At 69.5% G+C, this 113498-nt stretch carries 96 protein-coding genes (2 of these 96 cut by a window edge); 43 read left to right on the top strand and 53 right to left on the bottom strand.

The window, feature by feature from the left end; all coding sequences use genetic code 11:
• The 13 genes from ACKI2N_RS20140 to ACKI2N_RS20080 all read right to left on the bottom strand — a co-directional run.
• Nucleotides 1-149, bottom strand: the 5' portion of a protein-coding gene (locus ACKI2N_RS20140) for an alpha/beta fold hydrolase (protein WP_420997523.1). The gene continues 1675 nt to the left of window position 1, outside the view; 149 of the gene's 1824 nt are visible here — the first part of the coding sequence; it begins with the start codon at nt 147-149; its stop codon lies beyond the left edge, outside the window.
• A gap of 239 nt (nt 150-388) precedes the next feature.
• Nucleotides 389-2764, bottom strand: coding sequence for a polysaccharide biosynthesis tyrosine autokinase (locus tag ACKI2N_RS20135; RefSeq protein ID WP_420997542.1), 2376 nt, complete (start codon nt 2762-2764; stop codon nt 389-391).
• Between the two features lie 95 nt (nt 2765-2859).
• On the bottom strand, nt 2860-3582 hold the full coding sequence (locus tag ACKI2N_RS20130) for a Crp/Fnr family transcriptional regulator (RefSeq protein ID WP_420997524.1): 723 nt from the start codon (nt 3580-3582) through the stop codon (nt 2860-2862).
• A gap of 247 nt (nt 3583-3829) precedes the next feature.
• Nucleotides 3830-6424, bottom strand: a complete 2595-nt coding sequence (locus ACKI2N_RS20125; RefSeq protein ID WP_420997525.1) for a glycosyl hydrolase 2 galactose-binding domain-containing protein — start codon at nt 6422-6424, stop codon at nt 3830-3832.
• Nucleotides 6425-6438: 14 nt separating this feature from the next.
• A complete protein-coding gene (locus tag ACKI2N_RS20120) occupies nt 6439-7431 on the bottom strand; it encodes a DUF1839 family protein (protein ID WP_420997526.1) in 993 nt (330 codons plus the stop codon).
• Nucleotides 7431-8432, bottom strand: a complete 1002-nt coding sequence (locus tag ACKI2N_RS20115; RefSeq protein WP_420997527.1) for an amino acid--[acyl-carrier-protein] ligase — start codon at nt 8430-8432, stop codon at nt 7431-7433. Before ACKI2N_RS20115 ends, ACKI2N_RS20120 begins: the two co-directional genes overlap by 1 nt.
• Nucleotides 8433-8442: 10 nt before the next feature.
• Nucleotides 8443-9642, bottom strand: a complete 1200-nt coding sequence (locus ACKI2N_RS20110) for an acyl-CoA dehydrogenase family protein (RefSeq protein ID WP_420997528.1) — start codon at nt 9640-9642, stop codon at nt 8443-8445.
• Nucleotides 9639-9890 (bottom strand): acyl carrier protein, encoded by a 252-nt coding sequence (locus ACKI2N_RS20105; protein ID WP_420997529.1) that lies wholly within the window; start codon nt 9888-9890, stop codon nt 9639-9641. Before ACKI2N_RS20105 ends, ACKI2N_RS20110 begins: the two co-directional genes overlap by 4 nt.
• A 126-nt stretch (nt 9891-10016) precedes the next feature.
• Nucleotides 10017-11420 (bottom strand): undecaprenyl-phosphate glucose phosphotransferase, encoded by a 1404-nt coding sequence (locus tag ACKI2N_RS20100; protein ID WP_420997530.1) that lies wholly within the window; start codon nt 11418-11420, stop codon nt 10017-10019.
• A 115-nt stretch (nt 11421-11535) separates the two neighbouring features.
• Nucleotides 11536-12204: a phosphatase PAP2 family protein gene (locus ACKI2N_RS20095; protein WP_420997531.1), complete on the bottom strand. Its 669-nt coding sequence runs from the start codon at nt 12202-12204 to the stop codon at nt 11536-11538.
• A gap of 700 nt (nt 12205-12904) precedes the next feature.
• Nucleotides 12905-13192 carry a hypothetical protein gene (locus ACKI2N_RS20090; RefSeq protein ID WP_420997532.1) on the bottom strand — a complete coding sequence of 96 codons (288 nt, stop codon included), beginning with the start codon at nt 13190-13192 and terminating at the stop codon, nt 12905-12907.
• A 99-nt stretch (nt 13193-13291) separates the two neighbouring features.
• The gene (locus ACKI2N_RS20085) at nt 13292-13741 is read right to left on the bottom strand and encodes a DNA-binding response regulator (RefSeq protein ID WP_420997533.1); all 450 of its coding nucleotides are present in this window, start codon (nt 13739-13741) and stop codon (nt 13292-13294) included.
• A gap of 201 nt (nt 13742-13942) precedes the next feature.
• Nucleotides 13943-14797: a response regulator transcription factor gene (locus ACKI2N_RS20080; protein WP_420997534.1), complete on the bottom strand. Its 855-nt coding sequence runs from the start codon at nt 14795-14797 to the stop codon at nt 13943-13945.
• Between the two features lie 510 nt (nt 14798-15307).
• Between ACKI2N_RS20080 and ACKI2N_RS20075 the strand changes: the two genes are divergently transcribed.
• Complete coding sequence (locus tag ACKI2N_RS20075) at nt 15308-16939, top strand: phage integrase family protein (RefSeq protein WP_420997535.1); 1632 nt, start codon at nt 15308-15310, stop codon at nt 16937-16939.
• A 57-nt stretch (nt 16940-16996) separates the two neighbouring features.
• Here the strand turns inward: ACKI2N_RS20075 and ACKI2N_RS20070 are convergent, their stop codons facing one another.
• Together ACKI2N_RS20070 and ACKI2N_RS20065 are read right to left on the bottom strand one after the other, a co-directional pair.
• Complete coding sequence (locus tag ACKI2N_RS20070) at nt 16997-18010, bottom strand: ParB/RepB/Spo0J family partition protein (RefSeq protein ID WP_420997536.1); 1014 nt, start codon at nt 18008-18010, stop codon at nt 16997-16999.
• Nucleotides 18011-18012: 2 nt separating this feature from the next.
• Entirely contained in the window at nt 18013-18672 is a 660-nt protein-coding gene (locus ACKI2N_RS20065) for a ParA family protein (RefSeq protein WP_020204770.1), read from the bottom strand.
• 369 nt (nt 18673-19041) lie between these two features.
• Between ACKI2N_RS20065 and ACKI2N_RS20060 the strand changes: the two genes are divergently transcribed.
• Nucleotides 19042-19245: a cold-shock protein gene (locus tag ACKI2N_RS20060; protein WP_006159056.1), complete on the top strand. Its 204-nt coding sequence runs from the start codon at nt 19042-19044 to the stop codon at nt 19243-19245.
• A gap of 248 nt (nt 19246-19493) precedes the next feature.
• On the opposite strand, the gene ACKI2N_RS20055 is transcribed toward ACKI2N_RS20060, so the two are convergent.
• Nucleotides 19494-20537 (bottom strand): replication protein RepA, encoded by a 1044-nt coding sequence (locus tag ACKI2N_RS20055; RefSeq protein ID WP_420997543.1) that lies wholly within the window; start codon nt 20535-20537, stop codon nt 19494-19496.
• A 1839-nt stretch (nt 20538-22376) separates the two neighbouring features.
• Nucleotides 22377-22580 carry a cold-shock protein gene (locus ACKI2N_RS20050; RefSeq protein ID WP_017228340.1) on the bottom strand — a complete coding sequence of 68 codons (204 nt, stop codon included), beginning with the start codon at nt 22578-22580 and terminating at the stop codon, nt 22377-22379.
• Between the two features lie 393 nt (nt 22581-22973).
• Here ACKI2N_RS20050 and ACKI2N_RS20045 point away from each other — a divergent pair, with 393 nt between their 5' ends.
• The 3 genes from ACKI2N_RS20045 (at nt 22974) to ACKI2N_RS20035 (ending at nt 26900) form a co-directional block, all read left to right on the top strand.
• Complete coding sequence (locus ACKI2N_RS20045) at nt 22974-24323, top strand: NCS2 family permease (RefSeq protein ID WP_420997537.1); 1350 nt, start codon at nt 22974-22976, stop codon at nt 24321-24323.
• A gap of 640 nt (nt 24324-24963) precedes the next feature.
• Nucleotides 24964-25404, top strand: a complete 441-nt coding sequence (locus tag ACKI2N_RS20040) for a hypothetical protein (protein WP_420997538.1) — start codon at nt 24964-24966, stop codon at nt 25402-25404.
• 125 nt (nt 25405-25529) lie between these two features.
• Nucleotides 25530-26900: a sigma 54-interacting transcriptional regulator gene (locus ACKI2N_RS20035; protein ID WP_420997539.1), complete on the top strand. Its 1371-nt coding sequence runs from the start codon at nt 25530-25532 to the stop codon at nt 26898-26900.
• A 76-nt stretch (nt 26901-26976) separates the two neighbouring features.
• On the opposite strand, the gene ACKI2N_RS20030 is transcribed toward ACKI2N_RS20035, so the two are convergent.
• The 8 genes from ACKI2N_RS20030 to ACKI2N_RS19995 all read right to left on the bottom strand — a co-directional run bounded on the left by ACKI2N_RS20030 (nt 26977) and on the right by ACKI2N_RS19995 (nt 33966).
• Nucleotides 26977-28290: an IS4 family transposase gene (locus ACKI2N_RS20030; protein WP_426989789.1), complete on the bottom strand. Its 1314-nt coding sequence runs from the start codon at nt 28288-28290 to the stop codon at nt 26977-26979.
• A 106-nt stretch (nt 28291-28396) separates the two neighbouring features.
• Complete coding sequence (locus tag ACKI2N_RS20025; protein WP_420998210.1) at nt 28397-29743, bottom strand: transporter; 1347 nt, start codon at nt 29741-29743, stop codon at nt 28397-28399.
• A gap of 58 nt (nt 29744-29801) precedes the next feature.
• Nucleotides 29802-30584: a hypothetical protein gene (locus ACKI2N_RS20020; protein WP_420998209.1), complete on the bottom strand. Its 783-nt coding sequence runs from the start codon at nt 30582-30584 to the stop codon at nt 29802-29804.
• A 1-nt stretch (nt 30585) separates the two neighbouring features.
• Nucleotides 30586-31278 (bottom strand): C39 family peptidase, encoded by a 693-nt coding sequence (locus ACKI2N_RS20015; RefSeq protein ID WP_420998208.1) that lies wholly within the window; start codon nt 31276-31278, stop codon nt 30586-30588.
• A gap of 96 nt (nt 31279-31374) precedes the next feature.
• A complete protein-coding gene (locus ACKI2N_RS20010; RefSeq protein ID WP_420998207.1) occupies nt 31375-32190 on the bottom strand; it encodes a hypothetical protein in 816 nt (271 codons plus the stop codon).
• A gap of 18 nt (nt 32191-32208) precedes the next feature.
• Nucleotides 32209-32802, bottom strand: a complete 594-nt coding sequence (locus ACKI2N_RS20005; protein WP_420998206.1) for a hypothetical protein — start codon at nt 32800-32802, stop codon at nt 32209-32211.
• The gene (locus ACKI2N_RS20000) at nt 32799-33347 is read right to left on the bottom strand and encodes a hypothetical protein (protein ID WP_420998205.1); all 549 of its coding nucleotides are present in this window, start codon (nt 33345-33347) and stop codon (nt 32799-32801) included. Before ACKI2N_RS20000 ends, ACKI2N_RS20005 begins: the two co-directional genes overlap by 4 nt.
• A 469-nt stretch (nt 33348-33816) precedes the next feature.
• Nucleotides 33817-33966 carry a hypothetical protein gene (locus ACKI2N_RS19995; protein WP_420998204.1) on the bottom strand — a complete coding sequence of 50 codons (150 nt, stop codon included), beginning with the start codon at nt 33964-33966 and terminating at the stop codon, nt 33817-33819.
• Nucleotides 33967-34161: 195 nt separating this feature from the next.
• Between ACKI2N_RS19995 and ACKI2N_RS19990 the strand changes: the two genes are divergently transcribed.
• From ACKI2N_RS19990 to ACKI2N_RS19975, 4 genes are all read left to right on the top strand, one after another.
• A complete protein-coding gene (locus ACKI2N_RS19990) occupies nt 34162-34326 on the top strand; it encodes a DUF1328 domain-containing protein (protein ID WP_420998203.1) in 165 nt (54 codons plus the stop codon).
• 154 nt (nt 34327-34480) lie between these two features.
• Nucleotides 34481-35356, top strand: a complete 876-nt coding sequence (locus tag ACKI2N_RS19985) for a YihY/virulence factor BrkB family protein (RefSeq protein WP_420998212.1) — start codon at nt 34481-34483, stop codon at nt 35354-35356.
• Between the two features lie 134 nt (nt 35357-35490).
• Complete coding sequence (locus ACKI2N_RS19980) at nt 35491-37065, top strand: peptide chain release factor 3 (RefSeq protein WP_420998202.1); 1575 nt, start codon at nt 35491-35493, stop codon at nt 37063-37065.
• Between the two features lie 371 nt (nt 37066-37436).
• The gene (locus tag ACKI2N_RS19975; protein ID WP_420998201.1) at nt 37437-38690 is read left to right on the top strand and encodes an MFS transporter; all 1254 of its coding nucleotides are present in this window, start codon (nt 37437-37439) and stop codon (nt 38688-38690) included.
• Nucleotides 38691-38994: 304 nt separating this feature from the next.
• Here ACKI2N_RS19975 and ACKI2N_RS19970 read toward each other — a convergent pair whose 3' ends face one another.
• Complete coding sequence (locus tag ACKI2N_RS19970) at nt 38995-39180, bottom strand: hypothetical protein (protein ID WP_420998200.1); 186 nt, start codon at nt 39178-39180, stop codon at nt 38995-38997.
• Here ACKI2N_RS19970 and ACKI2N_RS19965 point away from each other — a divergent pair.
• Nucleotides 39179-40069: a mechanosensitive ion channel family protein gene (locus ACKI2N_RS19965; RefSeq protein WP_420998199.1), complete on the top strand. Its 891-nt coding sequence runs from the start codon at nt 39179-39181 to the stop codon at nt 40067-40069. The genes ACKI2N_RS19970 and ACKI2N_RS19965 overlap by 2 nt on opposite strands.
• Before the next feature lie 208 nt (nt 40070-40277).
• Nucleotides 40278-41294 carry a porin gene (locus ACKI2N_RS19960; RefSeq protein WP_420998198.1) on the top strand — a complete coding sequence of 339 codons (1017 nt, stop codon included), beginning with the start codon at nt 40278-40280 and terminating at the stop codon, nt 41292-41294.
• A gap of 10 nt (nt 41295-41304) precedes the next feature.
• On the opposite strand, the gene edd is transcribed toward ACKI2N_RS19960, so the two are convergent.
• The gene (edd, locus tag ACKI2N_RS19955) at nt 41305-43131 is read right to left on the bottom strand and encodes a phosphogluconate dehydratase (RefSeq protein ID WP_420998197.1); all 1827 of its coding nucleotides are present in this window, start codon (nt 43129-43131) and stop codon (nt 41305-41307) included.
• A 639-nt stretch (nt 43132-43770) separates the two neighbouring features.
• Here edd and fusA point away from each other — a divergent pair.
• Nucleotides 43771-45807, top strand: coding sequence for an elongation factor G (gene fusA / locus ACKI2N_RS19950; RefSeq protein WP_420998196.1), 2037 nt, complete (start codon nt 43771-43773; stop codon nt 45805-45807).
• 159 nt (nt 45808-45966) lie between these two features.
• Here the strand turns inward: fusA and ACKI2N_RS19945 are convergent, their stop codons facing one another.
• The 3 genes from ACKI2N_RS19945 to ACKI2N_RS19935 all read right to left on the bottom strand — a co-directional run bounded on the left by ACKI2N_RS19945 (nt 45967) and on the right by ACKI2N_RS19935 (nt 47983).
• Complete coding sequence (locus ACKI2N_RS19945; protein WP_420998195.1) at nt 45967-46719, bottom strand: glutathione S-transferase N-terminal domain-containing protein; 753 nt, start codon at nt 46717-46719, stop codon at nt 45967-45969.
• Nucleotides 46720-46833: 114 nt separating this feature from the next.
• Nucleotides 46834-47103, bottom strand: coding sequence for a type II toxin-antitoxin system HicA family toxin (locus ACKI2N_RS19940; protein WP_420998194.1), 270 nt, complete (start codon nt 47101-47103; stop codon nt 46834-46836).
• 67 nt (nt 47104-47170) lie between these two features.
• Nucleotides 47171-47983 carry a helix-turn-helix domain-containing protein gene (locus ACKI2N_RS19935; protein WP_420998193.1) on the bottom strand — a complete coding sequence of 271 codons (813 nt, stop codon included), beginning with the start codon at nt 47981-47983 and terminating at the stop codon, nt 47171-47173.
• 168 nt (nt 47984-48151) lie between these two features.
• On the opposite strand from ACKI2N_RS19935, the gene ACKI2N_RS19930 reads away from it, so the two are divergent.
• Entirely contained in the window at nt 48152-48406 is a 255-nt protein-coding gene (locus ACKI2N_RS19930) for a hypothetical protein (RefSeq protein WP_420998192.1), read from the top strand.
• Between the two features lie 30 nt (nt 48407-48436).
• On the opposite strand, the gene ACKI2N_RS19925 is transcribed toward ACKI2N_RS19930, so the two are convergent.
• Both ACKI2N_RS19925 and ACKI2N_RS19920 read right to left on the bottom strand, forming a co-directional pair.
• Nucleotides 48437-49984 carry a class I adenylate-forming enzyme family protein gene (locus ACKI2N_RS19925; RefSeq protein ID WP_420998191.1) on the bottom strand — a complete coding sequence of 516 codons (1548 nt, stop codon included), beginning with the start codon at nt 49982-49984 and terminating at the stop codon, nt 48437-48439.
• 85 nt (nt 49985-50069) lie between these two features.
• Complete coding sequence (locus ACKI2N_RS19920; RefSeq protein WP_420998189.1) at nt 50070-50861, bottom strand: crotonase/enoyl-CoA hydratase family protein; 792 nt, start codon at nt 50859-50861, stop codon at nt 50070-50072.
• Nucleotides 50862-51033: 172 nt separating this feature from the next.
• Between ACKI2N_RS19920 and ACKI2N_RS19915 the strand changes: the two genes are divergently transcribed.
• The 6 genes from ACKI2N_RS19915 to ACKI2N_RS19890 all read left to right on the top strand — a co-directional run bounded on the left by ACKI2N_RS19915 (nt 51034) and on the right by ACKI2N_RS19890 (nt 57238).
• On the top strand, nt 51034-51831 hold the full coding sequence (locus ACKI2N_RS19915; RefSeq protein WP_420998188.1) for a PaaX family transcriptional regulator: 798 nt from the start codon (nt 51034-51036) through the stop codon (nt 51829-51831).
• Nucleotides 51832-51982: 151 nt separating this feature from the next.
• Nucleotides 51983-53431, top strand: a complete 1449-nt coding sequence (gene zwf, locus ACKI2N_RS19910; protein WP_420998211.1) for a glucose-6-phosphate dehydrogenase — start codon at nt 51983-51985, stop codon at nt 53429-53431.
• Between the two features lie 65 nt (nt 53432-53496).
• The gene (pgl, locus tag ACKI2N_RS19905; protein WP_420998187.1) at nt 53497-54177 is read left to right on the top strand and encodes a 6-phosphogluconolactonase; all 681 of its coding nucleotides are present in this window, start codon (nt 53497-53499) and stop codon (nt 54175-54177) included.
• A gap of 4 nt (nt 54178-54181) precedes the next feature.
• Nucleotides 54182-55186, top strand: a complete 1005-nt coding sequence (gene glk, locus ACKI2N_RS19900) for a glucokinase (protein ID WP_420998186.1) — start codon at nt 54182-54184, stop codon at nt 55184-55186.
• Between the two features lie 13 nt (nt 55187-55199).
• Nucleotides 55200-55907 (top strand): response regulator transcription factor, encoded by a 708-nt coding sequence (locus ACKI2N_RS19895; RefSeq protein ID WP_420998185.1) that lies wholly within the window; start codon nt 55200-55202, stop codon nt 55905-55907.
• Nucleotides 55907-57238, top strand: a complete 1332-nt coding sequence (locus ACKI2N_RS19890; protein WP_420998184.1) for an ATP-binding protein — start codon at nt 55907-55909, stop codon at nt 57236-57238. The genes ACKI2N_RS19895 and ACKI2N_RS19890 overlap by 1 nt, the downstream gene beginning before the upstream one ends.
• 26 nt (nt 57239-57264) lie before the next feature.
• Here ACKI2N_RS19890 and ACKI2N_RS19885 read toward each other — a convergent pair whose 3' ends face one another.
• Together ACKI2N_RS19885 and ACKI2N_RS19880 are read right to left on the bottom strand one after the other, a co-directional pair.
• Nucleotides 57265-58200 (bottom strand): 2-hydroxyacid dehydrogenase, encoded by a 936-nt coding sequence (locus ACKI2N_RS19885; RefSeq protein ID WP_420998183.1) that lies wholly within the window; start codon nt 58198-58200, stop codon nt 57265-57267.
• Between the two features lie 127 nt (nt 58201-58327).
• A complete protein-coding gene (locus ACKI2N_RS19880; RefSeq protein ID WP_420998182.1) occupies nt 58328-58492 on the bottom strand; it encodes a hypothetical protein in 165 nt (54 codons plus the stop codon).
• On the opposite strand from ACKI2N_RS19880, the gene ACKI2N_RS19875 reads away from it, so the two are divergent.
• The 4 genes from ACKI2N_RS19875 (at nt 58491) to ACKI2N_RS19860 (ending at nt 62488) form a co-directional block, all read left to right on the top strand.
• Nucleotides 58491-59204 carry an SDR family oxidoreductase gene (locus ACKI2N_RS19875; protein WP_420998181.1) on the top strand — a complete coding sequence of 238 codons (714 nt, stop codon included), beginning with the start codon at nt 58491-58493 and terminating at the stop codon, nt 59202-59204. The genes ACKI2N_RS19880 and ACKI2N_RS19875 overlap by 2 nt on opposite strands.
• 335 nt (nt 59205-59539) lie before the next feature.
• Nucleotides 59540-59827 carry a hypothetical protein gene (locus ACKI2N_RS19870; protein WP_420998180.1) on the top strand — a complete coding sequence of 96 codons (288 nt, stop codon included), beginning with the start codon at nt 59540-59542 and terminating at the stop codon, nt 59825-59827.
• 275 nt (nt 59828-60102) lie between these two features.
• Nucleotides 60103-61176, top strand: coding sequence for a 4-hydroxyphenylpyruvate dioxygenase (gene hppD / locus ACKI2N_RS19865; protein WP_420998179.1), 1074 nt, complete (start codon nt 60103-60105; stop codon nt 61174-61176).
• Between the two features lie 106 nt (nt 61177-61282).
• The gene (locus tag ACKI2N_RS19860) at nt 61283-62488 is read left to right on the top strand and encodes an amino acid aminotransferase (protein WP_420998178.1); all 1206 of its coding nucleotides are present in this window, start codon (nt 61283-61285) and stop codon (nt 62486-62488) included.
• Between the two features lie 13 nt (nt 62489-62501).
• On the opposite strand, the gene ACKI2N_RS19855 is transcribed toward ACKI2N_RS19860, so the two are convergent.
• Nucleotides 62502-63140: an NADPH-dependent F420 reductase gene (locus tag ACKI2N_RS19855; RefSeq protein ID WP_420998177.1), complete on the bottom strand. Its 639-nt coding sequence runs from the start codon at nt 63138-63140 to the stop codon at nt 62502-62504.
• Between the two features lie 47 nt (nt 63141-63187).
• Nucleotides 63188-64021, bottom strand: a complete 834-nt coding sequence (locus ACKI2N_RS19850; protein ID WP_420998176.1) for an inositol monophosphatase family protein — start codon at nt 64019-64021, stop codon at nt 63188-63190.
• A 90-nt stretch (nt 64022-64111) separates the two neighbouring features.
• Between ACKI2N_RS19850 and ACKI2N_RS19845 the strand changes: the two genes are divergently transcribed.
• Nucleotides 64112-65074 carry a LysR family transcriptional regulator gene (locus ACKI2N_RS19845; RefSeq protein WP_420998175.1) on the top strand — a complete coding sequence of 321 codons (963 nt, stop codon included), beginning with the start codon at nt 64112-64114 and terminating at the stop codon, nt 65072-65074.
• Nucleotides 65075-65401: 327 nt separating this feature from the next.
• On the opposite strand, the gene ACKI2N_RS19840 is transcribed toward ACKI2N_RS19845, so the two are convergent.
• Nucleotides 65402-66895 carry a diguanylate cyclase gene (locus ACKI2N_RS19840; RefSeq protein WP_426990921.1) on the bottom strand — a complete coding sequence of 498 codons (1494 nt, stop codon included), beginning with the start codon at nt 66893-66895 and terminating at the stop codon, nt 65402-65404.
• A 489-nt stretch (nt 66896-67384) separates the two neighbouring features.
• On the opposite strand from ACKI2N_RS19840, the gene ACKI2N_RS19835 reads away from it, so the two are divergent.
• Nucleotides 67385-69670, top strand: a complete 2286-nt coding sequence (locus ACKI2N_RS19835; RefSeq protein ID WP_420998173.1) for a putative bifunctional diguanylate cyclase/phosphodiesterase — start codon at nt 67385-67387, stop codon at nt 69668-69670.
• Between the two features lie 185 nt (nt 69671-69855).
• Complete coding sequence (locus tag ACKI2N_RS19830) at nt 69856-71016, top strand: NAD-dependent formate dehydrogenase (protein ID WP_420998172.1); 1161 nt, start codon at nt 69856-69858, stop codon at nt 71014-71016.
• 26 nt (nt 71017-71042) lie between these two features.
• Here the strand turns inward: ACKI2N_RS19830 and ACKI2N_RS19825 are convergent, their stop codons facing one another.
• On the bottom strand, nt 71043-72446 hold the full coding sequence (locus ACKI2N_RS19825; protein ID WP_420998171.1) for a class II fumarate hydratase: 1404 nt from the start codon (nt 72444-72446) through the stop codon (nt 71043-71045).
• 398 nt (nt 72447-72844) lie between these two features.
• Here ACKI2N_RS19825 and bcsD point away from each other — a divergent pair, with 398 nt between their 5' ends.
• From bcsD to ACKI2N_RS19785, 8 genes are all read left to right on the top strand, one after another.
• Nucleotides 72845-73300: a cellulose biosynthesis protein BcsD gene (gene bcsD, locus ACKI2N_RS19820; protein ID WP_420998170.1), complete on the top strand. Its 456-nt coding sequence runs from the start codon at nt 72845-72847 to the stop codon at nt 73298-73300.
• Nucleotides 73301-73361: 61 nt separating this feature from the next.
• Nucleotides 73362-73952: a cellulose biosynthesis protein BcsP gene (gene bcsP / locus ACKI2N_RS19815; protein ID WP_420998169.1), complete on the top strand. Its 591-nt coding sequence runs from the start codon at nt 73362-73364 to the stop codon at nt 73950-73952.
• Entirely contained in the window at nt 73949-74722 is a 774-nt protein-coding gene (bcsQ, locus tag ACKI2N_RS19810; RefSeq protein ID WP_420998168.1) for a cellulose biosynthesis protein BcsQ, read from the top strand. Before bcsP ends, bcsQ begins: the two co-directional genes overlap by 4 nt.
• Nucleotides 74719-76956: a UDP-forming cellulose synthase catalytic subunit gene (gene bcsA / locus ACKI2N_RS19805; protein WP_420998167.1), complete on the top strand. Its 2238-nt coding sequence runs from the start codon at nt 74719-74721 to the stop codon at nt 76954-76956. The genes bcsQ and bcsA overlap by 4 nt, the downstream gene beginning before the upstream one ends.
• Before the next feature lie 60 nt (nt 76957-77016).
• Complete coding sequence (gene bcsB / locus ACKI2N_RS19800) at nt 77017-79335, top strand: cellulose biosynthesis cyclic di-GMP-binding regulatory protein BcsB (protein ID WP_420998166.1); 2319 nt, start codon at nt 77017-77019, stop codon at nt 79333-79335.
• Entirely contained in the window at nt 79332-80591 is a 1260-nt protein-coding gene (bcsZ, locus tag ACKI2N_RS19795; RefSeq protein ID WP_420998164.1) for a cellulose synthase complex periplasmic endoglucanase BcsZ, read from the top strand. The genes bcsB and bcsZ overlap by 4 nt, the downstream gene beginning before the upstream one ends.
• The gene (locus tag ACKI2N_RS19790; protein ID WP_420998163.1) at nt 80564-84946 is read left to right on the top strand and encodes a cellulose synthase subunit BcsC-related outer membrane protein; all 4383 of its coding nucleotides are present in this window, start codon (nt 80564-80566) and stop codon (nt 84944-84946) included. Before bcsZ ends, ACKI2N_RS19790 begins: the two co-directional genes overlap by 28 nt.
• A gap of 75 nt (nt 84947-85021) precedes the next feature.
• Complete coding sequence (locus ACKI2N_RS19785) at nt 85022-85351, top strand: hypothetical protein (protein ID WP_420998162.1); 330 nt, start codon at nt 85022-85024, stop codon at nt 85349-85351.
• Between the two features lie 49 nt (nt 85352-85400).
• Here the strand turns inward: ACKI2N_RS19785 and ACKI2N_RS19780 are convergent, their stop codons facing one another.
• The 4 genes from ACKI2N_RS19780 to ACKI2N_RS19765 form a co-directional block, all read right to left on the bottom strand.
• Entirely contained in the window at nt 85401-85751 is a 351-nt protein-coding gene (locus tag ACKI2N_RS19780; RefSeq protein ID WP_420998161.1) for a hypothetical protein, read from the bottom strand.
• Nucleotides 85752-85763: 12 nt separating this feature from the next.
• Nucleotides 85764-86774 carry a Bug family tripartite tricarboxylate transporter substrate binding protein gene (locus ACKI2N_RS19775; protein ID WP_420998160.1) on the bottom strand — a complete coding sequence of 337 codons (1011 nt, stop codon included), beginning with the start codon at nt 86772-86774 and terminating at the stop codon, nt 85764-85766.
• 106 nt (nt 86775-86880) lie between these two features.
• Complete coding sequence (locus ACKI2N_RS19770; protein WP_420998159.1) at nt 86881-88026, bottom strand: acyl-CoA dehydrogenase family protein; 1146 nt, start codon at nt 88024-88026, stop codon at nt 86881-86883.
• Nucleotides 88016-89749 carry an FAD-binding protein gene (locus ACKI2N_RS19765; RefSeq protein ID WP_426990920.1) on the bottom strand — a complete coding sequence of 578 codons (1734 nt, stop codon included), beginning with the start codon at nt 89747-89749 and terminating at the stop codon, nt 88016-88018. The genes ACKI2N_RS19770 and ACKI2N_RS19765 overlap by 11 nt, the downstream gene beginning before the upstream one ends.
• Nucleotides 89750-89866: 117 nt before the next feature.
• On the opposite strand from ACKI2N_RS19765, the gene gcvA reads away from it, so the two are divergent.
• Nucleotides 89867-90772 (top strand): transcriptional regulator GcvA, encoded by a 906-nt coding sequence (gcvA, locus tag ACKI2N_RS19760; RefSeq protein ID WP_420995814.1) that lies wholly within the window; start codon nt 89867-89869, stop codon nt 90770-90772.
• Here the strand turns inward: gcvA and ACKI2N_RS19755 are convergent.
• Both ACKI2N_RS19755 and ACKI2N_RS19750 read right to left on the bottom strand, forming a co-directional pair.
• Nucleotides 90765-92039 carry a CaiB/BaiF CoA transferase family protein gene (locus ACKI2N_RS19755; RefSeq protein ID WP_420995812.1) on the bottom strand — a complete coding sequence of 425 codons (1275 nt, stop codon included), beginning with the start codon at nt 92037-92039 and terminating at the stop codon, nt 90765-90767. The genes gcvA and ACKI2N_RS19755 overlap by 8 nt on opposite strands.
• 102 nt (nt 92040-92141) lie before the next feature.
• Nucleotides 92142-94130 (bottom strand): diguanylate cyclase domain-containing protein, encoded by a 1989-nt coding sequence (locus tag ACKI2N_RS19750; RefSeq protein WP_420995810.1) that lies wholly within the window; start codon nt 94128-94130, stop codon nt 92142-92144.
• Between the two features lie 290 nt (nt 94131-94420).
• Here ACKI2N_RS19750 and ACKI2N_RS19745 point away from each other — a divergent pair, with 290 nt between their 5' ends.
• The 4 genes from ACKI2N_RS19745 (at nt 94421) to ACKI2N_RS19730 (ending at nt 101677) form a co-directional block, all read left to right on the top strand.
• Nucleotides 94421-97615, top strand: coding sequence for a bifunctional diguanylate cyclase/phosphodiesterase (locus tag ACKI2N_RS19745; RefSeq protein ID WP_420995808.1), 3195 nt, complete (start codon nt 94421-94423; stop codon nt 97613-97615).
• Nucleotides 97616-97751: 136 nt separating this feature from the next.
• Nucleotides 97752-98852 (top strand): putative 2-aminoethylphosphonate ABC transporter ATP-binding protein, encoded by a 1101-nt coding sequence (locus ACKI2N_RS19740; RefSeq protein ID WP_420995806.1) that lies wholly within the window; start codon nt 97752-97754, stop codon nt 98850-98852.
• Nucleotides 98849-100579, top strand: a complete 1731-nt coding sequence (locus ACKI2N_RS19735; protein ID WP_420995805.1) for a putative 2-aminoethylphosphonate ABC transporter permease subunit — start codon at nt 98849-98851, stop codon at nt 100577-100579. Before ACKI2N_RS19740 ends, ACKI2N_RS19735 begins: the two co-directional genes overlap by 4 nt.
• 78 nt (nt 100580-100657) lie before the next feature.
• The gene (locus tag ACKI2N_RS19730) at nt 100658-101677 is read left to right on the top strand and encodes a putative 2-aminoethylphosphonate ABC transporter substrate-binding protein (protein ID WP_420995804.1); all 1020 of its coding nucleotides are present in this window, start codon (nt 100658-100660) and stop codon (nt 101675-101677) included.
• 221 nt (nt 101678-101898) lie between these two features.
• On the opposite strand, the gene ACKI2N_RS19725 is transcribed toward ACKI2N_RS19730, so the two are convergent.
• Nucleotides 101899-102219, bottom strand: coding sequence for a PadR family transcriptional regulator (locus ACKI2N_RS19725; protein ID WP_420995803.1), 321 nt, complete (start codon nt 102217-102219; stop codon nt 101899-101901).
• Between the two features lie 361 nt (nt 102220-102580).
• Between ACKI2N_RS19725 and ACKI2N_RS19720 the strand changes: the two genes are divergently transcribed.
• Nucleotides 102581-103504 carry a DMT family transporter gene (locus tag ACKI2N_RS19720; protein WP_420995801.1) on the top strand — a complete coding sequence of 308 codons (924 nt, stop codon included), beginning with the start codon at nt 102581-102583 and terminating at the stop codon, nt 103502-103504.
• Nucleotides 103505-103520: 16 nt separating this feature from the next.
• On the opposite strand, the gene ACKI2N_RS19715 is transcribed toward ACKI2N_RS19720, so the two are convergent.
• The 8 genes from ACKI2N_RS19715 to ACKI2N_RS19680 form a co-directional block, all read right to left on the bottom strand.
• Nucleotides 103521-104339: a MipA/OmpV family protein gene (locus ACKI2N_RS19715; RefSeq protein WP_420995799.1), complete on the bottom strand. Its 819-nt coding sequence runs from the start codon at nt 104337-104339 to the stop codon at nt 103521-103523.
• A gap of 111 nt (nt 104340-104450) precedes the next feature.
• A complete protein-coding gene (locus ACKI2N_RS19710; protein ID WP_420995798.1) occupies nt 104451-104726 on the bottom strand; it encodes a hypothetical protein in 276 nt (91 codons plus the stop codon).
• An 85-nt stretch (nt 104727-104811) separates the two neighbouring features.
• A complete protein-coding gene (gene fur, locus ACKI2N_RS19705; protein ID WP_420995797.1) occupies nt 104812-105258 on the bottom strand; it encodes a ferric iron uptake transcriptional regulator in 447 nt (148 codons plus the stop codon).
• 676 nt (nt 105259-105934) lie between these two features.
• A complete protein-coding gene (locus ACKI2N_RS19700) occupies nt 105935-106705 on the bottom strand; it encodes a TetR family transcriptional regulator (protein WP_420995796.1) in 771 nt (256 codons plus the stop codon).
• A gap of 2 nt (nt 106706-106707) precedes the next feature.
• Nucleotides 106708-107673 (bottom strand): Bug family tripartite tricarboxylate transporter substrate binding protein, encoded by a 966-nt coding sequence (locus tag ACKI2N_RS19695; protein ID WP_420995795.1) that lies wholly within the window; start codon nt 107671-107673, stop codon nt 106708-106710.
• Between the two features lie 38 nt (nt 107674-107711).
• Nucleotides 107712-108725 carry an NADPH:quinone oxidoreductase family protein gene (locus ACKI2N_RS19690; protein ID WP_420995794.1) on the bottom strand — a complete coding sequence of 338 codons (1014 nt, stop codon included), beginning with the start codon at nt 108723-108725 and terminating at the stop codon, nt 107712-107714.
• Nucleotides 108722-109480 carry a crotonase/enoyl-CoA hydratase family protein gene (locus tag ACKI2N_RS19685; protein ID WP_420995793.1) on the bottom strand — a complete coding sequence of 253 codons (759 nt, stop codon included), beginning with the start codon at nt 109478-109480 and terminating at the stop codon, nt 108722-108724. The genes ACKI2N_RS19690 and ACKI2N_RS19685 overlap by 4 nt, the downstream gene beginning before the upstream one ends.
• Entirely contained in the window at nt 109477-110652 is a 1176-nt protein-coding gene (locus tag ACKI2N_RS19680; RefSeq protein WP_420995792.1) for a CaiB/BaiF CoA transferase family protein, read from the bottom strand. The genes ACKI2N_RS19685 and ACKI2N_RS19680 overlap by 4 nt, the downstream gene beginning before the upstream one ends.
• Before the next feature lie 172 nt (nt 110653-110824).
• Between ACKI2N_RS19680 and ACKI2N_RS19675 the strand changes: the two genes are divergently transcribed.
• The 3 genes in view from ACKI2N_RS19675 to ACKI2N_RS19665 are tightly spaced (at most 40 nt apart) and all read left to right on the top strand, a layout consistent with a single transcriptional unit that may run on beyond the window.
• A complete protein-coding gene (locus tag ACKI2N_RS19675) occupies nt 110825-112012 on the top strand; it encodes an acyl-CoA dehydrogenase family protein (protein WP_420995791.1) in 1188 nt (395 codons plus the stop codon).
• A gap of 40 nt (nt 112013-112052) precedes the next feature.
• Entirely contained in the window at nt 112053-113219 is a 1167-nt protein-coding gene (locus ACKI2N_RS19670) for a CaiB/BaiF CoA transferase family protein (RefSeq protein ID WP_420995790.1), read from the top strand.
• On the top strand, nt 113212-113498 hold the beginning of the coding sequence (locus ACKI2N_RS19665; protein WP_420995789.1) for an enoyl-CoA hydratase/isomerase family protein. It continues 610 nt past the right edge of the window; only the first 287 of its 897 coding nucleotides appear in the window; its start codon is at nt 113212-113214; the stop codon falls past the right edge of the window. Before ACKI2N_RS19670 ends, ACKI2N_RS19665 begins: the two co-directional genes overlap by 8 nt.

The raw sequence follows: 113498 nt of genomic DNA, 5'->3' as shown, positions 1-113498 counted from the left end.
CCGGCGGCCGCGAGATCGCCGGCAAGGTGCCGCAGCGCGCGGTGCGACCACATCGCTTCGTGGCCGTGCGGATTGCATATCACCACGCCCGTGGTGCCTGGCGCCTCATGCAGCCAGCCGGCGCATCCCTCGAACAAGACCGGTTTCATCACCTCTCCCAATGAAAAACGGGGCACGGGCCCCTGGCATTCGCGCACGCAGAAACGGGTACGCTTTGTTGTTTCGCATGTGTCCGGAGCGGGCCCCGCCGCTGCCCGCCATGCCCCGCCGGTGCCATCTGGCGGCGCTTGCGGGCGCGCCGGAGGGAACGGCGGCCGCGGCGTTCCCGCGCGTCCAGCGGCACGCAGAAACGGGTACGCCTGCGGCCGCCGCGCGCTGTGGCGAGCTTTCACGCCGCCGGCATGGAGCCATGCTCGCCCTTGGCCGGGCCCGCGGCGGGGCGCGCTTCCAGCGCCAGCGCTTCGGGCCGCGCGGGCGGCAACGGCAAGCCCAGGTACGGATTCATGGCGGCAAAGTCCGCGCGGTTGCTGCGCCGGCGCGTGACGCCGTTGAGCATGCCGCCGGCCAGGCGGGCCTCGGCGCGCGCCAGGCGCTTGAGTGCCTCGTCGACCTGGCTGGCCGGCGTGACGTCGGCACGCACCACCATCAGCGTGGCGCCGGCCAGGTTGGCGACCAGGGTGCCATCGGCCACCGCCAGCACCGGCGGCGTGTCGATGATGACGAGGTCGAAGCGGGCCTTGCAGATCCGCAGCGTCTCGGCCAGCGTGGGCATCATCAACAGCTCGGACGGATTGGGCGGCGTCGCGCCGGCGGTGATCAGCGACAGGCCCGCTATCACGGTGGGGCGCACCACGGTGGCCGGATCGGCGCGGCCCGCCAGCAGGTCGGCCAGCCCGGGCTCGGGGGCCTGGTCGAACCAGTTGGCGACCTTGCCGCGCCGCAGGTCGGCATCGATGAGCAGCACGCGCTGGCCGGCTTCGGCAAACAGCACGGCCAGGTTGACCGCGGCGAAGGTCTTGCCGGCGCCGGGCGCCGGGCTGGTCACGGCGAGCACGCAGTCGGGCGCGTTGCGCACGGCGAAATGCAGTGCCGCGCGCAGGCTGCGCAGGCCCTCCACCGCGACCGAATGCGGCGAGCGCCGCGCCAGCAGGAAGCGGTCGTGCAGGCCGCAGCGCAGCAGCCGGTCGCCCTCGCTGGAGGCGAACTCGCCGGGCTCGGCCAGCGCGGTGCCGGGTGCCGGGGCGTAGAGCCGCGGGCCGGGGGCGCCGGCAAACCCCATCATCATGCCCAGGCGGCGGTGCACTTCCGCCTGCTGCTCCAGTTCGGCCTGCTCGCTGCTGAAAGCGATCTCGCCCAGCATGGGCATGCCGAGCCGCGCCTCGGCATCGGCGGTGTTGGCCACCGAGGGCTTGAAGCGCTGGCGCGCGGCCACGCCGGCCAGGCCCAGGCACAGGCCGAGCAGCGCGCCGCCGCCGGTGAGCGGCAGCGGGCCAAGGTCGTCCGGGCGCGCCGGCGGCAGCGCCGGGTCGACGATGCGCATGGCGTTGGAGCGGTCGGACTGCGCCAGCGAGAGTTGCTGCTCGCGGTTGCGCAGGGTCATGTACATGTCCTCGGCGACCTTGACGTCGCGCGTGAGCGCCACCGATTCGCGCTCGGTCTCGGACAGGTTCTGCATGCGCGAATCCATATCGCGCCGCACCTTGCTGAGTTCCTGGATCTGCGTGTCGACCGTGCGCACCTCGTTGCTGTCGGTGGTGAAGCGCTGCAGCAGGCGGGTGCGCTCCAGGCGCAGCGCGGCGATCTGGCGCTGGTAGTCCATGCTGCCGTTGAGGTAGGACTGCGCCTCCTGGGTGGGCGCCATGGTGCCGCTGCGCGCGCGATAGCGCGTAAGCGCGGCTTCCGCGCGCTCGAGCTCGCCCTGCACGCGCGGCAGCTCGCTGGTGACGAAGGCCAGGCTGCCGGCCGCGTCGTCGCGGCGCTGGGTGGTCTGGCTGTCGATATAGGACTGGGCCACGCCGTTGACCAGCGCGGCGGCGAGCTTGCGGTCCGGGTAGCGCCAGGCAATGCGCACGGTGCCGGCATCGCGCGTGTGCTCGTCGATCACCAGCTCGCGCGAGATGGCATCGACCGTCGACAGCGAATCGTGCCGCATCAGTTCGAAACGCGCGCCGGGCTGCGCGTCGAGCTGCGCGACCTGCAGTTCCACGTCGTTGCCCGCGGCGGGTTCGCCCACCGCGCCGTCGAGCAGCATGGCGTCGCCCGCATAGAGCCGGTAGCGCCCTTCGGGCTGGGCCACCAAAGTCAGCGGCACGTTCAGCAGGCGCTCGGGCACCGACAGGCTGTCCACCTGGATGCGCTCGCCGCCCCACGCATAACCGAGGCTCGCGGGCCACGGCGCGATGGCGTGCCCGGGCTCGGCCAGGCGCGCCGCGAGCGCGCCCACCAGCGGCGCGCGCACGGGCGCGGCCGACACGTCCAGGTGCAGGCGCTCCACCACCGGCCCGACCACCGCGCGGCTGGTCAGCATGCCGGGATCGAACGGCGCGGCGGATACATTGCTCTGCACGGCATTGCGCGGCGCCACCTGCACCAGCGCCTCCACGCGGTAGCGCGGCGGCGTGGACAGCGCCGCCAGCGCGCCGAGCACCGCGCCGGCAACCGTGAGCCCGACGATCCAGCCGAGGTGGTCGAGCAGCGCGCGCCGCCCGCGCGCACCCGGCGGCGCCGGCTCGTTGGCGGCCGGCGTGGCGCCGGCGAAGAACAACCTGTTCACGACATTCTCCCTGAGCGATGGCCGCGATGGCCACGATGGCCGCAACAGCCCCAGTAGCCGCAGCAGCGCCGACAGCCGCAACCGCCTCAGGCGCTTGCCAGCGCCGGCAGCAGCCGGTCGAACTCGCGCTTGACGAGCTTGTAGCACTCGCAGGAATGCGCTTCCAGGCCGTGCCGGTCGAGCACGGTGATGTGCCCGCGGCTATGCTGGATCAGGCCGAGATCCTCGAGCTTGCCGGCCGCCTCGGTCACGCCCTCGCGGCGCACGCCGAGCATGTTGGCGATGACCTGCTGCGTGATGACCAGCTCGTTGGAGGCCATGCGGTCGAGCGCCAGCAGCAGCCAGCGGCACAGTTGCTTGTTGAGCGAGTGGTGGCGGTTGCACACCGCGGTCTGCGCGATCTGCGTGAGCACGGCCTGCACGTAGAGCAGCGTGACGCGCTGGATCGCCGGCGAATGCAGGAACTCCTGCTTGAGCGTGGCGGCGGACAGGCGGTAGGCGAAGCCCGGCGTGCGCACTTCCACGCGGCACGGCATGGTGTCGCCGCCGGTCAGCACCGGGATGCCGACCAGCCCTTCCTTGCCGATGGCGGCGATCTCCACCGTGGCGCCGTCTTCCAGCAGCGACAGCATCGAGACGATGGCCGTGGTGGGAAAGTAGACGTGGTGGATGCGCTGGCCGGAGTCGGTCAGCAGTTGCCCGGCGCGCATGCGCACCAGCTCGAGATGCGCCGACAACGACTCCCAATCCTTGCGCGGCAAGGCACCCAACACATGATTGACGTGCAGATCCGAACGCTGACTGATCATTTCCCTCTCCCCGTGACCAGCCGCACGAACGCTTAAGACCGAAGCCGGTCCGCGCATCTCGCGGGACCTGCGCCGGCCACCTTTTCTCTGACCCTGGCTCGTGCGGCATCTGTGTCTTCATTAAGTGCCATATGTGGCCCTGCCAACAGTAGCCGCACGGCTGAAACCCGGTCATCCTTCGGTAGGTTGGAGAGCGCCGCGCCGGCGGCGCGCGCCGGAGGGACCGGCACCCGGGCTGGACGGCGCATCAGGCGCCGGGCGCACTATACGCAAGCGCACGTCTCGCATTGAGCGCATGGACCTCCCCCATCGGGATAGGAGCGGTGTCCGGGAGGCCTACACTCCGCCTTCCTCCATCGGCGGCGGCGATGCCGGCCTCGGGCAGCAGCCTCACGCGCCGGCGGCTGCCGGGCGCGAGGTGGAACCAGTCCTGCTCGGGGCGCATGGCCACGTCTTCGATGTGCACCCAGCGCGCAAAGCGCCGCGCCGAGATCGTGAGCCACCAGTCGCCCTCCTCATGCGCCACCTCCACCGCCAGCTCGGGCGGCTCGAGCGCGGCCGCGCTGCGCTCGGGCAGGTAGCAGGCCTGGCTCAGCAGGGCGCCGTCCGCGGGGTCATACAGCGCGGCGCGCACCACGTCGTGCATGCGCGGACCGAAACGGTAGGCATAGGTGAAATCGAAGAACGCGCCCGCCAGTTCGGCGCCGCTCACGCGCTGCGTGGAGCGCGGCGCCAGGCACAGCTCGCGCGTCACGTCGAGCAGCGCGGTCTCGCCGTCGCGCCAGCATTGCAGTTGCAGGCGCACCGCGCGCGGCGCGGCGCCCTCGTTGATCAGGTGCAGGTGGATGCCATTGAGGCCTTCGTCGGTCACCAGCACCTGCAGCGGCTGCCACACCTGGCGCAGCGCGTGCCATGCCGACTTGGGCCGCGCCAGCGCGTCGACGATGCCCCAGCCGGCGCCCGGCAGCAGGTCCTGCAGTTGCCATACCAGGGCGCCGGCGCAGGTGGAGCCGCAGCGGCGCCATTCGCTGAAGACGTCGGTCATGACCTCGGCCACCACCGCGCGCGACAGCTGCAGGTAGCGCGCGGCGTCTTCATAGCGCAGGCGCGGCGGGTCCACCTTGAACAGTTCGCGCAGGTAGAAATCGCGCACGTCCTCGAAATCCCAGCCGCTGCCGGCATCGCGCGGCACGCGCGCCTTCCAGCGCGGGTCGTGCACGGGCGGCACCGCGAGCGCTTCCGCCATGGTGCGCGCGCACGGCACGTTGGCAAAGGCCAGGCATTCGGAGGTGAAGCGCACGTTGGCGCGGCGCGCGTCCTCGAGCGGACGCTGGTAGGCGCCCACGCCGTAGTAGTGCGTCACGCCGCTGTCAGGCTGGAACGGCCACGCACCGCCGCTGGGCGAATTGCGCACGTAGACGGCGTCCGGGTGCCAGCGCGCCAGGCAAGCCGGGATGATCTCGTCGAACAGCGGCTGGCGCCATGCATCGGCGGCAACGCCCATCATGGCGGCCTGCTGCTCCACCTCGCTGCCGCCGCACAGCACCGCCACGCTCGGGTGGTGGCGGTGCGCGGCCAGCCATTCGCTGACCTCGCGCGTGGCCTGCGCCATCAGCGGGCGCGCGGCTGCGGCATCGGCCGAGTAGTCGAAGTTGGCGAACATGAAATCCTGCCAGACCAGCAGGCCGAGCGCGTCGCAGGCGTCGAAGAAGGCGTCGCCCTGGTAGCAGGTGACGCCGCTTACGCGCACCATGTTCATGCCGGCGCCGTGCGCCAGCGCGAGCCATTTCTCCACTGCCGCGGGCGTGTCGGCGTGGCCGGCCAGATCGTGGCTGGTCCAGCAGGCGCCGCGGCAGAAGATACGCTCGCCGTTCACGCGCAGCGCGAAGCCCTCGCCGCCTTCCGGTGTCGCGCGCTCGGCTTCGATGCGGCGAAAGCCGACCTGCGCGCAGTCGATGCGCAACTCGCCCAGCCGCAACTGCACGGCATAGCGCTCGGGCGCGCCGTGCGTGTGCGGCCACCACAGGCGCGGCGCGGGCACGGCCAGCTCGCCTTCGTAGACGATGCCGCCGGGGCCGGCGTCCACCGCGTCGAGCGGGGCCTCGCGCCCGTCGGCGCACAGCATCAGCGGCACGCCCGGCGGCAACGGCGCCACGTCGCGCAGGCGCAGGCGGATCACGCCGCGCGCCAGGCCGGCGTCGAGCGCGGCGTGCAGGTCGTAGCGCGCCGTCAGCAGCGGGCTGGCGGAGTCGAGCGGCAGCAGGTCGACGCCGCGCCAGGGGCCGACCGCGTGGACCGGGGGGCACCAGCCCGGCATGTGGCCCAGCAGCGTGGTGCGCACCAGCCGCAGCGAGGGCGGGGTAACCAGGCGCGGCTTCCACCGCACCGGCCCGCGCTGGCCGCGCAGCCAGCGGTGCAGCGCGCGGAAGCACAGGTACAGCACGTGATCGCCGTCGAGATGCAGCTCGGCCTCGTGCGCGGTGAACATGTTGTGCGCGTCGAGCACGCGCGTCTCGTCGAGCCAGACCTCGGCCACCGTGGCCAGGCCGTGCAGGCGCAGGCGATAGGCGCCCGCGCCGCGCAGCGGCACGCGATACCAGTAGTCGTGGTCGTGCAGCGCGCGCGGCGCGCCGGGCTGCCATTGCCCGGCCGCCTGCAGCGCCTGCGCCACGGTGCCCGGCACGCTGGCCGGCAGCCATGGCCCGTGGCCGGCCAGCGCGGCCAGGGCGGCGGGAGAGGCAGCCGCGCCGGCGGGCGTCTCCAGCAGGGTCCAGCCGCCTTCGAGCGGCTGCCGGCAGGCGGGCCGCCCGGGGACCGGCGTGAGTACGAGCGGGGCGTGCATGGCCAGCGGGCGCCTCAGGACCCGGCCTCGCCCATGTAGCCGGCGAGCGCGGGCACCGCCGCCTCGTAGGAGGCTTCGAGCTGGTCCAGGCAATCCTGGCAGCGGTCCACGCGGCGGCTGATGATCGAGCGCACCAGGCGGAACTGCATCACCATCGCCTCGGAGGCCATTTTCTGGCATGCGGCGGCGATGCTGTCCGGCATCGGCTGGCCGTGCTGGGCCAGCCAGCGCAGGTACTGCGCGAGCAGCTCGAAGTTGGCGCCGAGCTGGCGCAGCACGCTGAAGGCGTAGGGATGGAAGACCTGCTCGCCGCCTGCCATCAGCGCTTCCTGGTGCGCCGGGAATGCGGTGCGGAAGGCGGTGACGGGGTTCTGGCGCGGCCGGCGCGCCAGGTGCTTGCGCAGCAGCGCGAGCGAGGCGCGCACCAGCATCGTCCCCTCCAGCGCCGGGAAGCGGCGGCGCACGACTTCGGCGTAGGGAAACAGCAGGTTCACGTCGCCGGCCAGGCCGGGCAGGCGGCGGAACAGGCCGTCGTAGTCCTCGCCGCTGGCCACGTGATAGCCCTCGTTGTGGTAATAGCCGACCGACTGGGCGTCGGGCACCATCACGTCGATGCCGATGGTGGTCTTGCTGTGCTCGCGGCGGTACGTCGTGGCGCGGTTGTCGGGCAGGTAGAAGCTGTCCACCTCGAGCAGCACCACGTGGCCGCGGCTGGTCTGCGCGGCCACGCGCGCCTCCATCGACTCGTACAGCGACAGTTCCTGCACCACCACGCCGTACAGGCGCTCGAGGTCGTCGTGCGGGTATTTGAAGAAGGTGAACTGGTCGCCCTCGAAATCCTGCGCCACGGTGAAGCCGAGCGCCGCCACCGGGTCGAGCGCCCAGCCGTGCAGCAGCTCGATCCACAGGTCCACATAGCAGTTGGTCTGCGGCCAGACCGGGTTGCCGCTGTGCAGGGCGTGCGACACGTGGGTGCCGCGCTCCAGGGTACGGGGGGCCACGAGCATCACAGCTCTCCCAGCGTGGCGCGCACGTTGCGGGGCCACCGCGACACGTCGAAGCCGTGGTGGCGCAGCAGGGCCAGCGTCAGCCGCTCGATGCCGAAGCCGACGCAGCCGGTGTGGGCCGGCTCGCCGTCGGCGGTGCGCAGCTCCCACACCTGGCCGAAGTGATCCATGTGGTAGTTGAAGCTCATGCAGGCAGTGGGCGGGGCACCGTCGTTGATGGGGATCAGCAGCTCGAACTTGAGCTTCAGCTCGCGCTGGCTGTCGGCCACGATCTTGCCGCCGCGGCCGAAGAAGGGATCGTTGGCGACGTCCACCTCGTGCGGCAGTTCGAGCAGGCCGGCGAGCTGCTGGCCACGCTCCATCCACAGCTGGCGGAACGCGATGATCTGCCCGGCGTTGCCCAGGCGCACGTACTCGCGCTGGCGGAACATCTGCATGCGGGCCGGGTCGATCGACGGCTCGTGGCGGAAGCAGTACGACAGCACGTCCACCACCAGGCCCTGCGGCGGCATCGGGCCGCGGCGGGCCACCGCCGGGTAGATCGGGTAGCACGCCGCGGGCGTGAGCACCACGCGCGTGGGGCGCTGTTCGTCGGCCCATTCCTCGCCGTCTTCGAGCCGCGCCAGCAGACGGTGGTGATCGCGGTCGCTGCCGCAGAAGCTGTGCACGGTGCCGGCCAACTGCGGAAAGCTCTTGAGATAGTCGCTGGCCTCGAAGTCCTTGCGCGACATGGCCGGCGGGAAGCGCATCACTTCCGCGTGCTGGTCGGCGCCGAGCGCGCTGACGGCCACGTTGAGGCCGTCGGCGATCGCCTCGAACACCGCGCTGCGGCCGTACACGCCGTCGACGCCGCTGGGAATCAGCAGGCCCGCTTCGATTAGCGCCTGCTGGTAGCGCCGCTGGCCGGCCTGCGGGTCGCCATAGGGCGGTGCCGCAGCCGCATGCCCGGCGGGCTCGGCGGGCGGGGCGCCGGCATTGTCCACGCTAACGTTGGCATCCATGTGGTGCTCCTCAGCTCGAACGCTCGGCCAGCAGCAGGCTGGCGGTGTTGGTCAGGATCCGGTCGTTGTTGATCATCAGCGGCGCCGACCAGAGATCGCGCAGATGGCGCCCGAGGCTGTAGGGCGTGCCGTGCTTGTAGCCGGCCATGCCGCAGATCATCATGGCCTGCTGCACCGCCTCGATGGCCAGCGCCGAGACGCTGGTCTTGAGCCCGTTCATCTCCGCGGCGAGCGAGAACAGCGCCGACACCGACAACCCCGCGTGGCGCTGGCGCTGATGCGCCAGCGCGAGCTCGAGCCGGCCTTCCATCATCTGCACCATCGCCACCGCGTCGGCCACGCGCGTGGCCGACGGCGGCAGCGAGCCGGGGCGCGCGCGCGCCTGGCCCTGGAAGAAGGTCTTGGCGCGGTGCACGGCGTCGCCGGCGATGCCGGTCCACAGGGAGGCCCAGAGAATATGGGAGACCGGCGTCATGGTGCCGTCGGCGATCTCGCCGAACGCCACCGGCAGGATCTGCTCGCAGGCGCCGCGCGCTTCCAGGCGGAAGCCGTTGCTGCAGGTGCCGCGCATGCCCAGGGTGTCCCAGGTGCTGAGGCTCTCCAGCGTGAAGTCGGGCTTGAGCAGGCACACCATGACCTGGTCGGACGGCGAGGCGTCGGCATGGCGGCGCGCGGTCGCCAGAATGGCGTCGGCGTGCGCGCCGTAGGAGATGGTCGGCGCCATCTTGAGCAGATGGAAGCGGCCGTGCTCCTCGTTGACCGCGCAGCCGCTGTTGCGCAGCGCGCCGCCGATGGCTTCTTCCGAGGTGGCCGAGGCCAGCAGCAATTGCTCGGCGGCGATGCGCTCGAGCAGTTGCTCGTGCCAGGGGCTGCCGCTGCCGTGCTCGATGAGGCAGGCGACCTGGATCTGGTGCATCGCGTAGATCATGCCGGTCGACGAGCAGGCCGCGGCAAGCACGCGGCAGATCGCCGCGATGGTGTCGAGCGAGGCGCCCGCGCCGCCGTGCGCGGCCGGCACCATGGCGCCGAGCAGGCGATGCTGGCGCAGCACCGCGAAGGCCTCGTGGGGGAAAGCGGCGTCGCGGTCGACGCGGTCGGCATGCTGCGCCGCTTCGGCGGCGGCCAGGGCCGCTGCGGCCATCAGCTCGGCGGTGCCGGTAAGGACCGCGGCCGGGCGCGCCAGCTCGACGCTGGCCAGCGGGGGGCTCATGCTGCCTCCTGCTGCTGCCTGAGCTGCTCGGCCGCGGCCGCCAGCGAATTCACGCTGCGAAAGAGCTGGCGGGTAAGCATGGCGTCCGGGATCTCGATGTTGAACGCGTTCTCGATGGCCAGCATCACGTGCACGGTGGCCAGCGACGACAGCCCGGCTTCGTAGAGATCGGCCTGGTCGTCGAGCGCCTCGACCGATACGTCGAGCCGCGCCACATCGGCAAGGATTTGTCGAATGGTTGCCTTCATCTCTTTACTCCTCGGTGAGGATGATCGGGTTTCATCATTGGGCCGCAGCCGCCACGGGGCTTCGGTGCGCTGGCCCACCAACTTCATGCCGCCGCGGCGGCGCTGCAACAGGCGCGCCCCGGGTGTTCAGTAGGCGGCCTTCCCGGTCCAGCCGTGCAGGGCGGTGCGCGCGATGATGTGCAGGTCCAGCCGGAACGACCAGTTGCGGATGTAGAAGATGTCGAACTCGATGCGCCTGCGCATCTTGTCCACCGTATCGGTCTGCCCGCGCAGGCCGTTGATCTGCGCCCAGCCGGTGATGCCGGGCTTGACGCGGTGGCGCAGCATGTAGCGGTCGATCACTTCCTTGTAGATCTCGTTGTGCTCGATGGCGTGCGGGCGCGGGCCCACCACCGACATCTCGCCGCGCAGCACGTTGAGGAACTGCGGCAGCTCGTCCAGGCTGGTGCGGCGCAGGAAGGCGCCCACGCGCGTGACGCGCGCGTCGCCGCGCACGGCCTGGGTCACGCCACGTTCCTGGTGCTGCACCATGGTGCGGAACTTGTAGACATGGAAGGGCTTGCCGTCCATGCCCAGGCGCGCCTGCCGGAACAGCACGGGACCGGGCGAGGACAGCTTGACCAGCGCGGCGATCGCCAGCAGCAGCGGCGAGAACCCCACCAGCGCGGCCAGCGCGAAGGCGCGGTCGAAACTGGCCTTGAGCAAGCCGGTGATGCCCGACTGCGGGGGGCTGTTGAGGTCGATCACCGGCAGGCCGAGGAAGTCGCTGAAGCGATGGCCGAGCAGCTCGACCGACATGATGTCGGGCACCCAGCGGATATCCACCAGGTCGTTGCGGAAATGGGAGACCACGTCGTACAGGTCGCGGCAGGCGGCCATGGGCAGCGTCAGCCAGATTTCGCGCACGCCGTTGTTGCGCACGAAGGCGCAGACCTGCTCGAGCGACTCCAGCCGCGTCACGCCGGCGGGCACCGGCTGCGTGCCTTCGTCGTAGATGCCGGCCACGTTGTAGCCGGCGCCGCGGTTGCTGCCCACGCGCTGGTACATCTCGTGCCCGAGCGAGCCGTAGCCGAGGATCACCACGCGCTTGGCGTTGATGCCGAGCTCGCGCACGCTGCCGAGCATGCCGTAGAGCAGCACGCGCGACGCCAGCAGCATGGCGGCCACGCTCAGCAGCCAGCTCATGGACCACAGCCGGGACAGCGCGGCCGACTGGTGCATCAGGTAAGCGGCGATCAGCCCCAGCATGCAGACCGCGCCCCACGCGGCCAGCGTGCGCAGCGCCAGCGCCATGCGGCTGCGGCCGCGCCAGGAGTTGTAGAGGCCGCAGGCCGGGAATACCAGCAGCGTGCTCACCGAGCACAGCACGGTGACGAAGCTGTGCACCGGAGCGGCGCTACGCAGGCCGTGCGGGAACAACAGCTCGCCCACCGCCACGCCGCACGCGGCGACGATGGCGGCATCGGCAAAGCGGTAGAGGATCTGCAGGGCGGCCTGGCGCTCGCCCACGAAGGCGCGGATCGCGGACATGATTTGTCTCCATCCGGCAGGCCGGACTGATGATACAAATCATGGTTGTGCCGCGCGGGCCTGGAGGTCTGTTTGCTGTCGCACACAGGGGCCGGGGCGGCGCGGCCCCGCGCGATCAGGGCACGGCGTGTGCCTGCGGCACGCAGGCGAGCACCGCGGCGCCCTCGCGCTGGCCGGCCCACTCGCGCCACTGGCCGCGCTGGAACGGCTTGTCGCGCCCGGCCAGGCGCGCGGCCAGGATTTCCAGCCAGTGATGGGTCGGCGCGGCCACGCCGGCGACCGGCACGCCCAGCATCACGGCCATCAGGACCACGGCCGCCAGCGCGGGTGCCGAGCGGCGCGGGCGCGCGCTCCAGGCGATGAAGGAAAGGCTCGCGGCAAAGCCGAGCGCCAGCCCGCTGATGACTTCGGAATCGGAATGCGCCTGCAGCTTCAGGCGGGATACGCCCACCAGCAAGGCCAGCAGGACGCCGCCGCAGGACGCGGCAAGCGCCAGGCGCGGATGGCGCGTGGGCACCACCAGGTAGCACATCACCGGCAACACCGAGGCGGCCATCATGCTGTGCCCGGAAAAGCCCGTGAAGTTCAGCGCCTCGCAGCCGATGCCCCAGCCCATGAAGGCCAGCTTCGATGCCAGCACCAGCCCTGCCGCGGATCCGAACGACAGCAGCCAGCGGCGCGCGCCGGCATAGGCGCCGGCATACAGCAGCCAGACCGCGATCAGCACCGCGCAGGGCAGCAGCAGGGAGGTTTCGCCAAAGCGCGAGATGAAATGCCAGTGCATCGGGATGACCGTGGTGAGGTTTCAGTGTTTCAGCCGTTCAGTACGCGGGAAAAGTATCACAGTTGTGCCTCGGGACCGCGTACTGAGATTCACGCCGCCCGCAGGCTGGTCTCCACCCTACGCCCATCCGGCGGCCCCGCGGCGCGGATATCGCCTTGTCTCAACCCAGCCAGAAGCATGAAACGGCCAGGGTGGCGCGGCCTGCGGTGCCGCGTGCGGCGCACCGCGGCGAAGTGCGCATTGGGCTGGCGGGTTGTGCCGGCGCGCCGCGCCGCGCGCCGGGCACCGGGCGGCAAATGGTGCTTCTGGTCGATACAGTTGCCGCCACGCTTTGTCTATCGTCGGAAGGTGGCCTGCCCGAGCGGAATCGCGCAGGCCACTTAGAGTCCGCATGGTCCCCCGGTCGGCGGACTCTTTTTTTTGCGCGGCACCGGTACCTTGCCTGCGGCCTTCGCCTCGGGAAGAAAAAAGAACAGGCCACGGCGTGCCGTATCTGCCGGCCGGCTCGACCGTGGCCATCAAGTTCCGGCGCAGCTTGCGCTGCGGCCGAACTGCGCGTGTGCGCGTGCCTCTGGCAGGCATGCGCACCGGATCGCTCCGGTCCCCCGAACACGCGCTCGTCGCCCCCCTTCCGTTATTCCGCCATGGCGGCTGCGGTTGCCGCGCGCATCTGCATCGCGCAGGATGCGGCGGCGGCGGTTCAACCTGCCGCCGGCTCGCCCGCCACCACCACGCAGTATTCATGGCGCGCCAGCAGCCCGGCCCGCACGGCCGCCAGTTGCCGGCGCGCTTCCTGCTCGCCGGCGAAGGTGGCCGCGGCGATCGCCGCGGCCTCGCAGGCGTAGCGCCGGCCGTGCAGCTCGCCGCGGTACAGCAGCGGCTCGTCGCGCCCGGTGGTCAGCCTGATCTCGTAGCAGCATGCCCACTTGCCCCGGCCTTCGGGCACGGCGAAGCCGCGCACGACCAGGATGTCCAGCCCGTTTTCCATACGACCCCCTCGGCAACGCGCGCCGGCCGGATCGACATTGGCAGTCCCGGCTTCGTTATCCGCGCGTTTTCAGCATAGGAGGCGGGGCTGGCCGGCGCATCATCCCCTTGCCGTAGACCCACCTGAACCGATGGGGGAAGACAGCGGCATGGCGAATGCCCGGCGCGGGAAGCACTGGCCGCCGGCGCGCACCAGGGCCACGGCAGCGCGCGTCTGCTCTGGCGAGGCCGGCACCGCCAGGCAGCCGCTGGCGCCCAGGTACGCCGCATGGCCGGTGAAGACGGGATCGATCGTCTCGCTCATGACCAGCCAGCGCCGCGGCGCGAGGCGCGTGCTCAGCGCATGGAGCAGCCGGAAGGGATCGGCGTCGGTGCCGCTGCAGTCGAGCAGCGCGAAATCGATGGGGCCGCGCGGCAGGTCCGCGGGCGCGGCCTCGAGGAGCCATTCGGGTGTCTGCGACAGGACCGGGGCGATCGCCGAGAGTTCGCGAAGCTGACGCAGCACCCCCCGGCGCAGCATCATGTTGTGGGCAAGCAGGAGCGTTGTCATCGGGCGAGGTGACAGCGGGTTGGGAGAATCCGCGCGCCGGGCAGCACTAGCCGCGCGAAGGAACTTCACTTGGGAATCAGGGTAGCAAGTGCGGCGGTATGCCGCCTCGTGCATTCGGATGAGGCCGCGTACTGCAGAGGATGGAGGCGCCAGGGCAATCGGCCGTCCGGCGCCGCTGCGGGCGCCGGGCGGGACAGGTCATCACGCGGCCTGGGAAATGCTGACCAGTTCCACCGGCGGCTGGCCGGCGCCACGGGCCGGCGCGGCCGGTGCCGGACCTGGCCAGCTCAGCTTGGCCCCGCGCTGGAGCGCGACGTAGACCGCCTCGCCCTTGTTGCGCACCTGCAGCCGCTGGTAGAGGGTGCAGGCATGGGTCTTGGCCGTCGCCACGGAGATATTGAGCAGCCGGCTCACGGTCTTGATGGGGTAGCCGCGCGCCAGCAGTGCCAGCACTTCGTACTGCCGCTCGGTGATGTTGAGCAGGTGCGAGCCGGCCGACGGCGTCTCGGGATCGGATGCGACCGGGCCGCCGTGCTGGGCCGGGCGTGCCGGTTGCCCGGGGTCGCCCTCCGGCGATGCGGCGCCGCCCACCCGGTGCAGGCCGTGCGCAGCCGGTGCCGCCTGCGCGGCGGGCCGGGCAATCGCTTGCTCTGCGGCGCGCGCCGCCTGGGCCCGCGCGGGGAAGCATTCGCCGTCCGCCAGTACGAGCCGGATGGCCGCGTCGAGCATGTCCGCGCTGCAAGCCTTGGACAACAGGCCGCGCACATTGCCGGGCAGTTCGCCGGCGGTGGGCGGCGCGTTGACGTCATCCGCCAGCACCAGCACGCGGCACGGCATCAGCGACCGGCAAGCGTGCTCCATGTCCTGCCAGCGCGTGGCGGGATCGGGCGACAAGCCGTAGATCATCAGGTCGGCGTGGCAAAGCCACTCGGCAGGATAGGGCAGGGAACCGGGGTCGATGTCGACCAGATCGCCATGCAGGCCCGCTTGTGTCAGCAAATGGCGCAGACCCAGGCGCAGGAGTGGATGAGGCTCGATCAAGAGGATGGTGGCCATGGCCGCTCTCTTTCTTGTTGCTGCATGGCGAGCCCCGCGACAACCCGCGCATGCTGTCGGAAACGCCCCACTATGCTGTGGATGCGCTTCCCTACGATCCGGCTCGGCTCCCGGCTGCCGCTGCGTACCCGTCCTGGTTTCGCTGCGTGCCTGACATCCCTTGGTGCCGTCGATGGATCGCCCCGTTTGCGTTGTTTTTTACGCTTTCGTTGCTTCTTCGATGCTTCTTAAATCAGAGTTAAAAAATTCTAACTCTGGTCAGAGCATATGCACTGCAACACGCGATTGCAAGTGAGGGTTACACCCGGAGCCGGGTGTTCATGAAAGACAACAGCGCGAAGCGGGCAGCCGTGAATCCGGTGGCAAGCCGGCTGGCGTTGCTGGTTTCGGGATAATCGGAGGTATAATTATCGGCATTAGATTTCACTATGCATTTCTGCCCGGATGCATCTGGTGAGTGTTCAAGTGCCTTATGAATCAATACCTTAGCCCCAAATCGGGGCTCACGCCATGCAGCCCGCCAAAGCGCCCAGCCTGACACTTACGCGCAGCGAGTTCGCTGCGGTCCGTGCCTATGTCCAGGGCATGCCGGCCGCCATGGTAGCGGATCGGTATCTTTCCGACGACGGCGACGACGACCCCGGCGGTGAGTCGGCGCTGCGCGTGCTCCTCGGCCTGCGCGACCGGATGGTCCAGCTGGCGCACCTCCACAGCCGTCCCGACCTGGCCGAATTGCTGGAGATGGGCCCCGGACGCTCCAACCGCGGCATGGACCGCCGGGTGGAAGCGCTGGCCGAACTGGAGCGCCTGGGCACGGCGCGGCCGCGCGCCGATCATGGCATCGAACTGTGGTTTTCCCCGGCACTGGCGCGGCGCCTGCGCGCGCAGAAGATATCGAATCTACATATTCTGGTGGAGCTTGCCAACCGGCACGGCAATGCGTGGTGGCGCTCGGTGCCACGCATCGGTGCGCTGGCGGGGGGAGCCATCAACCGCTGGCTGGCGGAGCACAGGGATATCGTCAGGGACGAGCACGGCGCGCCGATGCTGCGCGATCACGTGGGAGCCCGGGGGCAACTCGCCGCGGCGGTGCTGGCGCCGGGCCTGCGCCAGCTGGTGCCGTTCGAACTCATGCGGGATCCTGCGCCGAATGCCGCCGAGGGCTTGGAAAATATCTCAAGAGTCACTTTTAGCGGTGATCTTGTGGCCGTGCGGGCATGGCTGGCGGCAAGTGAAACACAGCAAAGCACCTGGCTGGCCTATCGAAAAGAAGCTGAGCGTCTTCTGCTGTGGGCCGCGACCGAACGCCGCAAACCGCTGGCGGCGCTGGATGCCCAGGACCGCCAGGATTACCTCGCCTTCCTGCGCAGGCCGGCGCCCGAGCGCCTCTGGGTGGGCCCGCGCGCGCCGCGGGATTCAGTGGCGTGGCGGCCGTTTACAGGCCCGCTTTCTGAGAGCAGCGTCTTGCATGCGGCGCGCATCCTTGGTGCATTGTTCGAATGGCTGCTGCTCCACGGCCATGTGGAGTCTCATGTCTGGCAGCCGGAGACGCAGGCGCAAATGCGTACCCGGCGCGCGGCCCGGCCGCAGCCGGGCACGCAACTGGAGGCGGACTCGCTGGCCCGCTTCCTTGGCTGGCTGTCGGCGCAAGGCCGCGCCGAGGACGGCTTGCGTTATCGCGCCGCCGAAGCGGCCGTGCGTGTGCTGCAGGCATTTCCGATCGGCTTTGCCGACCTGGCGGAATTCAGGCGCGACCAGATCGGAATGCCGGCATGCTCCATGGAAAATTTCTCGGAAGATGATCTGGATGAAGCGGCGCGCGCTGCCTTGATCAGGCACTGGCGGGACCGGGGACTCGACTGGGACAGCCAGGCCGGCCGGCCGGTGGTCCTGGTCGGCCCGCCGCGCTTGCCGCCCACCGGGCGGGCGCGGCGCAAGGCGGATAGTTCGCCTGGCGCGGGGTACTCGGTCCGGGGTCTGCACGCGCTGCTCAGCCAGGCAATCGAGCGCTATCGGTCGGAGGAAGACGCAGAATTTGCCGCGCGCTCGCCGCGGGATCTGGCCGGAAGGAGAACACGGATGCGACCAACTGCGTCGGGCTCGCCGCCTGCCGGGGGCAGCGCTGGGGCCGGTGCCATTTAATCCCGGAAGGTGCAAGGGGAGGAAGCCGGAATATCCCCGGCCTCCCCTTCCGGTGGATCAGCCGGTTTTCTTGTCCAGGCCAAAACGCGCCTTGAGCGTCTCGACAAGGGCTTCGCGCGCGGCGCGGTCCCCGACCTGCACATCGAGCATCACGCGTCCGGAATCCCACTCCTTGATCGTGCCCAGCAATTGCCCGCTATCGCTGCGGATCTTGTACTGGCGGCTGATTTCCTTGACCTTGCGCGACTTGCCATCCTGGGCCTGCTTGCGGATGGCCTCGACCTCGCGACTGGACAGTCCCTCGGTCATGATGCGCGTGGCGAGATCCCGGGTACGCTCCTCGCCGACGATCTTGCAGTAGAGCGTCAGCTCATATCCGGTCGCGATGCCGATCGCGGCCGGCCGCTCGCGCATGACGCCCAGCACCGATTCCGGCAAGCGCAGCAGCGCCAGCGTCTTGTTGACGGTGCCGGCGGACATGCCGGTCAGTTCACAGATATCTTCCTCTTTCTGGACCTTACCTTCATCCAGCAGTTGCCGCCAGGCTATGGCGTTGTCCAGCGCCGACTGGTCGGATCGCTGCTCGTTGAGCAAGAAGGAAAGGCGGTAGAAGTCGAGATCGCTGACATCGCTCTCGATGAAGCATTCCATCTCCAGCTTGCCGGCCGAGGCCAGGGCGCGCTTGCGATAGTGCCCGTCGATCAGGATGTAATGGCCCGGGCGCGCCAGGTCTGGCGTGGCCAGGCCTGGCGTCTTCTGCCCGTGCGTGGCGATGGAGGCGGCGCGTTCCTGCACCACGACCGGATCATAGATGCGGCGGGCATTGAACGGGTTGTCGTGGAGTTGCGCGAGCGGCACCTTCATCAGGACGCGTCCGCCCTCCTGCGCCGGCTCACTTTCAGCGCTGAAAATCGCACTGGGCTCGCGCGTGCGCGCCTGCAGCAGTCCGTTCGGATGTTGGGAAATTGCGGCCTCGGCGCGTGCGAAGCGGTCGAGCGAGTCGCCCCTCGTCTTCTCGGCGGCCATGCCTGCCAGCATGCCTGCCTTGAGGCTCTTCAGTTTTGTCGCCATACCTATTGCTCAATCAAAGACAATACTTCGTCAACCATCAGGTCGACTTCCTGCACCGACTCGCGCGCGCCGGCTACACCATGCACGGTACAACCAATTGCCTGGCATTCGCGGAACGCCGAGCGCGATCCGATCATCGCATTCATCAGCGGAACATCCGCATCGTCGCCGAGAATCTCGATGGCCTGCCGCGCGATCGAAACACGTCGTTGCACCATGTTCGCCATCACGCGGATCCGCAGCGTTTCATTTTGTACCTGGGCATGCTGGGCCAGCGTCTTGGCTGCCACTGCCGCCCACAGGTCGGGCGGGGACGGCACGACAGGAATGATTGCCAGGTCGGAAATCAGCAAGGCGCTCGAAGGCGCCGCGGAATGCACGGCGGGCGGGCAGTCCACCACGATGTAGTCGTAATCCTGGACAAACTTGCGCACTTCCCTGTGCATGGCGCCGCCGGAGGGTGCGAGGCCGATGACCGATGCCGGAAAAGGGCGTTCATCACTGGCTTGTGCCGCCCAGCGGGTTGCAGTGCCTTGCTCGTCCATGTCCACGAGCATGGCGCGGGCACCGCGCAAACCGAGCGTGCCAGCGAGATGCATGCTGACCGTGGTCTTGCCACACCCGCCCTTTTGGTTGAAGACCGTGATGATTTTAGCTGGCACTTGCGACCTCTCTTTCAGCGCTGAAAGCGCACGATTATCTCTAGGCGCAACTGTAGACAAAGTGACGTGCGGGCTCAACTGTTTTTTTATTTTATATTTTAAATGTAAAATTAGCTAAAACATTCCGCGTTATGGAAATGAAAGATTTCCGCTTGAAATGCGGCATGGAATCCGCCTACAGTAGGCATAGTGCGTCTTTCGCCGCACATGACACAACTAGACAAACTGGTTATGATGCCCGCTACAGTCGAGTCAAGTCGTGTCAACCTCGTCGGCATCCGTTCGGTAACTACGAGAACTTAGCGTGCTTGAGCGGTTGTTAGCGTTGTTTGCGTTGTGTACAAGAACTTGCTTCGAAAGGAAATTCACATGGCAACCGGTACGGTCAAATGGTTCAATGAGACCAAGGGCTTTGGCTTCATTACCCCGGACGACGGCGGTGCGGATCTGTTTGCGCACTTCTCTGAAATCCAGGGTTCGGGCTTCAAGACGCTCAAGGATGGTCAGCGCGTTACGTTTGAAGTGAAGCAAGGTCCGAAGGGCTTGCAGGCGTCTGCCATCAAGCCTGCCTGATCTCACGAATCAGCCGAAATCGCGGGCCGCACCGGGACCATCATCCTGGTACGGCCAGCAAGACAAAGGGCAAGCGTTTCGCGCTTGCCCTTTGTCCTTTCCGGGGCCCGGTGTGCCACTGGCGATGCCATTGCCGCGCCGTTGAGACTGGTAGCCCTACGGCGACGCTTCACCGTGAAGGTCCGAAGTGTCAGAAAACAAAAACCCGCCGGCCAATGGCGGCGGGTCGGCGATTCGCTTGCCGCCGCTCAGGCCAGCTTGCGAACGCTGGTGCGCGAGGGTTGCAGAATCAGGGCTTTGGACGAGTCGGCGTCGACCTTCGCGCCGGGGTATACCACCAGCACGTCCTTGAGCGCCTTGCGGAACAGCGCGCGGAACTTGCGCTCGCTTTCTGTTTCCGTACCGAACTGCATCTGCAACGCTTCCCACGGAATTTCCGTGCGGCGTTGGATGGTGAAGAAACGATAGGTCAGCCAGGAGTAAACATCGAGCGCGAATGGCGATTGCTTCAATGCCTTCAATGCCCGCATGTCCACAGGCACCGGCCGGTTGACCAGCTCGTTGAAGAATGGCTCGGACAGCACCACGAAACTCTCGAACATCGACCCTTGCCCCGGCTGCATGGGATCCCACCAGGTCGACAACTGGTCCGCCAGCAGGTAACCGACCCGGTCAATCGAGAGCGGCTCGTGATTCGGGTTCTGGTTCTGAGCTGGTGTGGACTTGTTCTGGACGATCGCGATGGTGGCGGAGAACAGCCGGATCATCTGCTGGCGCACCAGCGTCATGGTTCCGCGCTTGCCACCCGTGGCCATCGGGATGCCCAGGTTGTACATGAATTCCGACAGCGAATTGCCGAGCGAGATGCGCCGGTCTTCGACCGTGCCCGTAAACTCGCCGCGCTTTTTCTTGGCCATGATCTCCTTGCCAATCCAGGCAAGCATCAGGCGCGGGTAGGAACCGTAGGGATAACCGAGCGAAACCGTTTCGGACACCAGTTTCTGGCGTCCGTTGCTCGCTTTCTCGGATCTTTGCTGGGTGAAATAGCCCGGCTGGATCATCAGCGAAATATTCCCGCTGGTCCGCGTCCAGACAGGAGGCGCGCCCTTCGGTGCACGATATGGCAGCGTCACCTGCACGCTCGCCCGGCTCAGGAAGCCGACCTCGCCGCTCTGCCAGGCATCTTCCCGTTCCATGGCCTGGGCTTCGTCGAACAGGCGCTGGAATTTTTCGGACGGTACCAGACTGTTCTCGTTGCCGGGAACGATGATGCGGGATGGTTCATGGTCCATGTCGGCCGGGCCATGAGATCCCAGGATGGTCTGGGTGCGTTTGATGGGCATATTGGCGTGCTTCGGAATACACGACTTTTTACGCGAAGCAAACCGCCTTGTCACGCAGAAACAGGTACGGTAGGCGAATTTCCTGTCAGCCCGCTTGTTTTGGGGCAGGAGGGTCTCTCGACTGGTCGCGGGCTGGAAAGCGGTGGGCAACCCGGTAGGGTTGTCCACGGATGTCCGGCCCTGAGCTACCAGTAAACGATAAGCGTATGGGTTAACTACTCGTAAACCGTATACGTAGCGCTCAAGCCGTTGATCCGCAAACGGAAAAACACCCCTGGCGAACCCGATTCTGCGTGGAACCGTACTCGATTCTGCGAAGTGCTGTACCTGATTCTGCGGTATACCGAACCCGTTTCAGCGCAAAGCCCGAACCGCTTTCTGCGGGGATAACTCTCTGTTACCACAGGCTTTTCCACAGGTGGAAGCGCCAAAAGCGTACCTGTTTCTGCGTTCGATGTGCCGTTTACGCCCCGCGGCAAAGTAAACCAGCCTCGCTGTGAGAGTTATCCCCGCAGAAACGGGTTCGGAGTCCGCCTTGCCGCGTCGCCATCCTGGTGCAGCGTACCCATTTCTGCGTAGTCCGGGCATGCTTTGTTCCATTTGCGTACCCAATTCTGCGGGCACGTCGAGAAGGCTCCACGTCGAATTCGTGTTTGCCGCCGGCGCGTACCCGTTTCTGCGGCGTACCCAAATCTGCGTGAGCGGCCATTCGCGCCGCACGTGGAGCAAAGCGTACCCAATTCTGCGGCCGCTCCGCTCGTCAGTCTGCGAGCTTGCGTACCCATTTCTGCGTGCGCCTTCTTGTCAGTCTGGCGACCAAGAATTTTCCACTGCTATTATACACAAGCCTTATACAAAAAGCGAGCGCTTGCACTCAATATTTCTCAAGCTGCAAAAGGGTATACGTCAGGTATACGTGCCCGTACCCGTTTCTGCGATGCGCGCGGTGAGTGCATGGAAATTCTGTTGGGGAAAATTCAGGGAGGAGCGTTAGCGCCGTACCCATTTCTGCGAGTCAGTGCTGCATCAAAGTGGGCACGGAGCGTACCTATTTCTGCGGGGTGCCGCCGCTTTGGTTGCCACGACAATGAAAGAGATGAGCGAGAGCCGTGGAAACGGCGGCCATGGCCAGGGTGGCGGCAACCTAGAGGCCGAAATCAGCCTTCCAGTTGGCGTGTGGCGTACCCGTTTCTGCGTGAGCCGGGATGGCCTGGATGGGCCCGAATTGTCGTCGCGTACCCGTTTCTGCGTTGCATCAATACGTCAGCAGCTGGGCCTGGAGCTGACCGAACTGCCATGGTGTGGTCTCTCCCCTCCGTCCTCGCACGCCGCTAGGCCAAAAAGCGTACCCGTTTCTGCGGAATCCCCGGGCATCGGACGCGTGTGAACGCGGCTAGCGGAAGTCAGAGCGACGTCCCCCGTACCTGTTTCTGCGTATGGTGCAGTTGAAAAGATTTCCCTGGCCGAGGGCAACGACCGGTTCGGTTCGGGCAAACCGTACCTGTTTCTGCGGGCTTCGAGCTGGCTCTCCGGGAAGGCGACAGGGGGTCGGGCAAGCCCAGGCCGTACCCGTTTCTGCGGACCATGCGCGGAGTCCTCTTCTGCGCACGGGGAGAGAAGGCCGGCGAATCCAGATGGCTTCCCGGGAGGCGCGAGGAGCGGTCGGGCGGCAAGGCCAGGCAGCAGAAAGCCGGACCGCATGCGTCCTCGCAGGGCAAAAAAAACCCCGCCTCGGAAGGCGGGGTTTCTTGACTGGTCTGCACTCCAGGCGGAGTGCCAGTCTACTGCTTACAGCGGCGTGATGTTCGCAGCTTGCAGACCCTTCGGGCCGTTCTTGACTTCGAACGACACGCGTTGGTTTTCCTGCAGCGACTTGAAACCGTCGGCACGGATTTCAGAGAAGTGTGCGAAGAGATCGTCACCGCCTGCGTCCGGCTTGATGAAACCGAAGCCCTTGGCGTCGTTGAACCATTTAACGATACCGGTTTGCATGGTATTGCTTTTCCTGACAAAAATTTAAAAAGAAACGGATAGCTCACGCATATCCAGCAAAGCAACTCAAGGAAAGGACACCATGGACAACGGAAGTACCATGACGGTGGCTAACGAATGTGCTGTTGCCTCGTCGCTTGAATCTAGCGGCGTTTATACGGTGGATTAGCGCCAGCGTCAAGGTAGGGAGATTCTGGATGTCTGCCCGGATTCACCGCGGCGGCGCGTCCGGTCGCCACATATTTTGTATGCCAGATATTCCGGAGCACCACCGCCAAGAGCAAGAATCGGTAACAGAATACCGTCGGTCCGGCGCCGCTCGCGGGCCGGCAGCATAGCCCACAATCGGCCTGAAACCCGAGCACACCACACAATAAGACGACAGGAGCCTCCATGCCGACACAGGAACCCTTTGGCAACCGTTCCACGGCCTCCGCCAGCCCGTCGCTCGTCGAGCGGCTGTTCAAGCTGAGCGAGCACCAGACCGACGTCCGCACCGAGCTGCTGGCCGGGCTGACCACCTTCCTGACGATGGCTTACATCATCTTCGTCAATCCAAGCATCCTGGGCGACGCGGGCATGCCCAAGGATGCGGTGTTCGTGGCCACCTGCGTGGCGGCCGCGATCGGCACCCTCATCATGGGTCTCTACGCCAACTACCCGATCGCCATGGCACCGGGCATGGGGCTGAATGCCTATTTCGCGTACACCGTGGTCAAGGGCATGGGCTTTCCGTGGCAGGCCGCGCTCGGTGCCGTGTTCATCTCGGGCTGCCTGTTTCTGCTGGTGACCTTGTTCCGCGTGCGGGAGTTGATCGTCAACGGCATCCCGCATTCGATCCGTGTCGCCATCACCGCGGGCATCGGCCTCTTCCTTGCCATCGTGGCACTGAAGAACGCGGGTATCGTGGTGGCCAGCCCGGCCACGCTCGTCACCATCGGCGACCTGCACCAGATTCCCGCCGTCCTTGCCATCGTGGGTTTCTTCGTCATCGTCGCGCTCGATCACCTCAAGGTCAAAGGCGCGATCCTGATCGGCATCCTGCTGACCACCGTCCTCAGCTTCGTGGTTGGCGACAACACCTTCCACGGCGTGTTTTCCGCGCCGCCCTCCGTTGCCCCCACACTGCTCAAGCTGGATATCTCCGCCGCGCTTTCCATCGGCATCGTCAACGTGGTGCTGGTGTTCTTCCTGGTGGAGCTGTTCGACGCGACCGGCACTCTGATGGGGGTGGCCAATCGCGCCGGCCTGCTCAAGGCGGGCAAGATGGATCGCCTGAACAAGGCGCTGATGGCAGACAGCACGGCCATCATGGCCGGCTCGCTCCTCGGCACGTCGTCCACCACGGCCTATATCGAGAGCGCTTCGGGCGTTCAGGCGGGCGGGCGCACGGGCCTGACGGCGGTGACCGTGGCGGTGCTCTTCCTCGCGTGCCTGTTCATCGCGCCATTGGCCGGCACGGTGCCAGGCTATGCCACGGCCCCGGCCTTGCTGTATGTCTCCTGCCTCATGCTGCGCGAGCTGGTCGACCTGGACTGGACCGACGCGACCGAGGTCGTCCCCGCGGTGCTGACGGCCCTGGGCATGCCGTTCACCTACTCGGTGGCCAACGGCGTGGCATTCGGCTTCATCACCTATGCCGGACTCAAGCTGTTGACCGGCCGCGCCAGAACCGTGCCGATCATGGTGTGGATCATTGCCGCGGTGTTCGTCTTCAAGTTCTACTATCTGCCCGGCCACTGAACTTCCCGGTCCGGCGCGGCCCCCATGCGGCGCCTGACGGGCGGGCCGCGCGCCTGCGCGTACCCGTTTCTGCGGGGCGCCGCGGCCCATTCCGCGATCTTCCGGGTGTCGCCCCCGTACCCGTTTCTGCGTGCCTGAATCGCCATCGGCGTGCGCACCGCGCAACGGAAACCGTACCTGTTTCTGCGTGAAATGTAAGTGCCTAATTACCTCGAGAGCCAGTCTGTGTGCGGAAACGTGCTCATACTAAAGGATGATATTGGACTGAGCCCCCATACTGAGGGCTGGACAAACCGTCGCAAATGCACTGAACTAGAGTCGTGGCAAACAGCGGGGCGCTTCGAGGGCGCCCCTTCTTGACTCCGGCGTTCCGGAGCGGCGCCGGCTGGCGCAATGCGGTACCTGAGATAACGACGGAAAGAAAAGTCCGGCGCCCGCAGAACGGCCAAGGACTGACCGAGCAGACCATTGTCCAGATGGCTTCGCCACCACGAAAAGGGAGCACGCGGATACACGCATGCCCCGCAAGAAAGCAACTAAAACAAGATGAAAGATAAGTGGTAATCGCGAACGTGTAGTGCCGGGGGTGTTGTTCAACGGGGATCACATCATGAATGCAGGAGAAATCCGGCGACCCGCTATGGGGCCCATCAGCGAGTCAGCCAGCCTTTCCATTCATCGCGCCTGGGCAGCTCTCGGAGAAGCTGCTGCCGAAACGCCACGCCGACACCGCATCACCGAGCGCACCGACCCGGCCACCAGCGCCGTCGAGGATTTCCTGAGCCAGGACTGCATGCTGCCGGCGCCTGCGCGTGCCGCCATCGAACAATTGCTGCAGCGCCAGCGCTCACTCGAGGGCGAACTGTCGCGCCAGCGCTCGCTGCTCCAGGAATGGATCCTCAGCCAGCTTACCTACAAGACCCTCTACTACCGTTACTCCGGCCAGTCTCCCGACGCGCCGCGCAGCGAACTGCTGCGCGAGAAAGACCAGGTGCGCCGGCGCATCCGCGACCAGCTCCTGGCCGGCGGCGAGCACGACGCCATTCTCGGAGAGCAGTCCCGCAGTCTGTCCAGGCCGTAATGCCGACGTTGCGCATGGGGGAAGTCCCCCAACCGACTCCGCTTGACCGCACGCAAGGCCCGCATCGCAGCGCGGCCGCGGTAGAAGCCCGAGTAGTCAAGATGCTCAACGGCAGGGAGAACGCTATGGACCGACTGTGCAAGGTGGCGACACGCACCGCACAGGTGCTGGTCGTGTCGCGCCATGAACCCTTTGGATTCGATCCGGCCCAGTTCGGCTCTGGCTGGGAGATCCGCCATATCCAGCAGATCCGCGACCTGAGCCGCGTGGTGAGAGGCAGCGCGCCGATGGCCGGCGTGCTCGATCTCGAAAGCGAATACAGCGATGCCGAGCTGGCGCAGCTCGAGCAAAGCCTGCAATACCTGCACGTGATGTGGGTGGCGATCACGTCTTCGCGCATGCTCGAGGACGAGCGCGTGCGCCGCCTGATCCGCGATTACTGCGTGGACTACGTGCGCACGCCGTTCTCGTTCAGCGAACTGCTCTACACCCTCAAGCATGCGCACGGCATGGCCTGCCTGCACGGCGCGCGCAGCCACGAGCTGATCGGGCACGGCCCGATGATCGGGGAGTGCGCGGCCATGCGCGCCATGTTCCGCTCGCTCGCGAAGGTGGCGCACAACGAGGCGCCGGTCTTCATCTCCGGCGAATCGGGCACCGGCAAGGAGCTGGCGGCGCAGGCCGTGCACGAGGCGTCCAGCCGGCGCAAGGGACCGTTCGTGGCCATCAATTGCGGCGCGATCCCGCCGCACCTGGTGCAGTCCGAGCTGTTCGGCTACGAGAAAGGCGCGTTCACGGGCGCCAACCAGCGCAAGATCGGCTGGATCGAGCAGGCGCAGGGTGGCACCCTGTTCCTCGACGAAATCGGCGATCTGCCACTGGAAAGCCAGGTCGCGCTGCTGCGCTTCCTGCAGCAAGGCACCATCACCCGCCTCGGCGGCCACCAGTCGATCCCGCTGGACCTGCGCATCATCTCGGCCACGCACGTGGACCTGGTGGCGGCGCAATCGGATGGCCGCTTCCGTGCCGACCTGTTCCACCGGCTGTGCGTGCTGACCTTGTCGATCCCGCCCCTGCGCGAGCGCGGCGAGGACATCCTGCTGCTGGCCAACGCGGTGCTCGCCGAGCACGGGCACGAGGCGCACCGGCGCATCCGTGGCTTCTCGCCGTGTTCCACGCAGGCGATGATGCAATACGAATGGCCGGGCAACGTGCGCGAGCTGATCAACCGGGTGCGGCGCGCCATCGTGATGACGGACAACCGCAAGATCACCGCGGAAGACCTGCAGCTGCACGGCGGCACCGACACCCCGCGCAAGACGCTGGACGCCATCCGCGAGGAAGCCGAGCGCGAGGCGATCCGCACCGTGATGGCAAGCCATGGCTTTCACGTGGTGCCCGCCGCGCGCGAGCTCAACGTGTCGCGGGTCACGCTCTACCGGCTGATGCACAAGCACAACATCCGCATCGAGGCACGCCCCGGCGCGGGCGAATAGCAGGCGGATCGCCGGGGCAGACAGCGGCAGGCGCGCGGCGCGCCAACGAAAAAAGCGGGTCCAGGCCCAATGCCAGTCAGTTAGCCCGCTGACTGGCATTTTTTGTTGGGAACTTGCTGCGAGAGCGCTTAACCTCGCGCGGGAATGAGCGCCCGGTGCGGCGAGGCGGGAGCACGAAGTAGCGGGCTTGCTCCAGCAGCCGCTGCAAGAGTTCAGGCAAGGCACCAGCGCGCGCCAGATGGACCGTGTTGATCGCCCCCGTGATGGCGTGGCGCGCCGTGTGGAAGCTGATGCGGCTCGGCTCGACACCCGCGTGCTGGGCCATCAGGCGCATCCATCGGCGCAGCAGTGTGTAGGCAATCAGCACGCCCCAGACTTCCTGCTTGACCAACTCGGGCTGTTTGCTGCGCAACACGGCTCGACCTTGTTGCAGTGATTGCTTGATTTCCCGAAACCCCAACTCGACCTCCCAGCGCTGGCGGTACAACTGCGCCAGTGGCACGGCGGCAAACCGCTCAGAATCCAGCATCGAGGTGATGAAGCGCCTGATCTTGCCACCAACGCTCACCTCGATCAGCCGGGCCTGCCAATGGCTGGGCAGTTCTGGATGCATCTTCCTGGCGCGTGGCGACACGGGCATGCGGATCAGCCAATCACCCTGGCCCAATACCTGCACCACCTCGTGGCGCAGATTGTCCTTGGCGCGCATGAGCCAGTGGCGCTGCTCGCCCACTTGCTGCCAGCGCAGCAGGAACGCGGCGCTGAAGTAGGCACGGTCGAACAAGGTGATCGAGTGATCCAGGCCGCGCAGATCGGCCGCCAACGTCAGCTCGCCACAGCCGTAGCCCCCCAATTGGGCATCGAGCAGTTCATGGCTGTCGGTGTCCAGCAGGCATACGGCGCGCACCATGGGCCAGGGCTGGGGGCCATATTGCGTCTGGCCGCTGCCCAACTCCTGGCGGTTGTCCTTGCTGTCCGGGGCTGACCAGACCACGCCATCGGCCGCCAGCACGCGCAACTTTCCCGCGTGCACCGCATGGGCGCGGCCCCAGGCGTTGGCGAGCAGGGCAAACAAGTGCGCCATGGGCTGCGCCCCCAACCGCTGGCGAACCTGCACGCTGGCGCTGGGCGCGGGCAGTTCCTTGCTGTCCAGCGTCAGCGCCATCTCCTGCACCACTTGCCACAGCGGCATGTGACGAAACAGCGCCAGACCGATTACCAGCCACACGGCGTGTTCGGCGGGCAGCTTGCGTCGGCGTATCGATGCCTTGCCCGTGGCTTCAAGCGCTTGTTCTATCCAGGCCGGATCCAGCAGCGCGCTCAACTCGGCTATCCCGTTGGCAGGCAGTGCTTCCAACGTCTCGTTCAGGGTGGTCTGCAGCAGGTTCAAAGCAAAAAAGGGAGCGTGGTCAACACGCTCCCTTTTTACTCCAAGTCACATTCGCTCTGGCTTAACTAACTGGCATTGGGGTCCAGGCCCGCTTTTTCATGCGTGCTCAGAACGTATAGGGAAAGCGCAGCGATACCGTGTAGTTCGGCGCGTCCGGCGTCAGGCCGATGCCGAACGCGGTGCTGACCGACAGTCCCTTGGTGATGACGTGGTTGAAGCCGAACGTCATGGTAGCCACGTTGGCGCGGCTGCCCACCACCGTCTGCCTCACGCCCGCGGTAGTGACCTGCGTGCTGCCCGACAGCGCCGCGTTGAAGGCCAGCGACATCGAGGTGCGGTCGTTGAGCGCGAGCGCCAGGCCGCCGCCGAAGCCGATGGTGTCGCCCAGCTTCACGTCGGCCGGCATGACCTCGCCCTGCACCGACGAGATATCGCTTACCGAGCGCGGGATGTTGTAGGTATAGCTGGCATTGGCGAACAGCACCACCGGGTCGTAGGTCTTGAGCACCGACAGGCCCGCCGTGACCGCCCACACGCCGTTGCCGGTCGGCAACTGGGCGGCGACGTTGAGATTGTCGTTGTTCGGGTCGGCCGACACCAGCTTGATGCCGAACGGCGTGCGCCCGGTAGGCGCGCGCACGCGCACGCTGCCCACCACGTCCGGCACGGCGCCGCTCTCGCGCAGGAACTGGTAATACACGCCCATGCTGATGTCGCCCAGCGCCGTGGTGCTGAGCGTGGCATCGGATAAGCTTGACGCGGACCCGCCCGCCCCGCCCGAAATGAAGTTGGTATTGCGGTATGTCACCGGCAGGTCGAAGTCCATCGACAGGCGGTCGGTCAGGCCATAGCGGAAGATGGTGTCGTACGTGAGCGTGTGCGACTTGGTCTGGTTCAGGTTGATGGTGCCGAGGAAGATCGCATCGAGCGCCAGAAAGCCCGACAGCGACAACGCGCGCCGGTCGTAGTAGCTGTAGACGAAACCGCTGTCGATGGTCAGGCGCCGCTCGAACAAGGGCGCATGCTCGGTCTGATAGACCAGGTCCTTGCTTTGCACGCGCGCCTGCTGCTGCGTCTCGCGCGCGTCGGCACCCACCACCGGGGTGCCCGCGTCATTGCCCGCGCGGCTGCCGCCGGCTGGCGCGGCCGGTTCCGCGTCCTGTGCCAGGGAGGGAACGCCGGCAGCGGCCATGCCACCGCCGGCGTTCCCGTTGGCACTGCTCCCCGTTCCCCCCGTTCCCCCCGTTACCCCCCGGCCGCGCGCCCCGGCCATTTCCAGCTCGTTCAGGCGCCGCTCGAGAGCCTTGATGGTCTGTTCCTGTTTCTCGACCAGTTCTGCCAGCCGTTCAATCCGCTCGTCCGCTCCGGGCTGCGGGGCACCGGCCTGCCCGCACACGCCCGTGGAGAGCAGGGTGCCCGCCAGGGTACCCAGCACAGCGAATTCGGTCTTCATCTTTCCCCCCGGAAATCTGAATACGCGTGAAGCGGGCGCGCCACCCCGCATGCAGCGATTATCGTCGCATCGATGCGATCGCCGCTAGCGCGTCACGCATGCTCGTTTGCGTCAGTTGCCGGCTCGTCGGTTGCTGTACTTGCAGCGTGATGTTGGTGAGGTTGAGCACCTGTTGTGCGTCGCCGGTGATGCGCGCGGTCTGCATCAGGCCGCCGCCCTGCGCGTTCTGCAGCGCGCTGCCGGCGGCCGACTGGATCGCCACCGAGACGCCGCCGCCGGGTGTGACCGCCGCGGTGGCGGTCATGCCGTTGGCCTGCGCGTACTGCGGCGCGGTGCCGTTGCCGCCAACTGCGGGCACCGCGATGGGCGCGGTCTGCGTGGTGATGGCACTGACGTTGCTGACCGAGTTGCCGTCGCCGGCGATCTGCGTCACCTGTCCCACGCCCGCTGCCTGCACGGCCGAGCTGGCCACGCCGCCGTTGCCCTGCACCGTGCCGCCGCCCAGGCTCTGCACCCGCGCCGACAGGCTCGCACTTGCCTGCGCCACGGCGGCGCCCGCCGCCAGGTTGGCCGCCGCCACGCGCGCGGTGGCCGTGGCGACCGCGCTGTCGTTCTGCCAGCGCGACACCATCTCCACCATGAAGCCGCTGACCAGGCTTGCCCCCAGGTATTTGCCGCGCACGCCCGCCAGTTCGTCGTCCGGCACCAGCTCGGCCATCGTCCGCGCACCGACGATGTCGGTGAGGTCGTCGTCGGCGGTGGCTGCCCGCGCCGGCGCCGCGGCAGCCATCGCCACGCCGGCGGCGCAGCTCAGGCAGAACAGGCGCAGTGCCGTGCCCATGTCAGAAATAGTCCATCCGGATCAGGCCGAAATCCAGCGCCGCCGGCACCATGCCCCCGGCCAGCGCGGCGTTGGTCCGGTCGCGCAAGGCCGGCGCCGTAAAGTCCAGCAGCGGCGAATTCGGATCGAACGGACGGCCCACGATGGCGAACACCAGCCCGTTCCAGTTGGCGGCGAAATCCTCCTCCTTGATGATGCGGTTGCCGAGCGCCGGGTCCGCCACGAACACACGCCCGTCGATGGCCCTGCGCACCACCACGAAGTGCAGGTAGCCGTTGACGTCGAGCAGCGTGATGACCGGGATCTTGAGCTGGCGCAGCGCGCCGTAGTCCACGCGGAAGCCGCGTCCGCGCAGCCCCAGCGTCTCCACGTAGTTGCGCATGTCGAGCATGGAGAAGCCGTTCTTGAGGACGGTGTCGGCATCCGAGATGCGCAGCATGTCCTCCACGATCTTCGGCTCGGCCAGGTCGAAGCCGTAACCGTAGCGTAACAGCGTGCCCACCGCCGCCGCGCCGCAACTGAAGTCGAGCTGCTGGCGCATCATGTTCTGGTAGCGCATCTCCAGCATGCTCCTGACCGGCTTCCTGAGCATGGCCTGGCCATCGAGGTTGATGGTCATCGTGCCCTGCCCGCTGGCGCTGCAGGCAGCCGCCAGCAGCAGGCATGCCCCGGTCACGCGAAATAGCGCGCGCATCTTGTTTTCCTCCCTCGGACGGGATGAGCCGGTACCCCCCGGTGCCAGGCTCTCCTGCCGCGTCTTGCTCTGTCCCGCAGTGCCGCGCTGGCGCGCTCAGTGCGCCGCCGTGGAGATGGCGAGGCCGTTGCTCTGCGCGTTGCCGGCGCCGGCGGAAATGTTCACGCCGATATTGCCCACCGCATTGGCCAGCGCGCCGCCGCTCAGCGATGCGGCGTTGCTCGGCCGGCAGCCGCACATCGACAGGTCATTGCCGTAGGTGGACTGGTCGTTGGAGGCGGTCGCCCTGGCCAGCACGCCGACCGGCTGGCCGCCGCGGCTGGTGGTGCCGCTGCCGGTATTGACCGAAGCCGCCAGCGCATTGCTCTGCAGGTTGCCGGCCCCGGCGGCGATGTTCACGCCGACATTGCCCTTGGCGCCGGCAAGCATGCTGTCGCCCATGGTGGCGCTGTTCGCCGCGCCGGCCATGCGCACGCCGTTGCCGCCGGTCTTCTGGCTGGAGAAGACCTGCGCGGAGGCGAACACGTCGGAGGCGTCGATGCTCGCCAGCGCGGCCTGGTTGGATTGCCCGTTGCCGGCGCCGGCGGAGATGTTCGCGCCGATATTGCCCTGCGCGTTGGCCAGCGCGTTGCCGCCGCCGAAGGCGGCATTGCTCGACGGGCCGATGCGCACATTGTTGTCGCGCGCGCTCTGCTGGCTGTTGACCACCGCGCCCGACTCGGACTTGAAGCGGATGTCCCCCCAGGCGAAGCCGAAGCCGCGCACGTAGATGTCGTTGCTGATGGCGGTCTGGTTGAAGATGTCGGCGTCGTCGGGACGATCGAAATAGCTGAAGCCGCCGGCGAACGTGCTGAGGGAAATACTGGCGGAAAGCGCGGCCATCGCTACGATGGCGAGGATTCTCGTTTTCATGATCTTCTCCTTCCCTTGCTAGAAAAAAGTGCCCGCCGGGGGACGGAGCACAAAAACGTTGGACGAGACATTGCCCGATCCCGCGGTCTGGTTCAGTTGCACCAGGCCGCTTGCGTTGCGGTAGGCATCCGGCTGGACGACTGCCGCGCGCGGTCCCGGTGCGCGGCCCGCCGGACCCGGGCGGCTCCCGCCGGCCGATTCGGCCGCCAGCAGGCCGTCCGGGATCGCCTCGATCCTCACCGACGCGGACGGCGCCAGCACCGCCGCATTGCTCTGCAGATTGCCGTTGCCGCTGGCCACGTTGGCCGAGAGCAGCCCGCTGCCGTTGGCAAAGGCGCCGCTGCCGACCTGGCTGGTGGCGCCGGCCGCCGGCGCGGCGGCCGCGGCGCGCTGCTGCAAGTGCACCGCGGCGGCATCGGTGGAGAGCGCGGCCTGGTTGCTCTGCGCATTGCCGGCGCCGGCGGCCACGTTGACGGCAGCACGCCCGGCCACGCCGGCCAGGGCGCCCGGGTCGATACGGGCGTTGTCCACGCCCGCCACCTGCGCGCGCGCGGGCATGCCGCCCAGCGCCAGCGCCAGCGCGGCGCAGGCGATGGCGTGCGCCGGCGTCATGGCCGGGCCCCTGCGGCCAGCGGCGCCAGACCGCGCAGCAAGGCAGCGCTCATGTTGCCGGTAGCCTGCGCCACCTGCCCGGCGATGCCGCCCGCGACTGCGGCGGTGGCGCCGCCTGCGGCCAGCCCTTCGACCTGGGCTGGCAGGCCGGCAAGCCGTCCCGGCGCGGCCTGGCTGGCGCCGGGCATGGCGCTGCCCGCCGGGCTGCGGCCCACCGCCGCAGCGAGATCGCTGTCGGTCAGGTCGCTCACCACGGCGGCGGCGGATTGCTGGAAGCGCCGGGACGGAAACGGCTCGACCGCGGCGGCTATCGGCAGGTCCCCCGGCGGAACGCCGCGATAGGCAATGCGCGGCTCGACGCTGCGCAGAACGACGATGTCGCCCGCGCCGGCAATCGCGCAGAGGGGAGCAAGGGCGGCGACAAAAGCTGCAACACCGACGGCGCAGGCCGCGCCAGCCGATGCGAGCGCCTTCGTGCCGTCATACGCGCAGGCGGCTGACGCATGGCAGAACTCACTCCCGCGTTGTTGGACTCGTCGCGTCATTTTTTTATGTCTCCCTGCCCAGCACAGAGCGACAAGCATGCCAATTCCCGCAAAGCCAGCACCGGTGCCGGTTTGCGGGTGGCCGGAGGGCGCGCCGCGAAGTGCCCCACGAATGGGGGGACATTTCGGTTGCAGCGCTGAAACACGCCGTCGGCGGCGTGGCTGGCGGCCCGCGGGCGCCGATCGGCCGCACGGCGTTGCCGGATCAGGGGCCGGGCCGCGTCATCCGCGGCAAGCGCGGCGGCCCGGTGTTGGTTGCAGGGGTGTGACAGGCCGCGCGCAGGCTTGCCGGCCTTGCCGCGGCCCGTGGCATTCACGCAGAAACGGGTACGCCGGGTGCTCGCGGACGGCGCGGGAAGGGTCCGGCCAGCGTGCAAGACGCGGCGCGGGGGCGGGGGAGGGAGGGGCGGTCCATGCGAGCGTGTCCGCTGCCCCCGGAAACCGCGCCGCGGCGCGGGTTTGCGCGTGCCTAGCGCGCCGGCGCGGCGCTGGCCTGTTGGGCCATGTCGCCGGAGATCGGTTTCGGGCCCGGCTGGCTGCGTTCGCAGCCGGTGGCGGCAAGCACGCCGAGCGCCAGGAAGACGGCAATGCCCAGGCAGCGCGCGGTGATCCGGTTCATGGTGCCTCCTTCTGACAGGGTTCGAGGGGAAATGCCCGGAAGGACGGCGGCCGGCGCGAGCGCTGCCCGCGTGCCTTCCGGTTTCCAGTCTAGCCGCTGGCGCGCGGCCCGCGCTTGGGCAAAGCGCGCGGGCGGCTGTATCATGGACGCTCGGACGCAGACATAAAGCGGGAGAGGCCTTATTGGAGTCTCATCATGTTGCGCTATGCCGTGCTTTTCTTCGTGGTCGCCGTGATTGCCGCGCTGTTCGGCTTCGGCGGTATCTCCGCCGGGGCGGCCCAGGTGGCCAAGCTGCTGTTCATCATCTTCCTGGTGCTGTTCGCGGTGTCGCTCATCTGGGGCCTGCGCAAGGAGCGCTAGCGGTGACTATCCAGCCCATGCGGCCACATTTCCGGACGCGCGCGTGAATCCCGCCGATTCTCCCCGCCGCCCCCTCGACCCCAAGCCACCGAGGCCCCGCCCGGGCCACTGGCTGCCCGACCGCCACACCGCCGCGCGCACCGCCAGCGTGGTGATGGCCTCGATCCGCGCCTGGGTGGCCCACCGCGCCGCCAGCAAGGGCGCGGCGCTGTCGTTCTACATGCTGTTCTCGCTGGCGCCGATCCTGGTGCTGGTGATTTCCATCGCCGGCATCTTCTTCGGCGCCGAGGCCGCGCGTGGCGAGATCTTCGCCCAGATCGACGGGCTGGTCGGAGAACAGGGCGCGGCCGCCATCCAGCAGATCCTGGCCGCCACGCATCGCGCCGGCGGCGGCGCGGTGGCCGCCGCCATCGCCACCGGCATCCTGTTCGTGGGCGCCACCAGCGCCTTCGCCGAGCTCAAGGGCAGCCTGGACGAGATCTGGGCCGCGCCGGCGCCGCAGGGCGCGGGCTGGCAGCAGTTGCTGCGCGCGCGGCTGCTGTCGTTCAGCCTGGTGCTGGTGCTGGCCTTCATGCTGCTGGTGTCCCTGATCGTCAATGCCGCGCTGGCGGTGGTGGACCGCTTCTGGGGGCAGATGTGGACGCAGTCCTGGTTCGCGCCGGTGGCCGATGTGCTTTCCACCGCGTTTTCGTTCGGCGTGGTCACGCTGCTGTTCGCGGTGATCTTCAAGATGCTGCCCAACGCACGCATCGCCTGGCGCGACGTCATCATGGGCGCCGTCATCACCGCCATGCTGTTCGCGGTGGGCAAGCGGCTGATCGGCCTGTACCTCGGCAACAGCGCGGTGGCGTCTTCGTACGGCGCCGCCGGCTCGGTGGTGGCGCTGATGTTGTGGGTGTATTACTCGGCGCAAATCTTCTTCTTCGGCGCAGAGCTGACGCGCCAGTACGCGCTGCAATTCGGCAGCCTGCGGGGGCAAAACGCCGGCCCGCCGGCCGATCCGCGCGCCGCCGGTCCCGCGAACCGGTAAAATACCGCCCGATTCCCTTCGTGCATGCCCGCAGTGCCCGGCGCCCCGACCGCAAGCTGATGGTCCCGCCGGCCCCTGGCGCCGGCCCGCTGCGCCCCGGGCCTTTCCATCTTCCGTTTGCAGAATCCACCGCCGTGAGCTCGCTCGTATCCGAAATTGCGCGTCGTCGCACCTTTGCCATCATTTCGCACCCTGACGCGGGTAAGACGACCCTGACCGAAAAACTGCTGTGGTTCGGCGGCGCCATCCAGGTCGCCGGCGAAGTGCGCGCGCGCAAGGCCGACCGCCACGCCACCTCCGACTGGATGGAACTGGAAAAGCAGCGCGGCATCTCGGTGACCTCCTCGGTGATGCAGTTCCCGTACCGCGAGAACATCGTCAACCTGCTCGACACCCCGGGCCACGAAGACTTCTCCGAAGACACCTACCGCACGCTGACCGCGGTGGACTCCGCGGTGATGGTGATCGACTCGGTCAACGGCGTGGAAGCGCAGACCATCAAGCTGCTCAACGTCTGCCGCCTGCGCGACACGCCCATCCTCACCTTCATCAACAAGCTCGACCGCGAAGGCCGCTCGCCCATCGAGCTGCTCGACGAGATCGAAGACGTGCTGCAGATGCAGTGCGCGCCGATGACGTGGCCCATCGGCATGGGCAAGTCCTTCCGCGGCGTGTACCACCTGATCGACGACCGCGTGCAACTGTTCGACCCGCACGGCGAGAAGGGCACCTCCGCGATGGTCGACGGGCTCGACAACCCCGAGCTGGACCGCATGCTGGGCAGCCAGGCAGAGGAGCTGCGCATCGAGATCGAACTGGTGCGCGGCGCCTCGCATGCGTTCGACAAGGACGCCTTCCTGGCCGGCAAGCAGACCCCGGTCTACTTCGGCTCGGCCATCAACAACTTCGGCGTGCAGTCGCTGCTCGACGCGCTGTGCGAACTCGCCCCGCCGCCGCAGGCGCGCAACACCGAGACCCGCGTGGTGGAGCCGGACGAACCGAAGTTCACCGGCTTCGTGTTCAAGATCCAGGCCAACATGGACCCGCGCCACCGCGACCGCATCGCCTTCGTGCGCGTGTGCTCGGGCCGCTTCGAGCGCGGCATGAAGCTGCTGCACGTGTCCACCGGCAAGACCGTGGCCATCAACAACGCCATCACCTTCATGGCGCAGGACCGCAACACCACCGAGGAAGCGTATTCCGGCGACATCATCGGCGTGCCCAACCACGGCACCATCCGCCTGGGCGACGTGTTCACCGAAGGCGAGCCGCTCAAGTTCACCGGCATCCCCTCGTTCGCGCCGGAGTTCTTCCGCCGCGCGCGCCTGAACAACCCGCTCAAGGTCAAGCAGCTGCAGAAGGGCTTGCAGCAACTGGCCGAGGAAGGCGCCACGCAGATGTTCCGCCCGATCGCCTCCAACGACCTCGTGCTGGGCGCCGTGGGCATCCTGCAGTTCGACGTGGTGGCCCACCGCCTGGAGCACGAATACGGCGTGGACGCGATCTTCGAATCGCACGAATGCGCCACCGCGCGCTGGCTCAAGGGCGATCCGGCCGAGATCGAAAAGCTGATCGAAAAGGCTGGCCACAACGTCGCGCTCGATGGCGCGGGCGACCATGTCTATCTCGCGCCGAGCATGGTGAACCTGCGCCTGACGCAGGAGCGCTTCCCGAAGGTCGAATTCCGCGAGACGCGCGAGATCGTCTGAGCCCGCGGGCTTCCGCCGCCGCGGCGCGGGTGCGCAGCCTGCGCGCCGCCTGGGAGAAAAAACGGCCCCTGAGGCGCCGTATCGCTGCAACGCGCCGACTCGGCAAGCCAGCGAGGCATAGGTTAAAGTGCATATTAATGCACTATTTCGCCATTGTGTCAAAGTCGATACATGGAACTTGCTGCATGCGGATGCATGCAGCGGCCTGCTCGGATAGAATCCAAAGCTTGCGGAATCAAGCATCCGGCCAGACGGGAGGCCTTCTCCAGGTTCATCCCTGGGACAAGGGCAGAGCTGGCCACGTTGCTTGTGTGCCGCCGCGTGGGACTTTGCCGTCCGTCCCGCCGACTGTCCCGTCCTTGCCACCATCCATGTCGACCCCTGCCACCGTTCCGGCCGCCGAGCCGGATTCCGTTTTTCGCGACCCTTCGTTCCGCCTGTTCTGGTTCGCCCGCCTGTGCACCACGATCGGCTACCAGATCTTCACGGTGGCGGTGGGCTGGCAGATCTACGACCTCACCCGCGATCCCTTCATGCTCGGCATGGTGGGGCTGGTGCAGTTCCTGCCCTCGGTGATCCTGCTGCTGATGTCGGGCCACGTGGCCGACCGCTTCGACCGGCGCGTGATCGTGCGTACCTGCCAGACGCTGGAAGCGCTGATCGCGGCGTCGATGGCGGTGGCCAGCCTCAAGGGCTGGATCACGCGCGAGCACATCTTCGTCTTCGTGGCGCTGATCGGCGCCACCCGCGCCTTCGAGACGCCCACGCTGCAGGCGCTGCTGCCCAGCGTGGTCACGGCGCGCCAGTTGCCGCGCGCGGTGGCCATGTCGAGCTCGGCCGTGCAGACCGCCATCATCATCGGCCCCGCGCTGGGCGGGTTTGCCTATGTAGCCGGCCCCGGCGTGGTCTACGCCATCAGCGCCACGCTGTTCGCCATCGCCGCCTGCCTGGTGAGCGCGCTCAAGCTGCGCCAGGTGGCGCAGCGCGTGAATACGCCGGTCAGCGTCGCCACGCTGTTCGCCGGCATCGCCTATATCCGCAGCCGGCCCGTGCTGCTCGGCGCCATCTCGCTGGACCTGTTCGCCGTGCTGCTGGGCGGCGCCACCGCGCTGCTGCCCATCTACGCGCGCGACATCCTCCACACCGGCCCGTGGGGCCTCGGGCTGCTGCGCTCGTCGCCCGCCCTCGGCGCGCTGACCACGGCGCTGTGGCTGGCCCACCATCCGATGAACCGGCGCGTGGGCCGCATCATGTTCGGCGCGGTGGCCGTGTTCGGCGTCGCCACCATGGTGTTCGGCATCTCGCGCTGGCTGCCCCTGTCGATGGCGGCGCTGGTCATGCTCGGCGCCTCCGACATGATCAGCGTGGTGGTGCGTTCCACCCTGGTGCAGCTCGACACGCCCGACGAGATGCGCGGGCGCGTGGGCGCCGTCAATTCGGTCTTCATCGGCGCCTCCAACCAGCTCGGCGAGTTCGAGTCGGGTGTCACGGCGGCGCTGCTCGGGCCGGTCGGCGCGGTGCTGCTGGGCGGCCTGGGCACGCTGGTGGTGGTGGCGGTGTGGATGCGCCTGTTCCCCTCGCTCGCCGAGCGCGACCGCCTGCACGACCACCCCGTGGCTGCCTGACAGCCTCCGCCTGCTTTCGGCACGGTGCCGCGCGCCGTGCCACGCATCCCCCCGCGCATCCCCCCGAACCGCGAAAGCGTACCCGTTTCTGCGCGCCGCCCGCCCCGTGCGGCCGCGCTGCGCCAACGCTTGCCCACACTCGGCCCGCACGCCATCGGCCAGCCCTCCGGCGAAATTTTCCGAACCGGCGCCAGCCCTTGCGCCATAAGGGCTGGCGCGGTTTCGCGCGGCGCCTGCGCCGCCGCGCGCGGGAACCTCATTCCCGCTCTTCTGTCCTGAATACAGCCGCAATATCGAGCAATTGTCAGTGATCGTCCGACATTCGGTCGGACTGTCGCGGGCAGACCCCGCCGCCGCGCCATGCGAAACATGCGAACGGCGGCGCGGGGTTTGCGCGCTTGCCGGGCACGCAGAAACGGGTACGCCCGGCGCTTTCCGACTGCGTTTCGTCTTGTTTTTTCCTGATTTTTTGGCCGGAGCCGATCGCCATGAACCTCAACTTCGTCGACCCGCAGAAGCTGGAAGCCGCCGGGACCTACCTGGCGCAACTGGCCGTGCAGCAGGGCCTGAACTGCATTGCCGCCATCGTGATCCTGGTACTGGGCTGGTGGATCTCCGGGCGCGTTCGCGGCGCCATCCTGCGCGCCTTCGACCGTCCCAGCGTGGACGCCACGCTGCGCCCGATGCTGGCCAGCGTCACGCAATGGATCGTGCGCGTGCTCACCGTGGTGCTGGTGCTGTCGCAGTTCGGCGTGCAGACCGCCAGCATCATCGCCATGCTCGGCGCGGCGGGCCTGGCCATCGGCCTGGCGCTGCAGGGCACGCTGCAGAACATCGCCGCCGGCATCATGCTGGTGCTGCTGCGGCCGTTTCGCGTGGGCCAGTACATCGATGCGCAGGGCGTGGCCGGCACCGTGCGCGAGACCGGCCTGTTCATGACCGAGCTGACCACCTTCGACGGGGTTTGCCTGCGCGTGCCCAATGGCAAGATCTGGGGCAGCGCCATCACCAACTACAGCGAGAACCCCACGCGCCGGCTCGACATCGAAGTCACCGTCACCTTCGGCGCCGACCTCCAGGCCGCGCTGGAGGCGCTGCGCGCCATGCTCGCGGCGGACAAGCGCGTGCTGCCCGATCCCGCCGCCGAAGTCATGGTGGTGAACTATGCCGCGCAGGGCGTCACGCTCAACGTGCGCTGCTGGACCAGCGCCGATGACTACTGGAACGTGCGCTTCGGTTTCTACCAGCGCATCAAGCAGGTGCTCGAAGCGGCCGGCTGCCCGATCGCCGTGCCGGTGCAGGAGGTGCGCGTGCCGGAGGGCGCCCAGCCCGCGCCCGCCACGCCCGTGGTGCCATCCGTCGCGCAGCGCCTGAGCTGACGCGGCGATCGGGCAGCCGGCCACACCGCGCCACACCGCTCGCCACACCGCGCCCCCGCCCCGCCCGCCGCCGCATGTCGGCGGCGATTCCGTTCCCGGCGCACCCTCGCGGCGCGCCGCCTTTCCATTTACTGGAACCGCATTGAAGCCTGCATCGACACGCCAGCCCACCCACCGCCCCCGTCCTCCCGCCCGCCCTCGTCGCCGCGTGCTGCCGGCCCTGGCCTGCGCCGCCGCGCTCGCGCCGGCAACGCCGGCGCAGGCACATGGCAACCTTACCCTCTACGGCTTCGCCGACGTCGGCATCTTCCGTCCCGCGGCCGGCCAGCGCGTACAGCTCGGCACCATGCAGCGCAGCTTCATCGGCCTGCGCGGCAATGAGCCGCTCGGCCGCGGCTGGGCCGCCACCGTCAACCTGCAGACGCGTTTCGACATGGGCGACGGCCGCCTCGAAGCCAACGGCGCCACGCCGTATTTCCAGGGCGAGTCCACGGTGGGGCTGGCGTCGCCCTACGGCGACCTGCGCTTTGGCCGCGCGCTCACGCCGATGTGGCAATACGACTGGCAATACGACAGCTGGGACAACTTCAACCGCGTCAGCTCGGTGGCGTGGTACGCCTATCACCCGTCCTACCGCACCGACCCGTATCACAACGGCCCGGCTGGCGAGTACTCGCGGCTGAACAACGGCGTGTTCTACGATTCGCCGCGCTGGGGCGGCATGCATGCGCACGTTGCCGCGGGCATCGACAAGAGCGGGCGGCCGGATGCCGCCGGCAACCGCGCCAGCACGCGCCCGCTGGCTGCCTCGCTCAACTACGACGCCGGGCCGTGGTCCGCGATGCTCGCGGCCGAGCGCAACGCCGCCTACGACAACACGTGGTTCGCCGGTCTCGCCTACGCCTTCGGCAAGGTGCGCCTGATGGCCTCGTACAGCCAGACGCACCTGAGCGCGGCCAGCCAGGCCTTTCTCGGCGACGCGCGCGCAAAGCGCAGCGCGGTCACGCTGGGCGCGAACTGGCGCGTGGGCGCGGCCACGCTCAAGCTCTCGGGCGCGCGCGACTTCCAGGGCTACGGCCGCGCCGGCGCGACGCACTATGTGACCGGCGGGCTGGACTACGCGCTGTCCAAGCGCACCACGCTCTATGGCGCGCTCTCCTACCGGCACAGCCGGCGCGCCCGCGGCGGCACGGGCTTCGGCACCGGCATCAGCCACGCGTTCTGAGCGCGGACGCTCAGCGCTCGTCGGCAAACAGCGAGCAGGCGCCTTCTTCCGCCGTGCCCACGTGCTTGCGGAAGCCGCCGAACAGGTCGCGCCCGACGCCGTGCCGGTTGGCCGACAGGTCCGGCGGCGCGATGTCGCGCGCGTCCCATTCGGCCTGCGGCACCATCACCGCCAGCACGCCGGCCTGCGCATCCACGCGCATCGGGTCGCCGTCGCGCACGCGCGCGATGCCGCCGCCGTTGAGCGCCTCGGGGCAGACGTGGATGGCGGCCGGCACCTTGCCCGAGGCGCCCGACATGCGGCCGTCCGTCACCAGCGCCACGCGGAAGCCCCGCCCCTGCAGCACGGTCAGCGTCGGCGTGAGCTTGTGCAGCTCGGGCATGCCGCAGGCGGCCGGCCCCTGCCACGGCAGCACCGCGACGAAGTCGCGCTCCAGCTCGCCGCGCTTGAACGCGTCGATCAGCGCATCCTGCGTGTGGAACACCAGCGCCGGCGCTTCCACCACGTGGTGCTCGGGCTTGACCGCCGAGATCTTGAGCACGGCGCGGCCGATATTGCCGTCGAGCAGCTTGATGCCGCCTTCGGGCGCGAACGGCTGCGCGGCGGCGCGCACGATGCCGTCATCCAGCGGCGCGGCGGGTCCGTCGGTCCACGCCAGCTTGCCGTCGCGCAGCACCGGCTCGCGCGTGTAGTCGGCCAGGCCGGTGCCCACCACCGTGGTCACGTCGTCGTGCAGCAGGCCGAGCTGCAGCAGTCCGCGGATCACCACGGGCAGGCCGCCGGCGGCCTGGAACTGGTTCACGTCGGCGCTGCCGTTGGGGTACACGCGCGCCAGCAGCGGCACCGCCTCCGACAGCTCCGCGAAATCGTCCCAGCCCAGCACGATGCCCGCCACGCGCGCCATCGCCACCAGGTGCAGCGTGTGGTTGGTGGAGCCGCCGGTGGCCAGCAGCCCCACGATGCCGTTGACGAAGGCGCGCTCGTCGAGCACGTCGGCCACCGGCGTGTAGCGTTCGCCGCCGTGCACCAGGCGCAGCGCCTGGCGCGCGGATTCGCGCGTGAGCGCCTCGCGCAGCGGCGTGCCGGGATTGACGAAGGCGGTGCCGGGCAGGTGCAGGCCCATCATTTCCATCAGCATCTGGTTGGAATTGGCGGTGCCGTAGAACGTGCAGGTGCCGGGGCCGTGGTAGGACTTGCTCTCGGCTTCGAGCAGTTCGGCGCGGCCGATCTTGCCCTCGGCGTATTGCTGGCGGATATGCGCCTTTTCCTCGTTGCCGATGCCGGTGGTCATGGGGCCGCCCGGCACGAACACCGCGGGCAGGTGGCCGAACGACAGCGCGCCCATCACCAGCCCCGGCACGATCTTGTCGCACACGCCCAGGTACAGCGCGCCGTCGAACATCTGGTGCGACAGCGCCACCGTCGCGGACAGCGCGATCACGTCGCGCGAGAACAGCGACAGGTCCATGCCGTCCTGGCCCTGCGTGACGCCGTCGCACATGGCCGGCGTGCCGCCGGCGAACTGGGCGGTGCCGCCCGCCTCCAGCGCGGCTTCCTTGATCCATTGCGGATATTCCGCCAGCGGCTGGTGCGCCGACAGCATGTCGTTGTAGGACGAGACGATGGCGAGGTTCGGCCGCTCCTGCGCCTTCAGGCGGATCCTGGCCGCCTCGGGCATGGCGGCCACGCCGTGCGCCAGGTTGGTACAGGACAGGTTCGCGCGTTCCACTTTCTGTCCGGCCATGGCGCGCGTGCGCGCCAGGTAGGCCTGGCGGGTGGCGGCGCTGCGCGCCACGATGCGGGCGGTGACCCGTTCCAGGACTGGATGGCTTGGCATGGGGATCTCCTGCGGGGTGTCTTTGGCTTTCAGCCTAGTGCACTTTGCCGGGCGCTGCACGCATGCAACGCGCCCTGCACGTTTCGGCCACCGGTGCTAGACTGCGCTCCATTCTCTGGAGTCCGGACAACATGAAGCAAGCAGCCCGACACGCCGCCGCACCCTTCGCAGGGTTTGCCGCGTTTGCCGCGGCACCTCACGGTGACCGCGTGCTGCTGGCTATTCGCGTCTAGCCTTCCGAGCGTCGCGCCCGGAAGGCTGCCAGCCACCCGGGGAACGAAGAAACATCGACATCGCCAACCCCGGACGGCCCGCAGGCCCGCCGGGGTTTTGTTTTTGCATTTCGTCACCATCTCACACGCCATGCGTACCTACGACAAGCTGATCGCCACGATTCAATCCGGCCAAGGGAACGGGGGCTTGCGCCCGTCCTTTGGCGTGGTAGCGGCATCGGTTGTCGCAGCCGTCGATGTCACTGCATGCCGCATGCGGCATGCCGGCGCCGCCCCGCAAGCGATTTCATAGCCCCCTGGCTGCCATCCGCAGTCCCGGGGCATCGCACAGACCGCCCGCCGGGGACACCGAGAACACCCTGGCCGGCACGCACCCGCCAGGGTGTTTTCGCAAAGGCAGCCCATCATGGAACGCAAGGAACTCAACGACAACGGCATCGTCAGGAACATCGGCATCATCGCCCACGTGGACGCGGGCAAGACCACCACCTCGGAACGCATCCTGTTCTACACCGGCGCCAGCCACCGGCTCGGCGAAGTGCACGACGGCGCCGCCGCCATGGACTTCGACCCGCAGGAGCAGGCGCGCGGCATCACCATCAACAGCGCCGCCACCACCGTGGCCTGGCGCGGCCACCGCATCAACCTGATCGATACCCCGGGCCACATCGATTTCAACATCGAGGTGAACCGCTCGCTGCGCGTGCTCGACGGCGCCGTGGTGGTGTTCGACGGCGTGGCCGGCGTGGAGCCGCAGACCGAAACCAACTGGCGCCTGGCCGACCGCTACCGCGTGCCGCGCATCGCCTTCGTCAACAAGCTCGACCGCACCGGCGCGGATTTCCTGCGCGTGGCGGGCATGATCGAAGCACGCCTGGGCGCGGTGCCGCTGGTGCTGCAATTGCCCATCGGCGGCGAAGCCGCGTTCGCCGGCGTGGTCGATCTCGTCGCCATGCAGGCCCTGCTATGGCCGGACGGCGCCGGCATGCAGGCCTATGCCAAGCAGCCCGTGCCGCCGGGCATGGCGCAGCAGGCCGCCGCCTGGCGCCAGCGCCTGCTGGAGACGCTGGCCGAGCACGACGACGCCATGCTGGAAGACTATCTCGCCGGCCGCGAGCCGGACCAGGCGGCGCTGCGCGCGGCCATCCGCCGCGTGACCGTGGCCGGCGCCGCAGTGCCGGTGCTGGCCGGTTCCGCCTTCAGGAACAAGGGCGTGGAGCCCTTGCTCGATGCCGTCACCGGCTACCTGCCGGCGCCCGCCGACGTGGCGCGCGAGGACCTGGCGGCGGACCCCGCCCAGCCGCTGGCGGCGCTCGCTTTCAAGGTCGTGCACGATGCGCACGGCACGCTCACGTTCGCGCGCATCTACCGCGGCCAGCTGGCTGCCGGCGATACCGTGCTCAATGCCGGCAGCGGCAAGCGCGAGCGCGTGGCGCGCCTGTACGAGATGCATGCCGACAGCAGGCAGGAGCGCAGCGTGGCCGTGGCCGGCGACATCGTGGCCATTGCCGGCCTCAAGGCCACCGTGACCGGCGACACGCTGACCGACCCCGCGCATCCCGTGGTGCTGGAAAGCATCGAGGCGCCCGAACCGGTGATCGACGTCGCCATCGAGCCGCGCACCCACGCCGACCAGGCCGGCCTGTCGCGCGGCCTGCAGGCGCTGGTGCAGGAAGACCCCAGCCTGCGCCTGCGGCAGGATCCGGAAAGCGGCCAGACGCTGCTGTCGGGCATGGGCGAGCTGCAGCTCGAAGTCACGCTGGAAAAGCTGCGCACGCGCTTCAACGTGGAGGTGACGGTGGGCCGGCCGCAGGTGGCCTACCGCGAAACGCTGACGCGCGCGGCCGAGGCGCGCTACCTGCACCGCAAGCAAAGCGGCGGACCGGGCCAGTACGCCGAGGTGCTGCTGCGCGTCGAGCCGCTGCCGCGCGGCGAAGGCTTCCGGTTCGAGAGCCGCATCGCGGGCGGCGCGGTGCCGCGCGAGTACGTGCCCGCGGTGGAAGCCGGCATCCGCCGCGCCGCCGCGCAAGGCGTGGTGGCGGGCCATCCGTTGGTGGATTTCAGGGCGGTGCTGCTCGATGGCAGCCATCACGAGCGCGACTCGTCCGCGCTGGCCTTCGAGACCGCCGCCGCCGCGGCCATGCGCGAAGCGGCGCAGGCCGCCGCGCCCGTGGTGCTGGAGCCGGTCATGGCGGTGGAAGCGATCGCGCCCGCCGACCATGTCGGCGACGTGATCGGCGACCTGCACCGCCGCCGCGGCGTGGTGCGCGGGCAGTCGCAGCAGGGCGGCGGCGCCACCGTGGTCGAGGCCCACGTGCCGCTGGCCGGCATGTTCGGCTATATCGGCAGCCTGCGCGCACTGACCTCGGGACGCGGCAGCTTCGGCATGCAGTTCGATCACTATGCGCCGGTGCCGGCCAGGGTGGCGCAAGCCGTTGCGTAGCGTCCTGCGCGAAGTGAACGAAAAGCCCGCCCGGCATTGCGCCGGCGCGGGCTTTTTCTTGCATTGGGGTTGGGTGCATAGGGATCGAGCGCGAGCGCGTCGATCCTGGCGCGGCTAGTCGCTGCCGTGTTCCGTGGCATTACACAGCGGCGGCGCGCCTCAGTCCCGCTTCGGGATGTTCAGGCCGCGGGCCACCGCCGGCCGGGCCACGAAGGCTTCCAGCGCGCGCGTGACCTGCGGGAAGTCCTGGATGCCCACCAGCTCGCCGGCTTCGTAGAAGCCGATCAGGTTGCGCACCCACGGGAAGGTGGCGATGTCCGCGATGGTGTATTCGTCGCCCATGATCCATGTCCTGCCCGTCAGGCGGCTTTCCAGCACGCCCAGCAGGCGCCTGGCCTCGGCCACGTAGCGGTCGCGCGGGCGCTTGTCTTCGTAGTCCTTGCCGGCGAACTTGTTGAAGAAACCCAGCTGCCCGAACATCGGGCCGATGCCGCCCATCTGGAACATCACCCACTGGATGGTCTGGTAGCGGCCGGCCGCGTCCTGCGGGATCAGCTTGCCGCTCTTGTCGGCAAGGTAGAGCAGGATCGCGCCGGATTCGAACAGGCCCAGCGGCTCGCCGCCGGGGCCGTCGGGATCGACGATCGCGGGGATCTTGTTGTTGGGATTGAGCGAGAGGAATTCGGGCGACATCTGATCGTTGGTGTTGAAGCGCACGAGGTGCGGCTCGTACGGCAGCCCGGTTTCCTCCAGCATGATGGAGACCTTCACGCCGTTGGGCGTGGGCAACGAGTAAAGCTGGATGCGCCCGGGATGCTGCGCGGGCCATTTGCGGGTGATGGGGAAATCGGACAGGGAGGCCGAGGAAGGGGTGGACAAAGGGGCAGACGAAGGGGCGGAATGCTCGGTCATGAAAAAAAGAAGATCCGGTTGGCTGAAACTTGTGATGTGCAATGGTGGATGGCACGGGAGAGCGCCTGGGCTGCCTGTGCCGGCCTGATCGTGCGCTTGCCGCTTGCCGCGATGCTATTTGTCGTCGCCGGGCGGGCTGACGCCGGCGGCCGTGAGGCAATCGCGCAGGTGCTTGATTTCCTGCTTGGCGCAGACGTTGCCGTGATGCGGGTGATGCAGGTAGAACTCATGCTCGTTGAGAACGACCCGGAAGCGCGCCCCCTGGATCGGCTCCACCTTGGCGCCAAGCTGCTGCAACAGCGATTCGACCTCGCGCCAGTGGATGTTGTTGCTGAGCGGGTGGCTGAAGATCGACTGCAGCAGGGTCCGGGATTTGTGGCTCATGAGAGACTCGATCGGCGTCGGCGGCAATAGCCGTAGCATACAAGAGCGAGTCCCCCGGCGCTTGGCGTCACTTGGCCGCGCGCGGCGCTGCGCGCGCCATGCCGCCGTGCCGCATCCGCGCCTCATGCGTTCCCGGTGCCAGGCAAGCCCGCGGCGTGGTCCCCGTGTAGCGCTTGAACAGCGCGATGAAACTGCTCACGCTGGCATACCCCAGCCCGAGCGCCACCGCGGTCACGCTTTCCCCGGCCACCAGCCGTTCCATCGCGGCCAGCATGCGCAGTTGCTGGCGCCATTGCGCCAGGCTCCAGCCGGTTTCCGCCTGGAAGCGGCGGGTCAACGTGCGGCGGGCCATGCCGATGCGCGCGGCCCAGCCGTCGAGACCGGTGTTGTCGTCGGGCGCGGCCAGCAGCGCGGTGGCCATGCGCACCAGGCGCGGCTCCTGCGGCATGGGCAGGAACAGCGTCTGCGCCGGCTGGCGCGCGAAGTCGTCGGCGAACACGGCAAGATAGTGTTCGCGCGCGGCAGCGGCGGGCGGCTCGGGCTGCGTGAGCGCGTCCAGCAGCGCCGCCAGCAACGGCGACAGCCGCACCACCTTTAGCGCGGCCGGCATGGCGGCGCGGCTCCAGGCTTCGTCGAAGTACAGGCTGGTTCCCGCCATGGCGCCGTGGATGGTGGCGCCGTGCGGCTCGTGCGGCGGCACCCAGCCGATGCAGCCGGTCGGCATCAGCCAGCGGCCGCCGCCGGCCTCCATCACCACCACGCCGGATTTCACCGTGAACAACTGCCCCTCCGGATGGCGATGGAGCTCCCGTTCTTGCGAGGCGGAGTGCAGCACGGGACGGATTTCCTGCAGCGGCATGGCCTGGCCCGTTTCGAACATAAATTGGCATTCTATCGTTAGCTGGCGGTGCGGCAACGGCCTAGACTGGCTGCACCAACCACAGCAGGAGCCTTGCATCGTGAATGCCAACCTTCCCATCCCGCCGCGCGCCCGCCGCCGCCGGCAACCTCTGCCCGATCTGCGCGCGGTGCAGACAGGAGCGCAGGCATGAGACCCGAAGCCATATTGCCGGATGGCGTGGACACCATCGACGCCAACGGCGTGACCGTGCGCAAAGGCAGCGTCGGCGCCTTCCTGGCGAGCTGGCGCGCGATGAACGATCCCGCGCGGGACGCCGCCGCCCGGGCCGAGGCCGAGGCGGACCTGCTGGCGCTGCTGCCGGGCCTGGACGCGCTGGGCTTCTTCGAGGTGTTCGCCCCGCGCGACCCCAAGCTGGCCGCGCTGGTCGCCGGCCGGCGCTGACAGCGCGGGCGCCGGCCACGGCCACGCACGCTAGGCGGCAGCGCCCGCGGCCCGGTAGCGCTCGCGCAGCTCGCGCCGGTTCATCTTGCCTACCGCGGTCTTCGGCAGGTCGGCCGCGAACAGGACCCGGCGCGGCTTCTTGTACGCCGCCAGCCGGTCCGCCACGTGGCCGGCCAGCTCCGCCGCGAGGGCGTCGCCGCCGGCGTGGCCGGCGTGCAGCACCACCACCGCGCTGACCGCCTCCACCCACTTCTCGTCGGGCAGGCCGATCACGGCGCATTCGCGCACGGCGGGATGGCTCAGCAGCGCGTTCTCCACCTCGCCGGGGTACACGTTGTAGCCGCCGCTGACGATCATGTCGGAGGTGCGGTCCTTGAGGTGCAGGAAGCCGTCCGCGTCGAACACGCCGATGTCGCGCGTGCGCACCCAGCCGCCCGGCAGGAAGGTCTGCGCGGTGAGTTCGGGCGCGTCGTGATAGCCGGCCACGGCCGACGGCGCGCGCACCGCGATCTCGCCGGGCTGGCCGCGCGGCACCTCGTTGCCGGCCTCGTCGATCAGGCGCAGCTCCACGTCGGGCGCCACCTGCCCGCAGGCGCCGAGGCGCTCGCCGTGGTGGTCTTCGGGGCGCAGCACGGCCAGGCACAGCGGCACTTCGGTCTGGCCGTAGTACTGCCAGAAGCGGTGCCGGCCCCAGATCGCCATGGCGCGCTCGATCACCGGGCGCGGCATCGGCGAGGCGCCGTAGATCACGTAGCGCAGCGCGTCCACGTTGCACGCCGCCATGGCCGGCAGCGATACCAGCATCTGCAGCATGGTCGGCACCAGGTTGATGGCGGTGACGCGCTCGCGCTCGATGGCGGCGAGGAAGGACGCCGGCTCGAAGCCCGGCAGGATCACGGTCTTGCCGCCGCGCAGCCAGAACGGCAGCACGAACACGCCGCTGGCATGGATCAGCGAGGCGGCGTGCAGCATGGTGTCGTCCGGCGTGGCCGGCAGCAGGTTGAGCAGCACGTTGCGGCAGATCGCCGCGTAGGAAGCCTGGGTGTGCCGCGCGGCCTTGAGCGTGCCGGTGGTGCCCGAGGTGAACAGCGTGAGGATGACGTCGTCTTCGGCCACCCGCACGTCGGGGTCGGTGGCGGGCTGCGCCTGCGCGGCCGCGAGCAGGTCGGCGCCGCCGTCGAGGCTGGCGCCGAGGCCGTGGCATGCCAGGCCGGGCAGCGCCGCGCGCAGGGCCTGCGCGCGCCCGGCGAGGTCGGCGCCGAACACCAGCATGCGGCAGCCGGTGTCCTCCAGCATGCGCTGGTGCTCGGCCAGCGACAGGCGCGCGTTCAGCGGCACGCGGTTGAGCGCCGCCTTGACGCAGGCGAAGTCCAGCGGGACGCTGTGCAGGCCATTGTTGAGCAGCAGCGCGACGCGCTCGCCCGGCGCCGCGCCGGCCGCGCGCAGGGCGTGGGCCAGCTGCGCGCTGAGCGCGTTTACCTGCGTATACGTCATGCTGTGTTCGCCGCACACAACGGCCGTGCGCGGGCCGTGCTGGGCCGCGCCGCGGCGGATCAGTTCAAGCGTGGTGGTCGTCATGGGCTTGTCTCTTCCTCGTTGTTTTCATGGATGTTTTTGCGCAGAAACGGGTACGCCCGGGTTTGCGCGCGGGCGCGGGGAATGCTCAGCCCGAGAACTTGCCGTGCCGTCCGGCGCCGCCCACGAAGCGCGCGGCGCCCTGTATACCTTCCTCGAACACGATCGGCGTGCCGTGGGCGCCTTCGGCGCGCAGCGCGTCGGCCAGCGGCAGGTCCCACTGCCCGTAGGCGGAGGCGCGGTCGGCCAGCATGCAGCGCTGCGGGAAGGCAGCCAGCTCGCGCGCCAGCGCCTCGGCGGCCGCGCGGGCCTGGCCCGTTTCCACCACGCGGTTGGCCAGGCCCATGGCCAGCGCCTCGTCGGCCGGCACCGCGCGGCCGGTGAGGATCATGTCGAGCGCGCGGCCCATGCCGACGATGCGCGGCAGCCGCACCGTGCCGCCGTCGATCAGCGGCACGCCCCAGCGCCGGCAGAACACGCCGAACACGGCATCGCGCTCGGCCACGCGCAGGTCCGCCAGCAGCGCCAGTTCCAGGCCGCCGGCCACCGCGTAGCCGCTCACCGCCGCGATCAGCGGCTTGGACAAGGCCATCCGGCTCGGGCCCATCGGCCCCGCGCCGCCGCCCTGCGGGTCCAGCTCGTGGCGGCGCGCGGGGTCGCCCACCGCGCTCAGGTCGGCACCGCCGCAGAAATGGCCGCCGGCGCCCCACAGCACCGCCACGCGCAGCGCCGGATCGGCCTCGAACCGTGCGAAGGCCGCGCGCAGGGCCAGCGCCATGGGGCCGTCCACGGCGTTGCGCTTGTCGGGGCGGTCCAGGATGACGGTGAAGACCGGGCCGTCGGCCTCGGTCCTGACGTAAGGGTTGGGCGTACTGTCCATGCGTGCATCCTTGGTCGGTGAAGTTAACAAAGTTGTGCCAAAGTGGCGGTTTCCGCGTTTTGTCGAGCTAACTGGATATTTCGTCGAATGATATGTATATGTCATGTGAAGAAATATTTATCGTATACCCCCACGACCTCAAATGCTCTCTCCATCGCCGCGTCCCCCCTCCATGCATGAGATAGAGATCCGCGAGCCTTCGGCCACCGACCTGGTGATCGACCTGCTGTTCGGCCATCCGGAGCGGACCCTGCCGGTCCAGGCGCTGGCACGCGGCGCCGAGGTCATGGGCATCGGCACGCCCAGCGTGCGGGTGGCGCTGACGCGGCTGCAGCGCCAGGGCCGCATCGTCAAGACCGAGCGCGGCTGCTACGCCGTGCTGCCCGAGGGCAACCCGGTCTACAACGAGGTCGAGCACTGGTTCCAGAAGGAAAGCCGGCTGGAGCAATGGGGCGGCGGCTGGCTGGTGGTGCAGGACGCCGCCGTGGCGCGCGCCGAGAAGACGGCCTGGCGGCACCATGCGCGCGCGCTGGCGCTGTGCGGCTTCCGGCCCCTGGCGGCGGCCATCAATGTGCGGCCCGACAATCTCGCCGGCGGCGCCACGGCGATGCGCGCGGCGCTCGGCCGGCTGGGCATGGCCGGCGCGAGCCTGCTGTTCGTGGGCCGCGAGTTCGACCCCGGCACCGCCGCGCGCATGGTGGAGCTGTGGGACGTGCCGGCCCTGCAGTCGGCCTACCGCCGCGCGCTGGCGCAGCTCGAGCGCAGCCGCGCCAAGCTCGCGCGCATGACGCCCGAGGCCGGCGCGCGCGAAAGCATGCTGGTGGGCCGCGCGATCATCCGCGCCATCGTGCGCGACCCGCTGCTGCCGGAGGCCATCATGGACCCGGCGCCGCGCCGCGCGCTGATCGAAGCCACCCGCAGCTACCAGCTCCATGCCCGCACGCTGTGGGAGGACCTGCTCGGCGCCTAGCCTCGCCAAGCGGCGGCGACTCACGTAAACTTGCCGGAACTTATGCGACGCCCCGCGCCACTGAACCAGGTGGCGCGCGACGGATGCCCGGGGCCCGGGCGGGCCCCCGCCCCGCAATCACGCTGGTCACGACAAGGAGTTCAGGGTGAGCATGCCCGATTTCGACATGGTGCTGTTCGGCGGCACCGGAGACCTGGCGCGGCGCAAGCTGCTGCCGGCGCTGTTCGATGCGCATTGCGCGGGATTGCTGCACCCCGCCGCCCGCATCCTCGCCACGGGCAGCCATCCGCTGACCACCTCCGATTACGTGGGCTCGCTGGAACAGAGCGTGCGTCCCAGCCTGGAGCATGCGCCGCCGGAAGCCTGGAGCACCTTTCTCGCGCGCATCGCCTATGTCCAGGTCGACGCGCGCCAGCCCGAGCATTTCGACACGCTCGCCCGCACGGTCCTGCAGCGCGCGCCCGAGGTGGTGGTCTGCTATCTCGCCACCGGCCCCCACTTGTTCGTGCCCATCTGCGAGCAACTGGCGCGAACGGGGCTCAACCAGCGCAATGTGCGCATCGTGCTGGAAAAGCCGCTGGGCCACGACCTGCAATCTTCCGACGCCATCAACTCGGCGGTGGCGCAGTTTTTCGCCGAGGACCAGATCTACCGGATCGACCATTATCTCGGCAAGGAGTCGGTGCAGAACCTGATGGCGATCCGCTTCGGCAACGCATTGTTCGAGCCGCTGTGGCGCCGCGAGTGGGTGCAGGACGTGCAGATCACCATCGCCGAGGAACTCGGCGTAGAGACGCGCGGCGACTTCTACGACAGCACCGGCGCGCTGCGCGACATGGTGCAGAACCACTTGCTGCAACTGCTGTGCATGGTGGCGATGGAGCCGCCCACCAGCCTGTCCGAGGACAGCATCCGCGACGAGAAGATCAAGATCCTCAAGGCGCTCAAGCCCATCCTGCCGCAGGACGTGGCCGAGAAGACCGTGCGCGGCCAGTACCGCGCGGGCGCCGCCGGCGGCAAGCCGGTGCCGGGCTACCTCGAAGAGAAGGGCATCGCCGCGGACAGCCGCACCGAGACCTTCGTCGCCATCAAGGCCGAGATCGCCAACTGGCGCTGGGCCGGCGTGCCGTTCTACCTGCGCACCGGCAAGCGCATGCAGTCGCGCGTGGCCGAGATCGTGATCCACTTCCGCGACGTGCCGCACGCGATCTTCCCGCGCCCGCTCACGCTCTCGCCGCAGAACCGGCTGGTGATCCGCCTGCAGCCGGAGGAGAGCATCCGCCTGTACTTCCTGGTCAAGCAGCCCGGCGACACGGTGGCGCTCACGCCCACCTCGCTCGACCTGGACTTCGCCAACTCCTTCAAGGTGCGCCGCGCCGGCGCCTACGAGCGCCTGCTGCTCGACGTCATCCGCGGCCGGCTGGGCCTGTTCGTGCGGCGTGACGAACAGGCGCAGGCATGGCGCTGGGTCGAGCCGATCCTCGACACCTGGGAGGAAAGCACGGTGCCGCCCAAGCCCTATACCGCCGGCACCTGGGGCCCGGCCGCCTCGTCCGCGCTGATGTCGCGCGACGGCGCGCTCTGGCACGAAGAGGTGTAGGCGCAGGCACGGGCAGGCAAGGCAGGCCGGCGAGGTGCAGGCAGAACAACCCACAGGAGACCCGCATGCGACGCTTCGAACATACTTCCGAGACGGACCTGGCCGAAGCGCTGGCGATCTCGGTGGCCCATGCGCTGGAACTGGCCATCGGCGTCAACGGCTGGGCCGTGCTGGCGGTGTCCGGCGGACGCTCGCCGGTGGCCTTCTTCGAACGGCTGTGCCACCGCACCATCCGCTGGGAGGCGGTCACCGTGACGCTGGTCGACGAGCGCGCGGTGCCGCCGGACCACGAGGACAGCAACGGCGCGCTGGTGCGCCGCTACCTGCTGCGCGAGGCCGCCGCCCGCGCCGCCTTCGTGCCGCTGGTGGCCAGCGACGCCGAGGCGGCCGATCCCGCCAGCGCGGTGGCGCGCCTCGACGCGGCGTGGCGCCAGCCGGACGTGGTGGTGCTGGGCATGGGCGACGACGGCCACACCGCCTCGTTGTTTCCCGACGCGCCGGAACTGGAGCATGCGCTGTCCGATCCGCGGCCGGGCTACCTGGTCACCCATCCGCGCGCGGCGCCGCACGCGCGCATCACGCTCAACCTCGCGGCACTGCTGGCGGCCGAGCGCGTGTTCCTGTCGTTCGCCGGGCCGGCCAAGACCGCCGTGTTCGCGCGCGCCTGCCAGGGACCGACCCCGGCCCTGCCGATCAGCCTGGTGATGAGCCGGCACCGGCACGGCACCGACGTTTTTTCCGCCTGAGACCATGCAAAGCTTTCCACGCCTGCTCGGCGACGTAGGCGGCACCAACGTGCGCTTCGCGCTGGAGACCGCGCCCCAGCGCATCGGCCCGGTGACCGCGCTCAAGGTGGCCGACTTCCCCTCCCTGGAAGCCGCCATGCGCCACTACCTCGATGGCCTGCCGCCCGGCGGCGCGCGCCCGCGCCATGCCGCCGTCGGCCTGGCCAACCCGGTCACCGGCGACCGCGTCAAGCTCACCAACCACGCCTGGGCGTTCTCGATCTCCGGGATGCAGCACGCGCTCGGGCTGGACCTGCTGGTCGCCATCAACGACTTCACCGCGCTGGCGCTGGGCCTGCCGCATCTCGGCCCGCGCGACCTGACGCAGGTGCGCGCCGGCACGCCGGTGCCGCACACGCCGCTGGCGCTGGTCGGCCCGGGCACCGGGCTCGGCGTGTCGGGCCTGGTGCCGGCGCGCGTCGGCCCGGCCGTGGCGCTGGCGGGCGAGGGCGGGCATATCGAGCTGATGCCCGATACCGACGACGAATGGATTGCCTGGCGCGCGGCGCACAAGGCCTTCGGCCGGGTCTCGGCGGAGCGACTTTTGTCGGGCATGGGACTGTCGCTCACGCATGCCGCGCTGCACGCAGAAACGGGTACGCCCCTGGCGCGCCCGCTCGATCCGGCCCAGGTCACGGACGGCGCGATCGTCCACGGCGATCCGCTGTGCCGGCGCGCGCTGGCCGTGTTCTGCGGCCTGCTCGGCTCGGTGGCGGCCGACATCGCGCTGGTGCTCGGCGCGCGCGGCGGCGTCTACCTCGGCGGCGGCATCGTGCCGCGCTTCGTGCCGGCGCTGCGCGAGTCGGCCTTCAATGCGCGCTTCGTCGCCAAGGGCCGCATGGGCGCCTACCTGGAAAGCCTGCCTGTTTACGTGATCACCGCCGAATACCCCGCGCTGCCCGGCCTGGCGCAGGCGCTGGCCGACGCGCTTGCGCACGGCCGGCACGGCGCGCGCGCCAACCCGGCCTGATGCGGACCTGACCATGCGTGTATTGCTGGTGGAAGACGACGCCATGATCGGCGACAGCGTGAAAGTGGCGCTGCGCCAGGAAGGCTTCGCGGTGGACTGGGTGCAGGACGGCGAGGCGGGCCTGGCCGCGGCCACCCAGCAGGGCGGCCCGGATGGCGAGGACTGCTACGCGCTGATCCTGCTCGACCTCGGCCTGCCGCGCCGCTCGGGGCTGGACGTGCTGGCCGCGCTGCGCGCGCGCGGGGTGGCCACGCCGGTGCTGATCCTGACCGCGCGCGACGCCGTGGCCGACCGCGTGGCGGGCCTCAACGCCGGCGCCGACGACTACCTCGTCAAGCCTTTCGACCTGCAGGAGCTGGCCGCGCGCATGCACGCGCTGGCGCGCCGCGCGCAAGGGCGGGCCGAGCCGCTGCTGCGTTACGGCGAGATCGTGCTCAACCCGGTGACGCGCGAAGTCACGCTCGCCGGCGAGCCGGTCAAGCTGTCCGCGCGCGAGTTCGGCCTGCTGTCGGCGCTGCTGGCGCGCCCCGGCAAGGTGTGGTCGGTGGCGCAGCTCGAGGAGCGCCTGTACGGCTGGGGCGACGAAGTCGGCAGCAACACGGTGGAGGTCTACATCCATGCGCTGCGCAAGAAGTTCGGCGCGGCGCTGATCCGCAATATCCGCGGCGTGGGCTATGTGGTGCCCAAGCCGGAGGCGGGCACGCCCGGGAGCGCGGCCTGATGCGCTCCATCCAGAAGACACTGCTGTGGTGGCTGGCGCTGGGCTTGCTGGTGGGCATCGCGGTGGCCACCGCGCTGATCTATGGCCAGGCGCGCCAGGAAGCCAACGCGCTGTTCGACTACCAGATGAAGCAGGTGGCGGCGGCGCTGCCCAGCCAGTTCGCCGATCCGGTGATGCCCTCGTTCGCGCAGCCCGAGCCGGGCGCGAGCCTGTTCCATGCCGACGAAGACGTGGTGATCCACATCTGGGACGGCTCAGGCCGCAGCCTGTATCTCTCGCAGGCGCACCCGCGCCTGCCGCAGCGCGCGGAACTGGGGTTTTCCAACGTGCGGACCGACGAGGGCGAATGGCGCATCTACAGCGTGCAGCTCGGGCCCGCCGTGGTGCAGATCGCCCAGCCCATGTCGGCGCGCAGCGACGTGGCCGCGCGCATGGCGCTGCGCACGGTGACGCCGCTGCTGTTGCTGCTGCCGCTGCTGGGCTGGCTGGTGTGGGTGGCGGTGGGGCGCGGCCTGCGGCCGCTGCGCGAGATCGCCGCCGGGGTGCGCCAGCGCGACGCCAACGCGCTCTCGCCGCTGGCCGTGACCAGCATGCCAGACGAGATCGCGCCGCTGACCGAGGCGCTCAACCAGCTGCTGGCGCGCCTGTCGCACGCCATCGACACCCAGCGCGCCTTCGTGGCCGATGCCGCGCATGCGCTGCGCACGCCGCTGGCCGCGCTGCAGCTGCAGGCTCAACTGGTGGAGCGCGCCGACAGCGCCGAGGCGCGCCGCGAGGCCGTGGGCAAGCTGCGCCAGGGCCTCGAGCGGCTCACCCACCTGGTGGCGCAGTTGCTGACGCTGGCGCGGCAAGAGCCAGGCGCGGCGGCGCCCGCGCACGAGCCGGTGGACCTGCGCGCGCTGGCCGGCAGCGTGGTCGCCGAGATGACCCAGGCCGCGCTCGACCGCCAGATCGACCTGGGCGTGGATGCGCACGGCGCGGCCGGCCCGGCGCTGGTGCGCGGCGACGCGGACGCGCTGCGCATCCTGCTGACCAACCTGGTGGACAACGCGCTGCGCTATGTGCCGCCCGGCGGCAAGGTGGACGTGGCGGCCACCGTCGACAGCGCGGGAGCGGTCGAACTGGTGGTGCGCGACGACGGCCCCGGCATCCCGGCGGCCGAGCGCGAGCGCGTGTTCGACCGCTTCTACCGCGTGCCGGAGGCGCCCACCGGCGGCAGCGGCCTGGGCCTGGCCATCGTCGCGGAGATCGCGCAGTCGCACGGCGCGCGCGTCACGCTGGAAGACGCGGCGCCGGGCCTGCGCGTGCGCGTGGCGTTTCCCGCCGCCTGAGTCCAGCCGGGCGGGGGAGCGCCGCTTCAGCCGACCGGCGTAAGCACCGGCTCGCCGGCGAAGTGGCGGCGGCTGTTCTCGACGAACTGCCGCACCGACGCATCGATGGCTTCCGGCGACCAGCCGGCCACGTGCGGGGTCAGGACCACGTTGGGGCAGTCGAACAGCTCGGCCGGCGGTTCCGGCTCGGTCTCGTAGACGTCGAGGCCGGCGCCGCCCAGCTGGCCCGCGCGCAGGGCCGCGGCCAGCGCGGCGGTATCGAGCACGCTGCCGCGCGCGATATTGACCACGAAGCCATGCGGCCCGAGCCGCGCCAGCACCTCGGCGCCCACCAGGTGGCGCGTGCCGGCGCCGCCGGGCGTGGCGATCACCAGGTAGTCCGCCCACTCGGCCAGCGCGCTCACGTCGCTGAAATAGCGGTAAGGCACATCCTCGCGCGGCGAACGGTTGTGATAACCCACCTCCAGGTCGAAGCCCAGGCCGCGCTGCGCGATGCGCCGGCCGATGGTGCCCAGGCCCAGGATGCCCAGGCGCTTGCCCGACACGTTGGGCCGCAGCGGCAGCTCGGTGCGCCACTGGCCGGCGCGCGTGGCGCGGTCCAGCGTGGGCAGCGCGCGCACCGCGGCCAGCAGCAGCGCCACGGCATGGTCCGCCACGCAGCTGTCGTTGGTGCCGGCGCCGTTGGCGACCACGATGCCGCGCGCGCGCGCATGCGCCACGGCGATGTTCTCGTAGCCCGCGCCCAGCGCGCAGACCAGTTCCAGCGCCGGCATCGCGTCGATCTCGGCCGCGGTCAGGCCGACCGAGCCGATGGTCAGCACCGCGCGGATGCGCGCGCCGGCCGCGCGGATCTGCGCGGCGCGGGCAGCGTCGTCGGGTGCGTACAGCACTTCGTATTGTTCGGTGATCCAGCCGAGATGTTCATCTTGGACATGGCTGAGGACGAGCAGGAGGGGCTTCATGGCGGAGAGTGTCTTGGGCGGTCGGGGCGATGCGCCAGCGGCCCCGGGGCGGGGCCAAGCTGCACCGCAGCATTGTAGCGGCGGCGCGGCAGGCTTGCAGATGCGGCTTCCGCCGGGCTGCCGATTATCAAATTCCTGCCAACAGTGCTTCCAATCCAGCGTGGATGATCGGCCGCCGCGCAATGGCCATAATCGACGCCAGGCGATGCGCCACGCCGCGCATCGGTCCGGTTTCCATCGTTTCGCCTTCTTCACCCTCTTTCGCCTTCCCATTCTCAAGGAGCCTCGCCATGTTTCCCGATTTCAAAGACGCCAGGGTGCTGGTGGTCGGTGGCAGTTCCGGCATCGGCCTGGCCGCGGCCGGCGCCTTCGCCGCCCACGGCGCGCGCGTGACCGTCGCCTCGCGCTCGCAGGAAAAGGTCGAGGCCGCCGCGCGCGGCATCGGCGGGGCCGTGGCCGCCGTGCTAGACATCACCGACGACGCCAGCGTGGAGCGCTTCATGCAGGGCGCCGAGCCCTGGGACCATGTGGTGATCTCCGCCGCGCAGACGCCCACCGGCGCGGTGCGCCAGTTGCCGCTGGCCGATGCCTACGCCGCCATGAACAGCAAGTTCTGGGGTGCCTACCGCGTGGCGCGCCTGGTGCCCGTCAAGCCGGGCGGCTCGCTGACGCTGGTGTCCGGCTTCCTGGCCGTGCGGCCGAGCAAGACCTCCGTGCTGCAAGGCGCCATCAACGCCGCGCTGGAAGCGCTGGGCCGCGGGCTGGCGGTGGAACTGTCGCCGGTGCGGGTCAATACCGTCTCGCCGGGCCTGATCGCCACGCCGCTGTGGAACAAGCTCGATGCCGCCACGCGCGAAGCCATGTACAAGAACGTCGGCGAGCGCCTGCCCGCCCAGCGCGTCGGCCAGCCCGAGGATGTGGCCAACGCCATCCTCTACCTGGCCGGCACCGGCTTCGCCACCGGCTCGACGGTGCTGGTGGACGGCGGCGGCGCCATCGGCTGACGGCGCGCAGAAACGGGTACGCTTTTGCGCGGCGGCAGGGGTTCGTCCCCCGCGCGTGCCTTCGGCAAATGCCGTGCGGGCCGCGCCGCGGTGCCGCTTTCGCCGCCTCCGGCAGCGCGCCGGAGCGCAGAAACGCGGCACGCAGAAACGGGTACGCTTCGGGCTACGCTTTGCCCCGCGCGCATGTCAGACAGTCTCCGATGGCGGGCGGCAATTGCCCGCACCATACTTCCTTGCAGGCAGTACCGTGGCGTACCGCCGCTATGTCCTCGAGCCCCGCGTGCCACCCGTCGCGCGGGGCTTTTTTCCAGGACGCTTCACATGGGGAGATACCGATGCAGACCGCATTGCCCAAGCACGAAACCCATGCCGAAGCCCCTGCCCGGCGGACTTCCACTGCCTGGCGGCGCCCCGTCCATCGCGCCTGCGCCACGCTGGCCGTGTGCAGCGCGCTTGCCGCGCTGGGCTGGATCGCCTGGGTCTGCTGGTCGCTGATCCTCGCGGCCGCGCCCGGCAGCGTCGGCTTCGTCGACGCGCTGGAGATCCTCGTGTCCCTGGTGTTCCTTTGCGGAGCAGCCGTGGCGGGCTGCGCGGTCTGCGAGTGGGGCCAGGACCGGGCCTGACCGGCCGCGGCAGGGATCGCACATTTTCCTGCCAACACGATCCGATTTCAGGCTATTTGATGGCGATGAATAGGGTTATTCCTTCCGCATTTCGCTATTACATTCTCCCCGCCAGCAAATAAACTCTTCCCAACCTATGGTTTTGCTGACGGGTTGCCCCCTGTCGCGGACATAGACATCAGGCGCCTTTGCCGGCAAGCGCGGCCACTACGTTGCCGCCGCGCATTTGCCCGCGAGGTGCCGGTCCCCATTCAAATCATCTTGCTCCCCCGACCATGGCCGATCTCTTTGAAAACCCGATGCAGCTGATGGGCTTCGAATTCGTGGAATTCGCCTCGCCCACGCCCAACCTGCTGGAACCGCTGTTCGAACAGATGGGCTTCAGCCTCGTGGCGCGCCACCGCTCCAAGGACGTGCTGCTGTACCGCCAGGGCGAGATCAACTTCATCGTCAACCGCGAACCGCACAGCCCGGCCGCCTACTTCGCGGCCGAGCACGGCCCCAGCGCGTGCGGCATGGCTTTCCGCGTGAAGGACTCGCACAAGGCCTACAAGCGCGCGCTGGAACTGGGCGCCCAGCCGGTGGAGATCGCCACCGGCCCGATGGAGCTGCGCCTGCCCGCGATCAAGGGCATCGGCGGCGCGCCGCTGTACCTGATCGACCGCTTCGAAGACGGCAAGTCCATCTACGACATCGACTTCGAGTTCGTCGACGGCGTGGACCGCCGCCCGGTGGGCCATGGCCTGCGCCTGATCGACCACCTGACGCACAACGTCTACCGCGGCCGCATGGCCTACTGGGCCAATTTCTACGAGAAGCTGTTCAATTTCCGCGAGATCCGCTACTTCGACATCCAGGGCGAATACACCGGCCTGACCTCGAAGGCCATGACGGCGCCGGACGGCAAGATCCGCATCCCGCTCAACGAGGAATCGTCCAAGGGCAGCGGCCAGATCGAGGAATTCCTGATGGCCTTCAACGGCGAAGGCATCCAGCACATCGCCTTCCTGACCGACGACCTGATCGAAGTCATCGACAACCTGCAGATGGCCGGCGTGCCGCTGATGACGGCGCCCAACGATTACTACTACGAGGCGCTGGACAAGCGCGTGCCGGGCCACGGCCAGCCGGTCGACCAGCTCAAGGCGCGCGGCATCCTGCTCGACGGCACCACCGAAGGCGGCAAGCCGCGCCTGCTGCTGCAGATCTTCTCGAAGACCGCGCTCGGTCCCGTGTTCTTCGAGTTCATCCAGCGCAAGGGCGACGAAGGATTCGGCGAAGGCAATTTCAAGGCACTGTTCGAATCGCTGGAGCGCGACCAGATCGAACGCGGCACGCTGAAGGTCTGAGCCCGCCGGCGTCTTGCCGGCCACCGGGGCGCCGCGCGCCCCGGCGGGCTTGCGCCTGCCCTACAATGCCGGCTGCTTCTTCGTCGCACCATCCACTGAGCGCACCATGTTCGAACACATCGAAGCCTTCCCAGGCGATCCCATTCTCTCGCTCAACGAGAGCTTCCAGGCAGACCCGCGCACCGACAAGGTGAACCTGAGCATCGGCATCTATTTCGACGATGCGGGCCGCCTGCCGGTGATGCGGGCCGTGGCGCAGGCCGAGGCCGACCTGCTGGCCGACCTCGGCCCGCGGCCTTACCTGCCGATGGCGGGCAACGCCGCCTACCGCGACGCGGTGCAGGCGCTGGTTTTCGGCGAGCAGTGCGAAGCCCGCAAGGCGGGGCGCATCGCGACGCTGCAGACGCTCGGCGGCTCGGGCGCGCTGCGCGTCGGCGCCGATTTCCTGCGGCGCGCGTTCCCGCAGGCACAGGTGTGGATCAGCGACCCGAGCTGGGAAAACCACCGCGTGATCTTCGAGCGCGCGGGCTTCGCCGTCCACACCTATCCCTATTACGACGAGGCCACCGGCGGGCTGCGCTTCGAAGCCATGCTGGCTGCGCTGCGCGAATTGCCGCGCGGCAGCATCGTGCTGCTGCATGCCTGCTGCCACAATCCCACCGGCGTGGACCTGGACCAGGACCAGTGGCGCAAGGTGATCGCGCTGCTCAAGGCGAACGGCCTGCTGCCGTTCGTCGACATGGCCTACCAGGGCTTCGGCGCCGGCCTCGAGGCCGATGCGTTCGCCGTGCGCGAACTGGCCGCGCAGGAGGTGCCGTGCCTGGTGGCGAACTCGTTCTCCAAGAACTTCTCGCTGTACGGCGAGCGCTGCGGCGGCCTGAGCGTGGTCTGCCGCGACGCCGACGAAGCCGGCCGCGTGCTGGGCCAGCTCACCGGCACGGTGCGCGCCAACTACAGCAACCCGCCCACCCATGGCGCACGCGTGGTGGCCCGCGTGCTGACCTCGCCCGCGCTGCGCGAGCAATGGGAGGAAGAACTCAGGGCCATGTGCGGCCGCATCGCCGCCATGCGCGGGCTGATCCACGACCGCCTGCGCGCCCATGTCAGCGGCGAGGCGCTGTCGCGCTATGTCACGCAGCGCGGCATGTTCACCTACACCGGCCTGACCGCCGGGCAGGTCGACCAGCTGCGCGACCAGCACGGCGTCTATCTGCTGCGCTCGGGCCGCATGTGCGTGGCCGGGCTGAACGAGCGCAACGTCGGCGCGGTGGCGCAGGCCATCGGCAGCGTGCTGGCGCGCCCGGCGGCCTGACCTGCGGGCGGCTTCAGCGCGCGACCGTCAGCGCGAACGGCTTCATGCCGTAGCGGCGCAGCAGGTGCGGCACCATCAGCACCAGCGCCTCGGTGGCCCGCGCCGACGTGATGTCGCCGAGGTCGCAGATCCATTGCGCCGGCCAGCCGAGGTCGCCGAGCAGGCCGGCCACGGCGGCCCTGGCGTCCTCGTCGTTGCCCGACACGAACACGCTGGCGGGGCTGCCCAGGCTCTCGGGCGCCGCCATCACGGTAAACAGCATGGTGTTGAGCGTCTTGACCACGCGCGTGCCCGGCAGCGCCTGCTGCAACTGCTCGGCGAGGCTGCTGCCGGGATAGCACAGGCCCGCGGGCATGCCGTCGGCGCCGCGCGTGGTGGCGTTGGAAATGTCCACGAGGATCTTGCCGTCGAGTTCGGCGCGCAGCGCGCTCAGCCGCGCCAGCGCGCTGTCGCCGGGCGTGGCGTTGATGACGATCGGCGCGGCGCGCGCCGCTTCGCGCGGGTCGGCATGGGTCACGGCCGGGCCGGTCCACTTCGCGGCGGCCGCCGCGGGATCGCGCGAACCGATGCGCAGGTCATGCCCGCAGGAAGCGAGTTTGCCGGCCAGGACGCTGGCCACGCGGCCGGAGCCGAGGATGCTGATGGTACTCATGGTGTGCTCGGTGCGGTGAATGGGTGATAAGACAGGTGGCGCGTCGCTCACGCGAGCGCGGACAACGTGGCCACCGCGGCATGCCGCAGGCCCGGCGCGCAGGCCAGGAAGTCCTCGCTCGCGAGGCTCCACGGCCGGCCGTGGAGATCGGTGACCGACCCGCCGGCTTCCTCGACCAGCAGCGCGCCCGCCACCAGGCCGGAACGGACCTGGCTGTGCTGCCAGAACGCGTCCATCTGCCCGCCGGCGACCAGCGCGAGCTGGAAGGTCGCGGGCACGGTCACGCGCACCACCAGCGCGGCCTCGAGCATGGCGGTGACCGACTGGCCGATGCGGCGGTAGGTCAGGCTGTCCTCGCCGGGGCGCGCCTGGCCGGTCGCCACCATGGCCGCGCCCAGGTCGGTCTTGGCCGAGGGGCGCAGCGCCACGCCGTCGGCGAACGCGCCGCCGCCGCGCACGGCGGCGTAGGTCTTGCCGCTCAGCGGCACGTGCGCCACCGTCAGCACCGGCAGGTTGTCGCGGACCAGGGTGGCCGTCACGCCCCAGTCGGCCATGCCGTGCACGTGGTTGATATTGCCCTCCACGGGATCGGCGATCCACCATTCTCCCGGCGGCAGCGCGCCGCCTTCCAGTTCGTCCTCGATCCAGCCGGCGCCCGGGCGCGCCGCCATGAGTGCATCGCGCAGCACGGCCAGCGCGGCATCGTCGTTGGCATGGATGGCAGCGACCACCTCGCCGAGCGAAGCGCGCGGCACAGAAGAGGCGGCGAAGCGCTGGAGCAGTTGCGCGCCGGCGGCATGCACGGCGGCGGTGACGGGCGGCAGCAGGTCGCGGTCCGCCGGGTTTCCGGCAGCGGCCGGATGCGTTGTCGAAACGATCATTTCAGGTCCTCCGTTGACTTCGTCGAAGCAGTGAGACCTACAATATCAGCTAACTTCAAGTGCAACTTTGATAGGAAGGAAGTTACCTGCATGCAATTGGATCTGAACCTCCTGACCGCGCTCGACGCCCTGCTGGAAGAGGGCAGCGTGGCCGGCGCCGCCGCCCGCCTGCATCTTTCCGCGCCCGCCATGAGCCGCACGCTCGGGCGCCTGCGGCGCGCCACCGGCGACCAGATCCTGGTGCGCACCGGCTGGACCATGACGCCCACCCCGCACGCGGTGGCGATACGCGGCCAGGTGCATGAACTGGTGCAGCAGGCCGGCGCCGTGCTCGCGCCGCAGCAGCCGCTCGACCTGGCGCGGCTGCAGCGCAGCTTCACGCTGCAGTGCCACGACGCGATCGGCACCGCCATCGGCCCGGCGCTGCTGGCCATCGCGCAGGCGCGCGCGCCCGGCGTCACGCTGCGGCTGCTGGCCGAGGCATCCGCCGACACCAACGACCTGCGCCACGGCCAGATCGACCTGGAGATCGGCTCGGCCGTGCCGGCGCTGCCCGAGATCCGCCACGAGACCATCGGCCACGACCGGCTGGTGGTGGCCATGCGCGCCGGCCACCCGCTGGCCGCCGGCAAGCTCGACGCCGGCCGCTATGCGCGCGCCGGGCACCTCACGGTGTCGCGGCGCGGCCGCCTCAGCGACCCGGTCGACAAGGCGCTGGCGGCCATCGGCCAGCGCCGCCGCGTGGTCGCCTCGGTGCCGACCAGCACGGCCGCGCTGCTGTTCGTGCGCCAGAGCGACCTGGTGGTGGCCGTGCCCGAGCGCATGTGCGGCGCGGCGGTGGCCGCGCTGGGCCTGGCCACGCTGCCGCTGCCGCTCAAGCTGGCGGAGGTGCCGGTCAACCACGCATGGCACCAGCGCTACGACACGGACAACGCGCACGCCTGGCTGCGCGCCATGGTGCGCGAGGCGATGGCCACGGTGTTCGCCGAGGACAGGTCCGGCAGGCCCGGCAGGCCCGTGGCGCGCGCCGCGCGCAAGACCCGCTCCGCCTGATTGTTTCCGCGCGGCCCGGCTGCCGTCAGCCGGGCCGCCACAGGCCTCCACCGGGCCGGCAAGTCCCACCAGCGCGGGGGGAAATCCCTTGCGGCGCGCGCCGTTAGACAGGCAGGAGCACCGACCTCGCCTTGCGAGCGCCTGGCTTCGACGCGCCCCGGCGACTGGCACCATCCCGGTCCCACAGGACCTCCGGCTTCGGCGACGGCGCCTTGACGCGATGAGAAACAACCTGCCTGTCGCCGCGCACGCGTACCTGCTGACAGCCGCGTGAGTTGCGGCGGCGCGGGGCATCCCGCCCCGTGTTCCGCGCCGGCGCGCCTCGCCTCAGTTCGGGCAAGGCGAGGCCAGGCGGTCCGTGCGCCAGACCATGACGCGGTTGCGCCCGTTCTGCTTGGCCGTGTACAGCGCGCTGTCGGCGGCACGCATCAGGACGTCGAGGCTCTCGAGTCCGACCAGCTGTGCGACACCGATGCTGACCGTCACGTTGAGGAAGGCGCGGCCATGGACGTGTACCGGCAGCCCGGCGATCAGCTCCCGCAGCCGCTCGGCGACGAGGCGGCCGGCCTCCAGGCTCATGCCCGTGAGCAACAGCGCGAACTCTTCGCCACCGAGGCGGCCGACCAGATAGTTTCCGTCCACGGCTTCGGAGCAGGAGTGCGCGATCGACTTGAGCGTCAGATCGCCCGCGGCATGTCCGTAACGGTCGTTGATTTCCTTGAAGTGATCGACGTCGAGCATCAGGAAGACCGCGCCGATCCCGCTCGCTCTGGCTTTCTCGACTTCGCGCTCGGCCATCTCGATGAAATGGCGGCGGTTGCTGATCTGGACCAGCGCGTCCGTCGATGCCAGTTCGGTGAGCCGTTCGATGAGCGCGCGCCGCTCCTCGAACATCGCGAACACCATCAGGCATAGTCCGCAGCCGGCGGCGGAAAAGAAGCCGACGCTGGGAAACCGTTCCGCCGCGGGCAAGCCCGCGAGGAAGCCATGGCCGGTGGCGCCCGCCCATGTCCCGACGGTCGTGATCAGGACATTGACCAGGGTGACGCAACGCAGCCCGGGGCCTTGTCCGATCCAGAACAGCAGCACGCCGTAGCTGAGGGTCAGCGGCAGGAGCGGCCGGGCGGCGCTGCCGCTGGCGGCAAACAGCATGGCCACGAGGATGCCGCTGCCCCACAGCAGCATGTCATGGCGCCAGCGTGGCGCCGGCACGCGGGGCATTGCCGTGCTCCAGGCCAGCAGCAGCGGCGTCACCACCAGTTGCCCGATCGAGTTGGCGATCCACCAGTGCCGCCACGCGGACAGCACGTCGAAGGCGGGCGCCTGGTGTTCCGCCACGCCCGCGATCCACCACGGCAGGCAGCGCGAAGCCCACGCGCTGCCGGTCTGCCCCAGCAGGCACACCGCGAGCACGCCGCCAGTGCTGCTGATCGGCTGCAGGACGAGGAACACCAGCGCAATGAACAAGGCGACGTCGCGGGGACGGTCCAGGTGGCGCGAGATCTTCCAGCGGCGAAACAGCCAGCCGCCCAGCGCGCCTTCCAGGCTGTTGGACAAGCCGATCAGCATGGCATTGCCTGGCGGCAGTCCGGCCCAGAGGGACAGCAGCGTCTGGCCGAGGAAGATCCCCGGGGCCACGCGGGGGCCGGCCACGATGCAGAACGTCAGCGCCACGCCCTCCGGGATGAAGATCATGCTGGTGATGTTGCCGTACTCCAGCGACATCGTGAACGCCAGGCGGCCGAGCAACACATACGCTGCCGCCAGGGCGAGGCAAGGCAGCAGGATCTGCGTGCGCGTACTGCGGAGCGGCGACGTCATGTTCGGAGAGGCGCTGAGGGTGGTTCGCAGGCTACGTGTGCCCGGTCGGCGCGGCCGGATACCCGGGGCGGCCTCGGCGCGAAGACCGATCGACCATGCCCCGGGGACCGCGCTTTCGAGGCCCTGTCCGGCACCGGCGCATTTATTGCCGGCGGCCCGAGCGGTTCTCCTGGCTGGAGGCAGCGCAAGCATAGCCGCCGGCGAGGACAGCGAGAAAGAGTAGTCCTACGCATGCCGGCCGCGCCGGGCCGGCATGCATCGCCGCGCGCTCCCCGCATGAGTATTCCTACTCTTTCGGGCGGCACGTGGCTGGATCATCATTTTCAGCACGGCGGCCGGCAGGACGCTTCAAGCCCCGGTGGCGGACGGCGCCGGCCATGCAACCGGTCCAGCCGCCATCCGTCATGCCGACGCTCCGCCCCGGGGCAGGCGTCCACCGGCAGCACTGCGTGGCGCCCGCCCCGCCGCCCTCGCGAGGAGAACCTGCGTATGACCTGCCAGTTCACCGTGGATTGGCCAGATGACGCCAAATCCGCCGCGCCGCGCGGCCCAGGAGCCCTGGACGAACATGCGCTCGCCGCGGAACGCAGGCTGTTGCGGCTGATCGCGCGCGACATGCCGCTGCCGGAACTGCTCGCCGAGTTGTGCCTGCGCGCCGAGAAGCTGCTGGGCGAGCAGGCGATCTGCTCGATCCTGCTGCTGGACGCGGACGGGGAGAGCGTCCGCGTTGGCGGCGCGCCGTCGTTGCCGGCGGGCTACCGTATGGTGCTCGACCGCGTACTGATGGATTCCCGTGCGGCCGTCTCGACGGTCTCGATGCGCGAACGGCGCGTGGTGGTGGTCGAGGACATCCTGGCCGATCCGCTCTGGGCGCAGGCCTGGGAGGCCGCCAGGGACGGCGGCGTGCGGGCGTGCTGGTCGGCCCCGCTGGAGACCGAGGCGGGCGAGCTGCTCGGCGCGCTGGCGGTCTACCATCGCTCGCGGTGGCGGCCCGGCGCCGCGGAGCAGGCGCTCCTGCACGAGATCAGCCACAGCGCGGCCGCGGTGGTGAACCAGGAAGCGATCGCCCGGCGGCTCGCGCACAGCGAGGAATACCACCGGCTGGTGGTCAACCACCTGAGCGAAGGCATCCTGGTGCTGTCGCGCGACGGCACCATCCTGGCCTGCAACCTGAGCGCGCAGCGGATACTGGGCGCGCCGCCGGATGTGGCCGGCCGCAGCATGCTCGCGGTCATTCCCCGCATGCTCGACGAAGACGGGGTCCCGCTGCCGGTCAGGAACCGGCCCAGCATGCGCGCGCTGGCCACCGGCAAGGCGGTCTTCGGCCAGACGGTCGGACTCGATCTCGCGGGCCGGCAGGTCGTATGGGTCTCGCTCAATACGATGCCGATTTTCCGGCCCGGGGAGGCCGAGCCGGCATCCGTGATGGTCTCGTTCGCCGACGTCAGCCCGGCACGCGAGGCCCAGCAGCGGCTCAGGTACCTGGCGACCCGCGATTCGCTCACGGGGCTGCACAACCGTGCCTATCTGTCGGAGCGGTTGCGGGAGATGCTCGGCGACGCGGGCGGGTCGCTCCGGCTGGCGGTCCTGTTCATCGACCTGGACGGCTTCAAGAAGGTCAACGAGACCGCCGGGCACGAGGCGGGCGACGCCTTGCTGCACAGCGTCGCGCAACGGCTGGCGGGCTGCGTGCGCGAAGGCAACGCGCTGGCGCGCGTGGGCGGCGACGAATTCGTGATCGCGGTGGGCGACCATACGCACGCCGGCGAACCGGCCGCGCTGGCCCGGCATGTGCTCGATACGCTGGCCGCGCCGTTTGCGCTGGCCGGCAACGAGTATTTCCTCGGCGCGTCGATCGGCATCAGCGTGTATCCCGGCGACGGGCAGGATGCGTCCGCCCTGATACGCTACGCCGACTCCGCGATGCATGTGGCCAAGCAAAGCGGCGGCAATACCTTCCAGTTCTTCACCGAAGACCTGAGCCAGCGGTTGCAGCGCCGCTTCACGATCGAGCAGTCGCTGCGCCGGGCGCTGGCCTGCGCGGAGCTGTCCCTTGTCTACCAGCCGTTCGTCAACAGCAGGAATGGCCGCGTGGTCGGCGCCGAAGCGCTGCTGCGGTGGACCAGCGGCGAACTCGGCGAGGTATCGCCGGCCGAGTTCATCCCGGTTGCCGAGGAAGCCGGCCTGATCGCCGAGATCGGCCACTGGGCCCTGCGGCAGGCCTGCCGGCAGGCCGCGCGGTGGCGCCGCAGCTTCGCGCCGGACTTCGTGATGGCCGTCAACCTGTCGCCACGCCAGTTCACCGGCGCGCTGGTCGGGCAGGTCATGGACTGCCTGGCGCAGACTTGCCTGGCCCCGGCGGCGCTCGAGCTGGAGATCACCGAGGGGCTGCTGATGAGCGAGAGCGAGGACGTGCAGCCGATCCTGCGCGCGCTCAGCGACCGGGGCATCCGGATTTCCGTGGACGACTTCGGCACCGGCTATTCGTCGCTGGCCTACCTGAACCGGTTCACCCTGCACAACCTGAAGGTCGACCGCTCGTTCGTCGCCGGCCTGCCGGACAACCGCGACGCCGTGGCCATCACCCAGGCCGTGGTCGCGATGGCCCATTCGCTGGGCATGCACGTGACGGCCGAGGGCGTGGAGACGGCGGCGCAGGCCGCCTTCCTCAAGGCGCTCGGCTGCGAGCGGCAGCAAGGCTACCTGTTCTCCCGGCCGGTGAGCGCCGCGGCCTGCTCGCGCATGCTGCGCGAACAGGGGAAGGCGCAGCGCTGAAGCATGCTTTGGCCATCGTCCGCACCGGCGCGGTTGCGGCGCATCGGCCACGCCATTAGGCATCGCCGCAGGATCATTCGTTTCGGAAAAAAGGGTGTGGATCGCGAATCGCCATGCGGCGTGGCGCAGGACACTGTTTGCTCGGTTCAGCAGATACGTCCACCATCCACGACCAAGGAAGCAACATGGCAAAGGTACTTTGCGTTCTCTATCCCGATCCGGTCACCGGTTATCCGCCGAAATACGCGCGCGACGATATCCCGGTCATCGCCCGGTATCCCAACGGCGAGACGGTGCCGACGCCGAAGGGGCCGCTCGGCTTCAGGCCGGGCGAACTGGTGGGATGCGTATCGGGAGAGCTGGGCCTGCGCGCGTATCTCGAAAGCCATGGCCATGAACTGGTCGTCACCAGCGACAAGGACGGCGCCGACTCGACCTTCGACCGCCACCTCGTCGATGCCGACGTCGTCATCTCGCAGCCGTTCTGGCCCGCCTATCTCACCGCCGAGCGCATCGCGAAGGCCAGGAAGCTCAAGCTCGCGCTGACCGCCGGCATCGGCTCCGACCACGTCGACCTGAAGGCGGCCGCCGAACATGGCATCACCGTCGCGGAAGAAACCTTTTCCAACAGCATCAGCGTGGCCGAGCACGTCGTCATGATGGTGTTGGCGCTGGTGCGGAACCACCTGCCGGCGCACCAGTACGCGGTAAACGGCGGCTGGAACATCGCCGACTGCGTGAGCCGCAGCTACGATCTCGAAGGCATGCACTTCGGCACCATCGGCGCCGGCCGCATCGGCCTCGCGGTGCTGCGCCGCCTGAAGCCGTTCGACGTGAAGCTGCACTACCATGGCCGGCATCGCCTGGCGCCGGAGATCGAGGCGGAACTGGGCCTCACGTACCACGACACGCCGCAGTCGCTGGTGAAGGCGTGCGACGTGATCAACCTGCAGATGCCGCTGTACCCGTCCACCGAGGGCATGTTCGACGACAAGATGCTCGCGCTCGCCAGGCGCGGCGCCTACCTGATCAACACCGCGCGCGGCGCGCTGTGCGACCGCGACGCGGTGGTGCGCGCGCTGCAGTCCGGCCAGCTGGCTGGCTATGCCGGCGACGTGTGGTTCCCGCAGCCGGCGCCGGTCGACCATCCGTGGCGCACCATGCCCAACCAGGGCATGACGCCGCACATGTCGGGCAGTTCCCTGTCCGGCCAGGCCCGCTATGCGGCGGGCACGCTCGAGATTCTCGAGTGCTTCTTCGAAGGACGGCCGATCCGGCCCGAGTACCTGATCGTCGACGGCGGCAATCTCGCCGGCACCGGCGCCGGCTCGTACCAGTTGAGCTGAGCGGCTGAGCGGCCTCCGGGCGCGGCTCAGGTCTCCTTCGTCATCCCCTTCAGGTCGATCCATTCGTCGAACTGGGCCGCGGTGACGTGGCCGGAGGCCAGCGCCGCCTCGCGCAGCGACAGGTTGTGCCGGATCGCCAGCTTGGCGATCTCGGCCGCGCGGTCGTAGCCGATATGGGGGTTGAGCGCGGTGACCGGCATCAGCGAGCGCGCCAGCAGGCTGGCGATGTGCTCGCGGTCGGCTTCCACGCCTTCGACCATGCGCTCGGCGAAGCTCGCCGTGGCCTCGGCCAGCAGCGTGACCGACTGCAGCAGGCTGTAGATGATCACCGGCTTGTAGGCGTTGAGCTCGAGCGTGCCCAGCCCGTTGGCCAGCGTGACGGTGGTGTGGTTGCCGATCACGCGGCAGCACACCATCGCCAGCGCCTCGGCCTGGGTCGGGTTGACCTTGCCCGGCATGATCGAGGAGCCGGGTTCGTTGGCCGGCAGGACCAGCTCGGCCAGGCCGGCGCGCGGGCCGGAGCCCAGCAGCATGAAGTCGCGCGCGATCTTGAGGAAGGACGAGGCGGTGGTATTGAGCGCGCCGGAAAGGTCGGCCAGCGCATCGTGCGAGGCCTGCAGCGCGTAGCGGTTGGGCGCGGGCTCGAAGGGCAGGCCGGTGTAGCCGGCCAGCGCCCGCGCGAAGGCGGTGGCGAAGCCGTGCGGCGCATTGAGCCCGGTGCCCACCGCGGTGCCGCCCTGGGGCACCGGCATGGCGCGCAGCATGGCCTGCTGCAGGCGCGCCTGGGCATCGGCCACCTGGGCCTCGTAGCCCGAGAACTCCTGGCCGAGCGTCAGCGGCACGGCATCCTGCAGGTGGGTGCGGCCGACCTTGACGATGTCGGCGAAGGCGGCCACCTTGCGGCCCAGCGCCTGGCGCAGGGTTTCCAGCGCCGGCAGCAGCTGCAGCTGGAGCGCGCGCGTGGCGGCGATGTGCATGGCGGTGGGAACGCTGTCGTTGGACGACTGGCTGGCGTTGACGTGGTCGTTCGGGTGCACCGGCTTCCTTGACCCGGCCTGGCCGCCGAGCTGTTCGATGGCGCGGTTGGCGATGACCTCGTTCAGGTTCATGTTGGTCTGCGTGCCCGAGCCGGTCTGCCAGACCGAGAGCGGAAACTCGTCCGGCCACTTGCCGTCGACGATCTCCTGCGCGGCGCGCTCGATGGCGTCGGCCAGCGCGGGCCTGAGCACGCCCAGCTCGCGGTTGGCGCGCGCCGCGCACAGCTTGAGGATGGCGAACGCTTCGATCAGCGCGGGCGGCATCTTTTCGGTGCCGATGCGGAAGTTCTGCCGCGCGCGCTCGGTCTGCGCGCCCCACAGGTGCCCGGCGGGCACCGGCACGTCGCCGAGGCTGTCCTGCTCGACGCGGGTGGCTGGCTTGCGGTCGGTCATGGCGCTCTCCTTCTTCTTCCTTCTTTCCTTCTTCTTCCTTTTCCCGGGCCGGCGACGCGGGCGCAGGTCTCAAGGGTACGCCCGGCGGCGGCCGGGCGCCTTGCGGGCGGCGCCAGGCTTTCCCCGCTTCGGCGGGGGGAGGCTTCCCGGCGCGCCCGCGAGCTGTCAGGCTCGCTGCACTTTTCCGGGGCGGCGGGTACACGGCCCGCCGGCATGGCCCGTGCGGCGAGTGCCGCGGCACGGTCCCGGGGAAGCGGTTCGTTGTTGTAGGGATGAAACATGGCGGTGGTCCGGGCGGCTGTTACGCGCGGAGCATTTGCCGCAGGCCAAGCCTTGGCCTGAAAATGGGCTTCACAATACAAAAACGATAATTGCGATCTTAAACAGGACTTTTGGGTGTGAATCAGGCGATTCTGCAATATCTCGGCGAGCGGCATTGCTCCTCGCAATGGCGTGACGTCTTGTCGGCGCTTGCCGACGAACTGGTCGAGGTGACGGACCTTGCCACCTTGCGCGCGACGATGCGGCGCGTCGGTGTGCGCTTTGCGCAACGTTTCGACCCGGGCGCTTGCGCCACGCTGGCCGAACTGGAGCGGGCGATCGCCCAGATCTGGCTGGACGTGGACTGGGGCTGGGCCAGCATCGAGGACACCGGCGGCTCACTGGTGATCCGGCATTACTGCACGCCGCTGAAAGCGGCGCTGGGCGCGTCAGCCGATGCGTGGTCTGGGGCGTTCCTGGAAGGGGCGTACCAGCAGTGGTTCCGCATGCTGGGCTCGTCCGAAGTCCTGAAAGTCACCCAGAGCACGCCGATGGATGCGACCGGAAGCGTGGAATTGCGCTTCGGCCGCTGAACATCCGGCCCGGCCTGGGCTGTTAGCGCCAGGCCACTTCCTTTCCGTGTGAGCAACAACGATGAGCCAGTCAGACGACCTGTCAAAGCTGTTCCAGCGCTTTGGCGGGCAGGCGCAAGCCTATCAGGAGATCGTGCGCGACGAGGCCGCGACGCAGGCGCGCGAGCGCTGGCCGCTGCTGTCGTCCGTGCGCGTGGACCGCGCCGCCACCGTGCCGCCGGTCCAGCCAGCCGGCGCGCCGGCGCAGGACGGCGCCGCGGCCGTGCCGCCCTGGCGCGGCCTGGCGACCGAGCGCGCGCCGGCCCCGGCCGAGGCGCCGGCCACCGCCGCGCAGGTTGCGCCGGCGCCACTTGAGGCGCCCGCGGCAGCGCCGGGCGCGGCGATGGAGCCGCGCTTCCGCACTCCCGGCGGCGCGCCGCCGGCGCGCTTCGCCGATCTTGCGCCGGCGGCCGAGCCGGTCCGGCCGCCGCCCCCGGCCTGGGAGCCGGCAGCGCAGGCCGCCCCGCCGGCCCCCCCGGCTCCGCCCGCATCCGAGGCGGACACCGAACTGTCCCGGATCTTCGCGCGGCTCGAAGGCCGCCCGGAGCCGGCCCCCGCCAGCGAACGCCCGCCCGCGCGGCGCTCGTTTCTAGACCGGCTGAACCGCTCGTGAAGATCATTGCCGTCGTATCGGCCAAGGGCGGCGTGGGCAAGACCACGCTGTCGGCCAATCTTGCCGAGGCCCTCGCCGCCGCCGGCGAGCGGGTGCTTGCCGTCGACCTGGACCCGCAGAATGCGCTGCGCCTGCATTTCGGCATGCCGCCGCAGGAAGTCGGCGGGCACGCGCGCGCCACGCTGGCGGGCGAGCCCTGGGAGCCGAGCCTGTACCGCGGCCGCTCGCGCGCGCTGGTGATGCCGTTCGGCGCGCTCAACGAGGCGGACCGCTCGGCGTTCGAAGCCCATCTCGCCACCCATCCCGGCTGGCTGCGCGCGCAGCTCGGCGCGCTGGGCCTGGGCCGCGACGACATCGTGGTGATCGATACGCCGCCCGGCCCTTCGCCCTACATGCGCCAGGCCCTGTCGTGCGCGCAGGTGTGCGTGATGGTGTCGCTGCCGGACGCCGCGTCCTACGCCACCCTGCCGCTGATGGAAGACCTGATCCGCACCTACTGCGAAGGCCGGCCCGACTACCTCGGCCATGTGCTGGTGATCAACCAGGTGGACGTGAGCCGCCAGCTCGGCAAGGACGTGGTGCAGACGCTGCGCGCCCAGCTCGGCGAGCGCGTGCTGGGCGTGATCCACCAGGACCAGGCGGTGGCCGAGGCGCTCGCCTACGACCGCAGCGTGCTCGAGTACAACCCCCACAGCCAGGCCACGCACGACCTGCTGCGCTGCGCCGCCCGGCTGCGCCAGGCCCTGGCCGCCCATGGAGAAGCCGCGTGAAGCCCGCCCGACCACGCAGGACCGCCGCCGCCGGCCAGGCCGCCGCGCCCGCCGCCCGCCAGCCCAACGCGCTGTCGGCCGCGCTGCAGCGCTTCGGCATCGCCTTCGTCGAGATGCCGTTGTGGGACAGCACGCCGGCGCGCGTGCTGGCGCTGGTGGCCGCGCTGTGCATGTTCGCGCTGGTGGTCACCGTGCCGCTCGGCTTCTGGCAGCAGGTGGGCTTCGCCGCCGTGTGCTTCGTGCTCGCCGTGTGGCTCAACCGCGTCAGGGGGCACCTCGCCACGCTGATGATGGTGGTGCTGTCGATCATCGCGTCGAGCCGCTACATGTACTGGCGGCTGACCGAAACCGTCGGCCTGGGCGGCTGGTTCGACGCGCTGTTCGGCATCGGGCTGGTGCTGGCCGAGCTGTACGCCTTCACGGTGCTGATGCTGGGCTACTTCCAGACCGCCTGGCCGCTGCAGCGCCGCCCCGTGCCGATGCCGGCGGACACCTCGTCCTGGCCCACCGTGGACGTCTTCATCCCCACCTACAACGAGCCGCTGTCGGTGGTCAAGCCCACCGTGTTCGCCGCCATGTCGCTGGACTGGCCGCGCGACAAGATCAACGTCTACGTGCTCGACGACGGCCGGCGCGAGGAATTCCGCGCGTTCTGCGAGAAGGTCGGCGTCACCCATGTGACCCGCAGCCACAACCGCCACGCCAAGGCCGGCAACATCAACGAGGCGCTCAAGGACACCCGCGGCGAATATGTGGCCATCTTCGACTGCGACCACATCCCCACGCGCTCCTTCCTGCAGGTCTGCATGGGCTGGTTCCTCAAGGACCGCAAGCTGGCCATGCTGCAGACGCCGCACTACTTCTTCTCGCCGGATCCGTTCGAGAAGAACCTGCGCACCTTCCAGGAAGTGCCCAACGAGGGCGAGCTGTTCTACGGCCTGGTGCAGGACGGCAACGACCTGTGGGATGCGACTTTTTTCTGCGGCTCGTGCGCCATCATCCGCCGCGCGCCGCTGCTCGAGGTGGGCGGCATCGCGGTGGAGACCGTGACCGAGGACGCGCACACCGCGCTCAAGCTGCACCGCAAGGGCTACAGCACCGCCTACCTGGCGATCCCGCAGGCGGCCGGGCTGGCCACCGAGAGCCTGTCCGGGCACGTCGGCCAGCGCATCCGCTGGGCGCGCGGCATGGCGCAGATCTGCCGGCTGGACAACCCGCTGCTGGGGCCGGGCCTGTCGATCTGGCAGCGGCTGTGCTACCTCAACGCCATGCTGCACTTCTTCTACGGGCTGCCGCGGCTGGTTTTCCTGACCGCGCCGCTGGCCTACCTGCTGTTCGGCGCGCACGTGATCCAGGCCTCGGCGCTGACCATCGCCACCTTCGCGCTGCCCCACCTGCTGCACGCGAACATGACCAACTCGCGCGTGCAGGGCCAGTTCCGCCATTCGTTCTGGAACGAGGTCTACGAGTCGGTGCTGGCGTGGTACATCATGCGGCCCGTGCTGGTGGCCTTTATCAACCCGGCCGCCGGCAAGTTCAACGTCACGCCCAAGGGCGGGGTGATCGAGGAGGCCTACTTCGACTGGGTGATCTCGCGTCCCTACCTGGTGCTGCTGCTGCTCAACCTGCTGGGCGTGGTGGTGGGGCTGCTGCGGCTGTTCCTGTGGAACCAGTTCGAGACCACCACGGTGGTGCTGAACCTGATCTGGACCTTCTACAACCTCGTCATCCTCGGCGCGTCCATCGCCGTGGCCAGCGAGACGCGGCAGATCCGCGTGGCGCACCGCGTGGCGATGGCGCTGCCGGCCACGCTGCATTTCGCCGACGGCCGCGCGGTGGTGTGCGAGACCATCGACTTCGCCGAGGGCGGCATCGGCATGCGCCTGCCGCCGGGCGTCAAGGCCGCGGTGGGCGAGCCGGTGCAGATCTCGCTGTACCTGCAGGACGACGAGCACATGTTCCCCGCCAGGGTGGTGTTCCAGGGCGAGTCGCACACCGGCCTGGTGCTGGACCAGATGAGCCCGCGCGACGAGATGGCCTTCATCCAGTGCACCTTCGCGCGCGCCGACGCGTGGATCGACTCCTGGGGCCGCAAGCGTCCGGACGCGCCGGGGCTGGCCGCCGGCCAGATCCTGCGCATCGGCCTGCTGGGCTTTCACAACGTGATGTTCCACCTCGGCCGCGAGATGCGCCGGCTGCTGCGCCGTCCCGAGCCCGGCGCCACCACCAACTGACCATCGACCCGGGCGCGGCCCGGCATACACGCCACGGGCCACCGGCTCAAGACAACAAGAATGCGCCTGAACCATACACCACGCTTGCCCGCGCGCACCCGACTGGGCGCCATCCTCGCGTTTGCCATGCTGGCGGCGCAACCCGCCGGCGCCCAGGGCGCCGTCCAGCCGGATACCGGCCGCGACACGGTCGCCGCGCAGGCGCCCGCGGCAGCGGCCGCCGCGCCGCGCACCGGCAGCCGCACGGTGCAGTTCACGCTCAAGCAGCTCGGCGCCGACGGGCCCTTCCAGTTGCGCGGCGTGGACGCCATCAATGGCGTGCCGTTCTCGATCCGCGCCGACGAGGTGGTGACCGCCGCCCGGCTCAAGCTGCGCTATACCTATTCGCCGGCGCTGATCCCGGCGCTCTCGCACATCAACGTGATGGTCAACGGCGAGGTGGCCGCCACCGTGCCCGTGCCCAAGGAGAGCGCGGGCACCAGCCTGGAGCGCGACATTGCCATCGAGCCGCGCCTGGTCACCGAGTTCAACCGGCTCAACCTGCAGCTGATCGGCCACTACACCACCGAGTGCGAGGACCCGTTCCACTCCAGCCTGTGGGCCACGGTGGGCAACAGCAGCGTGCTCGAGCTGACGGTGGCGCCGGTGGCGCTGGCCAACGAGCTGTCGCTGCTGCCGCTGCCGTTCTTCGACCGCCGCGACATCAGCCGGCTCAGGCTGCCGTTCGTGTTCGCGGGCGCGCCGTCGGCGGCCACGCTGGAAGCCGCGGGCGCGGTGTCGTCGTGGTTCGGCGCGCTGGCCGGGTACCGCGGCGCGTCGTTCGCCGCGCTGCTCAACCAGGTGCCGGCCAGCGGCAACGCGGTGGTCTTCGTCACCAACGAGGAAAAGCCCGCCGGCGTGCCGGTGCCCGCGATCGGCGGCCCGTCCGTCGCCGTGGTGCCCAATCCCGGCGACGCCAACGCCAAGCTGCTGCTGGTGATGGGCCGCGACAGCGCCGAGCTCAAGACCGCCGCGCGCGCGCTCACGCTGGGCGCGCGCGCGCTGTCCGGGCAGAGCGCCACCATCGCCAGGTTCGACGAGGTGGCGCCGCGCGCCCCGTATGACGCGCCCAACTGGATCCGCAGCGACCGCCCGGTGCGCTTCGGCGAGCTGGCCGAGGTGCGCGACCTCAACGTCTCGGGCTACAACCCGGACCTGGTGCGGGTGAACTTCCGCCTGCCGCCGGACCTGTTCGGCTGGCGCAGCAAGGGCATCCCGGTCGAGCTCAAGTACCGCTACACGCCGCGCCCGGTGGTGGACAAGTCCACCCTCAACGTCAACGTCAACCGCCAGTTCCTGCGCGCCTACGCGCTGCGCTCGGTCAAGAACCAGGACGGCCGCGCCAGCCAGCTGCTGGCCAAGGTGCTGCCGGACGGCTCGGTGCCGGTGCGCGAGCGCCTCGAGCTGCCGCTGTTCATGCTGCCGGCGCAGTCGCAGCTGCAGTTCCATTTCTACTACGACTACCTCAAGCAGGGCGCCTGCAAGGACGTGATGCTCGACAACGTCAAGGGCGCCATCGACCCGGACTCGACCATCGACGTTACCGGCCTGCCGCACTTCATCGCGCTGCCGGACCTGGCGGTGTTCGGCAACAGCGGCTTCCCGTTCACGCGCCTGGCCGACCTGGCCGAGACCGCGGTGATCCTGCCGGACAAGCCCGGCGCGGAGGACTACACGGCCTATCTCACGCTGATGGGGCGCATGGGCGAGTCCACCGGCTACCCCGCCACCGGCGTGGCCGTGGCCGCCGCGGCGCAGGTCGCCCGGCAGGCCGCGCGCGACCTGCTGGTGATCGGCACCACGCAGAACCAGCCGCTGTTCACGCAGTGGGCCGAGCGCATGCCGGTCTCGCTGGCGGGCGACGAGAAGCGCTTCGCGCTGACCGACATGGTCTCCACGGTGACGGGCTGGTGGAACGGCGCCGACGGCACGCGCGACCGCCCGGTCGAGACGCGCCTGTCGCTCGCCAGCGCCAGCACCGATGCCGCGCTGAGCGCGTTCGAGTCGCCGCTGGCCTCCGGGCGCAGCGTGGTGGCGCTGGCCAGCAACGCGCCGCAGGGGCTGCAGGCGATGACCGAGGTGCTGCTCGATCCGGACCAGGTCACCCGCGTTCAAGGCAGCCTGGTGCTGGTGCACGGCAAGGAAGTGGACAGCCTGGCCGCCGAGCAGCGCTACTACGTGGGCAAGCTCCCGCCGTGGACCTATGTGCAGTGGTGGCTGTCGCAGCGGCCGCTGGTGATGGTGCTGATGACCGGGGGCGCCGCGCTGCTGCTGGCGGCGCTGCTGTTCCTGACGCTGCGCGCGCGCGCCAGCCGGCGCAAGCAGGGAGTGCAGGCGTGACGGTGAACCGGCCGCGCCGCCGCTGGCTGGCTGGCCTGCCGGCGCTGGGCGCCATCGGTGCGCTTGGCGCAACGGGCGTGCTCGGCACGCTCGGCGGCTGGCCCGCCACCGTTTCCGCAGCCGTTTCCGCCACCGTTTCCGCCACCGTTTCCGCCGCCTGCCCGTGGCCGCTCTACCAGCAGTTCCTGTCGCGCTTCGTGCAGGAGGACGGCCGCGTGCTTGATCCGTCCACGCGCGAGCAGCACAGCACCTCGGAGGGCCAGTCCTACGGCATGGTGTTCGCGCTGGTCGCCAACGACCGCGCCACCTTCGACCGCCTCTGGCAATGGAGCATCGCCAACCTCGGCGCGGGCAGCCTGCAGGACAAGCTGCCCGCGTGGCAGTGGGGCCGCCGCAGCGACGGCTCGTGGGGCGTGATCGACGCCAACGCGGCCGCCGACGCGGACCTGTGGTTCGCGTTCGCGCTGCTGGAGGCCGCGCGCCTCTGGCGCCAGCCGCGCTACGCCGCGCAGGCGCGCGCGCTGCTCGCGCTCGCGGCGAAACAGGAGGTGGTGCCGCTGCCGGGCTTCGGCGCCATGCTGCTGCCCGCGCCGCAGGGGTTTGCCGAAGGCACGGAAGACGGCCCGCGCCAGTGGCGCCTCAATGCCAGCTACCTGCCGGTGCCGCTGCTGCGCCGGCTCGCCGGCGCCGACCCGTCGGGGCCGTGGGGCACGCTGGCCGCGCAGGCCGGCAGGTTCGTGGAGGCGGTGGCCAGGCAGGGCATCGTGCCGGACTGGTCCGCCTACCGGGCAGACCAGGGCGGTACCGGTTTCCTCACCGATCCGGTCAAGGGCGACGTGAGCAGCTACGACGCGATCCGCGTCTACCTGTGGGCCGGCATGACGCCGCGCGGCGACGCCGCGGGCCGCGTGCTGATGAAGGCGCTGGCGCCGCAGGCGCAACGCATGGCGGGACGCGCCGCGCCGCCCGAGCGCATGCATGCCGACAGCGGCGCGCTCGAAGGCGACGGCCCCGCCGGCTTCTCCGCCGCGCTGGTGCCATTCCTGCAGGCGGCCGGCTCGCCGGCCGCGGCGGCGCAGCGCGCGCGCGCGGAAACCATGATCGACGCCGGCGGCAAATCCGCGGCCACGTATTACGACACCGTACTAGGACTATTCGGCCTCGGCTTTGCCGAAGGCCGCTACCGGTTCGCGCCCTCGGGCCAACTGGAGCTGGAGTGGGAGAAGACATGCAGAACCGCAAGCGCCCGGCCGTGAACGGACGCGCGACCTCTTGTACGCAGGAGCAGGGCGCCGGCAAGCTGCGCGCGAAGACGCTCGCGCTGAGCCTGCTGGCCGCGTTCGCCACCGCCGCCGCCGCGCAGGAAGACCCGGTCCGGCTGCTGGTGGACCAGGGCAAGTACTGGCAGGAGCGCGGCCGCGGCGACCGCGCCGCCGAAGCGTGGCAGAAGATCCTGCGGCTCAACCCCGGCCAGCCCGATGCGCTCTACGGCATGGGCGTGGCCGAGGCCGAAGCCGGCCGCGCCGACAGCGCGCGCGGCTATCTCGAGCGCCTGAAGAAAGCCCAGCCCGGCTCGCCGCAGATCGCGCGCCTGACACAGATCATCGACGGCGGCGGCGCCGGCCAGCAGGTCGAGCAGGCGCGCCAGCTCGCGCGCAGCGGCCAGAGCGAGGAAGCGGTCAAGCGCTACCAGCAGGCCGCCGGCGGCGCCGCGCCGCAGGGCGACCTGGCGCTGGAGTACTACCAGACCCTGGGCGGCACCGCGCAGGGCTGGGACGAAGCGCGCAAGGGCCTCGAACAACTGGCGCGCGCCAATCCGTCCGACAACCGCGCGCAGCTCGCGCTGGCGCAGCATCTCACTTACCGCGAGGCCACGCGCCGCGAAGGCATCCGCCAGCTCGAAGCGCTCTCGAAGGGCACCGACGTGGCCGGCCCCGCGGCGCAAAGCTGGCGGCGCGCGCTGACCTGGCTGGGGGGCCGCCCGGCCGACGCGCCGCTGTACCAGGCCTGGCTGGCCGCGCATCCGGACGACGCCGCCATCCGCGCCAAGCTCGACGCGGTCAAGGCGCAGCAACAGCAGGAGGCCACGCGCGTGGCCGGCGCCGGCGCCAACCCGGCGCGCCAGGTCGTGCAGCAGGGCTTCGACGCGCTGGATGCCGGCGACCTGGAACGCGCCGGCGAGCGCTTCCAGGCCGCGCTGGCGCAGCGCCCCGACGACGCCGACGCACTCGGCGGCATGGGCGTGCTGCGCCTCAAGCAGGAGAAGTTCGCCGAGGCGGTGGACTATTTCGACCAGGCCGCCCGGCGCGGCGCGGGCACGCGCTACCGCGCCGCGCAGAACAGCGCCACCTACTGGCTGCTGTCCGAGCAGGCCGCCGCCGCGCGCAACGGCGGCAACCGCGCCGAGGCGCGCCGCCTGCTCGAGCGCGCCATCAAGCTCGACGCGCGCGAGCCGTCCGCGCAGGTGGCGCTGGCCGACGTGATGGCCGAGGACGGCCAGTACGCGCAGGCCGAGGCCGCCTACCGCCGCGTGCTGCGGCAGCAGCCCGATAATCCCGATGCCACGCGCGGGCTGGTGGGCGTGCTGTCGGCGCAGGACAAGAGCGCCGAGGCGCTCGCCATCGTGCAGGACCTGACGCCCGCCCAGCAGGAAAAGATGGGCTCGCTGGGCCGGCTGCGCGCCGACGAAGCGCGCGGCCAGGCGCGCGCGGCCCTGCAGCGCGGCGACACCGCCGGCGCGCGCCGCGCGCTGGAAGACGCCATGGCGGCCGACCCGACCAGCCCGTGGGTGCGGCTCGACGCGGCGCGCACCTACGCGGCGATGGGCCTCAAGGAACAGGCGCGCGGCATCATGGACGGCCTGCTGCTGTCCAACCCCAACATGCCCGACGCGCTCTACGCCAGCGCGTTGCTGAGCGCCGAGACCGGAGAGTGGCAGGCCGGGCTCGACGCGCTCGAGCGCATCCCGCCGCAAAGCCGCACGCGCGACATGGGCACGCTGCAGCGCCGCCTGTGGGTCCATGCCGAGGCCGAGCGCGCCAGCGGCCTGGCCGCCGCCGGCCAGCAGCCCGCGGCGCTGGCCGTGCTGCGGGACGCCGAGCGCTACGCGCAGCAGGACGCCGACCAGCTCGGCGCGCTGGCGCTGGCCTACGCCGATGCCGGCGACGAGCCGCGCGCGCTCTCGCTGATGCGCAGCGTGATGAGCCGCACGCCGCGGCCCGACACCGGCATGCAGTTGCAATACGCCGCCATCCTGCTCAAGACCCGCCAGGACGTGGAGCTGGCCGGCGTGCTGCGCCAGCTCGGCGGCGCGGCGCTCAGCCCGCAGCAGCGCAAGGACTACGACGACCTGCGCGTGGCGTACATCGTGCGCCAGGCCGACGCGCTCACCGAGAGCGGCGACCTCGTGGCCGCCTACGACATGCTGGCCCCGGCGCTGTCCGAGCGCGGCGGCAACGGCGCGGTGCGCGCCAGCCTGGCGCGCATGTACGCCCAGGCCGGCGACAACAAGCAGGCGCTGTCTCTGTACGAGAGCGTGCTGGAGAAAGACCCGCGCAACCTCGACCTGATGCTGGCCGCGATCGGCACCGCCACCGCCGCCAAGGAATACGGCTGGGCCGAGGGCACGCTGCAGATGGCGCTGGCGCAGGCGCCGACCTCGCCCAAGGTGCTGACCGCGGCCGGGCGGCTCTACCGCGCCGAGGGCAAGACCTCGCGCGCGGCGGAATACTTCCGCGCCGCGGTGGCGGCCGAGGCCGCCGCCGGCGCGCCGCCGGGCGGGCGCCCGGGCGGGGCCGGCTTCGACCGCGTGCCCTCCAACCCCTTCGTCGGCCTGCCGGGCCAGCGCACCGCTTCGCAATTGCCGCCGCCCGGCTCGCAGGCACCGTATCTCGCGGTGCCGGCGCCCACGGTCGCGCCCGCCGCGCTGCCGGTGGCGATGAACGCCGGCGCCCAGGCGTACGGCCAGCCTTACATCCCGGCGCCGGCCGGCAGCGCGCCCGCCGCGGCGCCCGCGCTCCAGCCGCCGCAGGCGTACTACCCGCAACCGGTGCCCGCGCCGCTGCGCGCGCCCGCCACTGCCACCGCCACCGCCACCACGCGCGGCAAGGCGGCGCCGGCCGGCAGGACGGCCGGCGCGGCGCCGGGCTACGGCGCCTATCCGGCGGCGCAGGACGCGCAGCCGGCGGCCCAGTATCCGGTCCCTCAGGCGGCGCCCTATGCGGCCCAGTATCCGGTGCCGCAGGCCGCGGCGGCTCCCGCGGTGCCGGTCGCGCCGGCCACCGCGCCGGCGCGCCAGCCGTTCGGCGCGCAGGCGCGCGCGCCGTGGCTGGCCGACGCGGACTCGCAGGCCAACCCGACCGGCCCCCGGACCGCGCAGCAGGAACTCAGCGAGATCGAGTCGCAGCGCGCCGGCACGCTCGCCGGCGGCCCCATGCTGCGCGGGCGCAACGGCGACTCCGGCATGAGCCAGCTCACCGAGATGCAGGTCGTGGCCGAAGCCAAGATGGCGGCCGGCAACGGCAAGCTGGTGGCGCGCGTGACTCCGGTGGCGCTGGACAGCGGCTCGGTCGGCGGCGACTTCAACAGCGCCTCGCGCTTCGGCGGCGGGCCGCTGGCCTACGGCGTGAACGGCGCGGCCGTCAACCTGGCCGGCACGCCGCTGCAATCGGCCTCGGCCGGGCCGCAGAACGCCTTCGGCGTGGCGCTCGGCGTGGCCTACGAATCGGAGCGCTTTACCGCCGACCTGGGCAGCACGCCGCTGGGCTTCCGCTACACCGACGTCAATGCCGGAGCCAGGCTCAACCTGCCGCTGAGCCAGCGCACCACGCTCTCGCTCGGCGCCTCGCGCCGGCCGGTGACCGACAGCCTGCTGTCCTACGCGGGCGTGCGCGACGAGCGCACCGGCCTGCAGTGGGGCGGCGTGATGAACAGCAGCGCGCGCGCCGATCTCGGCTGGGACGACGGCTTCTTCGGCCTGTACGGCTACGGCGGCTACGGCCTGCTGACCGGCCACGACGTCAAGCGCAACACGCGCTGGGAAGGCGGCGGCGGCTTCTACCTGCGCGTGATCGACAGCCCCGACCAGCGCCTCATGAGCGGCGTCAACTTCACCTCGATGGGCTACGCGGACAACCTGCGCTATTTCACCTTCGGGCAGGGCGGCTATTTCAGCCCGCAGACCTACTTCGCGGTGACGGTGCCGCTGTCGCTGACCGGGCGCAGCGGCCGGCTGGCCTACAATGTGCGCGGCGCGCTGGGCATGCAGGCCTTCCGGGAGGACGATTCCAACTACTTCCCCACCGATGCGGCAGCCCAGTCGGCGGCCAACGCGGCGGTGGCCGCGGCCAACGCCAAGAACCTGACCAGCTCGACCAACGCGGTCTACCAGGGCCAGTCGAAGACCGGCCTGGCCTACAATCTGGTCGGATCGGTCGAATACCAGGCGGCGCAGCAGCTTTACGTGGGCGGCCTGCTCGGGCTCGACAATGCGCGCGACTACCGCCAGTGGTACGCCGGCGTCTACGTGCGCTACGCGCTGCAGCGCCAGACCGGGCCGATCGCGTTCCCGCCGGCGGCGCCGCAATCCGCGGTCGGCCCGCTGCCGTTCTGAACGCAGGAGGCGCCGGCCACAATCAATGCTTAGAGAAAGCGCGCGGCCACGCGGCGCGCGCGAAGGAAGTGAATCATGGGTGAAGCAAAACGCCGGGGCAGCCAGGCAGAACGCGCGGACCAGGCCCGCGCAAAACTGGCGGCCTTGCGGCCCGCCCAGCTGGTGTGCGGCTCGTGCAAGACCGCCTTCGGCACCTTCGACGCCATCGACGCGCCCAACCTGCGCGGCATCGACGCCGTGTTCGGCGGCCAGTGCCCGAACTGCGGCAACGATGTGCTGGTGTTCAAGGGCGAGCCCAACGCCGTGGCCGATGCCATGGTGGCCTGGGAAAAGATGATGGGCGCCGACACCAAGCTCGGCTACCAGTCGCGCGACGGCAAGCACGTGCCGTTCGAGGGCGAATAAAGGCCACTCCGGCCGTTCTGTCCGTTCCGGCCCCGCCCGGCGGCGCGCTTCACGCGCCCCGGCGCGGCGGCGCCATGCGCCGCACCGCGGCCCAGAACAGCGCGCGGACCTCGCGCTCCTGGCAGGCCGCGACGGCGGCGCCGCAGCGCTCGATGACGCGCGGCGCCAGGCGCAGCGAGGTCTCGGCGGCGCAGGCCACCAGCACCACGGCGTCGCGCACGCGGTGCTCGTCGAGCGAGCGCGCCAGCAGCGCGGCGTGGGCGCGGCGGTAGGCGTCTTCGGGAAACACCGAGTTCCGGCACGCCGAGCGCGACAGGCTGGCCGACTGCGCCCGCACTTGCAGCAGCAGCGCGTCCGCGCCGGCGCGGCGCGCACTGGCCCGGGGGCGAGACTTGTCCATCGGCGGCGCCGCTCAGTCGAGCCGCGCGCCGACGCGCTCGACGATCACCCGCCACATGGCGGTGTCGCGCGTGATCGCGGCGGCAAGCTCTTCCGGCGTCGAGGGGCGCGGCGTCATGCCGAGCGCTTCGAGCTTGGCGCCCAGCTCGCCCTTGAGCGCCGTGGTCACGATGTGGTTGACGCGCTCGACGATGGGGCGCGGCGTGCCCGCCGGCGCGAACAGCGCGTACCACGTATCGGACTCGAAGCCCGGATAGCCGGACTCGGCCACGGTCGGCACGTCCGGCAGCGCGGCCACGCGCCGGCGCGTGGTCACGGCCAGCGCCTTGACGCTGCCCGCCTTGATCAGGGTATAGACCGCGGGCACCTGGTGGAACATCGACTCGATCTGCCCGCCCATCAGGTCGGAGACGGCGGCCGACGACTGGCGGTACGGCACGTGGACGATGTCGATGCCGGCCACGCGCTTGAACTGCTCGCCGGCCAGGTGCATCGAAGTGCCGTTGCCGCTGGAGCCGAAGTGCACCGTGCCGGGCTTGCGGCGGGCCAGCTCCACGTAGTCCTTGAGCGAATTGACGGGCAGGTTGTTGTTGACGATCAGCACGTTGGGGATGTCCGCGAGCAGCGTCACCGGCGCGAAGTCCTTGACCGGGTCGAACGGCAGCTTGCGGTACAGCGAGGCGTTGATGGCGTGCGTGCCGGCCGTGCCGAGGTAGAACGTGTAGCCGTCGGCGGGCGACTTGGCGGCCGCGTCGGTGCCGATGTTGCCGCCCGCGCCCGGGCGCGGCTCGACGATGACGGCCATGCCGGTCTCCGCCGTGATGCGCTCGCCGATCTGCTGCGCGAGATAGTGCGTGGCGGCCGCGGGCGAGAAACCGTGCAGGATGCGGATCGGCTTGGCCGGCCACGCGTCGCCGGCGGCCAGCGCCGGGCCGCAGAGCAGCGGCACCAGCAGCAGCGCGGCCAGCGTCTTGCAGGATGCCGCGGCCCGCCGCGCGAGGTGGAATGGTGAAGGTGATCTCATCTGTCTGTCTCCTGTGTTGTCGTTGTTCGCCGTTCTTTGTTCTTTGTTCTTTGTCGCCGTTCCTGCGTTCCTGCGTTCTTGCGTTCTTGTCGCGGTTGCCGCCGTCTCAGCCGAACGCGTCCACGCCGGTCAGCTTCTTGCCGATGATGAGCTGGTTGATCTGGGTGGTGCCGTCGGGGATGGTCAGCATCCGCGCGTTGCGGAAATGCCGCTCGGCCGGGAATTCGCGCGTGAGGCCGAAGGCGCCGTGGATCTGGATCGCCCGCGAGGTGATCCGCTGCGCCGCCTCGGTGGTGAACGACTTGGCGATCGACGCCTCCAGCTCGCAGCGCCGCCCGGAGGCCAGCGCCGCCAGCGCGCGGTACACCAGCAATTGCGACGCGGCCAGGTCGGTGGCCATTTCCGCCAGCATGCCCTGCACCAGCTGGTGGCCCGCGATGGGCTTGCCGAACTGGGTGCGCTGGGTGGCATAGGCGATCGATTCCTGCAGCGCGGCGTGGCCGATGCCCAGCGCCAGCGTCGAGACGAAGCAGCGCGAGCGGTCGAAGCCCTTCATGGTCTCGCGCAGGCCGGCGCCGGGCGCGCCGAGCATGTTGTCGGCGGGCACCACCACGTCGTCGAGCACGATCTCGCACATGGGCCAGCTGTTGAGGCCGAGCTTGGGCATGTCGCGCACGGCGAACGGATGCTCCTCCCGGTCGAGCAGGAACATCGAGAATTCCTGCTCGCCGGTGCGCGCCATCACCAGCACGAAGTCGGCCACGGTCGCGTTGGAGGTCCACATCTTCTCGCCGGTGATGCGGTAGTAGGCGCCGTCGCGCACGGCGCGCGTGCGCATCTCGCGCACGCTCGATCCCATGCCAGGCTCGCTGATGGCCGAGCAGCCGATCAGGTCGCCGGCGATCAGCCCCGGCAGGTAGCGCGCCCTGACCGCCTCGCTGCCGTTGTCGTGCACCTTCAGCGCGGCGCCTTCGGCCACCCAGGCCAGGCCGGCGGTGTCGGGCGTGTGGCGCGACAGCATCTCGAACAGCAGGCCGCTGGTCAGGAAGTCATAGCCGGGGCCGCCGCTGGCCTGCGGGATCCATCCCGAGCCGACGCCGTAGGGCGCCATGCGCTTGATCAGCGCGTGCGCGACGTCGCGCGGGAACGGATGGTCGCGGTGCGGCGCGGCCAGCGGCGCGATCTCGCGCGCCACGAAGCGCGCCCATCCGTCGAGCGCCATTGCCTGTTCTTCGGTCGGTTCAAAGTTCATGTGCTTGCCTTGTGGGAATGGGGGCGCCGGCGTCCGGGGCCGGGACGAAGGTGGCCGCGACGGCGCCGCCGTCCTGCCGGCGCAGGTGGATGTTGCCGCGCCAGCGGGCATCGTCGCGCGCCGGGAAATCGGTGCGCTGGTGCGCGCCGCGGCTTTCGCGGCGCATCAGCGCGGCGCCGAGGATGGCGCCGGCGGCATCGGCCATGCGGCGGGCCGTGATGCGCGCGAGCAGCGTGGCCAGGTCGGCGCCGCCGCCGGCGCGCAGCTGGCCGCGCAGCGCCGCGACGCTGTCGCGCGCGGCCGCGAGCTGCGCGCCGGTGCGCCAGATGCCCGCCGCGCGCGACAGCGCGTGCCGTATGGACTGCCGCGCCGCGTCGGCCTGGCCGGGCGGGCCGGCGTCGCCGTGGCCGAGGCCCGCGTCGGCCAGGCAACGGCGCGCCGCGGCGGCCGCGGCCGCGGCCTGCCACGGCGGCAGCGAGGCCGCGTCCTCGGCGGCGGAGCTGCCGGCGAGCGCGCCGAACACCAGCGTGTCGGTGCAGCCGTTGCCGGCCAGGCGGCTCGCGCCGTGCACGCCGCCGGCCGCCTCGCCGCCGGCATAGAGCCCGCGCACGCCGGTCCAGCCGCGCGCGTCGATGGCGATGCCGCCCATCATGCTGTGCGCGGCCGGCGCCACCAGCGGCGCCGTGCGCGCCGGGTCGACGCCGGCGCGGCGCAGGCGCGCGCAGTGCGAGACGTAGCTTTCGAGCTTGTCCGGCGGCACCACGGTGGTGTCGAAGCGCACGCCGCCTTCGGGCCAGCCGCGGCCCGCGTCGATCTCGCGCTGGATCAGCATCGCCATGCGCGCCTTCTCCATGCCGCGCTCGCCTTGCGGGTGCTCGCCGCTGGCCAGGAAGCGCTCGCCGCGCGCATTGAGCAGGCGCGCGCCGTCGCCGAGCATGGCGGTCGGCATCTCCATGCCGCGGCAGGCGGGCGGCCACACCGTCACCACCGGCTCGAACTGCACGAACTCCATGTCCATCAGCGCGGCGCCGGCGTCGAGGGCCAGGCCGTAGGCGTCGGCGTTGACGTCGGCCGGATAGGTGCTGTCCTCGTAGAGCCGGCCGATGCCGCCGAGCGCGATCACCACGGCGCGCGCGCCGCATGCCACCAGCCGGTCGCTGTGCGGCTTCCACAGCAGCGCGCCGGCCACGCGGTCGCCGTCGCGCAGCAGGTCGACCACCTGGTGCCCGGCGATGGCCTCGATGCCGATGGCGCGCGCATGGCGGATCAGCGCGCTCATGGCGGCGCGGCCGGTGCCGCCGGGCACGAAGACGGAGCGCGCGCAACTGTTGCCGGACAGGTGGCGCTGCGCGAAGGGCCCGTGCGCGCCCTGGCGCGAGAACGGCACGCCCAGCGCGACCAGTTCCTCGAACGCGGCCGCCGCGTGCTCGGCCAGGTGGCGCGCCAGCGGCGCATGGTTCAGGCCGCGGCCGCCGCGCAGGGTGTCCTCGTAGTAGGTGGCGCTGCTGTCGCCGGGCGCGTCGGCCGTGGCCGCGCCGATCGGCGCGTTGAAGCCGATGATGTGCGGCGAGGCGCCGTGGGCGCGGTACGCCATCACCACGCGCAGGCGCGCATCGCGCTGCTTGGCGGCGATCGCCGCGCGATACGCGCCCAGCCCGCCGCCCAGGACCAGCACGTCCGCGGGGACATGGGCGGGCGGATTGCTCTTGCCAGTGCACGACATATTTTCATCGACCTCGCTTGGTGGATTTCGCAGGGAGCCATTCTGTGGCGCTTATCGTGCAATCTCAAACGATGTATAGTTGCCCGATCATGAGTTAATCGCATAACCCGGGACATCATGGGCTGGCAACTTCCTTCCCTGGCCGCGCTGCGCACGTTCGAGGCCGCGGCGCGCCATCTGAGCTTCACCAAGGCGGCCAGCGAGCTGAACCTGACGCAGAGCGCGGTCAGCCGGCAGATCCGCGTGATGGAGGACTACCTCGGCGTGCTGCTGTTCGAGCGCGTCAAGCAGCGGCTGGAGCTGACCGAGGCCGGGCGCTCCTATGTCGGCGAGATCAGCGTGGCGCTGGAGAAGATGCAGGCCGCCACCGTCAACCTGATGGCCAACAAGGGGCGGGGCGGCATCCTCGGGCTGGGCACGCCGCCGGCGTTCAGCGTGAAGTGGCTGATCCCCCGGCTCGAGGCCTTCAGCAACGCGCACCCGCAGATCCTGATCAACCTGGCGACCCACAACAAGCCGTTCGACTTCGAGGCCGAAGGGCTGGACGCGGCGGTCTACTTCGGCAACAACGACTGGCCCGGCGTGCTGTCCGACCCGCTCATCGGCGAGGAGGTGGTGCTGGCCTGCTCGCCGGCGTACCTGCGCGCGCAGCCGCCGCTGGCGCGGCCCGCGGACCTCGCGCGCCACGTGCTGCTGCAGCAGACGCGCCGGCCGAAATGGTGGAAGGACTGGCTGGACGCCAAGGGCGTCGACATCAACGCGTGGGTGGGCCCGCGCTTCGACCATTTCTACATGATCATGCAGGCCGCGGTGGCGGGGCTGGGCGTGGCGCTGTTGCCGCGCCTGCTGATCAGCGAGGACATCGCCGCAGGCCGCCTCGTGATCCCGTTCGAGTCGCCTTACCGCAGCGCGGATTCGTATTGCCTGGTCTATCCGGCCGCGCGCCGCACCGACCCCAAGTTCGAGGTCTTCCGCGCCTGGCTGCTGGCGCAGGCGGCCGCCGCGCGCGGCGAGCTCAGATGACGCGGCTCTCGCGCAGCGACGCCACTTCCGGCGCGGCCATGCCCAGCCAGTCCTGCAGGATCTCGGCGCTGTGCTCGCCGAGCAGCGGCGGCGCGGTCCAGTCCGCTTCCACCGCGAAGGCGGAATACTTCGCCGCCGCGCCGAGCTGGGGCAGCTCGCCGTAGCTCGGATGCACCACGTGCTGCAGCATCTGCCGGTGCAGCACCTGGCGGTGGCCGAAGACCTGGGCGACGTCGTTGACGGGCGCGCACGGCACCTTGCAGGCATCGAGCGTGGCGATCAGGTCCTGCGTGCGGTGCGCGGCGACCTCGGCGTCGAGGATCGCGTACAGCGCGTCCCGGTTCTGCACGCGCGCGGCGAGATCGGCGAAGCGCGCGTCGCCGATCAGGTCGGCGCGGCCCAGCGCGTGCGCGAACGCTTCGAACAGGTTCTGGTAGCCGGCGCCCACCACGATCCAGCCGTCGGCGGTGCGGAAGGCCTTGTACGGGGCCTGCTGCGCGTGCTCCGAGCCCCATTTGCGCGGCACCTCGCCGGTCAGCAGGTATTCGAGCGCGGCATTGGCCAGGAACGCCACTTCGCCTTCCAGCAGGCTGGTCTCCACCTTCTGCCCCCGCCCGGTCTGGCCGCGGTGGAGCAGGGCGGCCAGCACCGCCGCGTGGCAGTTCATGCCGGCGATGATGTCGAATGCCGAGGTGCCGAGCTTGACCGGGTTGCCGCCGGGCTCGCCGGTAATGCTCATGTAGCCGCCTAGCGCCTGGATGGTGAGGTCGAACGCGCCCTGGCGCTGGTCGGGCCCGTCGGCGCCGAGGCCCGAGATGGAGGCGTAGACCAGGCCGGGGTTGTCCGCGCACAGTTCCTCGTAGCCGAGGCCCAGCCTCGGCATGACGTCGGGGCGGAAGTTTTCCAGCACCACGTCCGCGCGGGCGCACAGCGCCCGCGCGATCTCCTGCCCGCGCTGGCTGCGCAGGTCCAGCGTGAGCGAGCGCTTGTTGCGGTTGGCCGCGAGGAAGGTCACGCCGATGCCGTGATGGAACGGCGGGCCCTGGGTGCGCAGCGGGTCGCCGGCGCCCGGCATCTCGATCTTGATGACTTCCGCGCCCAGGTCGGCCAGCAGCATCGCGCAGTACGGGCCGGCGAACACGCGGGTGAAATCGACCACGCGCACGCCGTGCAGCGGCTTGCCGCCCGGAGCGGGCGCGGAGGGAGGGGCGGGAGCGTGCTGCGGCGACGATGACATGGCGTCCATGAGGAAAGGGGATGGACGCATTCTGGGCACGGGCGGGACCCGGCGCAAACGATGCCTGCTCACAGGCGCATGAGCTAATGTGATGACCATGGGCGGCGCTGCCGCCGCGCCCGTCCCTGGTCCCTAGGCGTCGGAGGTGTCCTGCGGGCCGGCGCCGCCGGCCTCCTCCAGCAGCTCCGGCGGGCCGATCTCGAAGCGCCCGCGGCCAGCGGCCTTGGCGCGGTAGAGCAGGGTGTCGGCCTGGCGCATCAGTTCCTGGTCCGGCATCGGCGCGCCCCGGTAGAGCGCCACGCCGATGCTCACGTCCACGTCGGCGAACACGCCGTCGATGAAAAAGCGCCGGCTGACCGATTGCACGATGGCCTGGGCGATGCGCCGCGCGTTGGCCGCGGCGCCGATGTCCTCCAGCACCACGGCGAACTCGTCGCCGCCGAGCCGGGCCACCGCGTCGCGCTCGCGCACGCAGCGCTGCAGGCGCCGCCCGAACGCCTGCAGCAGCAGGTCGCCGGTGATATGGCCGTGGAAATCGTTGACGGCCTTGAAGCGGTCCATGTCCAGGTAGAACAGCGCCATCAGGCGGCCGCCCTCGCGGCTGCGCGCCATGGCCGCCTGCAGCAGCGACTCGAACGCGCTGCGGTTGAGCAGCTGGGTCAGGTGGTCCAGGCGCGAGATGCGCGACAGCCGCATGGTTTCCAGCTTGCGCTGGGTCACGTCCTGCACATGCACGTGCACGCCGATCACCTGGCTGCCCTCGGCATTCCATTCCGGGCGCAGGCTGGTTTCCATGCAGCGGTACTCGGGGTCGCTGTCTTCCGCCTCGAAGGTCACCGCGGTGCCGCCCAGGGCCTTCTGCAGGAACGGCCGCGCGCGCGCGTAGCGGGCCTCGCCGATGACCTCGCGCACGGTCATGCCGCGCAGCTGGTTCAGCGGGATGCCGAAGGTGCGCTCGTAGGCGGCGTTGTTGAACAGGTAGCGCTCCTCGGTATCGACGAAGCCGAGCAGCGCGGGCAGGGTGTCGGTGACGGCGCGCAGCTGGCGCTCGCTCAGGTCGAGCTGTTCGCGCCGCTCGCGCAGGTCGCGCATGAGCTGGCCGAAGGCGCGCGCCAGGTCGCCGATCTCGTCGCGCTGCTGGGCCGGCAGGCGCTCGTAGGCGGCGAGGTCGTGCGCGCTCTCGCGCACCACCTGCCGCAGGCGCATGAGCGGGGCCAGCAGGTGCCGCACGGTCAGCCAGATCATCAGCGCCACCCCCGCCAGCGCCAGCAGCGCCAGCCCGAGGAAGCGCGCCTGCATGGCGTGCAGCGGCGCGAAGGCCTCGCGCGCGGGCAGTACCGCCACCAGTTCCCAGCCGGTGCTTTCCAGCAGGTAGCGCGAGATCAGCGGCCGCTCGGGCGAGAGGAATTCGATGCGGCCGTTGCGGTCGTCCACGCCGCAGGTGTCGCCCATCGGGCGGGCCGGCTGCATGGCCCTGGCCGGATCGGGGTGGCGCACGTAGACCGGCGTGCGCCCGGCCGAGACCAGGCAGTAGAAGCCGGTGGTGCCGAGCCGGTTGTGCGTGATCTCCACCAGGAAGTTGGCGCTGGCCAGGTCCAGCCAGCCGCCCAGCAGGCCGCGGAATTCGCCGCTGGCCGAGAGGATCGGCACCGCCACCAGCACGCCGGTGGCGCCGTTGGTGCGGGCGCGGATGGGAGGGGAGACCACCGGCTCCAGCGTGCGCGCGGCTTCGCGGAAGTAGTCGCGGTCGGCGACGTTGACCGGCACGCCCGGCTGGGCCAGCACCTGGCCCTGGGCGTCGGCGATCATGTAGGAATTGAAGGTGCCCGGGATCGGGATGCGGTTCTCCAGCAGGCGGCGCAGCGCCGGGCCCGGCAGCGCCAGCCGGTCCGCCAGCTGCGGCGCCAGGTGCGCCAGCAGCGTGATGCGGTCTTCCATGGCGGTGTCGAGCTGGCTGGCGGCCAGCTTGACGATGGAGTCCTGCTGGTCCTGCAGCGCGGCGCGCAGGTCGTCGTGGGCGTAATAGAGCGAAGCCAGCACGATGCCGGTACCGAGCACGGCGGCCAGTGCCGTGGTGATCAGCGCGAGACGCGCCTTCAGGGAAAGCGGAAGGAATGACATGCGAGCCGGCGGAGTCGGGGGATGGCGCGAGCCTTCCGGCCGGCCTGCCCCGCAGGGCTGCCGGGAAATCCGGCTTCGACAGGGTTGCGGGTGCGGCAACCCTACCACAAGCGCCAGCCGGGCGCGAGTCCGGCGTGCGCCTTTCGGCCGGGCGGGCGGGTGCGTGTGGCGCCGCACGTTGCGCCGGGGTGGCGGGGCTGGGCGAGCCCGGGCGGCCAAGGTATAGTGCCTCGTAGCCCTGCAGCGGCAGGGTGCGGCACCGAGGGCTTCCATCCGCGCCTGGACCCGACATGAAACTGCCCTCACTTTCGCCCGTCCTGCTGTCCCTGCTGGTCGCCGCCGCCGGCGCGCTGGCCACGGGCGGCGCGTGGCACGGCATGCGCACGCTCGAGCGCGAGGCGGCGCGGGCCGACTTCGACGGCTACTACGCGCCGGTCTTCTCCGCCCTGCAGCGCCGCCTGCAGGAAAACGAGCAGTTGCTGCGCGGCACCACCGGCCTGTTCGCGGCCGAGCCCGGCGCCACCCGGGCGCAGTGGCGCACCTACCTCTACACCGCCCAGCTCGACGACCTGCCCCCCGGCACCCATTCGATCGGCTTTGCGCGCCTGACCGCGCCGCGCGACCTCGAGCGCCTGGCGGAGACCATGCGCCGCGAAGGCCTGCCGGTGTTCGAGGTCTACCCGCGCGGCGCGCGCGAGCAATACGCGCCGATCGTCTTCGTCGAGCCGTTTGCCGGGCGCATCACGCGTGGGCTCGGCTACGACATCCTTTCCGAGCCGGCACGGCGCGCGGCGGCCGAGGCCGCCCGCGATAGCGGCGAGGCGCGCCTGACCGCCGGCCTGGAGCTGGTGCGCGAGAGCGAGGCGCAGGCGCCGCAGCGCGGCGCGGTGCTCTACATGCCGGTGTACGGCAACGGCATGCCGCTGAACACCGCCGCGCAGCGGCGCCAGGCGGTGGCCGGCTACGTCTATGCCTCGCTGCGGCTCGACGACCTGCTGCGCGGCGTCGGCCTGCCCGCGGCGGGGGCGCTTTCGCTGGCGCTCTACGACGGGCGCGAGATCGCGCCGGCCGCCTTCCTGGCCGGCGACGCCGAGCCCGCCGCCGGCGGGACGCCGCCATCGGCCACACAGTTCGCGGTGGATCGCGAACTGGCGTTCGGCGGCCGCGTGTGGACCCTGCACGGCGCCGCCACGCCGGCCTTCGAGGCCGCGCACCGGCCGCGCCGCGCGCTGCTGGTGCTGGCGGGCGGCCTGCTGGCCTCGGTGCTGATGGCCTGGCTGGTGCTGGTGCTGTCGCGCCAGCAGCGCCGCGCCTGGCAACTGGCGGTGCGGGCGCGCCAGGCGCGCCAGTCCGACGGCGCCTTGCAGCGTGCCGGCCTGGCCAGCGCCACCGACGCCTTCATCGTGTGCGATGCCGGCGGACGTATCCAGACCGCCAGCCCCGCCGCCACGGCGATGTTCGGCAAGGCGGCGGACCAGTTTGCCGGCGCCGCCATCGCCACCTTGCTGCCCGACGCGGCGGCGCTGGCCGCCGGCGGGCCGCAAGCCCGGCTCGACGCCGCCGCGCGCAAGGCCGACGGCACGGTGTTCCCGGCGCGCGTGACGGCCGTGCCGGTGCCGGCGGCCGGGGCCGGCCGCGTGCTGTGGACGGTGACCGACCTGAGCGTGGTGCGCCGCGCCGAACTGGCGGCGGCCGAGCAGGCCGAGCGCAGCGCGCGCGTGATCGACCACACCGCGCTGTGCGTGATCACCTTCGACCGCGACGGCCTGGTGAGCGGCATCAACCGCGCCGGCCAGCGCATGCTGTGGTACCAGGCCAGCGAGGTGGCCGGGCGCATGCGCTATCTCGATTTCCTCGACCCGGACGAAGTGGCCGCGCGCGCCGCCACGCTGACCAGCGAGCTGGGCGAGCCGGTCGCGGCGGGCCTGCCGGCGGTGACCGGCAAGGCGCGCCTGGGGCTGGCCGACGAACAGGAATGGACCTACGTGCGCAAGGGCGGCTCGCGGCTGCCGGTGCAGCTGACGCTCACGGCGCTGCCCGGCACGCCGGCGGCGGGCGCCGCGCACGGCGGCGCGGCGCTGGACGGCGGCGGCTACCTCGCCATCGCGCACGACCTGACCGAGCGCAAGCGCGCCGACGAATACATCCGGCACCTGGCGCACCATGACGCGCTCACGGGCCTGCCCAACCGCGCCCAGCTCCACGCGCGCACCGAACTGGTGCTGCAGCGCGCGCTGCGCAAGGGCGAGCGCATCGCGCTGCTGCTGCTGGACCTGGACCAGTTCAAGCGCATCAACGAGTCGCTCGGCCACCATATCGGCGACGAGGTGCTGCGCATCGTGGCCGACCGCCTCAAGGCCGCGGTGCGCCACGCCGACCTGGTCGCGCGCATGGGCGGCGACGAGTTCGTGGTGGTGCTCGACGCCATCGCCCAGGACAGCGAGGCCGAACTGGTCGCCGCCAAGATCCTGGCGCGGCTGTCGGAAGAGCTGCGGCTGGGCCGCCAGCGCCTGCGCCTGACGCCGTCGATCGGCATGGTGCTGTGCCCCGACGACGGCGACAACCTCGCCGACCTGCTCAAGAACGCCGACGCCGCCATGTACACGGCCAAGCGCCGTGGCGGCGCGCAGCTCAGCCGCTTTTCCAGCGAGATGGCGGAAGCCTCGATGGCGCGCTTCACCATCGAAGGCCTGCTGCGGCGCGCGCTGGCCACGCATGCGTTCAAGCTGCGCTACCAGCCCATCGTCGACGCCGCCACGCTGCGCATCGCCGGCGTGGAAGCGCTGATCCACTGGGACACGCCCGAGCGCGGCGTGATCCCGCCGGCCGAGTTCATCCCCATCGCCGAGCAGAGCGGGCTGATCATGCCGCTGGGCGAATGGATCCTGGCCACCGCCTGCCGCGAGATCCAGCAATTGCGCAGCAAGCTGGGGATGGAGCTGGACGTGGCGGTCAACATCTCGCCGCTGCAGTTGCGCCAGGCCGGTTTTCCCGCCATGGTCAAGCACTGCCTGGAGGCGGCGGGGCTGCCGGCGCGGGCGCTGACCATCGAGGTCACCGAGGGCATCCTGATCGAGGGCGGCAGCAAGACCATCGAGACCTTCGAGCGCGTGCGCGCGCTCGGCGTGGGCTTGTCGATCGACGATTTCGGCACGGGCTATTCCGGCCTGAATTACCTGACGCGGCTGCCGATCGACAAGCTCAAGATCGACAAGTCCTTCGTCGACGACGTGGCGCACGACGAACACCACCAGGCCGTGGCCGCGGCCATCATCACGCTCGGCCACCAGCTGCACCTGCAGGTGGTGGCCGAGGGCGTGGAGTCGCCGGCGCAGTTCGCCTTCCTGCGCGAGCGCGGCTGCGATGCCGTGCAGGGCTACCTGTTCTGCCAGGCGCTGCCGCTCGGCGGCCTGATGGAAATCTGCGCGGCCGGCGGCGAGGCCGTCATGCAGGCGCGCACCCAGCGGGTGGCATCCAACCAGTAAGCCAGGCGGCGGCCCGCGCGCCCGCCCGCAAATCCGCCAATGCCGGCATCGGCATTCTTTGCCTGCCTGCCACATGACTGGCACGCACCGTCCCTAACATGCCCCCTGTCATCATGGCATCAAGGGTCGGTCATTCATGCAAGCAGGTGAGTCCGCGCCGGGGCGCGCGTTCCTGGCGGTCGAGCAGGTCGGCAAGCGCTTCGGCGGGGCAGGCGGTTTCCAGGCGCTGGACGGCGTGTCGCTGTCGGTGGCGCAGGGCGAGCTGCTGTGCCTGCTGGGGCCGTCGGGCTGCGGCAAGACCACCTTGCTGCGCATCATCGCCGGCCTCGAGCGCGAGGACACCGGCCACATCCACGCCGGCGGCCGCGAGCTGACCGGCCTGCCGCCGCAGGCGCGCGACTACGGCATCCTGTTCCAGTCCTACGCGCTGTTCCCCAATCTCACCGTCGGCCAGAACGTGGCCTACGGCCTGCAGGGCCGCGGCATGGGCCGCGTCCACCGCGACGCGCGCGTGCGGGAAATGCTGGCGCTGGTGGGCCTGGACGGCAGCGAGCGCAAGTTCCCCGGCCAGCTTTCCGGCGGCCAGCAGCAGCGCGTGGCGCTGGCCCGCGCGCTGGCGCCGGCGCCTTCGCTGCTGCTGCTCGACGAGCCCATGTCCGCGCTCGACGCGCGCGTGCGCGAGCACCTGCGGCTGGAACTGCGCCAGCTGCAGCGGCGCCTGAACGTCACCACCGTGATGGTCACGCACGACCAGGACGAGGCCATGGCGATGGCGGACCGCATTGCCGTGATGGACGGCGGGCGCATCGCCCAGGTCGGCACGCCCGGCGAGATCTACGAGCGTCCGGCCTCGGCCTTCGTCGCCGAGTTCATCGGGCAGGCCAACTGGCTGTCGGGCCGGCGCAGCGGGCGCGACACCTTCAGCGTGGGCGAGGTCGAGCTGGCGGTGTCGCCGTCGCGCGCCGGCGACGCGCCGGAGCACGCCACGCGGCTGTGCTGCCGCCCGGAAGCGGTCCGGCTGCATCCGGCCGAGGGCGAGCCCAACCGACTGCTGGCCCGCATCGTCGACGAGACCTACCTCGGCAGCCGCTACCGGCTGATGCTGGAGGCGGACCGCCTGCCCGGCACCACGCTGTTCGCCGACGTGCTGCGCGAGGAGCGCCACCTGCTGCCGGCGGCGGGCAGCCACAAGTTCTGGGTAGCGCTGCCCAGCCAGGCGCTGCAGGTGTTCGCATGACGCGCGCCGTACCCGTGGCGGCCCCCGCCGCCGCGCCTTCCCTGCGCGGCGCGGCGGGCCTGGCCGCGCGCCTGGCCCACGGCGCGCCGGCGGGCATGAAGTGGCTGTGGCTGGCGGCCCTGGCGGTGGCGCTGGCGCTGCCGCTGGCCGCGCTGTTCGGGCAGGCGTGGTTCGACGACGCCGGCCGCTGGGCCTTGCCCGCGCGCGTGGCGGAGCTGGCCGCCAATCCCAATTTCGTGCCGCTGCTCGGGCGCAGCCTGGCGGTCTCGCTGACCGTGGCCGCGCTGGTGGTGCCGCTGGCCTTCGCCTTCGCCTACGCGCTGCAGCGCTCGCGCATCGCCTTCAAGCCGCTGTGGCGCGGCATCGCGCTGCTGCCGCTGTTCGCGCCGTCGCTGCTGCCGGGCATCGCGCTGGTCTACCTGTTCGGCAACCAGGGCGTCTTCAAGGCCGTCTTCGGCGCGGGCGGCATCTATGGCTTCTGGGGCATCGTGCTGGGCGAGGCCTTCTATACCTTTCCGCATGCCCTGATGGTGCTGATGGCCGCGCTCTCGCTGGCCGACGCGCGCCTGTACGAGGCCGCGCGCGCGATGGGCGCGTCGCCGTGGCGCACCTTTTGCACGGTGACGCTGCCGGGCGCGCGCCATGGCCTGTTCGGCGCGGCCTGCCTGGTATTCACGCTGGTGGTGACGGATTTCGGCGTGCCCAAGGTGGTGGGCGGCGGCTACCCGGTGCTGGCGCTGGAGGCCTACAAGGCGGTGGTGGGCCAGCAGCAGTTCGCGCGCGGCGCGCTGATCGGCATGCTGCTGCTGTTGCCCGCGCTGCTGACCTTCGGCGTGGACATCGCCATGCAGCGCCGCCAGCGCGCGCAGATGTCGAGCCGGGCGCAGGTCTACGTGCCGGGCCGCGACCGCCTGCGCGACGCGGCCTGCATGCTGGTGGTGGCGGCGGTCGGCGGCGCGCTGCTGACGGTGCTGGCCGCGGCGGTGGGCGCTTCGCTGGTCAAGCTGTGGCCGTACAACCTGCAGCTCACGCTGGCGCACTACGACTTCGACAACATGGACGGCGGCGGCTGGCTGGCCTACCGCAACAGCCTGAAGATGGCGGCGCTGACCGCGCTGGCCGGCACCGCGGCGATCTTCCTCGGCGCCTGGCTGACCGAGCGCACGCGCGGGCCGGCCTGGCTGCACGGCGTGCTGCGCGCCGGCTTCATGCTGCCGATGGCCGTGCCCGGCCTGGTGCTCGGCCTGGGCTATGTGTTCTTCTTCAACGCGCCGGCCAATCCGCTGCACGCGCTGTACGGCACCATGGCCCTGCTGGTGCTGTGCAACGTGGCGCATTTCTACACCACCGGCCATCTCACCGCCGCCGCCGCGCTGCGCCAGCTCGACGGCGAGTTCGAGGCCGCGGCGCTGTCGCTCGGCGTGGCGCCGCTGGTGACGTGCTGGCGCGTCACGGTGCCGATCTGCCTGCCGGCGCTGCTCGACATCTTCCGCTACCTGTTCGTCTCGGCCATGACCACGGTGTCCGCGGTGGTCTTCCTCTACAGCCCCGACACCGTGCTGGCCGCGATCTCGGTACTGAACATGGACGACGCCGGCGATACCGCCCCGGCCGCGGCGATGTCCACGCTGATCCTGCTGACCTCGGCGCTGGCCTGCCTGCTGCTGCTCGGCGCCGCGCGCGGCTGGCTGCGCCGCACGCAGGCGTGGCGCGCGCCGGCACCCTGAGCCGCCCGCACGGATTTCCGAACCCGAGTCCAAGAACCCGAATCACCGCATCCGCGGCAAGCATCCCAAGGAGAAACCATGCCTCATCCGTTCCGCACCGCCTCCGCCGTGGCCGCCTTCGCGCTGCTGGCCGGCGCCGCCCATGCCAACACCGTGCTGACCGTCTACACGGCGCTCGAGGCCGACCAGATCGCCGCCTACAAGGCCGCCTTCGAGAAGGTCAATCCGGACATCGAGATCAAGTGGGTGCGCGACTCCACCGGCATCGTCACCGCCAAGCTGCTGGCCGAGAAGGCCGCGCCGCGTGCCGACGCGGTGTGGGGCCTGGCCGGCTCCAGCCTGGCCATCCTCGACAAGGAAGGCATGCTGCAGCCGTACGCGCCGAAGAACCTGGCGGCCGTGGACGCGCAATACCGCAGCGCCGCCAACCCGCCGGCGTGGGTCGGCATGGACGTATGGGGCGCGGCGATCTGCTTCAACACCGTCGAGGCGCAGAAGCAGGGCCTGCCCAAGCCGGCCTCATGGGCCGACCTGACCAAGCCCGTGTATGCCGGCAAGATCGTCATGCCGCATCCGGCCTCGTCCGGCACCGGCTACCTCGACGTGAGCGCCTGGCTGCAGATGATGGGCGAGCAGAAGGGCTGGTCCTACATGGACGCGCTGCACAAGAACATCGGGCTGTACACGCACTCGGGCTCCAAGCCATGCAAGATGGCCGCGCAGGGCGAGTTCCCGATCGGCATCGCGTTCGAGTACCGCGCCATGAAGACCAAGAAGGAAGGCGCGCCGATCGACATCGTGCTGCCGTCCGAAGGCCTGGGCTGGGACATCGAGGCCACCGCCATCGTCAAGGGCACCAGGAACCTGGAAGCCGCGCGCAAGCTGGCCGACTTCTCCGCCTCCAACGAGGCCATGGCGCTGTACGAGAAGAATTTCGCGGTGCTCGCCATCCCCGGCATCGCCAAGCCGGATGCCCTGCTGCCGGCCGACTACGAAAAGCGCCTGATCAAGAACGACTTCGCCTGGGCCAGCGGCAACCGCGACCGCATCCTGGCCGAGTGGAGCAAGCGCTACGAAGGCAAGGCCGAGAAGAAGTAAGGCAGCGAGTAAGGCAGCGGGGCGGCGCCTCCGGCACGGGGAGCCGCCCCGCTGCCACAGGCCAGGAGGCCCGGCGGGCAGCGCGTTTCGGCGCCGGCTTGTCCGGGCTTTTTGCTCTCTTTTGCTCTCTGGAGGCCGGCGACCGCGGGTGTGCGCCCGCAGAAACGGGTACGCCGGCGCCGCCAGGGACGCCTCGCCCGGCAACGGCCGGGCCGCGCAGGTCAGCCGTTCGAGACTTCGGAGGAGGGATCGTTGCGGGAGTGCAGGCGGCGATACAACTCGTCGACGTGCGAGCGGCTGCTGCGCAGTTCTTCGCGTCCGCGCTCTGTGATCAGGTAGACACGCCCGATGCCGTCACGCAGGACGCTTTCGATGTAGCCGTCCATCTGCAGCGCGCGCAGCAGCGGGCGGACGGATCCGATATCCACCTGGAAACCGTACTCCATCAGCATGTCGGCGAGCATGGCCACGGTGGCCGGGACCTCGACGGCGAACTGGAGGACGTAAATGCGGGCGAGCAAGCCAAGGAACTGTCGTTTCATGACGGGGCAAACGCGCGATCTCCCATTGCGGTTGACGTTGATTTATAGTTGTGGTCCACGCGCCGCAAAAAAAAAAGAAGCCGCCACTTCCGTGGCGGCTTGTCGGGAATGCGTCGGAGGGGTCAATTAACTCTGGCGCAGGTCAGATTTTAAAATAATTCAATACGGCTTGTCACGCCTGATTTGCCTCACCCCTCTTCCGGGGGGAGTCGGGTGCTCCCCATCCGCCAGACGACAGGAAAAAGCGCCTGAGGGATATCCCGGGCCAGCGCCTCTCCGGGCAGGAAGATGTCCGAAAGCAGCTTGCGGCCCGGCCCCGCTCCGCGTCTAATCCGGGCATGCCAAGCCTGCCGCCCACGCCATGAAACCCGCCGACCTGTTCCGCCTGCTGTCCCTTGCCGCCATCTGGGGCGCCAGCTTCCTGTTCCTGCGCATCGGCGCACCGGTGCTCGGGCCCCTCACGGCGGCCTTCCTGCGGGTGCTGATCGGCGCGCTGACGCTGCTGGCGTGCCTGGCCATGATGCGGGTGCGCTGGGACATGCGCGGCAAGTGGCGCGCGGTGATGGCGCTGGGCGTGATCAATTCCGGCATTCCCTTCGCCATGTACGCGTTTGCCGCGCTGTGGCTGCCGGCCGGGTATTCGGCGGTGTTCAATGCCATGACGCCCCTGATGGGCGTGCTGATCGGGGCGGTGTGCTTCGGCGAGCGCCTGACGCTGAACAAGGCCGGCGGCGTGGTGCTTGGCGTGGCCGGCGTGGCGGTGCTGACCCGCACCGGTCCGGTGGCGTTCACGCCGCAGGTTCTGCTGGGCGCGGCCGCCTGCCTGGTGGCGACCGCCTGCTACGGGCTGGCCGGCTTCCTGGCGCGGCGCTGGATCACGGCGCAGGGCGGGCTCGACAGCCGCCTGGTGGCCACCGGCAGCATGTTCGGCGCGGCGCTGTTCCTGCTGCCGTTCTGCGCCGCCGCGCTGTGGCGCGAGAACACGCTGCCGGCCGCCGGGCCAGGCGTGTGGCTGGCGATGCTGGGCGTGGGGATGTTCTGCACGGCCATCGCCTACATCCTCTACTACCGGCTGATCGCTGACCTCGGGCCGGTGCGCTCGCTGACCGTGACCTTCCTGATCCCGCCGTTCGGCATCGTGTGGGGCGCGCTGTTCCTGGACGAGCAGTTGTCGTGGGCGCACGCCGCCGGCGGGGCGCTGATCGGCCTGGCGGTGTGGCTGGTGCTGCGCCCGGCTCCCGCCCCGGCGGCGGCACCCGCGGTGCCCGGGCCGGGGCGGCCGTGAGCGCGCCAGCGCGCCGTCAGCGGAACTTGTAGGTCACCGCCGCCATGGCGGTCCATTGCTGGCGCCGCTCGGCCACGGGGCTGCTGGCCGCGTCGCCCCTGAGCCGGGCGAAGGTCAGCGAACCCAGCGCCGACCAGTCGTGCGAGATCTCATAGCTGACGATGCCGTTGGCATGCCATTCGCGCAGGCCCGCGTCCACCGCGTGGGTAGGCAGCCCCGAGCGCGCGCTCTGGTCCGCCGTCACGCCGAAGAAGGTCTGCATGTATTTGCCGTTGGTCCAGGTCACGCCCGGGCCCAGCGTGAACAGCCACTTGCCCGCCGGCAGGCTGAACAGTACGTCGCCGTTGGCGACCAGGCCCTGCCCCTGCCCGGCGATGTCCTGCGCCACGTCCGCCGAGAAGGTGATGAACGACACCTGCGCCTGCGCGAACGCGCGCGCGCGCATGGTCATGTTGACGTCGCCGAGGCCGTTGAGCCGGCGATCGTCCTTGCTGCGCCGCCAGGTCGGGTCGAACTGGAAGTCCGCGCCGATCTGCCACACATCGTTGTTGAGCGCATACACGCCAAGCAGGTCGAAGCCCCGCGAGAAAAAGCGGCCACCGTAGTCGATGTCCTGGTAGACGATCGGATAGACCAGCGTGCTGCGCGCGCCGGGGAAGTCGGGGGCCACGTAGATGCCCGGGCCGGCAGAGATCTTCCAGTTGCTGGCGGGGGTGGTCTTGTCCGCCGTGGCCGCCGCGTCCGCGGCGGCATTGTCCGCCGCCCAGCCGGCCGGGGTGCCGAGGAGGAGGGCGAGTGCCAGGAGCGCGCGGCGGGGCGCATGGATGGTGGGCATGGGTGGTCCGGCTGGATAGTGTGGGTCCCGCCCCGCGGGTACGGGGCAGTGCCGGATTCTAGCCGGACGCGGGGCGCGCAAGGGGTACGCCCCGTGCAAAAAAACGGGGAATCATGCCGTCGGCGTCAGCCTGCCGGGGCCGATGCCCTCGACATTGAAGCGCTCCCTCACCATGACCACCACCCGCCGCGCCAGCGGCAGGCTCCGGACCGCTTCCTCGTCGCTGCGGTCGGGGAAGTCGACCTCGGCGCTCCAGTTGCAGCCGGTGTGATCTGGCCGGTGCACGCATACCGCGCGCAACTGGCAATCCTGGCAGCCGGGCTGCTCGCGCAGCCAGCGGCTCAGCAGGCGCTTGAGTTCGGGCAGGGGTTTGATCTGGCGATCCATGTCGGACTCCGGTTACGGCCCGGCGGGCGCAGCCGGGCAGGGGCCGAGGTTCCGGGTGGCGGAGGACGGGGAACCGGCGGCCGTATCAGTTGATGGCCTTGTCGGCCCGGCATTTCGGGCACAGGCCGTACAGCACCAGCATGTGTTCGCGCAGCACGAAGGCATTGGCCGAGGCGACCTCGCGCTGGCGGGCTTCGATGGCCTCGTCGCGGAATTCCTCCACGTGGCCGCACGCCACACAGATCAGGTGATCGTGGTGGCCGCCTTCGTTGAGCTCGAAGACCGCGTGGTCGGACTCGAAGCTGTGGCGCAGCAGGATATTGGCCTGCACCAGCTGGTTGAGCACGCGGTAGATGGTGGACAGGCCGGCATCCACGTCCTGCGCCAGCAGGATGCGGTAGACATCTTCGGCGCTGAGGTGGCGGCGTTCGCTGGCGCGGAAGACTTCCAGCACGCGCACACGCGGCGAGGTGGCCTTGAGGCCGGCGCGCTTCAGGTCAATCGGGTCGGTACTGTCTGGAGGCATCAGCATGCTGCGGCTTCGCGCCCATGCGGGCGCATCAATCGGAAATGGCGGTGCTCCGGCCGGCCGCGCCGCGGCGCGCTCCGCGCGAACGTACGCTGTCCAGGCCGCAGGAATGCAGCGGGCGGCATCCTGCACGGAAGGCCGCCCGCTGGCTGCAAGACGTGCTGGCACGGCTTGCGGAATAAAAAGATGGCTTGGCTTGTCGGCCGAAGACGCGATCGGGAAAGCGGGGTCTGGTTGCTTTCCCGATCTTCCGGTGACTGGCTACTGCCAAACGCTCCGCGGTACGGAGCGGTCCCCACAAAAGACGGTGATGGATGCCGCGCACTCGCGCCACATCGAAAATCCTGGTGGCCGCGGACTTGCCGCCGGCCTGTCGCTGCTTCCCTGCCGTGTTCTTCCTGCCTGCCGGGCCGGTGTTGCTTGCCTCGCGTCAGACAGTGATGCCATAGTAAATGGGAATTAATCTCATTACAAGAAAAATTTGCGGCTTTTTTTTGGGGGGAGGGGGACGGAAAACGGTGGACGCCGACGGCGACTTGGCGCGGACAACGCGCGGCCCGGTTCCGGCCCGGTACAAAGCACGGGAACGGCCTCATCGGGCGAATGCGCGCCGGCGAAGTGGATGAGAGTGTGGAAACCGGTTCATGGCGCGGCACCGATCGCTCGCGCCTCGAGTCCGCTAGGACGTCAAGCCATTGACTGCGTATCGGGCAATTTCCGCGGCGATCGCCTCGCGGTCTTTTCGTGTCTCGGCCTTCCTGGGTTGATACCAGCGCGACGTCCAGTTCAAAGCGCCAAGCAGCGCCTTGACCACGATCCTGACATCCATGTCGCGGAACTCGCCGTTGGCCACGCCTTCCTCCAGCACATCGAGGTACAGACGCTCATTGCTGTCACGCAGCGTGTTGATGCGCTTGATCTCGGCGCGTTCCTCTTCTGTCGTGCGCCCACCCAACTGCAGCTCCAGGCCTTGGGCCGCGACCCGAAGATAGTTCAGGTGCTCCATCATCAGAAGGGCGTGGGCGAATGCCATCGACTCAAGCCGCTGACGCGCCGGCGCACCCGACGTGGCGGCCGGCTCGATGGCGGCCCGGGTCAGCTCCATGGCGCGGCGCTGGACCGCAAAGAACAGGATCGTCTTGCTGCGGAAGTGATAGTAGATGATGCCCTTGGTGGCACCATAGCTGTCACTGATGTCATCAAGCGAGGTGGCGGCAAAGCCAAGCTTCATGAAAACCGATGCAGCCGCATCAAGTATGGCCAGTTGCTTTTCATCGCCTTCCGGCGTTCCGATCTGACGTTTGCGCCCCATAACTCCGATCTGTTTTGTTTTTGCTTCGAGTTGACATCGCCCTTCACGCTGCAAGCCATGACCGGCGACCTCCGCGAGGTGTGCAACGATAGCAGATTCCAATCCGGCGGCACCTCCGCCTGCGATGCCGCCTTCCACGACTACAGCTTCGGGATATTGAAGCGATTCACCAGCTTCGATTCCCTCTCGATCTCGGATTTCTGGAAAGCCCGAAGCTGCTCCGCGGTTCCAGTAAAGGAGCTGAAGTTGTTCTGCTCGAGATATTGAGCGGTCTCGGCATCCTTGAATGCCGTCAGAAGCGTATTCTCCAGGCGGGAAACGATGGGTTTTGGGGTGCCCTTGGGGGCGAAGATGCCCCACCATGCCACCTGGAAGTACTCCTTGTAACCAAGTTCCTGCAGCGTAGGCGTTTCCGGCTCGGATTTCATGCGGCGGTCGGACGTGAGGGCGAGCATGCGGAGTTTCCCGCCTCTGACCAGCGGGAGCCCGGCACTGTACTCCGCGATGGCAAAGTCCACCTGCTTGCCGGCGAGGTCCGTCAACGTGGGACTGCTTCCCTTGTAGGAGATCGTGTTGGCCTTGGCGCCCACGAGGGACATCAGCCATTCGGTCGCGATATTGTAGGTCGCGCTTCCGCTGCCGTAGTTCAGCTTGCCCGGGTTTTTCTTTGCGTCGGCAAACAGTTCTGCCGCGGTCTTGTAGGGGGAGGCTGCCGGAACGTACACCCCCATCGGGGAATAGGCCAGACGTGCTACCGGTTCGAGATCGGTTAGCGGGTCGTAGGGCAGCTTTTCGTATAGCGCAACGTTCGTGGTTACCGGCCCGTTCGCGGCCCAAAGCAGCGTGTATCCGTCCGCGGGCGCATTGATGACGGTTTGCGCCGCGATGATCGCATTTCCCCCCGGCTTGTTTTCGATGACCACGGGTTTGCCCAGCGCTGTTTCCATTCGCCTTGCCGCATATCGGGCAACCGTGTCCGTTCCCGATCCCGGTGGGTAAGGCACAACCAGTCTGATAGGCCGGTCCGGGTACTCGCCCTGAGCGAAAGCGGCATGCGGTGCCAGGGAAAGGCCGAACAACGCCATCATTGCCACGGACTGCTTCATGTCTGTCTCCTTTTTGGATTTTTAAATAGCGGCTTTCGTCACCGTGCGGAAGTTGGCGCAGGGTGCAGGGCGACTCTGCCTATCACCTTGCGTTCCGTAATCGTGTTCAATGCGTCTCTGAAGCGTTCGAGTGGGAAGGACGCATAGGTCTCGGGACGAAGCTTTCCGGCCGCGGCCCATTCCAGCATCTCCTGAAACGCTGCACGTACCCGGCCGGCCATGGCTGGCGGAGGCGCTTGCCTTCCCCAACCCATGTAGTAGCCCCAATAGATGCCGATGACCGAGACGTTCTTGACCAACACCAGGTTGGCGGGAATCTGCGGAATCGTTCCTCCCGCGAAGCCCATCGGAATGATGCGTCCGTCCGGTGCAATGCACCGCAGCGACTCGTTGAAGGTGTCACCGCCGACGGGATCGAAGATGACATCGGCACCGCGCTGCGATGTCTCGCGCAGGACCGCGTCTCGAAAGCTCACGTCCCGGTAGTTGATGGCGATATCGGCGCCGTGGCGCCGTGCGGCGTCGAGCTTTGCGGCGTCTCCGGCGGTGGCGATCACGCGCGCGCCGAGCATCTTTCCAATTTCGATTGCCGCAAGTCCACTGCCGCCGGCCGCGCCGTGAACGAGGAGAGTCTCGCCCTGGGCGAGGGCGGCACGCCACTTGAGGGCTCCGTATGCCGTGGCATAGATCGTCGGGAATTGCACCGCCGCGTCGTAGTCGACCGCCTCCGGCAAGGCGAATACCGTCGATTCCGGCGCAACCACCTCCTCGGCGAAACCACCTATGCGAACCCCCGCCACCACTCGATCGCCCGGCTTAAAAAGGGATGTGGCGGCGCCGCACTCCACAACGACACCGGCCACTTCGGTTCCGGGAGTGAATGGCGGCTCCCAGCGGTTCTGGTGTTTGCCCTCGAGCACGAGCAGGTTCGCGAAACTCACCCCGGCGGACTGCACGCGAATACGGATGGCATCCGCGCGCATGCCCGGCGCATCTACCTCGGCGAGTTCTGTGTGAGCGAGCCCGAACTGGCGGCAGACGACGGCCTTCATGCTACGGCTCCGTGCCGGCCCACGCCTGCGGCGAACCGGGTGGCGCCCGCCTTTGCCTCGACACGCTTCGCGCGCTCCGCGAGTTCCGCTTCCATCGTCAGGGCGTCCCGCATGGTTTCGCCTTCCTGCCGGTACAGGGACTCGCGATCCGAGTTCATGGCGATTTGCGGGAACGCGGCTACGGTGGCGGCCAGACTCTCAGCGGCCGACCGTGCGGTGCCGTCGGGCACGACCCGCGTTGCCAGACCCATGTGAAGCGCTTCCGGGGCGGAAACCATGCGGGCAGTGAGCAGCATGTCGAGCGCCAGGCTGGCCCCGATCAACCGGGGCAGCCGGACCGTTGTGCCATCACTCATCGGCACGCCCCATCGCCGTGACAGCACGGCGAACGACGCGGATTCCTCGGCAATGCGGATGTCGCACCACAGGGCCAGGCCCAGGCCGCCTGCGCACGCGTGGCCGGCAACGGCGGCAATGACGGGCTTTCGTGCCGGCCTGGACAAAGGGCCATCGGCGCCGGCCCAGGCGTCATATTCGACACCACCTGCAAGTTCTTTCAGGTCGGCACCTGCGCAGAAGGCGCCACCGGCACCGCATAGCACTGCGACTTTCGCCTCTTCGTCGTCTTCGAAGGCGCGAAGCGCGGCGCCAAGAGCCGCGGTCGCTTCGCGGTCCAGCGCGTTTCGCACCGCGGGGCGGTTGATGATGATGGTCGTGACGGCGGCGTTCTTCTCGATCAGGATTTTTTCGTTCATGGCTGCGCTACCGATGGTGTTGGATCCGAAAAGGCCGATTTCGCGAACTCGCCGCGAAGGGCGCTGCTGTGTTGGCCAAGACCAGGAACATTGCCGAGCTTGCGTTCCTGACCACGGAAAATGGCCGGGGGCGCCACCAGTTTGGCTTCGCCATGCGCTGTCGGCACAGTCGTGCGGCGTAGTTGGGGGTGGGTCGACAGTTGGGTGACGTCGTTGACCGACGCGAACGCAATGCGGGATGCTTTCAGCGCGGCAATGACTTCCTCTTTCGTCATCGTCGCCAGCGTCTTGGCAATCTCGCCGTCCAGTCCGGTGCGATGCGCTACGCGCGCCAGGTTCGTGGCGAACTCCGGCTTGTCGAGCAGCTCCGGGCGTTTGAGCACGTCCTGGGCGAACCGCTTCCATTCGCCATCGTTCTGAACGCCGATCAGCACGGTTTCCTGGGCGCCTACCGCGCCACCGACAGGGAAGGCGCCATAGGGAGCAATGGTGGGATGGGAAAGGCCGACGCGAGGCCAGATCATTCCGGCGTATTCGTAGTGCAGCAGCGGGACGGTCATCCAGTCGCTCATCGCGTCGAACAGCGACACGTGGATGGCGCTCCCGGATCCCGTCCGCCCGCGTTGCAGCAGCGCTTCCAGGATGGCGGCATGGGCGTACATGCCGGTTGCCACGTCGCACGCCGAAATACCGATCCGCCCAGGGCTCTCGGGCGTGCCGGTGACCGAGGCGATGCCGCTCTCGGCCTGGACAAGCAGATCGTAGGCGCGCATGCCCGCATAGGGGCCTGCTTCGCCATAGCCTGTGATGTCGCAGGTGATCAAACGTGGATGCCGGGCCCGCATTTCTTCCCAGCCGAACCCCGCGCGCTTTGCCGCTCCAGGACCAAGATTCTGAATGAGCACGTCGGCCTGTCCGATCATCCGCTGCAACAATGCCGCATCGTCCGGACTGGAGAAATCGAGGACGATCGACTCCTTGCCGCGGTTCAGCCACACGAAATAGGTGCTGTCGCCGTTGACCGCCGAATCATAGCCGCGGGCAAAGTCGCCTTCGGCCCGCTCGATCTTGATGACGCGCGCCCCGGCATCGGCGAGCCGGGACGACGCATAGGGCGCGGCGGCCGCCTGTTCCACGGCCACGACAAGAATTCCTTCCAAAGGCAATGACATGGTGTCTCCATATGAAATTCTTCGCCGTCCGGATGTCGTGGTCATCCCGGACGGTTAAGCTTGAAAATAATGCTACGTAGTAGTATGTTTTTGGTCAAGCCCGAATCGCTATGTTGCGTTCGGTTCTCGATACTACGGATGTCTACCGTTCCGGACAAGCCTGTTGCGCAGAATGAAACCGTCACTCACGCCCTTGGATCACCTTACTCTTCCCTTCTTCGAAGCCAGGCACCGGGATGCCGCGGAACAGATCGTCGCATGGGGGCAGTCGGCGTTTGTATCCCTTTCGCCACCCAGAACCAATGGCGACATCGATCAGCACTGCAGGTCCCTGGTGAGCAGCCTCGGGGAAGCGGGCATCCTCGCGCTCTGCGTACCGCGCCTCGACAGCACCGGGACCGCCGGTATCGACTCTCGCTCTCTGTGTCTCGCGCGCGAGTTGCTGGCGCAGACAAGTCCGCTGGCCGACTTCAGCTTCGCGATGCAGGGACTGGGATCGGGAGCCATCTCATTGGCTGGCTCGGCCGGGCAGAAGGCGGCGTATCTGGATGACGTGGCAAAGGGCAACCGAATCGCCGCATTCGCCCTTTCCGAACCGGACGCGGGATCGGACGTTGGCGGAATGTGCTGCGAAGCGACGAGCCGCCCCGGAGGCTATGTCCTGAACGGCGAAAAAATGTGGATCTCCAACGGCGGCATCGCGGATTTCTATGTCGTCTTCGCCCGAGAGCCCGGCACCACAAGGTCGTCCGGCATATCCGCATTCATCGTCGACGCGGACAATGCGGGCCTCGAGATCGCAGAGCGTATCGATGTCATCTCTCCGCACCCTTTGGCGCGGTTGCGCTTCAACGATTGTTACGTCGACGCCGGCAAGCGGCTGGGAGGCGAAGGCGAGGGTTTCAAACTCGCCATGCGTACCCTCGACATCTTCCGCACTTCCGTGGCGGCGGCGGCGCTGGGATTTGCGCGCAAGGCACTGCGCCTCGGCATCGAGCGAGCGCTCTCCCGCGAGATGTTCGGTGGCGTGCTGGCGGACATGCAACTGACCCAGGCGACGCTTGCCGACATGGCGACCGCCGTGGAGTCGTCCGCCCTATTGGTCTACCGTGCTGCCTGGATGCGGGACCAAGGCTTCCCGACGCCGCGCGAGGCAGCGATGGCAAAACTGGTGTCGACCGAATCGGCGCAACGCGTGGTGGATGCCGCCGTCCAGATCTGGGGCGGTGCGGGCGTCAGAGTGGGCGAGGAGGTCGAAGCGCTCTATCGAGACGTGCGGGCCCTCAGGATCTACGAAGGCGCAAGCGAGGTACAGCGGCTGATCATCGGTGGCGGCATCATCAAAGCACACCGGACGTGACTGCCGGCATACGAATACAAAGAAGAGAGGAGACCAACACATGGCAGGCGCTCTTGATGGAATTCGCGTCATCGACATCACCACGTTCGTGCTCGGACCTGTCGCCACGCAAATGCTTGGCGACATGGGAGCGGACGTCATCAAGGTCGAGGCGCCCGAAGGGGATCCGACCAGGGGCATCGGCCGGAAACGCTCTCCCGGAATGGGCTCGTTCTTCCTCAATCTCAATCGAAACAAGCGCAGCGTGATGCTCGACCTGAAGCAGCCGGAAGGACGGGCATCGCTCCAAGCGCTGATTGCCGGAGCCGACGTCGTAGTCCACAACATGCGCAGCGGCGCGGCCGAACGGCTCGGCATCGACTACGAGAGCCTTGCCTCGCGCCACCCACGCCTGGTTCATGCCACGGCACAGGGTTTCGGCAGGGGCGGTCGCTACTTCGACAGACCCGCATACGATGACGTGATTCAAGGTCTGAGCGGAGTGCCCGGACTGAACCGCCGCATGACCGGGCAGACCGGCTACATGCCGATGCTGATCGCGGACAAGCTCTGCGGCGTATATTTGTACTCTGCCATCATGACCGCACTGCTCCACCGCGAGCGCACGGGCGTGGGGCAGGAGGTCCAGCTTCCGATGTTCGAGGCAATGGCCGGGTTCAACCTCCTCGAACATATGGCGGACCATGTGTTCGTGCCAGCGCAGGGGCAGCACGCCGCGCCGATAGGATATGGCAGAGTCTTCAGCCCGGTGCATCGTCCTCTCATGACGCGCGACGAACCGCTATGCATCATTGCCAATACGGATGCGCAATGGCACCGGCTGTTCGACCTCATCGGCCGAAGTGATCTGCGCGGCGATGATCGCTTCGGAACCATCGGGAGGCGGATGGAGAACGTCGTCCTTCTCTACGACCTCGTTGAAGCGGCGCTGAAAGTGAAGACGCGGGCAGAGTGGCTGGACGCGTTCGCCGTGGCCGACGTTCCGGCCGGTCCCGCCAATGAACTGGCGGACGTTCGTGCCGATGCCCACATGGCGGACGTCGATTTCTTCCAGGTGTTCGATCACGAGTCGGAAGGGCAGCTCCTGATGCCCCGAAATGCCATGCATTTGTCGGCGACGCCGGCTTCGGTACATCGGGGCCCGCCCCGACTAGGCCAGCATACTGGCGAGGTTCTCGGCGCGGAAAACAGGCTGACCGATGGATAAGCCCGACCCAAGCGTGGTGCGGACGGAGGTCCGGGATGGCATTGTCTTGCTTGCGATAGACAATGCGCCGGTGAACGCCTTGAGCAACGGTGTCCGACAGACGCTGTTCAACAGCCTCGGCGACGCGCAGGCGAACGCCGGGGTCCACGCCATCGTCATCCATGGCTGCCGGGACAGGTTCTCGGGCGGCGCGGACATACGAGAGTTCAACGGAAGCCGGCGGCGGCCCTTTACCAGCGATGTTGCGGCCCTGGCCGAGACTGGAGCCAAGCCCGTGGT

The organism is Cupriavidus sp. 30B13, from assembly GCF_049059565.2.
Classification (GTDB): domain Bacteria; phylum Pseudomonadota; class Gammaproteobacteria; order Burkholderiales; family Burkholderiaceae; genus Cupriavidus.
This window is presented reverse-complemented; position numbering and strand designations above follow the sequence as displayed.

Bases quoted from the DNA above. Each gene is read 5' to 3' on its own strand.
- ACKI2N_RS19920 (WP_420998189.1), bottom strand. From the start codon at position 50,861: ATGGACAGTACGCCCAACCCTTACGTCAGGACCGAGGCCGACGGCCCG.
- ACKI2N_RS20050 (WP_017228340.1), bottom strand. From the start codon at position 22,580: ATGCAAACCGGTATCGTTAAATGGTTCAACGACGCCAAGGGCTTCGGT.
- ACKI2N_RS19930 (WP_420998192.1), top strand. From the start codon at position 48,152: ATGAGACCCGAAGCCATATTGCCGGATGGCGTGGACACCATCGACGCC.
- ACKI2N_RS19825 (WP_420998171.1), bottom strand. From the start codon at position 72,446: ATGACCGACCGCAAGCCAGCCACCCGCGTCGAGCAGGACAGCCTCGGC.
- ACKI2N_RS19990 (WP_420998203.1), top strand. From the start codon at position 34,162: ATGTTGCGCTATGCCGTGCTTTTCTTCGTGGTCGCCGTGATTGCCGCG.
- ACKI2N_RS19925 (WP_420998191.1), bottom strand. From the start codon at position 49,984: ATGACGACCACCACGCTTGAACTGATCCGCCGCGGCGCGGCCCAGCAC.
- ACKI2N_RS20070 (WP_420997536.1), bottom strand. From the start codon at position 18,010: ATGGCGACAAAACTGAAGAGCCTCAAGGCAGGCATGCTGGCAGGCATG.
- ACKI2N_RS20125 (WP_420997525.1), bottom strand. From the start codon at position 6,424: ATGCACGCCCCGCTCGTACTCACGCCGGTCCCCGGGCGGCCCGCCTGC.
- ACKI2N_RS19755 (WP_420995812.1), bottom strand. From the start codon at position 92,039: ATGCGTCCATCCCCTTTCCTCATGGACGCCATGTCATCGTCGCCGCAG.
- ACKI2N_RS19685 (WP_420995793.1), bottom strand. From the start codon at position 109,480: ATGAACGAAAAAATCCTGATCGAGAAGAACGCCGCCGTCACGACCATC.
- ACKI2N_RS19855 (WP_420998177.1), bottom strand. From the start codon at position 63,140: ATGAGTACCATCAGCATCCTCGGCTCCGGCCGCGTGGCCAGCGTCCTG.
- ACKI2N_RS20080 (WP_420997534.1), bottom strand. From the start codon at position 14,797: ATGGCCACCATCCTCTTGATCGAGCCTCATCCACTCCTGCGCCTGGGT.
- edd (WP_420998197.1), bottom strand. From the start codon at position 43,131: ATGCCAAGCCATCCAGTCCTGGAACGGGTCACCGCCCGCATCGTGGCG.
- ACKI2N_RS19995 (WP_420998204.1), bottom strand. From the start codon at position 33,966: ATGAACCGGATCACCGCGCGCTGCCTGGGCATTGCCGTCTTCCTGGCG.
- ACKI2N_RS20090 (WP_420997532.1), bottom strand. From the start codon at position 13,192: ATGGAAAACGGGCTGGACATCCTGGTCGTGCGCGGCTTCGCCGTGCCC.
- ACKI2N_RS19935 (WP_420998193.1), bottom strand. From the start codon at position 47,983: ATGTTCGAAACGGGCCAGGCCATGCCGCTGCAGGAAATCCGTCCCGTG.
- ACKI2N_RS20025 (WP_420998210.1), bottom strand. From the start codon at position 29,743: ATGAAGACCGAATTCGCTGTGCTGGGTACCCTGGCGGGCACCCTGCTC.
- ACKI2N_RS19745 (WP_420995808.1), top strand. From the start codon at position 94,421: ATGAAACTGCCCTCACTTTCGCCCGTCCTGCTGTCCCTGCTGGTCGCC.
- ACKI2N_RS19710 (WP_420995798.1), bottom strand. From the start codon at position 104,726: ATGGATCGCCAGATCAAACCCCTGCCCGAACTCAAGCGCCTGCTGAGC.
- zwf (WP_420998211.1), top strand. From the start codon at position 51,983: ATGCCCGATTTCGACATGGTGCTGTTCGGCGGCACCGGAGACCTGGCG.
- ACKI2N_RS20000 (WP_420998205.1), bottom strand. From the start codon at position 33,347: ATGACGCGACGAGTCCAACAACGCGGGAGTGAGTTCTGCCATGCGTCA.
- ACKI2N_RS19940 (WP_420998194.1), bottom strand. From the start codon at position 47,103: ATGAGCCACAAATCCCGGACCCTGCTGCAGTCGATCTTCAGCCACCCG.
- fusA (WP_420998196.1), top strand. From the start codon at position 43,771: ATGGAACGCAAGGAACTCAACGACAACGGCATCGTCAGGAACATCGGC.
- ACKI2N_RS19890 (WP_420998184.1), top strand. From the start codon at position 55,907: ATGCGCTCCATCCAGAAGACACTGCTGTGGTGGCTGGCGCTGGGCTTG.
- ACKI2N_RS19720 (WP_420995801.1), top strand. From the start codon at position 102,581: ATGAAACCCGCCGACCTGTTCCGCCTGCTGTCCCTTGCCGCCATCTGG.
- ACKI2N_RS20015 (WP_420998208.1), bottom strand. From the start codon at position 31,278: ATGCGCGCGCTATTTCGCGTGACCGGGGCATGCCTGCTGCTGGCGGCT.
- ACKI2N_RS20120 (WP_420997526.1), bottom strand. From the start codon at position 7,431: ATGCTCGTGGCCCCCCGTACCCTGGAGCGCGGCACCCACGTGTCGCAC.
- ACKI2N_RS20085 (WP_420997533.1), bottom strand. From the start codon at position 13,741: ATGACAACGCTCCTGCTTGCCCACAACATGATGCTGCGCCGGGGGGTG.
- ACKI2N_RS20110 (WP_420997528.1), bottom strand. From the start codon at position 9,642: ATGAGCCCCCCGCTGGCCAGCGTCGAGCTGGCGCGCCCGGCCGCGGTC.
- ACKI2N_RS19670 (WP_420995790.1), top strand. From the start codon at position 112,053: ATGGCAGGCGCTCTTGATGGAATTCGCGTCATCGACATCACCACGTTC.
- ACKI2N_RS19775 (WP_420998160.1), bottom strand. From the start codon at position 86,774: ATGAGATCACCTTCACCATTCCACCTCGCGCGGCGGGCCGCGGCATCC.
- ACKI2N_RS19750 (WP_420995810.1), bottom strand. From the start codon at position 94,130: ATGTCATTCCTTCCGCTTTCCCTGAAGGCGCGTCTCGCGCTGATCACC.
- pgl (WP_420998187.1), top strand. From the start codon at position 53,497: ATGCGACGCTTCGAACATACTTCCGAGACGGACCTGGCCGAAGCGCTG.
- ACKI2N_RS19870 (WP_420998180.1), top strand. From the start codon at position 59,540: ATGCAGACCGCATTGCCCAAGCACGAAACCCATGCCGAAGCCCCTGCC.
- ACKI2N_RS19680 (WP_420995792.1), bottom strand. From the start codon at position 110,652: ATGTCATTGCCTTTGGAAGGAATTCTTGTCGTGGCCGTGGAACAGGCG.
- ACKI2N_RS20130 (WP_420997524.1), bottom strand. From the start codon at position 3,582: ATGATCAGTCAGCGTTCGGATCTGCACGTCAATCATGTGTTGGGTGCC.
- ACKI2N_RS19790 (WP_420998163.1), top strand. From the start codon at position 80,564: ATGCAGAACCGCAAGCGCCCGGCCGTGAACGGACGCGCGACCTCTTGT.
- ACKI2N_RS20020 (WP_420998209.1), bottom strand. From the start codon at position 30,584: ATGGGCACGGCACTGCGCCTGTTCTGCCTGAGCTGCGCCGCCGGCGTG.
- fur (WP_420995797.1), bottom strand. From the start codon at position 105,258: ATGCTGATGCCTCCAGACAGTACCGACCCGATTGACCTGAAGCGCGCC.
- ACKI2N_RS20095 (WP_420997531.1), bottom strand. From the start codon at position 12,204: ATGCACTGGCATTTCATCTCGCGCTTTGGCGAAACCTCCCTGCTGCTG.
- ACKI2N_RS19770 (WP_420998159.1), bottom strand. From the start codon at position 88,026: ATGAACTTTGAACCGACCGAAGAACAGGCAATGGCGCTCGACGGATGG.
- ACKI2N_RS20105 (WP_420997529.1), bottom strand. From the start codon at position 9,890: ATGAAGGCAACCATTCGACAAATCCTTGCCGATGTGGCGCGGCTCGAC.
- bcsB (WP_420998166.1), top strand. From the start codon at position 77,017: ATGCGCCTGAACCATACACCACGCTTGCCCGCGCGCACCCGACTGGGC.
- ACKI2N_RS19895 (WP_420998185.1), top strand. From the start codon at position 55,200: ATGCGTGTATTGCTGGTGGAAGACGACGCCATGATCGGCGACAGCGTG.
- ACKI2N_RS19965 (WP_420998199.1), top strand. From the start codon at position 39,179: ATGAACCTCAACTTCGTCGACCCGCAGAAGCTGGAAGCCGCCGGGACC.
- ACKI2N_RS19690 (WP_420995794.1), bottom strand. From the start codon at position 108,725: ATGAAGGCCGTCGTCTGCCGCCAGTTCGGGCTCGCTCACACAGAACTC.
- ACKI2N_RS19715 (WP_420995799.1), bottom strand. From the start codon at position 104,339: ATGCCCACCATCCATGCGCCCCGCCGCGCGCTCCTGGCACTCGCCCTC.
- ACKI2N_RS19860 (WP_420998178.1), top strand. From the start codon at position 61,283: ATGTTCGAACACATCGAAGCCTTCCCAGGCGATCCCATTCTCTCGCTC.
- ACKI2N_RS20010 (WP_420998207.1), bottom strand. From the start codon at position 32,190: ATGAAAACGAGAATCCTCGCCATCGTAGCGATGGCCGCGCTTTCCGCC.
- ACKI2N_RS19725 (WP_420995803.1), bottom strand. From the start codon at position 102,219: ATGAAACGACAGTTCCTTGGCTTGCTCGCCCGCATTTACGTCCTCCAG.
- ACKI2N_RS19780 (WP_420998161.1), bottom strand. From the start codon at position 85,751: ATGGACAAGTCTCGCCCCCGGGCCAGTGCGCGCCGCGCCGGCGCGGAC.
- ACKI2N_RS19835 (WP_420998173.1), top strand. From the start codon at position 67,385: ATGACCTGCCAGTTCACCGTGGATTGGCCAGATGACGCCAAATCCGCC.
- ACKI2N_RS19970 (WP_420998200.1), bottom strand. From the start codon at position 39,180: ATGGCGATCGGCTCCGGCCAAAAAATCAGGAAAAAACAAGACGAAACG.
- ACKI2N_RS20055 (WP_420997543.1), bottom strand. From the start codon at position 20,537: ATGGACCATGAACCATCCCGCATCATCGTTCCCGGCAACGAGAACAGT.
- ACKI2N_RS19850 (WP_420998176.1), bottom strand. From the start codon at position 64,021: ATGATCGTTTCGACAACGCATCCGGCCGCTGCCGGAAACCCGGCGGAC.
- ACKI2N_RS20035 (WP_420997539.1), top strand. From the start codon at position 25,530: ATGGACCGACTGTGCAAGGTGGCGACACGCACCGCACAGGTGCTGGTC.
- ACKI2N_RS20060 (WP_006159056.1), top strand. From the start codon at position 19,042: ATGGCAACCGGTACGGTCAAATGGTTCAATGAGACCAAGGGCTTTGGC.
- ACKI2N_RS20045 (WP_420997537.1), top strand. From the start codon at position 22,974: ATGCCGACACAGGAACCCTTTGGCAACCGTTCCACGGCCTCCGCCAGC.
- ACKI2N_RS20040 (WP_420997538.1), top strand. From the start codon at position 24,964: ATGGGGCCCATCAGCGAGTCAGCCAGCCTTTCCATTCATCGCGCCTGG.
- glk (WP_420998186.1), top strand. From the start codon at position 54,182: ATGCAAAGCTTTCCACGCCTGCTCGGCGACGTAGGCGGCACCAACGTG.
- ACKI2N_RS19695 (WP_420995795.1), bottom strand. From the start codon at position 107,673: ATGAAGCAGTCCGTGGCAATGATGGCGTTGTTCGGCCTTTCCCTGGCA.
- ACKI2N_RS19785 (WP_420998162.1), top strand. From the start codon at position 85,022: ATGGGTGAAGCAAAACGCCGGGGCAGCCAGGCAGAACGCGCGGACCAG.
- ACKI2N_RS19945 (WP_420998195.1), bottom strand. From the start codon at position 46,719: ATGACCGAGCATTCCGCCCCTTCGTCTGCCCCTTTGTCCACCCCTTCC.
- ACKI2N_RS19975 (WP_420998201.1), top strand. From the start codon at position 37,437: ATGTCGACCCCTGCCACCGTTCCGGCCGCCGAGCCGGATTCCGTTTTT.
- ACKI2N_RS20100 (WP_420997530.1), bottom strand. From the start codon at position 11,420: ATGTCCGCGATCCGCGCCTTCGTGGGCGAGCGCCAGGCCGCCCTGCAG.
- hppD (WP_420998179.1), top strand. From the start codon at position 60,103: ATGGCCGATCTCTTTGAAAACCCGATGCAGCTGATGGGCTTCGAATTC.
- ACKI2N_RS19985 (WP_420998212.1), top strand. From the start codon at position 34,481: ATGGCCTCGATCCGCGCCTGGGTGGCCCACCGCGCCGCCAGCAAGGGC.
- ACKI2N_RS20115 (WP_420997527.1), bottom strand. From the start codon at position 8,432: ATGGATGCCAACGTTAGCGTGGACAATGCCGGCGCCCCGCCCGCCGAG.
- ACKI2N_RS19735 (WP_420995805.1), top strand. From the start codon at position 98,849: ATGACGCGCGCCGTACCCGTGGCGGCCCCCGCCGCCGCGCCTTCCCTG.
- ACKI2N_RS19765 (WP_426990920.1), bottom strand. From the start codon at position 89,749: ATGTCGTGCACTGGCAAGAGCAATCCGCCCGCCCATGTCCCCGCGGAC.
- ACKI2N_RS19880 (WP_420998182.1), bottom strand. From the start codon at position 58,492: ATGGCGAGGCTCCTTGAGAATGGGAAGGCGAAAGAGGGTGAAGAAGGC.
- ACKI2N_RS19845 (WP_420998175.1), top strand. From the start codon at position 64,112: ATGCAATTGGATCTGAACCTCCTGACCGCGCTCGACGCCCTGCTGGAA.
- ACKI2N_RS19675 (WP_420995791.1), top strand. From the start codon at position 110,825: ATGAAACCGTCACTCACGCCCTTGGATCACCTTACTCTTCCCTTCTTC.
- ACKI2N_RS19740 (WP_420995806.1), top strand. From the start codon at position 97,752: ATGCAAGCAGGTGAGTCCGCGCCGGGGCGCGCGTTCCTGGCGGTCGAG.
- gcvA (WP_420995814.1), top strand. From the start codon at position 89,867: ATGGGCTGGCAACTTCCTTCCCTGGCCGCGCTGCGCACGTTCGAGGCC.
- ACKI2N_RS19840 (WP_426990921.1), bottom strand. From the start codon at position 66,895: ATGACGTCGCCGCTCCGCAGTACGCGCACGCAGATCCTGCTGCCTTGC.
- ACKI2N_RS19830 (WP_420998172.1), top strand. From the start codon at position 69,856: ATGGCAAAGGTACTTTGCGTTCTCTATCCCGATCCGGTCACCGGTTAT.
- bcsP (WP_420998169.1), top strand. From the start codon at position 73,362: ATGAGCCAGTCAGACGACCTGTCAAAGCTGTTCCAGCGCTTTGGCGGG.
- ACKI2N_RS20075 (WP_420997535.1), top strand. From the start codon at position 15,308: ATGCAGCCCGCCAAAGCGCCCAGCCTGACACTTACGCGCAGCGAGTTC.
- ACKI2N_RS19875 (WP_420998181.1), top strand. From the start codon at position 58,491: ATGTTTCCCGATTTCAAAGACGCCAGGGTGCTGGTGGTCGGTGGCAGT.
- ACKI2N_RS19885 (WP_420998183.1), bottom strand. From the start codon at position 58,200: ATGAAGCCCCTCCTGCTCGTCCTCAGCCATGTCCAAGATGAACATCTC.
- ACKI2N_RS19730 (WP_420995804.1), top strand. From the start codon at position 100,658: ATGCCTCATCCGTTCCGCACCGCCTCCGCCGTGGCCGCCTTCGCGCTG.
- ACKI2N_RS20005 (WP_420998206.1), bottom strand. From the start codon at position 32,802: ATGACGCCGGCGCACGCCATCGCCTGCGCCGCGCTGGCGCTGGCGCTG.
- ACKI2N_RS19915 (WP_420998188.1), top strand. From the start codon at position 51,034: ATGCATGAGATAGAGATCCGCGAGCCTTCGGCCACCGACCTGGTGATC.